Annotated in this window: 65 protein-coding genes (1 of these 65 only partly in view); 35 read left to right on the plus strand and 30 right to left on the minus strand. The window is 34.9% G+C overall.

Annotated elements, in window-relative coordinates; all coding sequences use genetic code 11:
• Positions 1-1,086, minus strand: partial view of a UvrD-helicase domain-containing protein gene (locus AAC084_RS08740; protein WP_339839601.1) — the beginning only. 1,245 nt of this gene lie to the left of the window's left edge; the window shows 1,086 of its 2,331 coding nt (coding positions 1-1,086); the start codon lies at positions 1,084-1,086; the stop codon falls past the left edge of the window.
• A gap of 209 nt (positions 1,087-1,295) precedes the next feature.
• Here AAC084_RS08740 and AAC084_RS08745 point away from each other — a divergent pair, with 209 nt between their 5' ends.
• The 4 genes from AAC084_RS08745 (at position 1,296) to AAC084_RS08760 (ending at position 5,566) form a co-directional block, all read left to right on the plus strand.
• Positions 1,296-2,606: an amidohydrolase gene (locus tag AAC084_RS08745; RefSeq protein WP_339839603.1), complete on the plus strand. Its 1,311-nt coding sequence runs from the start codon at positions 1,296-1,298 to the stop codon at positions 2,604-2,606.
• A gap of 5 nt (positions 2,607-2,611) precedes the next feature.
• Positions 2,612-4,168 (plus strand): FMN-binding glutamate synthase family protein, encoded by a 1,557-nt coding sequence (locus AAC084_RS08750; protein ID WP_339839606.1) that lies wholly within the window; start codon positions 2,612-2,614, stop codon positions 4,166-4,168.
• 26 nt (positions 4,169-4,194) lie between these two features.
• Positions 4,195-4,965 carry a hypothetical protein gene (locus AAC084_RS08755; protein ID WP_339839608.1) on the plus strand — a complete coding sequence of 257 codons (771 nt, stop codon included), beginning with the start codon at positions 4,195-4,197 and terminating at the stop codon, positions 4,963-4,965.
• 82 nt (positions 4,966-5,047) lie between these two features.
• Positions 5,048-5,566: a hypothetical protein gene (locus AAC084_RS08760; protein WP_339839610.1), complete on the plus strand. Its 519-nt coding sequence runs from the start codon at positions 5,048-5,050 to the stop codon at positions 5,564-5,566.
• 102 nt (positions 5,567-5,668) lie between these two features.
• On the opposite strand, the gene AAC084_RS08765 is transcribed toward AAC084_RS08760, so the two are convergent.
• Positions 5,669-6,583, minus strand: coding sequence for a patatin-like phospholipase family protein (locus tag AAC084_RS08765; protein WP_339839612.1), 915 nt, complete (start codon positions 6,581-6,583; stop codon positions 5,669-5,671).
• A complete protein-coding gene (locus AAC084_RS08770) occupies positions 6,583-8,655 on the minus strand; it encodes a M1 family metallopeptidase (RefSeq protein ID WP_339839615.1) in 2,073 nt (690 codons plus the stop codon). Before AAC084_RS08770 ends, AAC084_RS08765 begins: the two co-directional genes overlap by 1 nt.
• A gap of 77 nt (positions 8,656-8,732) precedes the next feature.
• Between AAC084_RS08770 and recG the strand changes: the two genes are divergently transcribed.
• The 6 genes from recG (at position 8,733) to leuB (ending at position 16,195) form a co-directional block, all read left to right on the plus strand.
• On the plus strand, positions 8,733-10,838 hold the full coding sequence (gene recG / locus AAC084_RS08775) for an ATP-dependent DNA helicase RecG (RefSeq protein WP_339839618.1): 2,106 nt from the start codon (positions 8,733-8,735) through the stop codon (positions 10,836-10,838).
• Positions 10,839-10,943: 105 nt separating this feature from the next.
• Positions 10,944-12,362: a 3-isopropylmalate dehydratase large subunit gene (leuC, locus tag AAC084_RS08780; protein WP_339839621.1), complete on the plus strand. Its 1,419-nt coding sequence runs from the start codon at positions 10,944-10,946 to the stop codon at positions 12,360-12,362.
• 83 nt (positions 12,363-12,445) lie between these two features.
• The gene (leuD, locus tag AAC084_RS08785) at positions 12,446-13,042 is read left to right on the plus strand and encodes a 3-isopropylmalate dehydratase small subunit (RefSeq protein WP_339839623.1); all 597 of its coding nucleotides are present in this window, start codon (positions 12,446-12,448) and stop codon (positions 13,040-13,042) included.
• Positions 13,043-13,168: 126 nt separating this feature from the next.
• On the plus strand, positions 13,169-14,686 hold the full coding sequence (locus tag AAC084_RS08790) for an alpha-isopropylmalate synthase regulatory domain-containing protein (RefSeq protein ID WP_339839626.1): 1,518 nt from the start codon (positions 13,169-13,171) through the stop codon (positions 14,684-14,686).
• 35 nt (positions 14,687-14,721) lie between these two features.
• Positions 14,722-15,069, plus strand: coding sequence for a four helix bundle protein (locus AAC084_RS08795; protein ID WP_339839629.1), 348 nt, complete (start codon positions 14,722-14,724; stop codon positions 15,067-15,069).
• A gap of 70 nt (positions 15,070-15,139) precedes the next feature.
• Positions 15,140-16,195, plus strand: a complete 1,056-nt coding sequence (gene leuB, locus AAC084_RS08800; RefSeq protein WP_339839632.1) for a 3-isopropylmalate dehydrogenase — start codon at positions 15,140-15,142, stop codon at positions 16,193-16,195.
• Between the two features lie 76 nt (positions 16,196-16,271).
• On the opposite strand, the gene AAC084_RS08805 is transcribed toward leuB, so the two are convergent.
• Complete coding sequence (locus AAC084_RS08805) at positions 16,272-17,540, minus strand: serine hydrolase domain-containing protein (protein WP_339839634.1); 1,269 nt, start codon at positions 17,538-17,540, stop codon at positions 16,272-16,274.
• Positions 17,541-17,732: 192 nt separating this feature from the next.
• Entirely contained in the window at positions 17,733-18,932 is a 1,200-nt protein-coding gene (locus AAC084_RS08810; RefSeq protein WP_339839636.1) for an MFS transporter, read from the minus strand.
• Positions 18,933-19,187: 255 nt separating this feature from the next.
• On the opposite strand from AAC084_RS08810, the gene AAC084_RS08815 reads away from it, so the two are divergent.
• Both AAC084_RS08815 and AAC084_RS08820 read left to right on the plus strand, forming a co-directional pair.
• Complete coding sequence (locus AAC084_RS08815) at positions 19,188-21,341, plus strand: TonB-dependent receptor (RefSeq protein ID WP_339839638.1); 2,154 nt, start codon at positions 19,188-19,190, stop codon at positions 21,339-21,341.
• A 108-nt stretch (positions 21,342-21,449) separates the two neighbouring features.
• Positions 21,450-22,088 (plus strand): hypothetical protein, encoded by a 639-nt coding sequence (locus AAC084_RS08820; protein WP_339839640.1) that lies wholly within the window; start codon positions 21,450-21,452, stop codon positions 22,086-22,088.
• A gap of 38 nt (positions 22,089-22,126) precedes the next feature.
• On the opposite strand, the gene AAC084_RS08825 is transcribed toward AAC084_RS08820, so the two are convergent.
• The 11 genes from AAC084_RS08825 to AAC084_RS08875 form a co-directional block, all read right to left on the minus strand.
• Positions 22,127-23,713 (minus strand): NADP-dependent glyceraldehyde-3-phosphate dehydrogenase, encoded by a 1,587-nt coding sequence (locus AAC084_RS08825; protein WP_339839642.1) that lies wholly within the window; start codon positions 23,711-23,713, stop codon positions 22,127-22,129.
• 93 nt (positions 23,714-23,806) lie between these two features.
• Positions 23,807-25,072, minus strand: coding sequence for a threonine ammonia-lyase IlvA (gene ilvA / locus AAC084_RS08830; RefSeq protein WP_339839644.1), 1,266 nt, complete (start codon positions 25,070-25,072; stop codon positions 23,807-23,809).
• A gap of 172 nt (positions 25,073-25,244) precedes the next feature.
• Positions 25,245-26,720: a ketol-acid reductoisomerase gene (ilvC, locus tag AAC084_RS08835; RefSeq protein ID WP_339839647.1), complete on the minus strand. Its 1,476-nt coding sequence runs from the start codon at positions 26,718-26,720 to the stop codon at positions 25,245-25,247.
• 39 nt (positions 26,721-26,759) lie between these two features.
• On the minus strand, positions 26,760-27,278 hold the full coding sequence (gene ilvN / locus AAC084_RS08840) for an acetolactate synthase small subunit (protein WP_339839650.1): 519 nt from the start codon (positions 27,276-27,278) through the stop codon (positions 26,760-26,762).
• 59 nt (positions 27,279-27,337) lie between these two features.
• Positions 27,338-27,919, minus strand: a complete 582-nt coding sequence (locus AAC084_RS08845; RefSeq protein ID WP_339839653.1) for a class I SAM-dependent methyltransferase — start codon at positions 27,917-27,919, stop codon at positions 27,338-27,340.
• Between the two features lie 8 nt (positions 27,920-27,927).
• The gene (gene ilvB, locus AAC084_RS08850) at positions 27,928-29,664 is read right to left on the minus strand and encodes a biosynthetic-type acetolactate synthase large subunit (protein WP_339839655.1); all 1,737 of its coding nucleotides are present in this window, start codon (positions 29,662-29,664) and stop codon (positions 27,928-27,930) included.
• A gap of 59 nt (positions 29,665-29,723) precedes the next feature.
• Positions 29,724-31,400 carry a dihydroxy-acid dehydratase gene (ilvD, locus tag AAC084_RS08855; RefSeq protein WP_339839658.1) on the minus strand — a complete coding sequence of 559 codons (1,677 nt, stop codon included), beginning with the start codon at positions 31,398-31,400 and terminating at the stop codon, positions 29,724-29,726.
• Between the two features lie 431 nt (positions 31,401-31,831).
• Complete coding sequence (locus tag AAC084_RS08860) at positions 31,832-32,671, minus strand: biotin-dependent carboxyltransferase family protein (protein WP_339839660.1); 840 nt, start codon at positions 32,669-32,671, stop codon at positions 31,832-31,834.
• Complete coding sequence (pxpB, locus tag AAC084_RS08865) at positions 32,664-33,401, minus strand: 5-oxoprolinase subunit PxpB (RefSeq protein WP_339839662.1); 738 nt, start codon at positions 33,399-33,401, stop codon at positions 32,664-32,666. Before pxpB ends, AAC084_RS08860 begins: the two co-directional genes overlap by 8 nt.
• Positions 33,398-34,141: a 5-oxoprolinase subunit PxpA gene (gene pxpA / locus AAC084_RS08870; protein ID WP_339839665.1), complete on the minus strand. Its 744-nt coding sequence runs from the start codon at positions 34,139-34,141 to the stop codon at positions 33,398-33,400. The genes pxpB and pxpA overlap by 4 nt, the downstream gene beginning before the upstream one ends.
• A complete protein-coding gene (locus AAC084_RS08875; protein WP_339839667.1) occupies positions 34,142-35,335 on the minus strand; it encodes an Nramp family divalent metal transporter in 1,194 nt (397 codons plus the stop codon).
• Between the two features lie 214 nt (positions 35,336-35,549).
• Between AAC084_RS08875 and AAC084_RS08880 the strand changes: the two genes are divergently transcribed.
• From AAC084_RS08880 to AAC084_RS08890, 3 genes are all read left to right on the plus strand, one after another.
• On the plus strand, positions 35,550-35,996 hold the full coding sequence (locus AAC084_RS08880) for a hypothetical protein (protein WP_339839669.1): 447 nt from the start codon (positions 35,550-35,552) through the stop codon (positions 35,994-35,996).
• A gap of 11 nt (positions 35,997-36,007) precedes the next feature.
• The gene (locus tag AAC084_RS08885) at positions 36,008-36,571 is read left to right on the plus strand and encodes a hypothetical protein (protein WP_339839671.1); all 564 of its coding nucleotides are present in this window, start codon (positions 36,008-36,010) and stop codon (positions 36,569-36,571) included.
• A gap of 77 nt (positions 36,572-36,648) precedes the next feature.
• On the plus strand, positions 36,649-37,764 hold the full coding sequence (locus AAC084_RS08890) for a histidinol-phosphate transaminase (protein ID WP_339839674.1): 1,116 nt from the start codon (positions 36,649-36,651) through the stop codon (positions 37,762-37,764).
• A 4-nt stretch (positions 37,765-37,768) separates the two neighbouring features.
• On the opposite strand, the gene AAC084_RS08895 is transcribed toward AAC084_RS08890, so the two are convergent.
• From AAC084_RS08895 to AAC084_RS08915, 5 genes are all read right to left on the minus strand, one after another.
• Positions 37,769-39,304, minus strand: coding sequence for a YifB family Mg chelatase-like AAA ATPase (locus AAC084_RS08895; RefSeq protein ID WP_339839677.1), 1,536 nt, complete (start codon positions 39,302-39,304; stop codon positions 37,769-37,771).
• Between the two features lie 2 nt (positions 39,305-39,306).
• Positions 39,307-41,700, minus strand: a complete 2,394-nt coding sequence (locus AAC084_RS08900; RefSeq protein ID WP_339839680.1) for a penicillin acylase family protein — start codon at positions 41,698-41,700, stop codon at positions 39,307-39,309.
• A gap of 106 nt (positions 41,701-41,806) precedes the next feature.
• A complete protein-coding gene (locus AAC084_RS08905) occupies positions 41,807-43,768 on the minus strand; it encodes a cytochrome c biogenesis protein CcdA (protein WP_339839766.1) in 1,962 nt (653 codons plus the stop codon).
• Positions 43,768-45,078, minus strand: coding sequence for a tRNA lysidine(34) synthetase TilS (gene tilS / locus AAC084_RS08910; protein ID WP_339839683.1), 1,311 nt, complete (start codon positions 45,076-45,078; stop codon positions 43,768-43,770). Before tilS ends, AAC084_RS08905 begins: the two co-directional genes overlap by 1 nt.
• A gap of 75 nt (positions 45,079-45,153) precedes the next feature.
• Entirely contained in the window at positions 45,154-45,690 is a 537-nt protein-coding gene (locus AAC084_RS08915; protein WP_339839686.1) for an NAD(P)H-dependent oxidoreductase, read from the minus strand.
• A gap of 129 nt (positions 45,691-45,819) precedes the next feature.
• Between AAC084_RS08915 and AAC084_RS08920 the strand changes: the two genes are divergently transcribed.
• Positions 45,820-47,004, plus strand: coding sequence for a heparan-alpha-glucosaminide N-acetyltransferase domain-containing protein (locus AAC084_RS08920; RefSeq protein WP_339839688.1), 1,185 nt, complete (start codon positions 45,820-45,822; stop codon positions 47,002-47,004).
• 93 nt (positions 47,005-47,097) lie between these two features.
• Here the strand turns inward: AAC084_RS08920 and lpdA are convergent, their stop codons facing one another.
• Together lpdA and AAC084_RS08930 are read right to left on the minus strand one after the other, a co-directional pair.
• The gene (gene lpdA, locus AAC084_RS08925) at positions 47,098-48,504 is read right to left on the minus strand and encodes a dihydrolipoyl dehydrogenase (RefSeq protein ID WP_339839690.1); all 1,407 of its coding nucleotides are present in this window, start codon (positions 48,502-48,504) and stop codon (positions 47,098-47,100) included.
• A gap of 48 nt (positions 48,505-48,552) precedes the next feature.
• Positions 48,553-49,011: an Lrp/AsnC family transcriptional regulator gene (locus AAC084_RS08930; protein WP_339629749.1), complete on the minus strand. Its 459-nt coding sequence runs from the start codon at positions 49,009-49,011 to the stop codon at positions 48,553-48,555.
• Positions 49,012-49,161: 150 nt separating this feature from the next.
• Here AAC084_RS08930 and AAC084_RS08935 point away from each other — a divergent pair, with 150 nt between their 5' ends.
• The 11 genes from AAC084_RS08935 (at position 49,162) to ribB (ending at position 60,160) form a co-directional block, all read left to right on the plus strand.
• Positions 49,162-50,382, plus strand: coding sequence for an aminotransferase class I/II-fold pyridoxal phosphate-dependent enzyme (locus AAC084_RS08935; protein WP_339839692.1), 1,221 nt, complete (start codon positions 49,162-49,164; stop codon positions 50,380-50,382).
• A gap of 74 nt (positions 50,383-50,456) precedes the next feature.
• Complete coding sequence (gene nhaC, locus AAC084_RS08940) at positions 50,457-51,923, plus strand: Na+/H+ antiporter NhaC (protein WP_339839694.1); 1,467 nt, start codon at positions 50,457-50,459, stop codon at positions 51,921-51,923.
• A gap of 216 nt (positions 51,924-52,139) precedes the next feature.
• The gene (locus tag AAC084_RS08945; RefSeq protein ID WP_339654195.1) at positions 52,140-52,784 is read left to right on the plus strand and encodes a peroxiredoxin; all 645 of its coding nucleotides are present in this window, start codon (positions 52,140-52,142) and stop codon (positions 52,782-52,784) included.
• Positions 52,785-52,862: 78 nt separating this feature from the next.
• Complete coding sequence (locus AAC084_RS08950; RefSeq protein ID WP_339839697.1) at positions 52,863-53,177, plus strand: thioredoxin family protein; 315 nt, start codon at positions 52,863-52,865, stop codon at positions 53,175-53,177.
• Entirely contained in the window at positions 53,158-53,415 is a 258-nt protein-coding gene (locus AAC084_RS08955; protein WP_339839700.1) for a hypothetical protein, read from the plus strand. Before AAC084_RS08950 ends, AAC084_RS08955 begins: the two co-directional genes overlap by 20 nt.
• 121 nt (positions 53,416-53,536) lie before the next feature.
• Complete coding sequence (gene tpx, locus AAC084_RS08960; protein ID WP_339839703.1) at positions 53,537-54,040, plus strand: thiol peroxidase; 504 nt, start codon at positions 53,537-53,539, stop codon at positions 54,038-54,040.
• 14 nt (positions 54,041-54,054) lie between these two features.
• Positions 54,055-54,420, plus strand: coding sequence for a diacylglycerol kinase family protein (locus AAC084_RS08965; protein ID WP_339839705.1), 366 nt, complete (start codon positions 54,055-54,057; stop codon positions 54,418-54,420).
• A gap of 63 nt (positions 54,421-54,483) precedes the next feature.
• A complete protein-coding gene (locus AAC084_RS08970; RefSeq protein WP_339839708.1) occupies positions 54,484-56,847 on the plus strand; it encodes a DNA translocase FtsK 4TM domain-containing protein in 2,364 nt (787 codons plus the stop codon).
• A gap of 13 nt (positions 56,848-56,860) precedes the next feature.
• Positions 56,861-57,505: an outer membrane lipoprotein carrier protein LolA gene (locus tag AAC084_RS08975; protein ID WP_339839768.1), complete on the plus strand. Its 645-nt coding sequence runs from the start codon at positions 56,861-56,863 to the stop codon at positions 57,503-57,505.
• A gap of 26 nt (positions 57,506-57,531) precedes the next feature.
• Positions 57,532-59,013, plus strand: a complete 1,482-nt coding sequence (locus tag AAC084_RS08980) for an LptF/LptG family permease (protein ID WP_339839770.1) — start codon at positions 57,532-57,534, stop codon at positions 59,011-59,013.
• A gap of 10 nt (positions 59,014-59,023) precedes the next feature.
• On the plus strand, positions 59,024-60,160 hold the full coding sequence (gene ribB / locus AAC084_RS08985) for a 3,4-dihydroxy-2-butanone-4-phosphate synthase (RefSeq protein ID WP_339839711.1): 1,137 nt from the start codon (positions 59,024-59,026) through the stop codon (positions 60,158-60,160).
• A gap of 4 nt (positions 60,161-60,164) precedes the next feature.
• On the opposite strand, the gene AAC084_RS08990 is transcribed toward ribB, so the two are convergent.
• From AAC084_RS08990 to AAC084_RS09000, 3 genes are all read right to left on the minus strand, one after another.
• Entirely contained in the window at positions 60,165-61,358 is a 1,194-nt protein-coding gene (locus tag AAC084_RS08990; RefSeq protein ID WP_339839714.1) for a DegT/DnrJ/EryC1/StrS family aminotransferase, read from the minus strand.
• A 38-nt stretch (positions 61,359-61,396) separates the two neighbouring features.
• Complete coding sequence (locus tag AAC084_RS08995; protein WP_339839716.1) at positions 61,397-62,152, minus strand: sulfite exporter TauE/SafE family protein; 756 nt, start codon at positions 62,150-62,152, stop codon at positions 61,397-61,399.
• 97 nt (positions 62,153-62,249) lie between these two features.
• Positions 62,250-64,361: a thioredoxin domain-containing protein gene (locus tag AAC084_RS09000; RefSeq protein ID WP_339839719.1), complete on the minus strand. Its 2,112-nt coding sequence runs from the start codon at positions 64,359-64,361 to the stop codon at positions 62,250-62,252.
• Between the two features lie 298 nt (positions 64,362-64,659).
• On the opposite strand from AAC084_RS09000, the gene AAC084_RS09005 reads away from it, so the two are divergent.
• From AAC084_RS09005 to AAC084_RS09025, 5 genes are all read left to right on the plus strand, one after another.
• A complete protein-coding gene (locus AAC084_RS09005; RefSeq protein ID WP_339839722.1) occupies positions 64,660-65,724 on the plus strand; it encodes an alpha-glucuronidase family glycosyl hydrolase in 1,065 nt (354 codons plus the stop codon).
• Positions 65,669-66,835, plus strand: a complete 1,167-nt coding sequence (locus AAC084_RS09010; RefSeq protein ID WP_339839725.1) for a hypothetical protein — start codon at positions 65,669-65,671, stop codon at positions 66,833-66,835. Before AAC084_RS09005 ends, AAC084_RS09010 begins: the two co-directional genes overlap by 56 nt.
• A gap of 229 nt (positions 66,836-67,064) precedes the next feature.
• Entirely contained in the window at positions 67,065-68,036 is a 972-nt protein-coding gene (locus tag AAC084_RS09015; RefSeq protein WP_339839728.1) for a succinylglutamate desuccinylase/aspartoacylase family protein, read from the plus strand.
• A gap of 382 nt (positions 68,037-68,418) precedes the next feature.
• Positions 68,419-68,835, plus strand: a complete 417-nt coding sequence (locus AAC084_RS09020) for a transcriptional repressor (protein WP_339839730.1) — start codon at positions 68,419-68,421, stop codon at positions 68,833-68,835.
• A gap of 44 nt (positions 68,836-68,879) precedes the next feature.
• Positions 68,880-70,850 (plus strand): heavy metal translocating P-type ATPase, encoded by a 1,971-nt coding sequence (locus tag AAC084_RS09025; RefSeq protein WP_339839734.1) that lies wholly within the window; start codon positions 68,880-68,882, stop codon positions 70,848-70,850.
• A 15-nt stretch (positions 70,851-70,865) separates the two neighbouring features.
• On the opposite strand, the gene AAC084_RS09030 is transcribed toward AAC084_RS09025, so the two are convergent.
• The 4 genes from AAC084_RS09030 to AAC084_RS09045 form a co-directional block, all read right to left on the minus strand.
• On the minus strand, positions 70,866-73,061 hold the full coding sequence (locus AAC084_RS09030) for a PepSY domain-containing protein (RefSeq protein WP_339839736.1): 2,196 nt from the start codon (positions 73,059-73,061) through the stop codon (positions 70,866-70,868).
• A 104-nt stretch (positions 73,062-73,165) separates the two neighbouring features.
• Entirely contained in the window at positions 73,166-73,651 is a 486-nt protein-coding gene (locus tag AAC084_RS09035; RefSeq protein WP_339839739.1) for a DUF2271 domain-containing protein, read from the minus strand.
• A gap of 1 nt (position 73,652) precedes the next feature.
• Positions 73,653-75,152, minus strand: a complete 1,500-nt coding sequence (locus AAC084_RS09040) for an ankyrin repeat domain-containing protein (RefSeq protein ID WP_339839741.1) — start codon at positions 75,150-75,152, stop codon at positions 73,653-73,655.
• Positions 75,153-75,156: 4 nt separating this feature from the next.
• Positions 75,157-76,062 (minus strand): DUF6607 family protein, encoded by a 906-nt coding sequence (locus AAC084_RS09045; RefSeq protein ID WP_339839744.1) that lies wholly within the window; start codon positions 76,060-76,062, stop codon positions 75,157-75,159.
• Positions 76,063-76,175: 113 nt separating this feature from the next.
• Between AAC084_RS09045 and AAC084_RS09050 the strand changes: the two genes are divergently transcribed.
• The 3 genes from AAC084_RS09050 to AAC084_RS09060 all read left to right on the plus strand — a co-directional run bounded on the left by AAC084_RS09050 (position 76,176) and on the right by AAC084_RS09060 (position 80,626).
• Positions 76,176-78,293, plus strand: coding sequence for a TonB-dependent receptor (locus AAC084_RS09050; protein ID WP_339839746.1), 2,118 nt, complete (start codon positions 76,176-76,178; stop codon positions 78,291-78,293).
• A gap of 37 nt (positions 78,294-78,330) precedes the next feature.
• Complete coding sequence (locus tag AAC084_RS09055) at positions 78,331-78,960, plus strand: HmuY family protein (protein ID WP_339839748.1); 630 nt, start codon at positions 78,331-78,333, stop codon at positions 78,958-78,960.
• 979 nt (positions 78,961-79,939) lie between these two features.
• The gene (locus AAC084_RS09060) at positions 79,940-80,626 is read left to right on the plus strand and encodes a hypothetical protein (protein ID WP_339839750.1); all 687 of its coding nucleotides are present in this window, start codon (positions 79,940-79,942) and stop codon (positions 80,624-80,626) included.
• The last annotated feature ends 249 nt before the right edge of the window (positions 80,627-80,875 follow it).

An 80,875-nucleotide genomic window follows, 5' to 3' on the forward strand; every position in this document is an offset into this window, starting at 1 on the left:
TGTTCTATACAAAACAGCAAATTCACCATTGTTCATTTGCTCCTGCATTCTATGCTCCCAAATAGAATTCGCAACAAAGCGACCCTCTTCTGCATCTGTAGTACTTCTATGAATCTTTATGGCAGAACCATCATCATTTGCCGTCCAAACAACTTTTTCAATTTGATTTTTGTTCTTCCCTATTATAGAATTGGCTGCATTTACGATATTCCTAGTAGATCGATAATTCTGCTCTAATCGATACATACCAACATTTTCGTAATCTTTTTGAAAGTTAAGAATGTTGCTAATGTTCGCTCCTCTAAAAGAATATATACTCTGTGCATCATCACCTACCACACAAATATTCTGAAAGCGATCAGCTAATGCTTTTACAATTAGATATTGCGAATGGTTAGTATCTTGGTACTCATCAACCAGTATATACCTAAAACGATCTTGATATTTCATTAAAACATCAGGGTAACGCGTAAGAAGCTCATTGGTTCGTAGCAATAAATCATCAAAATCCATAGCCCCTGCCTTAAAGCAGCGATCTACATAATTCTCATAAATATCTCCTGTTCTTGGTTTTTTCGCCATAGCATCTTGCTCTACCAAATCAGAGTCATTACGATATGCCTTAACGGTTATTAGACTATTCTTAAAAGAAGAAATTCTATTTTGAATCTGTTTGTATTTGTAGATATCTTTATCTAGACCCATCTCCTTTATAATCGAAGAAAGTAATCTTTGAGAATCTTGGGTGTCATAAATGGTGAAATTACTTGGGTAACCAAGCTTATTACCATCTATACGCAATAGTTTCGCAAAAACGGAGTGGAAAGTTCCCATCCAAAGATTTTTTGCTTCCGAAGATCCAACAATATTAGAAATACGCACCTTCATTTCACGGGCTGCCTTATTGGTAAAGGTTAAAGCCAAAATATTAAAAGAATCGACCCCTTGTGCCATAAGGTGTGCAATTCTATATGTTAATACTCGTGTTTTTCCCGATCCCGCTCCAGCAATTACCATTAGCGGCCCGTCTTTGTGCAAAACAGGGGCCTTCTGGGCATCGTTCAATTCATCTATAAATGAGCTCAATTTTTCTTTTGTTTAGTGGCGTGAAATTAGCTATTATATAGGGATACTAAAAGTGATGTTATTTAGATTTATAAACAATGGATGGAATTTCTTTTCATTTTGAATATATTTAACCTTTATTACCTCGAATTGAGAATACCTGTTGGTGCAAATTATATTTTCATCAACAATAAGTAATATATAGAATATTTTAAATTTAAATACTGATTATGAGAAAACTAGGTTTTTTGGCTCTCGTTCTTATCGGAGTTTCCGTTAAAGCACAGGGATCAAATCTTGAGAAAGATTACACTTCCATAGAAGGTAAGGTTATTGAATGGAGAAGAGAAATTCATCAAAACCCGGAATTAGGTAATAGAGAATATAAAACTGCAGAAAAAATAGCAAAACACTTAAAGTCTTTAGGCATTGAGGTTGAAACCGGTGTGGCACACACAGGTGTCGTAGGTATTTTAAAAGGTGATTTGCCTGGTAAAGTAGTAGCATTAAGAGCAGATATAGATGCTTTACCTGTGACAGAAAGAAATGACTTACCGTATAAATCTAACGTGACCTCTGATTTTATGGGTGAGAAAGTTGGAGTAATGCATGCATGTGGTCATGATACACATACCGCAATTTTAATGGGTGTTGCTGAAGTAATGTCTAAAAACAAGGATAAAATTAAAGGCACCGTTAAATTTATTTTTCAACCAGCAGAAGAAGGTCCACCACCAGGAGAAGAAGGTGGTGCATTATTAATGGTTAAAGAAGGAGTTATGGATAGTCCTAAAGTAGACGCCATTTTCGGTCTTCACATTAATTCTCAAACTCCTGTAGGCATAATTCGTTATAAATCTGGCGGAACAATGGCAGCGGCTCAAAGTTTCACCATTAATGTAAAAGGTAAACAAAGCCATGGTTCACAGCCTTGGTCTGGTGTTGATCCAATTTTAATAAGTGCCAAAATAATTGACGGACTACAAACTATAATTAGTAGAGAAACTGACCTAACAAATGAAGCAGCTGTAATTACTGTAGGTAAAATTAAGAGTGGTGTTCGTTTTAACATTATACCAGAATCTGCTGAAATGATTGGTACAATTAGAACTTTAGATTATGATATGAAGGATAAGTTAAACAAGCGTATGGTAGAAATGGTGACAACCATTGCTAAAGCATATGGTGGTGAAGCTACTTGTGAAATTAAAGATGCAACAGATATTACCTATAACAATCCTGAATTAGTAGATCAAATGTTACCAACTATTAAAAGAGTTGCTGGTGAAGCTAATGTTCAAACACAGAAAGCAGTAACCGGTGCAGAAGATTTCTCCTATTTTCAAAGAGAGGCTCCAGGATTTTTCTTTTTCTTAGGAGGAATGACACCCGGAACTACAGAATCATACCCACATCATACACCAGATTTTTTAATTGATGATAGCGGCCTTCTTTTAGGTGTACGCACCCTAACAGAAATGAGTCTAGATTACCTAAATAGTGATCAAACACCACTTTTAGATATTAAACCAAAAGGATAATTTTGATGAATCAATTTTTAAATTATATTCCAAGTCTACCGTGGTGGACTTGGATTTTTTTGTTTATCTTCTTAGTAGCGATTTGGGATATTTTTATTCAGAAACGCCACACCATTAAACATAATTTTCCCGTAGTTGGGCATTTAAGATATTGGTTAGAAAGTATTGGGCCAGAAATGCGTCAATATTTTGTTGCGAACAATAGAGAAGAACTTCCTTTTAATAGAATAGAAAGAGGTTGGATTTATGCTTCTGCAAAAAAAGAAAATAATTATGAAGGTTTTGGCTCTGACCGAGATTTATATGCGCACCAGCATATCTTCATTAAGAATAGAATGATGGCTTATGCGGTGCCAAATGGTCACCCAAATCAAACTGAGCCAACCTTTATACCTTGTGCGAAAATCATGGGTTTACATAACAATCGAAAAAAGCCTTACAGACCCGGTAGTATTGTAAATGTATCGGCTATGAGCTTTGGTTCATTATCAGCAGCAGCGGTTGAAGCAATGAACAAAGGTGTAAAAAAGGCAAATGCTTATCATAACACGGGTGAAGGCGGACTCTCACCATACCACAAACATGGTGGCGATATTATTTTTCATTTCGGTACCGGATATTTTGGAGTTCGAACTCCAGATGGTAATTTCTCTATGGAGAAAATGAAAAAATTAGTTGAAGATAATCCAACAATTAAAGCCATAGAAATTAAATTATCTCAAGGTGCTAAACCGGGCAAAGGAGGCGTATTACCAGGGGCAAAAATAACCCCTGAACTTGCAGAAATTCGTGGTGTTGAAGTTGGTAAGGATGTATTATCCCCAGCTACACACAAAGCTTTTTCAAATGTCGAAGAATTAATGGCTTTAATTGAGTCCATTGCTGACCAAACTGGCTTACCTGTAGGAATTAAAGGAGCTATTGGAAAGTTAGATCAATGGGAAGAATTAGCTGATATGATGTTAAAAACAGGTAAAGGTCCAGATTTCATTACTGTAGATGGTGGTGAAGGTGGCACAGGCGCTGCTCCCCCATCATTCGCAGACCATGTATCTTTACCATGGGTTTACGGATTTTCAAGTCTTTACCGAGTATTTTTAAATAGAAACCTTACCGACCGAATTGTATTTATTGGTTCGGGAAAATTAGGTTTTCCTGCGAAAGCAGCAATGGCCTTCGCTATGGGTGCAGATTGTATAAATGTTGCTCGTGAAGCTATGATGAGTATTGGCTGTATACAAGCTCAAATTTGTCATACGAACAGATGTCCTACCGGTATTGCTACACAGAGTCAATGGCTACAAAAAGGTATTAATGTTCCATTAAAATCGGACCGTTTAGCACAGTACTTTAATACTTTTAGAAAAGAGTTCTTAGAAATAACACATGCTGCCGGTTATGAGCATCCAAGTCAATTTACAATGGATGATGTTCAAGTAAACGTAGACGACCACGACCTAAATCGCAGTTTGGCCTCTACTTATGGGTATAATAAAGCAAAAGTACCTTTTACAGGTGTTCAAGAATTAAAAGACTGTTCGTATCTTGGTGGCAAAATTTAAATTAACCTATTTAATGCATATTTAATATGATAAGATTTTTTTTATGTTCAGTTATTTTCATTGCTGGATTAAATACTGTGCAGGCTCAGAAAAAAAGTGAACTTATAGATCAGAATCAAGAATTAAAATTCAAATTAGATTCAATATCAAGAATAGTTAGCACAGCACAACATAATGAAAAATTAGGTTTACAACGTGCCGATGCACTTCAAACACAAGTAACAGAGTTACAAGACGCAAATGCTACATTGATGAAAAACTTAAATAGTTTTGCAGCGTTATCTAGTCAAAACTCAGAGAACATCAATAAAACCTTAGCTACCTTAAAACGTAAAGAAGAGCAATTAAAAGGAATAACAGATGGTGTTGCAAGTAACGATTCTACTGCTGTTATGGTATTGACAAATTCTAAACAAATTTTGGGCGAGAATGCAAAAGTCGGAGTATCTGATGGTATAGTAATAATTTCAGAAAAACTAGATTTTTTCTTTACTGATGGTGTAGGAACAACTCCTTCCAATGAATCTAAAATATGGATTGAAAATATAGCTAAAGTTGCGAATGCCAACCCTAAGAGCGTTATGACTATTGCTAGTTTAATTATTACAGGTGAAATGGATGTTGCTATTCAACAAGCTACCGCCATTGCGAGTATTCTTATAAAAGATTTTGGTGTTAACGGGGAACGCATAATTTCAGTTGGACAAGATGGTGGGTTACGAGAATCGCTTCAAATAAAATTTCAACCGGATTATAAAGCATTTTATGATATGGCTAAAGGGGACGCCAAAAATTAAATAACTTGCATTTCATCGATGAAGCACTATACTAATTGAAAAATTTGGACGTTCTTATTTCATAAATTATAACTAATTAAAAATGAGCTCAGATCAAATATTTCAACTTTTCGCGTATTTATTACCGTCAGTAGTCACCGGTGCTATTGCTTTCTATTTCTTTAGAATGCACACGAATAATGAAGAAGGTCGTAGACGTTTTCTTTTACATAAAGATTCTCAAAAAGATACCTTACCGATTAGATTACAAGCTTACGAACGTATGTCATTATTTTTAGAACGAATTGCAATCCCTAGTTTAGTCGTTCGTGTAGGACCACAATCTACAGATAAGGGTGCTTATGAAAGTTTACTGATTAAAAGTATTGAAACAGAATTTGATCATAATCTTTCACAACAAATATATATGACAGATGAATGTTGGAATATCATTAAAGCTGCAAAAAGTGCTACCATTCAAATGATTAGAAAGGCAGCCATGAGTCAAACTGATTCTGCAGATAAATTAAGGGAAGATATTCTAAATGAGACGATGGAAAAAGCTTCACCTTCTGCTACTGCGCTTTCTTTTGTAAAAAAGGAGATTGGTGATTTGTGGTAGTAGTTTTAAAAGGAATACTCTTACTTGAATAAAAAATAAATGCTTTCAGATATGAAAGCATTTATTGTATAAAACAATAAGTGTTTTAGTCACAAAAGAGAATTACTCATTCTCATTTGGCTCAATAGGATTTGTTTCTTCATTCTTATTTTTGGCGTACAAATAGCCTCTTTTCCACCACAAGGTCATCTTTACTTTATCGAATATTAAAGAATTGGTTGTTAATATCGTTGGCGTATAGAACAGATTTATAATCGCATTCTTTTGATTAGCAACTAATTTTCCTATTCTGATATTCTGATTTTCAATACGATCTAAAATAAAACTCATCATCGTAGTAATCAATTCGAACGGATTCCTTGACGCCACTCTATTTAAATAATTTACCTCGGTATGTAAAACAACAACATCTACTTCGGTTGCTCCTCTTTTAATTGCTTCTTCTATAGGTACAATGCTTCCTAAACCTCCATCTGCATATTCACAACCATTTTTACGAACTAAACTCATAAATGGCGTGTAATTAGCAGAAATCCATATCCAATCGCAGTAATCTTCATATGTACAATTTTTAATAGATTTATACTCCACTTGATTTAATGATAAGTTAGAAACCGTAATTATCACATCAGAATCACCGTTCTTTAAGATTTCGAACTCTTCAAGGGTTAAACTATTTTCAATTAGTTTTCTAAGATTTTCACTCTCGCCAAATGTTTTTTTACCAACAATAAAATTTTTAAGAACGTTCCAATGATTAATGGAAATCTCTTCATTACCGCGAATATTTTTTACCAGAAAAGGGCAATTATTAAAAATGCTCTTCTGATTGACATTAGAATAGATTTCTTTGATTTTATCTAATTTACCCAAAGCCAAATGAGAAATTAGAAGACTCCCGGTAGAAGTGCCCACAAAAATATCATACTTTCTACCCTCTTCTTGAATTAGGTATTGGGCAACACCACCTGCAAAGGCGCCTTTACTACCACCTCCAGAAATAACTAAAGCTCTCATTATAAATTTAATTTCGTTTTAAGATAACGCAAATCTGTCGAACTAAGTTGTTTTGCTACCTTTTCAATTTCTTTTTTTTGTGCTTCATCCTTCATCAAAGAATCTAACACCTGCCTGGCAAAATTTCTAAACTGCCAAGAATGATGGTTAGTTGCCTTAATCAAATTAGTTAATGCATCATCATTTAACGCTTGAATTTCAAATAGGTATTGAAAAGCGGTTTGCCGTACTTCAGGGTTATAAACCGGGCTTGTATAACCTACAAGTTCCTCATAATAAGAAGTATTCGCTTCTGAATTATATTCTGGAGTCACTAATGCCAATGTGAGCCAAAGCAAACGAACATTCTTATTGGGGAGTCCAATTATATCTTTCGTTTTATCTAAGAAAATACTTCTATCATAATCAAAACTAGTCCAAAGATTATATAGCATTAATTCATTGGTAATATAACTATCATCTAACAACAAGGGTTCTACATACACCTTTAATTCCTCGGGAATAATGTTCATTTTTTCAGCTGCAAATTGTCTAATCTTCAAGTCTTCATTTGAAGCCAATGGCAAAAGTTCTAAGCCAGCAAATTCATCTTTTTGTTTAAGAAGTTCTAGTTTTAATTCGGTTGACAATTCTGAATTCTCTAAGGTTTCTTTAGATATGAACGTCTTCTCTAGGTCATGTTGCCAAACATAAAACATTCTGATAGAAGAACTTTTTTTCATTAAAAAGTCTTTAGCTAACTCTTCGGGGAAATATTTCCCCTTTAACCAAATTGCCTTAAACTCATTTAAATCTTTACCACTCACCTCTTCCATTTCAGCAATAAAATCAGCAACAGTCACATTTTTGAACTGATATTTGCCTAGGTAATTCTTGATTCCTTCTTTAAACACCGAGTCCCCTATTTCTTCTCTTAGTATAGACATAGCCCAAGCACCTTTTTCATAAAAAGTAAGACTACTAGCTTTAGGATTCAGCAAGCTCTCCCCTTCTCCTTTTTCAGAAATACCACTTAAAGTTTTTGCTGTATCGAATAACTTCCAGTAGAAATAATCTTCACCAAATACTTCCTTTTCAGCCAAATAGGCATAGTATGTAGCAAAGCCCTCATGCAACCAATGGTGCTCGCTATTTTTTTCGGTTACCAAATTCCCAAACCATTGATGCGCCAATTCATGGGCATTGATATTCACATAATTTCTATCAATAAAAGCTGTTGAATCAATAACGTAGGCATCAGAAAAAAAGGTAGTGCTAGTATTCTCCATACCGGCATATAAAAAATCGTGTACAGGAACTTGCTTATAATTTTGCCATGGGTAAGCTACTCCTATCTCATTTTCCAAAAAATCAAATATCCTTTTTGTGTACCTATACGTAGGTTCCACTTTTAGGCTATCAGAAGGATAATAATAATTTTCGATGCTAATACCACTTTCAGATTTCAATACTTGTTTATCATAACTACCTATAGCAAAAGCCAATAAATAACTGCTCATTGGTTTTTTCATATCAAAAACCCAAATAGGAAACTCATCTGTTTCATTTGACTTCATCACCAAATTACCATTCGCAATAACCTGATATTTCTTATTAGCCTCAATGGTTAAATCGAACTCAATCTTTTCTTCCATATCATCAAAACTAGGAAGCCAATGACTCGTATATTTGCCTTGACCTTGGGTCCATATTTGTTCATTTCCCTCTAAATCATCCTCCCACCCAATAAAATAAACTGTTTGTTTTGGCTCGACAACATATTCTATATTTAGTTTGTGAGATTGTCCTTTTTTAAATTTATTTTCAATGGTTAGCGTTTTTTCAGTCTTTATAGTATTTACTGGTTTACCATCTAACTCTACCTTAGTAAAGGTCATATTCTTGGCATCAAGAAAAATAGAATCTACATTTTGTTTTACATCAAAACGATAAACAACGTTACCTTTTAATTGACGTTTCAGTGGTTCTGGCTTAATATATACACTGGCCGTAGTAAAATCTACTCTCTCTTGATGTTGTCCGTAGGTGACACATGTAATGCAAAAAATAAGTAGGAGAAAAAAATTCTTCATGCAGATTTAAAAACTATAGAAAATCAAATTTAATAATTTAGTTTGTCGCAAATCTACCTAAACCCTACTTTAGTACTATGAACGCAAATTACTTGCAAACTCCTATCGTATACTTAAAAGGTGTTGGCCCTAATCGGGCTGAAACCTTAAAGTCAGAATTGGGTGTTGAAACCTATCAAGATTTGCTGAATCTTTTCCCCAATCGATATATAGATAAAACCCAATATTATAAAATCGGTCAATTACAACGAAATAGTTCTGATGTTCAAATTATAGGAAAATTAGTCAATATTAAAACTGTCGAGCAAAAAAAAGGAAATCGACTTGTTGCTAAGTTCATTGATGATACAGGAGAAATGGAACTGGTCTGGTTTAGGGGTCAAAAATGGATTCGTGAAAATTTAAAACTGAATACACCCTATGTAATTTTTGGTAAATGCAACTGGTTCAATGGTACATTTTCCATGCCGCACCCAGAAATGGAACCACTAAAAGATCATGAACAAGGAACAAAAGTGTACATGCAGCCCGTTTATCCTTCTACCGAAAAATTAAGTAATAAAGGGATTACTAATAAGGTCATTAGTAAATTAATGCAGCAACTTTTTATTGAGGTCAATGGTAAATTCAATGAAAGTCTTTCTGATAAATTACTTTATGAATTAAAGCTTATTGATAAAAGTGAAGCACTGTTCAATATTCACTTTCCAAAGAATCAAGAGTTATTGGCGAAGGCTCAATTTAGATTAAAATTCGAAGAATTATTTTATATTCAACTTCAGCTCATTGGTAAGAAGCTTTCTAGAAAGAAAAAAATAAAAGGCTTTCCTTTTACTGAAGTGGGCGAATATTTTAACGATTTCTATTCTAATAAGTTACCCTTTGAACTTACTGGTGCGCAAAAACGAGTGATTAAAGAAATTCGCGCAGACCTTGGCAGCAATGCCCAAATGAACCGTTTATTACAGGGTGATGTGGGTTCTGGAAAAACGATTGTTGCTGTAATGACGATGCTTTTGGCTATCGATAACGGATTTCAAGCTTGCTTGATGGCTCCTACTGAAATACTTGCAAATCAACATTTTCAAGGAATTTCAGAACTGTTAGAAGGAACAAATATCACATGTGCTTTACTAACAGGATCCGTAAAGAAATCGGCTCGTAAACCTATTCATGAACAGTTAGAAAATGGAGAATTAAATATTCTTATCGGTACTCATGCCCTTCTAGAGGATAAGGTAAAATACCAAAATTTAGGTATAGCTGTTATAGATGAACAACATCGTTTCGGAGTAGCTCAACGGTCTAAACTTTGGCATAAAAATGAATTTCCGCCACATATTTTGGTGATGACCGCTACCCCTATTCCTAGAACTTTAGCCATGAGTTTGTATGGTGATTTAGATATTTCGGTGATAGATGAATTACCGCCTGGTCGTAAACCCATTAAAACTGTACATAGATATGATGCAAACCGTTTAAAAGTATTTCGATTTATACGGGATGAAATAGATAAAGGAAGACAGATATATGTTGTATATCCGCTCATACAAGAATCTGAAGCCATGGATTATAAAGATTTAATGGATGGATATGAGAGTATTGTTCGTGATTTTCCTCAACCTAAATATCAAATTTCTATTGTTCACGGTCAAATGAAGCCAGCCGATAAGGAATTTGAAATGAACCGATTTGTACGTGGTGAAACACAAATAATGGTTGCCACAACGGTTATTGAAGTTGGTGTAAATGTACCCAATGCTTCTGTTATGATAATTGAAAGTGCGGAACGTTTCGGTTTATCGCAATTACACCAATTACGAGGACGTGTTGGGCGTGGTGCAGACCAAAGCTTCTGTATTTTAATGACAAGTCATAAATTATCTGCTGAAGCTAAAACCAGATTAGAAACCATGGTAGCCACTAATGACGGTTTTGAAATTGCAGAAGTTGATCTTAAACTTCGTGGACCAGGTGATTTAATGGGCACCCAACAAAGCGGTTTATTGAATTTAAAAATTGCCGATATCGTTAAGGATAATGATATTCTTAAGACCGCACGGTATTATGCACTTCAATCACTAAAAGAAGACCCTTCATTAGGTAATCCAGAGAATCTAATTATTAGACATATGTATGCTCAATTGGTGAAACATAAGAATATCTGGACATATATTAGTTAGTTTTATTTTTAACACATTTGATGTTGAACATCGTAATTTAGAAGTGTGTTTATTTCCAAGAAACCCCTGTTTTTAATAGATTTGTGAACTTAGATTAGAAAGAATATGAGCGCAACTAAAACATTATTTGATAAAGTGTGGGATTCCCACGTAGTACATAAAATACAGGATGGTCCAGATGTTCTGTTTATCGACAGACATTTGGTTCATGAAGTAACAAGTCCTGTTGCATTCTTAGGATTAAAAAGCAGAAATATTCCTGTTATGCATCCTGAAAAAACTTTTGCAACAGCTGACCATAATACGCCGACAATTAATCAGCACCTACCGGTAGCTGATCCCTTATCTGCAAACCAATTGAAAATGCTCGAAGAAAATGCCAATAAATATGGTATTTCTTATTGGGGATTAGGACATGCAAAAAACGGAATTGTACATGTTGTAGGTCCTGAATATGGTATTACCCAACCAGGTGCTACAATTGTTTGTGGTGATTCACATACATCTACTCACGGTGCATTTGGCGCTATTGCTTTCGGTATTGGTACATCAGAAGTTGAAATGGTATTGGCTACACAATGTATAATGCAGCCGAAACCAAAAAGAATGCGTATCAATATCAATGGGAAAATGAGTAGAGGTGTTACTCCAAAAGACGTTGCCCTATTTACTATTTCTCAATTGACTACATCAGGAGCTACAGGTTATTTCGTAGAATACGCTGGTGAAATCTTTAATGACATGAGTATGGAAGGTCGTATGACCGTTTGTAACTTAAGTATTGAAATGGGTGCTCGTGGTGGTATGATAGCTCCCGATGAAAAGACATTTGAATATATAAAAGATCGTGAGTTTACTCCAAAAGGTGCAGATTGGGATAAAGCAATGGCATATTGGGAAACTTTATATACAGATGAAGATGCCATTTTTGATAAAGAAATGACTTTCGATGGTTCACTGATTGAACCAATGATTACCTATGGCACCAACCCAGGTATGGGTATGGGAATTTCAAATGATATTCCTTTAGCTAATAACGTTCAAGGTGGCGCAACCACCTATCAGAAATCTTTAAAATACATGGATTTCAGTGAAGGTGATAGTATGATGGGTAAACCAATTGATTTTGTTTTTCTTGGAAGTTGTACTAATGGCAGGATTGAAGATTTCAGAGCTTTTACATCTATTGTAAAAGGAAGAAAAAAAGCAGACAATGTTACTGCTTGGTTAGTACCCGGATCACATAAAGTCGAAGCTGCAATAAAAGAAGAAGGTTTACTTGATATTTTAACCGAAGCCGGGTTCGAACTTCGTGAACCAGGTTGTTCTGCATGTTTAGCGATGAACGATGACAAAGTTCCTGCCGGTAAATTGGCAGTTAGTACTTCGAATAGAAATTTTGAAGGTAGACAAGGTCCTGGATCTAGAACATTACTTGCTAGTCCGTTAGTTGCTGCTGCTGCTGCTGTAACAGGTAAAGTGACTGACCCAAGAGAATTAATGGAAGAAATGGTTGCTGGTTAATAGCTGCTAGTTGACTGTATAAGTTACAACAACAGAACATAGCACTAAAAACAAACAACGATCAACGAATAACAAAAGAAAAAATGGCATACGATAAATTCGATATACTAACATCAACTGCAGTTCCCTTACCGATAGAGAATGTAGATACTGATCAAATAATACCCGCACGTTTTTTAAAAGCAACTGAACGTGTTGGTTTTGGCGATAATCTTTTTAGAGATTGGCGCTACAATCAAGACAACACTCTTAAAGAGGATTTTGTTCTTAACCAAGATAAATTCAGCGGTAAAATACTAGTTGGTGGTAAGAACTTTGGCTCTGGATCATCTCGTGAACATGCAGCTTGGGCAGTTTATGATTATGGCTTCAGATGTGTAGTTTCAAGTTTCTTTGCAGATATCTTTAGAGGTAACTGTTTAAACATTGGTGTTTTACCAGTTCAAGTAAGTGCAGAGTTTTTACAGAAAATATTTGATGCAACTGAGGCAGATCCAAATTCGAAATTGGAGATAAATCTTCCTGAGCAAAAAATAAGATTATTGGCTACGGGGGAAAACGAACCTTTTGAAATCAATGGTTATAAGAAGAACAATATGTTGAACGGTTTTGATGATATTGATTACTTATTGAATATCAAAAAAGACATTGAGACTTTTGCAGAGAATACACCTCTATAAGACTCCAATTAAAACTTTTACGAGCTTGTACTGATAAGTATTTGACCTACTCATTTGACTTTGATATCTATCAACAACATTAAACGCTTGTCGTACTTCAATTGAATGAACGGCAGACAGAGCACAATGAAAAAAAGAAAGTTAGAAATAATGGATACCACCCTTAGGGATGGTGAACAGACCTCTGGAGTATCCTTTTCTGCATCAGAAAAACTGACCTTAGCAAAACTTCTATTAGATGAGCTTAAGGTAGATCGTATCGAAGTCGCATCGGCACGTGTTTCCGATGGTGAGTTAGAGGCTGTTAAGAAAATTACCGAATGGGCTGCAACAAAAGGATATCTAGAACGTGTAGAAGTTCTAACATTTGTTGATGGTGGTGTTTCATTAGATTGGATGATTGAATCAGGAGCTATTTCACAAAACCTTCTTACCAAAGGTTCATTGAATCATTTGAAATATCAACTAAAGAAAACCCCAGAGCAACACTTTTCTGAAATAGCTAATATTTTCAAACAAGCATCTGAAAAAGGTATTATTAATAATATCTACTTAGAAGATTGGAGTAATGGTATGCGAAATTCGAAAGAATATGTTTTCGAATTTCTAGACTTTTTATCAACCCAGAATGTAAAAAGAATATTATTACCAGATACACTTGGTATATTGACCCATACTGAAACGTATGCATACATTTCAGAAATAGTTCAGAAATATCCAAAATTACATTTCGATTTTCATGGCCATAACGACTATGATTTAGGCGTAGCTAATATTATGGAAGCCGTAAAAGCGGGTTGTCATGGTTTACACCTAACCGTTAACGGTATGGGCGAACGTGCTGGTAACGCTCCTATGGCTAGTGCTGTAGCAGTTATCAACGATTTTCTACCAGAAGTAGAAATTAGTGTGAACGAAACCTCCCTTTATAAGGTAAGTAAATTGGTTTCTGCATTTACAGGTTTTACCATACCAGCAAACAAACCTATTGTTGGAGATAATGTATTTACACAAACAGCAGGAATACATGCTGACGGAGACAGTAAAAAGAACTTGTATTTTAGCGATTTAATGCCAGAACGTTTTGGAAGAAAACGTAAATATGCATTAGGCAAAATGTCAGGCAAAGCCAACATTCAGAAAAACTTACAAGAACTTGGGCTAACGCTTAATGATGATGAGTTAAAAAAAGTTACAGCTAGAATTATAGAATTAGGAGATAAAAAGGAACGTGTTACTAAAGATGATCTCCCTTTTATCATTTCAGATGTTTTAGATACTGCTGATTATAAGCAACGTGTCTTTGTAAAATCTTATGTGTTAACACATGCGAAAGGTTTAATGCCTTCCTCTACCCTATCTGTTGAGGTAGATGGTAAAGTATTTGAAGCACATGCTCAAGGTGACGGACAATATGATGCATTTATGAACGCACTGAAAAAGGTTTATATTGCCAAGAATAAAACATTACCCAAATTAACCGATTATGCCGTAAGAATACCACCAGGTAGTACATCTGATGCACTCTGTGAAACGGTAATTACTTGGGAAATGGATGGAAAAGAATTTACCTCAAGGGGATTAGATTCTGACCAAACGGTTAGTGCTATAAAAGCGACCGAGAAAATGTTGAATATTATTTAGCGCTGTGCGCATTACGCCAAGCGCAAAACGCTTTGATGAGAGATTATAAAAAATATAGTGTTTGGGAATTAGGACATGAAGTTACCTTAGAGATTTACAAGCTAACTAATACTTTCCCAAGAGAGGAGAATTTTGGATTAACAAGTCAAATGAGAAGAGCATCTTCATCTATACCCGCAAATATTGCAGAAGGATGTGGTAGAGAGTCTGATGCAGAGTTTAAACGTTTTTTAATTATTTCTCAAGGTTCAGCAAGTGAATTGGAATATTTCACGATTTTAGCAAAAGACCTTAATTATATTCTAAATGAAGATTTTTTAAATATTCATGATAAAGTAAACAAAGTAAGAAGAAGTTTAAATAATTTAATAAATAAGATTTAATTAATACTAAACGTATTTACCTATGCGAAAAGCGATTAGCGTAATGCGATTAGCGAAAATCAAATAACCCATGAAATTAAATATTGCCTTATTGGCCGGTGATGGTATCGGTCCAGAAGTTATTGATCAAGCGGTAAAGGTATGTGATGCCATCGCTAAAAAATATTCTCATGATATCAATTGGAAACCTGCCCTTACGGGTGCAGCAGCCATTGATGCCGTTGGCGAGCCTTATCCTGATGAAACACATGAAATTTGTGCTAATGCAGATGCCGTACTTTTTGGTGCGATTGGTCACCCACGTTTTGACAATGATCCATCGGCAAAGGTACGTCCTGAGCAAGGACTATTAAAGATGAGACAAAAATTAGGTTTATTTGCCAATGTACGTCCAACCTTTACTTTTCCTTCACTTATCGATAAATCTCCATTGAAAAGAGATAGAATAGAGGGTACCGATTTAATTATTTTAAGAGAGTTAACTGGTGGTATTTATTTTGGTGAACGTGGTAGAAAAGATGATGGAAACACTGCTTTTGATACTATGACCTACCAACGATTTGAAATTGAACGTTTAGCTAAAAAAGGTTTTGATATGGCTATGAAGCGTTCTAAAAAATTATGTTGTGTTGATAAGGCCAATGTTTTAGAATCATCTAGACTATGGAGAGAAACCGTTCAAGCAATGGAAAAAGATTATCCTGAAGTTGAAGTCACCTATGAGTTTATCGATGCTGTAGCTATGCGTTTAATTCAATGGCCAAAAGGATATGATGTAATTATTACAGCAAATTTATTTGGAGATATATTAACGGATGAAGCTTCTGTTATTGCTGGTTCTATGGGATTAATGCCATCTTCTTCTGTAGGTAGCAAAGTTTCTTTATATGAGCCAATACATGGTTCTTACCCACAGGCAGCTGGGAAAGATATTGCTAATCCTTTAGCTACTGTTCTTTCAGCGGCTATGTTATTTGAGGATATGAACATGACACAAGAAGCAGAAGAAATTAGAAGAGTGGTCAATAAATCATTGGCTGAAGGTTATGTGACTGAAGACCTTGCTGATGGTGGTAAGAGTTATAAAACTAGTGAAGTTGGCGATTGGTTAGCCAGCAATATCTAAAAAGTATATTTTAAATAAAATCCCCTTTAATCTAAGATTAAAGGGGATTTTTTATATAAGTTAATTTCAACTTAAACTATAAGCTTCCTGGTGTAGATATATCCTGCTCATAGATACTTCTAACAATAGCATGAATATCTGGAATTACGGTTTTAGCTAATTTCGAATTACCATTCAACAAAACACAAATACCTAAATCTGAATCTGGGAAAAGTGCAATCTCATTTCTGTAATTATTTACACTCCCTCCATGATGCCAAATAGTTTCTTCTCCAACTTTTTCATTTTCTTTTACTGTATGAATACGCCATCCAAAACCATAGGCCGATTTTAAATGACCTGGCCATCTTTGGTAATATTTACTGTGTCCGTTCAAGGCAATGTATGGTTTAAAAACCTGCTCTACAGCATCCTTAGACATTACTTCAGGGTTGTGTCCTAATAAAAAACGCATCCATTTTGCCATATCTAAAGAGCTCGCATTAATACCGCCTGCAGCTATAGCATTATAGTATTTATCTGTTAGAGATAAAGCGCGCCAATGTCCCCCACTTTTTCTATGTGGTAAGGCAACATTTTCAGAATTTAATAAAGCCTTGTGGTCCATGGATACGGATTGCATATTCAATGGCTTAAAAAACTTGTCGTTTAATAGGGTTTGAATATCCTTCCCAGTAGCTTTCAACATAATTTCTTGACTCAATGAAAACATGGCATTCTGGTAACTATATTGAAGGCCAGGTTCAGCAATTGGTTGAACTTCATCAAATCGACCAGCAATTTTAGACATCGATATACCAGCTTCAACTAAATTGGTGAAACTGTGATATGGCGTTCCAGAGGTATGCGACAACAGATGGGCTATTTCAACCTTTTCTGTATTAATTTTATTTCCAAATTTGAAGTTCGGAATAAACTCCACTACTTTGTCATTCCAATGTATTTTACCTTCACTTTCAAGATTGGCAGCTAATACACCTGTAAAACCTTTTGATATTGACCCTAATCTAAATAAGGTTTCTCCATCTACATTTTCAATTCCTTTTACACTTCTTTTTCCAAATCCATTTGAAAGAATAACCGAATCACCACTAACGATACTTACCCCCGCACCTACTATATCTCCAGATTTAATAGCTTGGTCAAAATATATAGTTAAGGCAGATTTCAACGCTTGTTGACGTATGCCATATAATTTGATTTCCCTTTTCTCTGCTAAGGTTTTAACAGGATTTGAATTTGTGATAATTGCCTTAGAATGTTCAGGCTTAAATGACGAAGCGGTGAGAACAAATAGTAAAAGAACCAATACAATAGTTCCTAGTATTAATTTAGTACGTTGCACGATTAAGTAGGTTTAGGTTCTTTAATAACGCGTTTAAATACATTAAAGTACCGATGAAATGCACAAATTACAAAATTTAACAAGTTTATCGTTCCATTTTCGAAATGTAATTAAAACATAAACTTATTTTTTTGAGCACAAAAAAAAGGAACTTGCTGAGCAAGTTCCTTTTTTATATAAATAATACTTTTTTTAACAGCTTATTGCCATTTTCTTGTACTTAATTTCTTTGCGCTTGCGAACTAATAAAATAGCTACTGCTATGGCAACACCAGAAAAAGCTAAAATTGCACCCACCAAACTTGAATAAATAATTCCGTATCCGAAAGCTATAGGCAAACCTGCTAAATAGGCACCGGAAGCATTACCCATATTAAAGGCACTTTGATTCATTGAAGAACCTAACATTTCAGAACCTTTAGAAGTATTTATAATTGCCATTTGAATAGGCGTCGAAACGGTAAAAGATATAACACCAATTAGAAAAGTCATTGCCATTAATACGTACGGATTTGTCGCAATAAACATATTAATTAATAAGATAGCAGACATGATAGATAAACTAATAATAACCGCTCTTAAAGGCGAAAATAACTCCGCCATTTTTGCTCCTAGAAAATTACCTACAACCATACCTAAACCAGCTAGCATCATAGCATAGCCAACAAAGTGATTAGGTAAACCGGCCACATCGGTAACTAACGGTGCTACATAACTGTACCAAGCAAAGAATCCGCCAGTACCTATAGTCGTCAAAGCAATTAATGCCCAAAGTTCATTATTCCTTAATCCTTTTGAAACACTGACATTTTTTTCTGTAGCTTCTATTTCGATTTTCGGCATCCACATATATATACTAGCTAAAGCCATTAACCCTACGAATCCTACTAGATAGAAAGAAACACTCCAGCTAAACTGTTGACCTAGATACGTTCCAAAAGGAACACCAATGACGTTTGCTATGGTCAATCCTGAAAACATTATGGCAATGCCTTGAGCAGACTTCCCTTTCCTAGCGAGTTTTGTAGCAACCACTGCCCCGATTCCAAAAAAGGCACCATGAGGTATTCCTGATAAAAATCTCAAAAACAATAAACTGCTATACCCTGTTGCAAGACCCGATAAAGTATTGAATACAGTAAACCATATCATTAATAAGAATAACATTTTCTTAGGCGAAAGTTTTGAGCCTAACCCAGTAAGTAATGGTGCACCCACTACTACACCCAATGCATAAGCTGCAATAAAATGTCCGGCTTGGGGTATTGTTATGCCTAATGACCCAGAAACTTCTGTCAAAATTCCCATTATTACAAACTCAGTAAGGCCTATTCCAAAACCTCCGATAGCTAAAGCAAATAATGCTTTTTTGTTTGATTTTATAGTCTTCATAACCTATATCTTTAAGTTCTACACTTACACTATAGTCGAAAAATAGTTCGATTTAAAATGCAAAGTTAAAACCAATAAGTCGTATATCTCCGTCATTTATTACCCTATTTATGTAAATAATTACCTTAGATAAAATCATGAAAACAAGTAATTATTACAGTTGAGTTAACAATACTTACAACTCAGAAAATCATTTTATAAAAAACTTCATTTACAAATCATATTTGCTGTATCAATCTAAAAAATAGATGCACCATGAAGATTTTATTACTCTTTTTATTCACCCTAATTCAAGCCAACATAATAGCACAAGAAACTGTGTCAGGTAAAGTAATTGATAATCAAGGCAAACCTGTAATAGGGGCTAATGTATATATAAAGGGTACATACGATGGTACCGCTACTAATGAAGAAGGAATCTTTACTTTTGAAACAGATGTAATTGGAGAACAAACATTGGTAGCTTCATCAATCTCCTATGAAGCTTTCTCTAAAACAGCTCATATTACCACCTTTTCTAATTTCATTATAAAACTAAAAGATGATGTAAATACCTTAGATGCGGTTACTGTAAATGCCGGAACTTTTAAAGCCGGAGATAATGCAAAAGTAACAGCTTTAAAACCGTTAGACATTGTAACAACTGCCGGAGCTCTTGGAGATTTCGTAGGTGCACTACAAACATTACCCGGCACTTCTAATGTTGCCGAAGATGGCAGGTTATTTGTAAGAGGTGGTGATGCAGAAGAAACACAAATATTCGTAGACGGAATGCGCGTATTTACACCATATTCTCCTTCAGCAAACAACATACCATCTAGAGGCAGGTTATCTCCATTTTTATTTAAAGGAATAACATTTTCTACAGGAGGGTATTCAGCAGAATATGGTCAAGCATTATCTAGTGTTTTACTATTAAACAGTGTTGATGAGCCCCAAGAAGAAAAAACAGAAATTGCAATAATGTCTGTTGGCGTCGGACTTGGGAATACCAAAAAATGGAATAAGAGCTCATTGAGCTTGAATACATCTTACATTAATTTAGCTCCATATCAGAAATTATATTCAGATAATAATAAATGGCACAAGCCTGTAGAATCTTTAGGAGGTGAAGCGGTATACAGATATAGATTTAATAATGATGGATTATTAAAAGTTTATGGAGCATATAGTGCCGTAAATTTTGATTTAACCCAAGAAGATATTAATGAAATTGATGGTTTAAGATTCGGATTAAAAAATAGAAACTTATATGTGAATACATCTTATAAAGATTTCCTAGAAAAAGATTGGAGCATTGTCACTGGTGTCAGCTTTGCAAACGACCGTTCTGATTTAAAATTTAGTTCAGCAAACATCACTGATATTGAAAATTCAGCTCACTTTAAATTTACTCTGAACAAGTACTTTTCTAGCCGATATAAATTAAACTTTGGGGCTGAATACTTCATCACAAACTTCACCGAAAACTATAACGACGAAACCATTGAAAATGAATATGGGTTTGCAAATAATATTTTTAGCAGTTTTATTGAAACCGATATTTTCTTCTCAAAAAATCTGGCGACCAAGATTGGAATACGAGGTGAATATTCTGAACTATTACAAGAGTTCAATCTATCTCCAAGAATATCTTTGGCATACAAATCTGGCGCAAACTCTCAATTCTCATTAGCCTACGGTCAATTTTTTCAAAATCCTAAAAATGAATACTTAAAATTCAACACTGATTTTACAGCTGAAAATACCACACATTGGATTGCCAATTATCAATATGTAAAAAATAAACAAATCTTTAGAGCAGAGGCTTATTATAAAGATTATAATGATTTAGTAAAGTTCGATACACCATTAGCACTACCTATTTCCACCTATTCGAATTCGGGTAATGGATATGCAAAAGGACTCGATGTTTTTTGGAGGGATAACAAATCAATCAAAAACACTGAATATTGGTTGTCCTATTCTTTCTTGGACACAGAGAGAAATTATAAAAATTATCCCACAAACGCTACGCCAAATTTTGCTTCTAAACATAATGCTTCCCTAGTTATTAAACATTGGATTGAAGATTGGAAAAGTCAGATAGGACTGAGTTACAATTTTGCTTCAGGACGAAATTACACAGATCCGAACAAAAGTGGTTTCTTAAATGAACAAGCTAAAAATTTCAATTCATTGAATGCCAATTATGCATATCTAATTAGTCCTCAAAAAATATTGTATTTCTCCATAAGTAATGTTTTAGGAACTAAAAACGTAAATGAATACCAGTATGCCAATCAAACCAATACGGACGGGTTATTTGACCGAAGAGCAATTACCCCTGCTGCAGACCGCTTCTTTTTCATAGGATTCTTTTGGACGATTAGCGACAATAAAAATGATAACCAACTTGATAATCTTTAGTTGCTACATTTCAATACCAAAAATCGACAACTCGGTAATCTATTTTATTTAAAAAATGAGAATAAGAAGATATTTGAAGAATAATAAATAACCTTAAAAATTAAAAACATGAAAACAGTATTACTAGTAGCCACTTTAATTTTATCACTGAATTTATCATCGCAGACTCCTTATGAAAAAGGAATGTCTAAAGCATTTGAATTATGGCAAGAACAAAAAAATACAGAAGCGGTACAATTATTCGAGAGAATTGCAACGGCAGAAAAAAATAATTGGTTACCACCTTACTATGCAGGCTTAATAGAGGTTATAAGTAGTTTTAGCATAAAAGATGAAGCATTACTTACTACAAAACTCACAAGAGCAAAAGTATTTTTAGATATAGCAGCTTCCATTTCAGAAGACAATCCGGAGATAATGATATCCTATGCATTATTAAATACCGCTTATATTGCATTTGACGGACAGAAATACGGAATGACCTTATCAGGAGAAAATACGGCTATTTATAAAAAAGCTCAATCTATTTCGCCGAACAATCCTCGGGTTATATTAAGTAAAGCAGAATGGGATATGGGGTCAGCTAAATTCTTTGGAAAGTCAATTACCCCGTTTTGTGAAGATATTGACAGAGCTATTGTATTATTCGAAGAAGAAGAGCAAACTATACCTTTCTACCCATATTCAGGGCTAGAAAGAGCTGAAGAAATCAGCGCTAATTGTAAAAAAGAAACCTCCCCTAATTAATAGGAGAGGTTTTTATGATTCGATAATTTCGTCGCTTTTTATAATATATAATCTGTGCTAACAAAATTAGAAAGTTTAGCTTCTAACAAATGTTGAATAATTTCAGTATTCAATTCGTTATCCTTAAAAGCAACAAAAGTTCGAATAGAAAAAGAGCGTAGTGCATCATGAACACTTAAAGTAGCTTGTGCAGAATCTTTTCGTCCTGTAAACGGATATACATCTGGACCTCTTTGGCAAGAGCTGTTCAAATTCACACGACAAACTAAGTTCACCAAGGTGTCAATTAATGGCGAAAGTGCATATACATCTTTACCAAATAAACTTACTTGTTGACCATAGTTACTTTCGGCCATATCATCTAACGGTTCTTCAATATCCGTAAAAGGCACTATAGGTATAATTGGCCCGAATTGTTCTTCTTTGTACACCCTCATATCTTTAGTCACCGGATATAAAACCGCTGGCCAGATAAAATTATCAAATCGTTTACCACCTTTTTTGTTTAATATTTTTGCCCCTTTTGCAAGTGCATCATCAATAAGTTCTTGAATATATTCTGGCTTTCCTGGTTCTGGTAACGGGGTTAACTTAACACCATCTTCCCAAGGATTCCCAAATTTCAGCTCATCAACTTTTTTCGCGAAGCTTTCATTAAATTTCGACCTAATATCTTCATGAACGTATACCACTTTTAACGCGGTACAACGTTGACCGTTAAAAGATAGCGTACCTGCTAAACATTCATTAATTGTCAATTCTAAATCTGCATCAGGCAATATAATCGCCGGGTTTTTAGCTTCTAACCCTAAAACTAAACGCAAACGGTTACTCTTTGGATGTTGTTCTTGTAAGGCATTGGCTGATTTACTGTTACCAATTAATGCAAGAACATCTACTTTTCCTGTTTGCATAATAGGAGCGGCAACCGTTCTTCCTCTACCAAAAATAACATTGACTACACCTTTAGGGAAACTAGTTTGAAAAGCTTCTAATAAAGGAGTGATTAATAATACTCCATGTTTTGCCGGTTTAAAAATGGTCGTATTCCCCATAATAATTGCAGGAATTAAAAGGGCGAAAGTTTCGTTCAACGGATAATTATATGGTCCTAAACATAAAACAACACCTAAAGGTCCACGCTTAATATGCGCATAAACTCCGTCGTTTTTTGTAAACTTTGCAGCATCACGATCTAGTTGCTTATAATCTTCAATAGTATCTTCTATATATTCAACGGTACGATCAAATTCTTTTTGCGAATCTGGTAAAGATTTACCAATCTCCCACATTAATAACTTTACAACCTCATTACGTTTGGTTTTCATCTTTTTAACGAAAACTTCCATACATTCAATACGGTCTTTCACATGCATGGTTGGCCAAACACCTTGACCACGATTGTATGCTTTCATAGCCCCATTTAAAGCATCTAAAGCTTCCGCCTCTTTTAAATCAGGAATACTACCCAATAACGTTGGCTTATAATCACTGGTAGAAGAAATCGTTGAATAAACTTCTGTTGTTTCCCCTTTCCACTCCTTTAATTCACCATCAACCAAATAATGTCGTTGATCTATAGTTGATGTAATCTGAAATTCTTCTGGTATTTTAATATCGCTCATTATTTTCTATTATTAAAAAATCGAATTGATGACTCATTGATTGATTGATTTCTAAAATGGTATAGAAATTTAATTGTAAAAATTAAATATAGTTTAAACCAAATATTCAAACAAATCAGGTTTATCATTTATATAATCGCCATAAAAATTGTTAGTTTTCATACGCTCTATCAATGGTTGTAAATCTTCTGGTTGTTTTAGTTCAATACCTACCACCGCCGGAGCATTTTCTCTACTCGACTTCTTCGAATATTCAAAATGCGTGATATCATCGGTCGGACCTAAAATATCAACTACAAATTCTTTTAAAGCTCCTGGTCGTTGGGGAAATCGGATAATGAAATAATGCTTTAGCTTACCATACAATAAAGCTCTCTCTTTAATCTCAGCTGTTCTGGTAATATCATTGTTACTACCACCAATAATACAGACAATATTTTTTCCTTTAATTTCATCTTTATAATCGTCTAAAGCTGCAATGGTTAAGGCACCTGCAGGTTCTACCACAATAGCATCTCTATTATAAAGATCAAGTATGGTTTGACAAACTTTCCCTTCTTCAACAGTAATCATATTGTCTAAATAATAACTACAAATAGGATATGTCAGTTCACCTACCTTTTTCACAGCTGCACCATCAATAAATTTATCGATATGTTCGAGAGCAACCACCTTTCCAGATTCCATAGATGTTTTCATTGATGGGGCACCTTTAGGTTCTACACCAATAATCTTAGTGCTAGGGGAAAGCTCACTAAAAACACTAATAAGGCCTGATGCCAAACCACCGCCGCCAATACATACAAATAGATAATCGATTGGTGCTTTAGTTTGTTCAATCAACTCAAGTCCAACCGTAGCTTGACCTTCTATGATTTTAGGATCATCGAAAGGGTGAACAAATATTTTACCGGTTTTCTGGCCATACGTACGAGCAGCTTGTGATGCATCATCGAAGGTATCACCTTCTAAAACAATCTCAACCAAGTCACCACCGAACAAATTCGTTTGTTCTATTTTTTGCTTTGGCGTAACCGAAGGCATATAAATAGTACCCTTTATTTTCAAATGAAAACATGCGAATGCTACTCCTTGAGCATGGTTTCCTGCACTTGCACAAATAACACCTTTGGCCCTTTCTTCTTTAGTAAGAGAGCTTATTTTATTAAATGCCCCTCTAATTTTATATGAACGAACCCTTTGCAAATCTTCACGCTTTAAACGCACCTGACATCCAAACTGTTTTGAAAGTCTGATACTCTCTGTCAACGGAGTTATATCTGAAATTTCAGATATAATCTTTGCTGCATTTCGTACATCAGTCAATTGTGGAAAATAGGTTGGTTTCTTCCCTTTCATATTATTTTATCTTTCTGCTCAGATTTCACCATTTTAAAAATGAAAACAATATCTAAAACTTAAATTGTCCGCTTAAGAACAGTCCAAATATTACTACAAACCAATACGGATTGCAACTATTCGAATGTACTCAACCGGACAATTTATATGTCTATATAAGATTTAAAAAAATCTAAACTATAGGTTTCATTGCTGTCATCGATTCACGTAAACGTGCACCGACAATTTCTACCGGATGCTCACGTAATGCTTTATTGACTGCAATTAATGTAGCATTATCTACATCATTATCCATTTCTACAGAGAAATTAGTACCGATAACATCTGTGTCGATATTTTTCATAAACCCTGTCAAAAGTGGCTTACATGCATGATCAAATAAATAACAACCATATTCAGCCGTATCAGAAATCACACGATTCATTTCGAACAATTTCTTACGCGCTATTGTATTAGCAATTAATGGAGTTTCATGCAATGATTCGTAATAAGCAGATTCGGCTATTATACCAGATTCAGTCATAGCTTCAAAGGCCAATTCAACACCAGCTCTTACCATAGCGATCATCAACACGCCATTATCATAAAACTCTTGTTCTGTAATTTCTTGATTACCTGCTGGTGTTTTTTCAAAAGCAGTCTCCCCTGTAGCTGCTCTCCACTCTAATAAATTTTTATCATCATTTGCCCAATCTTCCATCATAGTTTTAGAAAAATGACCAGTCATAATATCATCCATATGCTTTTGAAACAATGGGCGCATAATATCTTTTAGCTCTTCTGATAATTCAAATGCTTTTATTTTAGCAGGATTTGAAAGACGGTCCATCATATGTGTGATACCACCATACTTCATTCCCTCAGTGATGGTTTCCCATCCGTATTGAATCAATTTCGACGCATAGCCAGCATCTATTCCTTTTTCAATCATCTTATCGAAACAAAGAATTGAACCAGTTTGTAACAAACCACAAAGAATAGTTTGCTCACCCATTAAATCTGATTTCACCTCAGCTACGAAAGAAGACTCTAATACACCTGCTTTATGTCCGCCTGTACCAGCAGCATAAGCTTTAGCTTGTTCTAAACCTTTACCTTCTGGATCATTCTCTGGGTGAACCGCAATTAACGTTGGCACACCAAAACCTCTTTTATATTCTTCTCTAACTTCTGAACCTGGACTCTTAGGTGCGACCATAATTACAGTTAAATCTTTACGAACCTGTGTACCTTCTTCAACAATATTAAATCCATGAGAATAAGAAAGTGTTGCTCCCTTCTTCATCAATGGCATAACAGCATTTACAACGGCAGTATGCTGTTTATCTGGAGTTAGATTGATTACCACATCTGCACTAGGAATCAATTCCTCATAAGTACCTACCGTAAAACCATTTTCAGTAGCGTTGATAAAAGATTGTCTTTTTTCCTTTATAGCTGCATCTCTAAGGGTATAAGCGATATCTAAACCTGAGTCTCTCATGTTCAAACCTTGGTTTAAACCTTGTGCACCACAACCTATGATTACAATTTTCTTACCTTTTAAAGCATTTACACCATCTGCAAACTCAGACGAATCCATGAAGCGGCATTTACCAAGTTGCGTTAGTTTATCTCTTAATGATAGTGTATTAAAATAATTGGCCATTTTATATTTACTTTATTAATTATTGAATTGATTCGTTATTTAAAATTCTTTAAGTATTGCTGAAATCTGCATAACATCTTTAGTTACAGAAATTCGACCTGAACGTACAAATTGCATAATACCATAAGGTTTCAATTGATCGTGCATTTCATCAACTTCATTTCTTCTTCCACTTTTAGCGATAACAAAGAAATCTCTTGAAACTGTCACGATTTGAGCGTTATTATCTTTAATTATATTCTGAATTTGACGTTCATCGAAAAGGAGACCAGATGCAATCTTGAACAAAGCTGACTCTTGATAAATTGTTTCATCATCAGTATGATAAAATGCTTTAATTACTTCAATTTGTTTTTCAATTTGCCCTACAATATTGTACACCCATTTCTCGGTAGTATTAACTACAATAGTAAATTTCGAAACATCATCAATTTCCGATTTTGAGACATTGAGACTTTCTATATTAATATGTCTCTTTAAAAATATCCCCGAAATTCTATTCAGTAATCCTACATTATTCTCTGAATATACTGATATGGTGAAAAATTTATTTTCCATAAGCTATTTTCCTATTCTTTTATTCTAAAAGAATTTTATGGCATTGTATTAATTTGTTTTTACTTTTTCTTTACTGCTACGATTAATCCTGTAGACCAGTCCATTTTTGTAATATGAAAATCATCACGTTTTTCTAAATACTCGACTAATTCAAAAACAAAATTCTCATGTCCCTCAGGCCAATTTGGTTGTTTCTTCATATCATCAATAATATAAAAACCACCGACCTTTAATAAGTCTAACACTATTTCTATTTCACTGTACTTTCCTGGCCAAGCATCTGCAAAAATCAAATCAAACTTTGCTCCATCATACTGCTGTAACCACTTTGCACCATCTTCACATATTAAATCAACCTGTTTGTGATCTCCAAAAAAACTTTCTGCAATTTCTATTAACTCTTTGTCATTGTCGACCGATATTAATTTTGAATCAGTATCAAGTCCTTCAATCATCCAAGATAGACTTAAGCCTATGCCAGTACCTATTTCAAGAAATCTTCCTTTTGGTTTCGACGCGACCAACGTTTTTAGAAAACTACCAACATACAAATCTGATGGCATTGTAAACCCAATTTCTTCAGACTTACGTACAATCTTCGTGTGTATTTTTGGAATATCTTGTATGTTCGAATCGTTCATAACGTTTTCTATTTTTTCAATCTTATTTCTGATACCGAAGCTCCTGAGGGTATCATTGGAAAAACGTTATCTTCTTGCTCCACTTTAACTTCTAAGAAATATGGTTCTTTAGAAGCCATCATTTCTTGAATGGTTGATTTTAAATCTTTACGTTCAGAAATTCGTTTTGCTTCAATACCGTACCCTTCTGCAATTTTTACAAAATCAGGATTAACCATAACCGTAGAAGCATATCTTCTTTCAAAGAACAGTTCTTGCCATTGGCGTACCATACCTAAATGTTCATTGTTTAAAACAACAATTTTAACAGGAACTTTATGTTGAAATATTATTCCAAGCTCTTGAATCGTCATTTGAAAACCACCATCACCTATGATAGCAATTACTTCCCTATCCATAGCGCCCATTTTTGCGCCAATAGCTGCAGGAAGTGCAAATCCCATTGTTCCCAACCCGCCAGAAGTAATATTACTTTTAGTCTGGGAAAATTTAGCATATCTACAAGCAATCATTTGATGCTGGCCTACATCAGAAACAATAACCGCCTTGTTATTTGAGGCTAAATTAATTTGCTCAATAACTTCTCCCATGGTTAAACCAGGTTTGGTCGGGTGAATATCATTATTTATAATTGTATCGAACTCAATCTCATACTTTTCTTTAAAAATATTATGCCAAGCTTCGTGCTTATTTTCTTTGATCAACGGAAGCAGTAGGCCCAAAGTTTCTTTAGAATTACCTAATACCGCCACATCGGCATGTACATTTTTATTGATTTCAGCTGGGTCTATTTCAAAGTGAATCACTTTTGCCTGGGTAGCATAATCTACCAATCTACCTGTTACACGATCATCAAAACGCATACCTATAGCCAACAAAACATCGCATTCGTTGGTCATTAAATTTGGTGCATAATTACCGTGCATACCTACCATACCCACATTTAAGCGATGGTCTGTATCTAATGCAGAAGCACCCATAATGGTCCATGCAGCAGGTATACCAGCTTTCTCAACCAATTGCTTAAGCTCCTTTTCAGCCTTACCAAGAATAACACCTTGACCCCATACGATAAATGGTTTCTTAGCATTATTGATTAAATCGGCAGCAGCCTGTATTGCACTTATTTCTGGTTTTGGAACCGGCTTATAACTACGTACTCCTGTACATTTCTTATATGAGAAATCAAATTTTTCAATTTGTGCATTCTTTGTAATATCTATCAAAACTGGACCTGGTCTTCCCGACTTGGCTATATAAAATGCTTTCGCCATAACCTCAGGAATCTCTGAAGCTTCGGTAATTTGATAATTCCATTTTGTCACAGGAGTTGAAATACCAATAATATCAGTTTCCTGAAAAGCATCGGTACCTAATAACTCTCTAGTTACTTGCCCCGTTATACAAACCATTGGAGTAGAATCTATCTGCGCATCGGCAAGACCTGTCACTAAATTTGTTGCTCCAGGACCAGAGGTTGCAATAGCAACACCTACCCTGCCTGAAACACGCGCGTACCCTTGAGCAGCGTGTGTTGCACCCTGTTCATGCCTTGTTAGTATATGCGTTAATTTATCTTGAAATTTATATAATTCATCATACACGGGCATAATTGCACCACCTGGGTAACCGTACATTGTTTCGACACCTTCTGCCAACAAACAATGAATTAGTGCCTCTGCTCCAGAAATCTGTATAGCTTTCTTAGAATCTGTACTTGTTTTCTTTTCTTTTAATGTTTCCATAAGCCTCCACCCGACTCCCTTCAATTAAGGGAGAGTTTTCGGGAATTTTAATTAATATTTTAAAATTCGTCAGTTACACAGCCTTGTGAAGCCGATGATACTGTTCGAGCGTATTTATATAAACTACCTCTTTTCACTTTCAACTCCGGTTGTATCCACTCTTTTCTTCTTGCCGTTATTTCATCATCTGTAAGATTAACTGAAATCTCATTTTTCTCCGCATCGATAGTAATAATATCACCGTCTTTCAATAAACCAATAACACCACCGTCTTGTGCTTCTGGGGATACATGCCCAACTACAAAACCGTGTGTTCCACCTGAGAAACGACCATCTGTAATTAAAGCCACATCTTTTCCAAGTCCGGCACCCATAATTGCTGCAGTAGGTTTCAGCATCTCTGGCATTCCAGGTCCTCCTTTTGGTCCTTCATATCTAATGACCACAACATCGCCTTTTGTGACCTCACCTTTTCCAATGCCTGCATTCGCAAAAAACTCATCATTATAAACTTTTGCTGGTCCGGAGAAATACAAACCTTCCTTTCCAGTAATTTTTGCAACAGAACCTTCAGTCGCCAAGTTACCGTACAGAATTCTTAAGTGGCCGGTAGCCTTAATCGGATTGCTTAAAGGTCTAATTACTTGCTGATGCTCTAATAACCCAGGCACATCAGCTAAATTCTCAGCAATTGTTTTGCCCGTAACAGTTAAACAATCGCCATGTAACATTCCGTTTTCCAACATGAATTTCATTACAGCGGGTACACCACCTACACGATGCACATCTTCCATTAGAAATTTACCGCTAGGTTTTAAATCTGCTAAAAATGGAGTCGTATCACTTATTTTCTGAAAATCATCTAAAGTAAACTCAACATCAGCTGCTTTGGCAATTGCCAAAAAGTGTAATACTGCATTTGTAGAACCACCTAACAAGGTTAATAACCGAACCGCATTTTCAAATGATTTACGTGTAATTATATCACTAGGCTTAATATCTTTTTCTAATAAGTTTTTTAAAGCCTTACCAGATTCAATAGCATCATTTTGTTTTTGTTTACCAATTGCAGGGTTAGACGAATTATAAGGCATAGCCATACCCAATGCTTCAATTGCTGAAGCCATTGTATTTGCTGTATACATACCACCACAAGCACCTGCACCCGGACATGCATTCTGAATTACACCCTTGTAATCTTCTTCATTCATGGTACCTGCTACCTTTTCTCCCCATGCTTCAAAAGCAGAAACAACATCTAATTTTTTATCTTTATAACAACCAGAAGCGATAGTACCGCCATATACAAGTACAGAAGGTCTATCTAAACGAATCATAGCCATTAATGCTCCGGGCATATTCTTGTCACAACCCACTACAGTTACCAAACCATCATAATTCATAGCCTGCACTACAGTTTCCATTGAATCTGCAATAATATCTCTTGAAGGCAATGAATAACGCATACCGTAGGTACCCATAGATATACCGTCACTGACACCAATAGTATTGAAAACCAGCCCTACTAATCCACTATCATTGACACCAACTTTTACTTCTTGTGCCAAATCATTTAAGTGCATGTTACAAGGGTTACCTTCATAACCAGTACTCCCAATACCAATTAATGGTTTTTTTAAATCATCTTCTGTTAAACCTATTGCATATAACATTGCTTGGGCTGCCGGTTGAGTGGGATCTTGGGTTACATTCTTACTATGCTTGTTCAATTCCATAATGTAAATCTAGTATGCTTATCTTGATTATTTAATCGTATTAATCAAAGATAAAAGTTTATAAAAATTTCTATTTTTAACAATAATTGACAGTACAAATTCATTTCATCTAAAAAACAGTTAAACTAATGATTTTCAAATAGTTAAACCATCATTATATATCATATTCAATACTTCAAAACTATCTGATTTTAATTTTAAAACATAAAAAAACCTGTATCAAATAAATCTGATACAGGTTTTTCAATACAATGAAAAGCTATATCATTCCTAAATTGGAATGACTATGACCACATTAATATTAAAAATAGATAGTTTCATACTACAATAGTACATAAAATAGAAATAGAAAAAAAACAATAAGAAAATGAATTCCAATACTTATAGATTACTAGCTGTGATACAATCTTGAATACAACAAAAAGAACATATTACACTAGTTTAAAACTAACCATATCTCCACCTCTTTTTTGTGCCAAAATACAAATAGCCTTATCCATTAATTGTAAAACTCTTGGGTAACCACCAGTGGTTTGTCCATCTTTCATTAAGACAATTAGTTTGCCAGCCGGAGTAAGTTGGACAGTTCCTGGCAATGTTGCAGATGTCAACATAGATATTTCATGTGTAGAAATAGTTTCCTTGATTTGGTATGCCATTCTATTATTCTCATGAGAAACTGTGAAAGACTTCGAAAATATTTCTTCTAATTGCCTATCGTTCAACAAATCAAACTCAGGACCTTTACTTAGTTCTAAGATGGTATTATCCAGAAAAGAATCAACCTTTATCTCCGAAATCTTAGGTTGAAATAACTTATTATATGTAAACGGAACAACATCGTTGTCTCGCAACCTATTCTCTTTAGTAATGGGTCTATAGAACGACCTACTACCTAATACTTCCTTGGAAGTAAGCCCTCCTTTAACTCCTAAATATGACCGAAACCCTTTGTCTAGTCGGCCAAAAGAAAGAATATCACCAACTTCTATTTGATATACTTTATAATTCTGAATCGGCAAATTATTTAAGGTTGCTGACATTTCTGCCCCACCTAATGCCATATATGTTTCTTCCTCAAACATAATCGTCGGCCCAGTCATTGTAATTTCTAAAACAGCAGCAGTAACTTCATTTTCTAATAATGAGTTTACTTTGAAGACCGATATTTCATCCATAACACCAGAAACGGGAACCCCTTTATTTCTATAATGAAATCTTCCCGAATCTTGCACTGTGGTATAAAAACCTGATTTTAATACCTTAAGCATTTATCTTAAATTTTTTAAGTTTATAAATACCAACTTCTGCCTCTATCTTATGTAAATTATACTCCGCCCTCGATATTTGATAGAATTCAATTTTATCACCCACATTTACAAAACAAGGATCTTCTTTTGTTGCATCAAAAATAGGCACTGAACAATTCCCTATTATATTCCAACCTCCAGGTGATTCTTGAGGATAAATACCTGCTTGTTTACCTGCTATACCAACCGCACCCTTAACCACTTTAGACCTAGGCGTTGATTTTCTCGGTATTTCTAATTCCTTCAATATTCCACCGAGGTACATAAAACCTGGTAAAAAACCAATTCCATATACGGTATAAGTTGTACCTGTATGCAGTGCTATAACCTCAGGAATAGATTTATTAAGTTTTTCTGCAACTTCTTCAAGGTCCAATCCGAATTCAAAATCATATGAAACAGGTAATCTCCATAAATACCTATCTGGTTTTTCAGACTCACCTAATTGCGAATATTCGGCCTTTAATTGCTTTTTTATTTTATCGAAATCAATAATTTTCTTCCTATTGATAAGTAGTAAAGAATTATAGGAAGGAACCATTTCCCAATCCTTATCTGTTAACAATTTTTCACGTATAAAAGTTTGAAAACGTAAAATAGTTTCTAGAATATGCTCACTTACCTCATTGGGCCATTCAATAAGAATTGAATGTATACCAAAAGACTTTATGTTTATTTTAGGGGAATTCACGGTTTAGCTTGTAGATTATATTCTGATAAATGCTCTGTAATATACATCAAAATTTGAAAAGCTGTTGGTGTATCGCCATGAATACAAAAGGTATCTGCTTGAATCGGAATTCTTTCTCCGTTAACAGTTCTTACCTCTTTTTCGTTATACATCAAAAGCAGATGATTTAAAACATCTTTTCCATTTGAAATTAATGCGTTCTTTTGTTTTCTAGAAACCAAATTCAAATCATTAGTATAGTTTCTATCCGCAAAAGCTTCTCTCCATATTTTAAAATTACTAGCAATTGCTAATTTTTCAATGATACTACCAAATGGAACATATAAAACAACATTCTTTTTATACCGTATAATGGCACTTAAAAAAACTTTCGCTAAATGCTGATTCTTTGCAATATCATTATAAAGTGCTCCATGAGGTTTTATATGATGAAGCGTTGCTCCTAAATAATTACACTCGATCATAAACAACTTCATTTGATCGCTTATACTTCTGATTAAATCATCATCGGATATATCCATAGAAATACGCCCAAAATTTTCTCTATCTGGATATGAAGGATGCGCACCTATACTAACATTGAATTTCAATGCTAATTCTAGACATTGTCTAATAGTTTCCTTAGAACCAGCATGACCTCCACAAGCAATATTGCAAGAACTAATCATAGGAAACAAATCAGGTTCATTACCGATACCCTCACCTACATCACAATTAATATCTATTTTTCTCTTATTCATTTAAAACAATCCGAGCACCGTTAAAATACTTTTTACTCCCAATAGAACTGAAAGAAAAATAATAGCCAACCCAATACAATTTTGCAATAAGGTATTTTTATATTTTCCCATAACACCTACCCTATTTACTACCCAAAGTAAAAATATGGCTATGATTGGTAAAAGCAGTCCATTGGTAATTTGGGCAAATTTTATAATTTCTATCGGTTTTATACCAAAGGATAAAAAGACCACGCCTAACACTAAAATCATTATCCAAATAAACCGGAATTTAGCATCTTTAAATTCAGCCTTCCATCCAAAACAACTATTCGCAACATACGCAGCGGCTAATGGCGCTGTTATAGCAGAAGTTATACCAGCCGCCAATAAACCTATACCCATAAAATAAAGAGCTGCAGAACCATATAGCGGCTCTAGAGCTTTTGCCATATCCAATACATTATTAACCTCAGTACTTTTTATAGCTGCCGCAGATATAATTATACTAATAGATACTAGTCCACCCAATATGATAGATACTAACGTATCTCTTTTCGCCAGTTTCAAATCTTTTTCTGATTTCCACTTCTCACTCACCAAAGCGGCATGTAAAAAGAGATTGTAGGGCACAACTGTAGTACCTACCAAAGCTATAATAGTCAAAATACCATCTTCAGGAATTGATGGCACAAATAAGCCCTTTAGTAATTCCCAAAGATTGGGCTGCGTCAATACGGCTGTCATAACAAAAGACAGACTCATTATTAATACAAGAAATATAAAAACCTTTTCCAAGGCTTTGTAATTTCCAAAAAAGAGAAGTAAAAAAGCTGCTAGTCCCAATATAGCTGGGTATAACTTACTATAACTTAACCCGAAAAGAGCCTCCATCCCCAAGGTAGCACCACCAATATTACCTGCTTCATACGAAGCATTACCTACAATGATAGCAGAAAATATAAGAGTAATTACACCATTTCTTATCCAAGGGTTCCTTAGCTCTTGTTTTATAACATCGGCCAGTCCTTTTTGTGTTATGATACCCAATCTTGCTGACATTTCCTGAAGAACATAGGTCGCAATAATCGATAATAGCATGGCCCACAGCAGACTAAAGCCAAAGTTAACTCCGGCAAGGGTACAAGCAGTAACTGTACCCGGGCCGATAAACGCTGCTGCTACAAGAACACCAGGTCCTAATTTCTTAAACATGGATTAAAATTATCATTCTTGTAAATATAATCTGTAAATATGAATTAGCTCACCATCATCAAAATCAATTTCACCACAATTTTAACATTTCAAAATGCCGTTAATCTAAAAAACTACCGTTCGTCTAAAAGATCGACGTCATTCATCGAGGTTACATACTAATCTTAAAATATCAAGGTTATAAATATCCCCAAACCTTAAACTTAACCTATTAATGATTTGTTTAGAATGTAAGAAAGAACTCGGTTATTTAGATCACAAAAATGCTATGGAAAGCGCAGGTGTAGAACTCTGCAACAAACATTATAAACGTATTGAGCAACTAATCACCAAACACGATACCCCATTAGAGGCTATTCAATTATACTACGCCCTTAAAGAGGCAGGAGTAAATTCGATGCTAGAATGGTGGGATGGTAAAAAATCTATAGATATAGCCATATCGCGAGTAAAACTCAATATTGAAATTGACTCTAAATATGATAAATTGACCGAACATGAGGCTATTAATAATTTAGAAGAAGCAATGCATTCCTTCAAGAATGGATTTACAACCATTCGTATTCCCCATATTGTGGTACGGTACTATTTAAATGAAACCGTAAATAATATTATTGGAATTATGGAAGGACTGAAAGCCAATATTAAAGTTATTAATTAAAATAAATAGACATGGAAAAACCTAAAAAAGCATTTAAAAATCCAATCCGGGCAGCCTTAGCCACCCTTTTAATAGGTATGCTAATGCAGGTTCTTCATTGGAAATATTCTGCAGGTATTATATTTATATCATTTACTGCAATACTTGTATTATACACTTTTCGTTTTTTGAGAAAAGAAGAAAAACTTACTATCGACCTTATAAAAATGGCTTTGGTATTATTTTGGACTACTAATGGTGTTTTAACCATTTTAAATTTCCCGTACACGGTAATTTTTCAAATTGGTACAGCATTTACATTTATAGCATGGTTTGCTATGGAAGGCACTTCTTATTTTATGGATAAAAAAGATAATGCAAAAAATAGCCTAACCGAAATAATTTGGAACTTTGTAATGGTTATTGGTGTTATAACCCTTATATGTGGTGGATTAATGCATTTACTAAATTGGGACTATTCAATTCCTACTTTAACATTGGGTTTAACCATAGTAACAAGTTTTATTCTAAAAGATATTTTTACAGCCCCTAAAAAACATGACGATGATATTAATAATGAAGAGTTGTTTTCTTAATTAAGCGTAACCATCAGTTGCCCAGAATAAAATTCTTGTAAGCAATTTTTCGTACCTTTTAACCAAAGGGTATACTCATGAATACTATTGACCGACGACAATGGCTTAAAACTGCTGGACTATCTGGCGGTTTTACTTTTTTAGGTGGATTAGGTGCTTTCGCCTTACCTACTGAAACACCTAATACTACAGTACAAACAGGTATAGCCAAATTGAATTCCAATGAAAATCCTTATGGACCATCAAAAGCTGTACGAGAGGTAATTAAAAATTCATTAGATATTGCCTGTAGATACCCATCTATGGTTCTTCATCCATTGGTTGAGCAAATAGCTCTCAAAGAAGGTGTAACTAAAGACCACATTGTCATAACCGGAGGTTCTACAGAAGGTCTAAAGGCCGCTGGATTAACCTACGGAATTAACGGAGGTGAAATTATTGCCGCAGACCCTACCTTTCAATCTCTTATGACCTATACCGAGAATTTTGGCGCTACCGTACATCGAGTTCCCGTAGATAAAAACTTGGAACATGATTTAAATGAAATGGAGAAACGAATAACCTCTAAAACAGGTTTGATTTTTATATGTAACCCCAATAATCCTACTGGAACTTTACTTGACAGAAATAAATTAAGAGATTTCTGTTCTTCCGTTAGTAGTAGAACCATGGTTTTCAGTGACGAGGCCTACTATGATTTTATTACCGAACCCGATTACCCTTCAATGGTTGAATTAGTAAAGGAAAACATGAATGTTATTGTCTCTAAAACATTCTCGAAAGTATATGGCCTTGCTGGGTTACGAATCGGTTACTTGATTGCCCGACCAGATATTGCTACCAGACTGAAAAAAAATATCATGGCAATGTCTAATGTTTTAGCGATTGAAGCTGCCAAAGGAGCATTAAGAGATGATGAGTTTTACAAATTTAGCGTTGCTAAAAATGTGGAAGTAAAAAGTCATATTTATAATACTTTAAATGACTTAAATCTAGAACATCAAAAATCTCATACTAACTTTGTTTTTTTCAAAACAGGAAGACCCATACGAGAAATGATGGCGGCCATGGAAAAAGAGAATGTTCTTATAGGTAGACCGTTCCCTCCATTTACAGATTGGGCAAGAATTAGTACTGGTACTATAGAAGATGTAAAACTTTTTGACAAGGCACTTAGAAAGGTGATGGGATAGTCTATTACCCCAACCAACCTTCTCTATCTAGACTTCTGTATTGAATGGCTTCTGAAATATGATCACCATTCAAATCTATATCACCACCAAGATCGGCGATTGTTCTTGCTACTTTTAGAATTCTGTCATAGGCACGGGCGGAAAGATTTAAACGCTCCATCGCATTTTTTAAAAGGGACTTTGATTTTTCGTCTAGTTTGCAATACAAACGAATTTGTTTGGTGTTCATTTGTGCATTATAATGCACATTGTTTAATTCAGAAAATCGTAAAGTCTGTATCTCTCGTGCTGATGTAACTCGTTTTCTTATTTCTACACTCCCCTCTCCTTTTCGTTCTTCCGATAGTTTTTCGAAAGGAACTGGCGTGACTTCAATATGAATATCAATACGATCCAACAGAGGCCCTGATATTTTACTTAAATACCGTTGCATTTCTGCCGGTGAGGATGTTACTGGTGCATCTGGGTCATTGAAATACCCACCCGGACTAGGGTTCATACTGGCCACTAACATAAAACTACTAGGGTAGGTTACCGTAAATCTTGCTCGCGATATCGTTACTTCTCTATCTTCTAATGGCTGTCTCAGCACCTCTAAAACGCCTCGTTTAAACTCTGGTAATTCATCCAAAAATAGAACTCCATTATGTGAAAGAGAAATTTCACCTGGTTGTGGGTATGAACCGCCACCGACTAAAGCTACATCCGAAATTGTGTGATGTGGGCTTCTAAATGGTCGTTGACTCATTAAACCCATGTTCTTAATCTTACCGACCACGCTATGAATTTTAGTCGTCTCCAATGCTTCATGTAGCGTCATGGGTGGTAAAATAGAAGGTAATCTTTTCGCTAACATCGTTTTACCAGCTCCTGGCGGACCAATTAATATGACATTATGTCCACCTGCTGCTGCAATCTCCATACAGCGCTTTATACTTTCTTGCCCTTTAACATCAGAAAAGTCAAACTCAGGAAAGTCAAGGTTTTTATAAAACTCTTCTCGTGTGTCTATAATTGTTTGCTCTAACGGTGTTCCCTTATCAAAGAAATCAATAACCTGTTTAATATTATCAATACCATATACTTTTAAATCACCCACTATTGCTGCTTCTTTTGCATTTGCTGTTGGCAACATAAAACCAGTAAAACCCTCTTCTTGCGCTTTAATCGCAATAGGTAAAGCACCTTTTATGGGTTGTAGTCCACCATCAAGAGAGAGTTCTCCCATGATAATATATTTCTCAATATTCTCGGATTGTATCTGATTAGAAGCTGCTAGAATACCAATGGCTAAAGTAAGATCATAAGCAGAGCCTTCTTTTCGAAGGTCTGCCGGAGCCATGTTAATCGTAATCTTTTTTCCAGGAATTTTATAGCCGTTATTTTGTAGTGCGGCGGCAATGCGGTAATTACTTTCTTTAATTGCATTATCAGGAAGGCCTACCAAATGATAACCTATTCCCTTATCAATATTTACCTCAACAACTATCGTCGTAGCCTCTACACCAAAAACTGCACTACCATAAACTTTTGTAAGCATTCTTAATCCTTTTTGCTAAATGTAAGGATTTCTTTACTCTTCTTAATTTCAGCTTCATTCATCATCATCTTACGAAACTCACCATTTACATACATTTCTGCCTGATCTCTATAATGCTTGCTAAAGGGATTACCGGATTGGCCCGTAGGCAAAATACTAATGCTATTTTCTACATCTGAAAAATCAATGATTCTTCTTGTTGATGGTCCTGAACTCGTTTTATAATAGCCTGTTTCATCATAGGAAAAAGCCTGGTTATTAATCACCTCCCGAGCACCTTCAATAGGAAAAGGACCTACATTAAAAAAGGAACGTAGTGCCGCAATTTGTCCTATAGGGTGTCCGTGTTCTATGGTATGAACTTTTTCCCACATCCAGTTATCACTATTATTACCTAAATCTTTCTCAAGCGATGTGATAGCTTCAGAAAAAGACTTATTTACAATATCCTTCATGGTTTCATCAACATCAGCAGTAGACAAATCATCCCACCAAACGGAGTTTTCCTTTCTAGATAAAGGTGCTATAAGACGTTTCATGAAATGAGTGCTCAAAAACTGGCTAAACAATTCTTCATCTAATTCATCCTTAAAGGTGTTTTTCAATACATAATAAATCCATCGATTATACACTGTACCCTCAATAGAGGAAAGTTCATAACTACCATTCCACATTTTTAAACAGTCAATAACCTTCATTCCCTTTTCAGTTAATAAATTAACATCAATCAATTTGGCTAAATCTGAAACTATTGTTGGCTCTACCGAAGATGTTACATCTGTAATCATTTCACTTGCAGAGTCTTTGTCCCAATCATTTTTAGGCTCTAATAAGTCTACAATTCTCTTCGCCCTATTTTCTGGCAAGTAATACCCTGGATAAAGCATGCCAGCAATAGAATCAGGTTGGTTATTTGCTGAATACACATAATGACTTGGCGGATTTATTGCCTGAGGATTTTCATTAAAATCTAGCAACACTTTACTCAAGGGAAGCCCTTCTCCTACTTCATAAACCAATTTAGTATTTATTGAATCTGGAATGTTATATAATTGAGCAGTTGCAAACCAAGCTATATTACCCTCTGCATCACCATACATTATATTTAAACCTGGCGCATGAATTTTCGGTAATGCCTTTTTAAATTCATTTAGATTATTAGAATGACTTAATCCAAATAAAGCATCTATTACTTTATTCTCCATTTGGGTGTAAATCCAAGACATTGCTATCGGCCGTTCATCTTTAATTTGGTCTGCAATACCATTTAGAATAGGCCCATGTACAGATTTTTTATACATAAAGTCAACATTAGAACTATCCTTAACTTTAATGGTTTTAGTTATAATTTCATAATCTACATACCCATTAGATGTGAGGTATTGATTTTCATTATCCGGATTGTTTTGTTCGTAATAAAAATCGACGTCGTCATTCTCGAACATCGTTATACCATAGGCAGATTTTCTATTGTGTCCTAACAACGGAAAAGGTATACCTGCAATATGGTACCCATATTTAGAATAGTTCGGTGTTTCTAAATGAGCCTCATACCAAACAGAAGGTTGCGCAAAACCAATATGAGGGTCATTAGCAAATATGACTTTTTTATTCTTCGTCTTTTCAGGAGCAATGACCCAACTATTACTGCCCTCAAATAACGGAACATTCAATACACTTAATGCCTTATTAACTGCTGCCGTAAGATTGTTCTGTATTGAATCGTTTTGAGATGGATTATAATTTTCAATCCATGCCGTGTTAATGTCTGAACCAATATTCAAATCTTTCAAATAATCCGAACCTAATTTTGAATTGATAGTCGTTAAAAGTGGGTCGGTCTTATGCGCCATGGCAAAACTGAATGCCATATATCCAATGGTGTTATACACATCTTCTAAAATGAATTTTTCTTTTTCAATACCTGTCAGATAAAATTCAACAGGCGTTGGTCCTTCTTCTATAAATTGATTGATACCATCTAAATAAGCTTCGGCCAGAATTACACCTTGATCGCTCTTATTTACCTTACTAGCAGTAATTTTAGAGGCATCGGCAATACCCAAAGAAAGAAAAAATTTATCGGTGCCGACTAAATCACTGCCAAAAACTTCCGATAGTCCGCCACTCGCAATTCTTCGCAATAGCTCCATTTGCCATAAACGGTCTTGGGCATGAACGTAGCCTAATGCTCTAAAAGCATCTTTCTCGTTCTCTCCATATATATGTGGAATACCATAAGTATCATAATACACATTCACCTCTTGCTCAAGATGAACAAGTTCTTTCTCACCAGAGTAATCAGGCTTTAAGGTGTAGACGAAAATTCCTATTCCTAAGATTAATAGGACAAAAATTACCAATAGAATTTTTCCGATTCTTTTTAATGTTCTCATATATTACGGGGGAATTAAATTCTAAGTTAGCGTTATTTTTAACACTAAGCACCTCGCAACTCTGCTTTTTATTGACAAGCAGTCAACATCTTACATTACACGAACATTAATTATTGTTCCGAAGCCCTTCTAATAACCAATTTTTGTAGGTAGGGATATCTGAATTTTGAATGCTAGTATTAAGCACTTTCAAATCAGGAGACAACAACACATAAAATGGTTGAGAAATTGAATTGAAGTTCACATCTTGAAAAGTACCCCATTTTTGGGCTATGTTATTAATTTCTTTAACACGGCCACTATCGAATTGAAAATTGAACTTTTCAGATTCTGGAAGTTCTTCTCTATCATCTGTATATAATGAAATGAGCACATAATTGTTTTTAATGATAGGAAACACCTCTGCGTCACTCCATACATTTTCTTCCATTTTTCTACAGTTAACACATGCCCAACCTGTAAAATCTAAAAGAATTGGCTTATTCACTTCTTTAGCATAGGCTAAACCTTCATCAAAATCTTTAAAACAATCAATACCTAATGGGCAATCGCTCTCTTGCTCAAATATGCTATAAAATTCTGGTGGTGGAAAACCACTCAATAATTTTAAATGCGTAACCTTCGTTACACCCAATATCAAATAAATAGTAAATATCAAACTTACGAAAGCTGTCAACTTACGCCCGAGAGATAATTTTTTAATCGGACCATCATGCGGAAATTTATAAAGACCGAAAAGATAAAGTGTCATAGCTATGCCTAAAACAATCCATATTCCTAGAAATATCTCTCGTTTTAATATTCCCCAATGACCTACCATATCTGCATTAGATAAGAATTTTAATGCTAAGCCTATTTCTAAAAACCCTAATACCACTTTTACCGTAGTCATCCATCCACCAGATTTTGGAAGAGAATTCAACCATGCTGGGAATAATGCAAAAAGTGCAAATGGCAATGCTAACGCAACACCAAAACCGGTCATACCCGCTGTAAGGTTTGTTGCTACTTCGCCTTCGGCCAAAGTTGTACCACCTAATAACCCTCCTAAAATAGGCCCTGTACATGAAAATGATACAATGGCCAAGGTAACCGCCATAAAAAAGATACCGATAACACCACCCACTTTAGAGGAAGCTGCGTCCATCTTATTTGCCCAAGAACTTGGTAGGGTGAGCTCATAATATCCAAAAAAGGAAAAAGCAAAGAATAGAAATATGAAAAAGAAGAAAAGATTCAACCATACATTTGTTGCGATTGAATTAAGTATCTGCGAATCGACCGAATCAAATAAATGAAATGGCAGACTTAATAAAAAGTAAATAAGCACTATAAAGAAACCATACAGCAATGCATTTATAATCCCTTTCGATTTCTTTTGTGAATGCTTTGTAAAGAATGACACCGTTAAAGGTATCATCGGAAATACACAAGGCGTCAATAAAGCAATAAGGCCGCCAAGGAAGCCTAATCCAAAAATGACCCAAATATTTGTGCTTTCTGCAATAATATCTTGACCTTGGGTAAGAAGTTCTTTATTCTTTAAGTCTAATCGTAATTGTTGCCCAAGAGCTAAACTTCTATCATCTACAGTGGCAATAAGGTCTTTAGCTTCAGAACCGTCTAAAGTGAAAATAAATTTTTTATCCATAGGAATACAAACTTCCTTACAGACTTGAAAGAACAAATCAATATCAATTTGATTTATTGAAGGGTCTAAGATTTTAATACGCTGTGTGAAAATCGCATCATCTTTAAAATAAGTTTCCTCTACTTCAAAAATATCACTGTACTCCTTTATTGTTTCGCTCTCAAATGTGCCATCAACCAACTCATAAATGGTTCCACTGCCATTATAAGTAAACTCGCTAGGTAATGATCCAAATTCTGATGTGAATTGAGAATACATATGCCAACCTTCAAGGATTTTTGCCTGCATTACCAATTCATACTCGGTTTCTGAAATTTTATTTATTTCCTGCTCCCAAACTACAGGGTTATCATCTGATTGGGCATATGCACCAAGAGGCAACACAACCATAAAGAGTAATAAAGCAATAATTCTCATCATGTCATTTCTATTTTTAAAATCTCCTCGGTACTATTTTCAACTCTAAATCGATGGTCCGCCCGCATACCTATAACCCATACAATTTGCTCATTAGAGCATAATAACCATATCTCATCTTTTGAAAGAACATTAACCTTCTCATCTTTAAAAAACTTTGAAAGTTTCTTTTTACGATTTAAGCCAATTGGGTAAAAATAGTCGCCCTTTTTCCATTTCCTTATCACTAAAGGAAACTTTAACGTATTTTTTTGAATGAATATCTCCTCTAGCGAATTATTATAACGTTCAGGTACTATAGAAAATTTTAGTGATAGTGGATGATTTAATTCCACCAGACTTTCGTTTATAAGAAACTCCTGTTCCTCCTCTTCCTTCTTATCAATAGGTGATAATAACAATACATCACGATTCTTCACCAAAACATGAGTTGAAGACACTAATTGTTTTCCGCTCAATCCGTCTAACAAAGTCTCAAGATTCTCTAATTCTTTAAAACCAAATTCATTAAAAAGTCCAAACAAATAGGTCGACAAAGGACTTAATTCGTTTAATTTATGGATTGAAATTTCAAACCTCCCATCTATTTCAATAAAAAGTTCGTCTTTCAATTTTTGAAGATATGCAGAGGCAATGGTTTCGGTCTGATTTAAATAATGTAGTGTGTTTTTGAAGTTGTCTGAAAAAGTAGGATGAAGTTCATTCAATTTCGGAATAATCTCTAATCGTATTTTATTTCTCAAATACTTAGTATCGGCATTGCTAGCATCTTCTCTCCATTTTAGTTTTTGCTCATCAGCATATGACTCTAACTCCTGCCTAGTAAAAGGCAACAGAGGTCTTCTTAGATTAGCTGTTTTAGCTGGTATACCTGTTAATCCGTCAATACCCGTGCCTCTAGAAAGGTTAATTAAAAAAGTCTCCACATTATCATTAGCATGGTGGGCGGTTAATACATATGGAATATTATGCTTTACTAATAGCTGTTCAAACCAAGTATAGCGAAGTTTGCGTGCTGCCATTTGAACTGAAACTTTGTGTTGATTTACATAGCCAATAGTATCAAAATGGGTCACGTAAACCACTACACCTAAATTCTCTCCATGTTCACGAACAAAATTTTCATCTCCATTACTATCTTTTCCTCGTAATCTAAAATTGCAATGTGCTAGAGAAAATTGAAGTTGAGCCTGCTGGCACAAATCAGTTAGCACCATACTATCCAATCCGCCACTACAAGCAATTATGAAGTGATTACTTAGCAACTCAGAAAAAGAATTTTCAATATGTTTTTTAAACGCTTTTAACACGGTATAAAGGTAACTAAGTATATATGAACATTCAGAATATCCTCGAGTTTTATCCCTTAAATCATCTCCTAAGTATTAAGAAATTGATTTAACGAAAGAAGCCACTTTCTCAGCATGAATTTTGGCTAAATCCCCGTTGGTAATTCCTTTTTCTTCATAGAAATTTTCACCATATTTTGGCAGAGAAAAGTTTTCCACAACATCACCCTTAAACCTAGTTAACATTTTTTCAGCGGCCTCTAAAGCTCCAATAGCACCACGACCTCCATTTGATGTAGCCAGTAATAAAATCTTTTTATCCAATAAAAACTGAGCATCTAACCTAGAAAGCCAATCTATAACATTTTTAAAATAAGCAGACGGGTAGCTATTATGCTCATTTACAGAAATTATCAAACCTTTGGCATTTCTTATTTCATTCTTAAATTCAACAAGTGAATTTGAGAATCCACTATCCCTTTCAACATCTTGGCTATACATAGGAAATGGATAAGTAGACATATCACGTAATCGTACTTCATGACCATTTATTAAAGAGGATGTAAACTTTACCAATTTATAATTGATAGAAGTGGATGAATTACTACCTGCAAATGCTAAAACATACCCCATGGACCTGATTTTTTTGAATGTTTGCGAATTTAATTCAATTAGAATAAACCTTAACTTATTTTATCTAATTTTGTAGCCGTAAACATCCAAACATACTGTTTTATAAGTATATAGGATATAATTACTATAATGAGCAACTCTAAGTCAAGATTGTTTTTTTTAGATGCCATAAGAGCCTGGGCAATCTTAATGATGTTACAAGGTCATTTCATTGATGGATTACTAGATAATGCCTTTCGAGATAATTCTAATTTTCTGTTTAGCACATGGAAATATTTTAGAGGAATTACAGCGCCTGTTTTCTTTACCGTATCTGGTTTTATATTCACCTTTCTATTGATTAAATCTCCACAGACCGGTTGGGACAACCCTCGTGTAAAAAAAGGGCTTAAAAGAGGATTAGAACTTTTAGCCATTGGATACCTTTTAAGAATGAACCTCTTCGGTATTTTCAAAGGAGAAATTTACGACTCGTTTTACCTTATAGACGTTTTACATTGTATAGGATTTTCATTATTGTTTATCACCAGTTTTTACTTACTCACCTTCGCTAAACAAAAATGGGTTTTCCCTACTATATTGATATCCACAACGTTTTTATTATTCTTATTTGAACCTACATATAAGGCATCTAGTTTTGAATATTTACCTCAATTTATAGCGAATTACCTATCAAAGTCGAATGGGTCTGTATTTACAATAATACCATGGTTGGGCTATGCGACCATCGGTAGTTTTATGTCCGTACTATTCTCCAAATATCAGGACAATAAAAATTTATATTCCTACATCGTTCCTATTTATATACTAACCGGATTGGTTTTAATTCTTTTTTCTTCAGACTTTTTCTATTCCATTTTTGAAGTAACAGGCATACAATTATTCCAATTTATTTTCAATAACAACTATCTATTCATTCGTTTAGGTGATGTTCTTATCGTTTTTTCAATATTCATTATTCTACGTAAATTCTTAATGAATAGTACTTGGTTGAAAATAGGACAAAGCACTTTATCGATATACATTATTCATTTTATTATTCTTTACGGTAGTTTTACGGGTATTGGGCTATATCGCTTTTTCCATCATTCTTTAAATCCGTGGGTAGCAGTATTTGGCGCAATACTATTTATGATTGCAAGCACTTACTTAGCCTTAAAATATGAAAGCCATAAAGCTGAAGTTAAATCTGGATTGTTTTCATTTTTATCTACTACAAGAATATATTTAGAACAAGCTGCACTTATCGCTTTTGAAATCGTAAGAACGATAACCGAAAAAATACTTCGAGTTTTAGGCTTAATAAAAAATTAATTAAGGTTCTATCTAGTTAAACTCTAGGAGCAAATTATTAAAACGAAAAAAGCAGCCATAAGGCTGCTTTTTTTATATATTTCATCTACACTTTTAAATATGCAAAGCACGATTATCAGTAGCTGCTAATGCTGCTTCTTTAACTGCTTCAGCATATGTTGGGTGAGCATGACTCATTCGAGAAATATCCTCAGCTGATGCTCTAAACTCCATTGCAGTTACAGCTTCAGTTATTAAATCTGCACAGCGAGCACCAATCATATGCACCCCTAATACTTCATCAGTTTTCTTATCTGCCAATATCTTTACGAAACCATCGGTATCCATACTTGCTCTTGCACGTCCTAAAGCACGCATAGGAAACTGCCCTACTTTGTAATCAACACCAGCCTCTTTAAGCTCCTCTTCTGTTTTACCAACCGCAGCAACTTCTGGCCATGTGTAAACTACACCTGGTATCAAATTATAATCGATATGAGGTTTTTGACCTGCTATCTGCTCAGCAACTAAAGTACCTTCCTCTTCTGCTTTATGAGCCAACATAGCACCTTTAATAACATCGCCAATAGCGTAGATGTTACTAACATTTGTCTTTAAATGATCATCAACGATAACTTTACCTCTATCATCTAGTTGTACACCAGCAGCATCAACATTCAATCCATCGGTATAAGGTCTTCTACCTACAGCAACCAAACAATAGTCACCTTCAAAAACAACTTCCTGACCTTTTTTATCGTCAGCCTTTACAATTATAGTATCGCCTTTTCTTTCTACTGATTTTACTTTGTGTGATAATGCAAATTTTACTTTTTGCTTCTTCATCACCTTCGTCAATTCTTTTGAAAGGGCTGCATCCATACCAGGAATAATACGATCCATGAATTCAACAACAGTTACATCAGCACCTAGTCGTTTATATACCTGACCTAATTCTAACCCGATTACACCACCACCAATGACAATCATATGTTTTGGCACTTCTTTAAGCTCTAAAGCCTCAGTAGATGTAATTATACGTTCCTTATCAATCTTAATAAATGGTAAGGTAGATGGTTTAGACCCTGTAGCAATTATTATATTTTTTGCCTCTATTTCTTCTGTTTTACCGTCGTTCTTTTTAATACTAACATGCGTAGCATCTTTAAAACTTCCTATTCCCTCGAAAACAGTAATCTTATTTTTATCCATTAAGAATTGAATACCCTTGGTAGTTTGGTCAACCACGCCTTGCTTACGACCAATCATTTTTTCCAAATTCACCTTTATCTCTCCAGGAATTTCAATTCCGTGTTCTTCAAAATGATTAATGGCATCTTCATAATGATGAGAAGAATCTAACATTGCCTTAGAAGGTATACACCCTACATTTAAACAAGTTCCACCTAAAGTAGAATATTTTTCAATTATTGCTGTTTTCATTCCTAGTTGTGCACAACGTATTGCTGCTACGTATCCTCCAGGTCCTGAGCCTATAATGGCTACATCATATTGATCCATAAATTATTTGTTTTCTAATGTGATACAAAATTAATACTATTTTTAGTTTTAAAGGGGTATAGCAGTAGAATGCTTGACCTCTTTTATTGTAAAAGAACTTTGTGTGCTACCAATATGATTCATGGCAGTTAGTTTGTTGACCATAAAATTTCGGTACGCCTCCATATCTTGAACATGAATTTTCAACAGATAGTCATAATCACCGCTTAAATGGTGACATTCTACCACTTCTTGTAATCGTAAAACTTGAGCTTCAAATTGAGCAATATTATCTTTTACATGCTGCACTAGTTTTACATGACAGAATACCGTAAAATTCCTATCAACCACCGCCTTATCTACCAAGGCAACATAATTCCTTATAGCACCAGTCCTTTCTAACCTTTTTATACGCTCATAAATAGCTGTTGTAGACAAGCCAAGTTTTAAAGCATATTCTTTAGTAGTTTTTTTACTATCTGCCTGTAAAAGCACTAATAAATTGATATCCGTTTCGTCAAGTTTCATAGTGATTATGATTCTAAAGAGTCCGACAAATTTAATCATTCATAGAATACAAATCTATTAAAATGAAAATATTAGTTTAAAAAACCAATTAATGAAGTTCACATTGACAATCACTCTATAAAAAGTTAGATTTACTTAAAATTACAATCCATGAGCCAAAAAACTAGCAACGATTTACAAGACTTACAATATTTCGGAGAATATGGTGGCGTTAATCCATCCATCTCAGATTCCTCTACCTATACTTTTATATCGGCAAAAACAATGTTCGATACTTTTGAGGGGAATACTGAAGGTTGTTATTTATACAGTAGACATTCGTCACCTTCCAATTTATACTTAGGAGAAGCTCTAGCTGCAATAGAAGGTACCGAAAGCGCAAACGTCACTGCTAGTGGTATGGGAGCAATTACTGCCGTTATACTTCAACTTTGTAACGCAGGTGACCACATTATTAGTAGCAGAACCATTTATGGAGGCACCTATGCGTTTATGAAAAATTTCTTAATCAAATTCGGAATTAAGACAACCTTCTTAGATATCACAGATCTTGATGCAGTATCGAAAGCCATTACGTCAAAAACGAAAATGATTTATTGTGAAAGTGTTAGCAACCCTTTATTAGAGGTTGCCGATATTTCTGCACTCTCACGCATAGCAAAGAACAATGAACTTCCTTTGGTGGTTGATAATACCTTTTCACCACTTTCTGTAACCCCTGCTAAATTAGGCGCTGATATTGTTATTCATAGTCTTACCAAATTTATAAACGGAACTAGCGATTGTGTTGCAGGTGCAGTTTGCGGTACATCAGAATTTTGCCTTAGCCTTAAAGACGTTAATAATGGTGCTGGTATGTTGTTGGGTAGTACATTAGATAGTTTACGTGCAGCTTCAATATTGAAAAATATGCGAACGCTCCACATACGCATGAAAAAGCATAGCGATAATGCAATGTTCTTAGCGGAGAATTTTGAAAAAGACGGACTACGTGTAGTTTACCCAGGACTTCCCTCCCATCCTGGACATTTGATTATGGAAGATCAAATGAATCCTGAATATGGATATGGTGGATTGGTTACCATGGATGTTGGGACAATAGAAAATGCGAATGCACTAATGGAATTAATGCAGGAAAGAAAGTTGGGATACTTAGCAGTTAGCCTAGGTTTCTATAAAACTCTTTTCAGCGCACCAGGAAGCTCTACTTCTTCTGAAATTCCTTTAGATGAGCAAAAAGAAATGGGCCTAGGAAACGGACTAATTCGTTTTTCAATTGGGTTAGATGATGATATTAAAAGAACTTACTCGCTAATGAAACAATGCCTAATAGACCTTAAAATACTGGATATCATTGGCGTAAACTCATAATATTCAAATTATGATACGGCTTGCACATCCGTAGCATAAATCGTAATATTACGTATTAACCAAACGCATTTTAAATGTCAAACCAAAATTCAAATGAGCATAGGGAAAACGAACATATCGTAGCCAACAAAGAACTTAATCTGCTAGAAGCCCTCATTCCCGTTGTACTTTTGATGGCAATGTTAGCTTATAACATATTCTTTGCAGATGGAGAATGGTTTGGAGAATATTCAAATCAGATTATATTACTTATTGGAGGTTTATTTGCTGCGATAGTTGGTTTTTTCAATAAGACCACATTCGAAACCATGGTTAGGGAAATTTATGAGAACCTAAAAAGTGTTTTCATTCCTATCATGATATTGTTTTTGGTTGGCGCATTGGCGGGCACTTGGTTAGTAAGCGGAATTATTCCAGCAATGGTTTATTACGGACTAAAAGTGTTGAGTCCATCAATATTCTTACCTGCATCAATTGTAATTGCCGCTATCATTTCTATTGCTACCGGTAGCTCATGGACAACTTCGGCGACCGTAGGTATCGCTCTGGTAGGTATAGGAACAGCATTGGGCATACCAACAGGCATGATTGCAGGTGCGGTAATTTCAGGAGCATATTTCGGGGATAAAATGTCTCCTTTAAGTGACACCACGAATTTAGCACCCGCTATGGCAGGAACAGACTTGTTCACACATATTAAGTATATGTTCTATACAACAGGCCCTACCATATTAATAACAATTATTGCCTTTTCTATAATCAGTTTAAATATTGACACTACGGGTAATGCAGATGTAACAGGATTACTAAAAACAATTGCGCATACATTTAATATAACACCATATTTATTTATAGTACCATTAGCGGTAATTGCTCTGATCTTATTGAAAACCAAGCCTCTAATAGCACTGGGTGTAGGAGTTCTTTTGGCAGCTGTTTTTGCTTTTATTTTTCAACCTGAAATTTTATCAAGTCTTTCAGATTCTAAATTCAGCGCCCTTATCAATTCTATGCTGACGGACACTGCTATAGTAACTGAAAACGAAAAATTGAATGAGCTTTTTAGTTCGGGAGGTATGAATGGAATGCTGTGGACCATTTATCTTATCTGCTGCGCCATGGTTTTTGGAGGCATAATGGATGGAATTGGCGCACTAGCGAGAATTACCCAATCATTACTAGCCGTTGCAAAAAGTGTATTCGGACTTTTTACAAGTACAGTTCTTAGTTGTATCGGTTTAAATGTAATAGCCAGTGATCAATACTTGGCAATAGTAATTCCTGGTAAAATGTTCAAAAAAGCGTATCAAGATAGAGGGTTAGCACCTGAAAACTTGAGTAGAACTTTGGAAGATTCCGGTACTGTTACTTCTGTACTAATACCTTGGAACACCTGCGGAGCATATCAATCTGGAGTATTAGGCGTAAGTGTTTCAGAATATTTCACATACGCCATATTCAATTGGTTGAGTCCTATTATGACATTAATATTTGCGGCCTTCAATATTAAAATAAGACAGCTCATTAAAAAAGAAGCTTAATTTCTACTTTAACGAAACAAAGACATTTATCTTGTGTGCTTGATAAGTTCACAATAATCCATATTAAATTTTAAGCCATTCGCATTAAAATGGACATATTCTTTTAGCTATTCAGAATAGTTATTCATCTATTGATAATTCTAATTTAGAAAGTCTGCCAACCCTCTTTCATGTCTTAATTTTGCTTTATAATTAATTATAAAACGAAGACATATTATGGCGTTTGTAGGTAAAAAATTCCCAAATCTTAGTGTTAATGCAATGAATGAAATGGGCGATACTTTTAAACTTAATGTTTTAGAAGAAGCTCAAAAAAATAATAAAAAAGTGGTTCTATTCTGGTATCCAAAAGATTTTACTTTTGTTTGTCCTACTGAACTTCATGCATTTCAAGCAGCTATTGGTGAATTTGAAAAAAGAAACACTTTAGTCATTGGTGCTTCATGCGATACTCCAGAAGTACATTTTGCTTGGTTGAGTACTAATAAAGACAATGGTGGCATTGAAGGCGTAACCTACCCAATTTTAGCCGATAGCAATAGAAACTTAGCATCAACTTTAGGTATTTTAGATATTACCAATGAAAAGTATGATGAGGAGAATGATGTTGTTACCGTTGAAGGTGACAATGTGACCTACCGCGCAACATATTTAATTGATGAAGAAGGTACAGTTTTTCATGAAGGAATTAATCACATGCCTTTAGGAAGAAACGTTAACGAATACCTTCGTTTAATTGATGCATTTACTCACGTACAAGAAAAAGGCGAAGTATGTCCAGCCAACTGGGAAGAAGGTAAAGATGCCATGTCTGCCAATAGAGATGGTGTAGCAAGCTATCTTTCAGCGCATGCCAATTAAATTCAAGACCTTAAAGATCAAGAACATGAAGCACCCTACTTCATGTTCTTCTTAACAACTATTTAAACAATCACGGTTATGTTATTGGAATTAGAACAAGATAATTTACAGGAAATCATTGATAATAATGCCAACGTCGTAGTTCAATACTCGGCTACATGGTGTGGTAACTGTCGTATTATGAAGCCGAAATTTAAGAAAGAAGCTTCAGAAAATGAAAATGTAACATTCGTAATAGCTGATGCGGAAAAATTTCCTGAATCAAGAAAGCTTGCTAATGTAAATAACCTGCCAACTTTTGCTTCATTTGAGCAAGGGAAATTCAAAAATCAGGTTCAGACTAATAAATATGACTTACTAAAAGAACTGATCAGTGAGATTACCCATAATTAAGTTACTAACCGAGTTCATAGAAGAAAAAGACAGCGATTACATACTAGAGACCATTGAGACTTTAGAAAGATTAACTGAGTTACCCTCTTTAAAAGATGAAGAACTTGATGTAATCGGAGAACTGATTTCAAACATGTACGGAGCACTAGATGTAGCAAATAGCATACAACAAGGCACACCTAAAAAACAAGCTTTAAACCAGTTCATGCAGCGGGTGATGGGCTCCATAGATAAGTAATCCATACAGTATAAAGAAAAAAGTCCTTTCATATAGAATGGACTTTTTTTATTCATTTAAGCTCACATTTCATCTTAATATTTTATAATTTCACGCTTTCAATCATATAAACATTAAGGACATGGCTTCAATTACATTAAAGGGAAATGCAATACACACTTTAGGTTCTTTACCCACAACTGGCGGAAAAGCACCTGAATTTCAGCTAACTAAAAATGACTTATCTACCGTAAAACTTTCAGATTATGAAGGTTCAATAGTGGTTTTAAATATATTTCCAAGTGTTGATACAGGTACATGTGCACAATCGGTTAGACAGTTTAATAAAGAGGCTGCAGAATTAGATAACACTATCGTACTTTGTGTATCTAAAGACCTTCCTTTCGCACAAGCGAGATTTTGCGGTGCAGAAGGAATTGAAAACGTTGAAATGCTTTCTGATTTTAGAGATGGTAATTTTGGAAAATCGTACCATGTTGATTTTTCTGATGGCCCCCTCGCTCCATTACATTCAAGAGCCGTAGTGGTCGTTGATGAAAAAGGAAACGTATTATACACTGAACAAGTAGCTGAAATTACTGATGAGCCAAATTATAAAGCTGCTCTAGAGGCGTTAATGAACTAATAAAAACGACATTCATGCCCAAAGAATCCTTTTTGGCCAATCGTATTAAAAGTGTTGGTTTTGCCTTAAAAGGTGCCTTCTTGCTGATACGTACCGAAGCAAGCATAAAAATTCAGGTTTTTATAGCCACAGTTATGACTGCTGCAGGTTTTTATTTTGAAATATCAAATACAGAATGGATACTTCAAATATTCGCCATTGCATTGGTACTCGGTATAGAAGGCATGAATACGGCTGTTGAAAAAATATCTGATTTCGTACAACCAGAATTCGATGTAAAAATCGGGTTCATTAAGGATATTTCTGCAGGGGCAGTTATGCTGGTTTCAATAGCAGCAACCATTATCGGTTTAATCATTTACTTGCCCAAAATTTTATAGGTCGCATCATTGTTTCCTATAGCTCATCGTAAATTTGTAATTTAGCACCAGAATTAATTTTTAATGGCAAAGAAGGCAACTAAATCAAAGCCAAAACCTACTAAAAAAGAATCATCTTTTAAATTATCCAAACAGAATAAAATCATTTTGGGTAGTTTGCTGATGCTTTTTAGTATCGCACTGTTCTTTTCATTTATATCGTTTTATTTTAATTGGCAAGATGATCAAAGTCTTCTCTCTGAATTCAAAGATCGTAATGAGCTAGCCAAAAATTTATTGAATAAATTCGGCGCAAGCATAAGTCACTTTTTCATGTATAAGGGCTTTGGCTTAGCCTCACTTATACTCCCCTTTTTAATTTGTATCACAGGAATATATTTGTTTTTAGGTCTTCCTTTAAAAGCATTATTTAAAAAGTGGATTTGGGGCTTACTTTTCATTATATGGATTTCAATTGCCTTAGGGTTTTTCGCAACCAGTAGTCCGTTATTAGGCGGATTAATAGGTTTCGAAATGAATGATTTTTTGCAAGACTATGCTGGTAAAATTGGCGTACTCTTGTTATTGGTATTCGGCCTCATATTCATTTTTGTGAGACTGTTTGAAATAACACCTGAAGGTATATCGTCCTTTTTTAAATCAAGAAAAGAAGCGATCGCAACAGAATTTAAAGCTAGTAAAGAAAGAAAGGCAGCCAAGGTTGACGAAACAATAATTACATCTTTAGACGAAGACTTACCGGTAATTGTAGATACTTACACTCATAAAACAGAAATTCCGCATTTAGAAAAGGGAGATGATCATAAAGATTTTGAAATAAATACTCCGGAACCAGAGGATACAATTGCTATGGAAGTTGAGCAAGTAATTGAGGAGCCTGAAGAAATTGATATTCTAGCAAATAAATTGGTAGATGATTTTGGAGAGTTCGATCCTACCTTAGAATTGGGCAACTATAAATTCCCTACCATAGAGCTTTTAGACCAACATGGTGTTACCGGGGGCATTACTATAAATCAAGAAGAATTAGAGGAAAACAAGAATAAGATTGTTGAGACTCTCAAAAATTACAAAATTGGTATTGCCCAAATTAAAGCTACTATTGGCCCTACTGTTACCTTATATGAGATTGTTCCTGATGCGGGTGTAAGAATATCTAAAATTAAAAACCTAGAAGATGATATCGCTTTGTCATTGGCGGCGTTAGGTATTCGTATTATCGCACCAATTCCCGGTAAGGGAACTATAGGTATTGAAGTACCTAACAAAAATGCAACTATTGTTTCTATGCGTTCGGTAATTGCATCGAGTAAATTTCAAAAGGCAGAAATGGAATTACCAATAGCTTTTGGTAAAACTATTAGTAATGAAACCTTTGTTGTCGATTTAGCCAAAATGCCACACCTTTTAATGGCAGGTGCAACAGGCCAAGGTAAATCTGTAGGTTTAAATGCCGTATTAACTTCTTTATTATATAAAAAGCATCCTGCTGAAGTTAAATTTATATTGGTAGATCCAAAGAAAGTTGAATTAACCTTGTATAATAAGATTGAACGTCATTTCTTGGCTAAACTTCCTGATTCCGCAGAGGCAATTATAACTGATAATACAAAGGTGATTCATACCCTTAATTCACTTTGTATTGAAATGGATAACCGTTATGAACTATTGAAATTAGCTATGGTTCGTAATTTAAAGGAATACAATACAAAATTCAAGGCTCGTAAATTGAATCCGAATGACGGACATAAATTTTTACCATACATTGTACTGGTAATTGATGAGTTTGCCGATTTAATTATGACTGCCGGAAAAGAAGTGGAAACACCGGTTGCAAGACTTGCACAATTGGCTAGAGCCATTGGTATTCACTTAATAATTGCAACACAACGACCATCCGTTAATGTTATTACAGGTATAATTAAAGCCAACTTCCCAGCGAGATTAGCTTTTCGAGTTACCTCTAAAATAGATTCTAGAACAATATTAGACACTTCTGGCGCCGACCAATTAATTGGTCGTGGCGATATGTTGTTCACCCAAGGTAATGATGTTACCAGAATTCAATGCGCATTTGTTGACACACCTGAAGTTGCAAAAATTGTTGAATATATTGGTAGTCAGCGCGCATACCCAGATGCCTACGAGCTTCCTGAATATAGCGGAGAAGATTCTGGCACGAGTGTTGATTATAATGTTTCAGAAAGGGACCAAAAGTTCCGCGAAGCAGCTGAAGTAATTGTCATTGCACAACAAGGTTCAGCATCTTTAATTCAAAGAAAACTAAAATTAGGGTACAATCGCGCTGGTAGAATAATCGATCAATTGGAAGCTGCAGGAATTGTAGGTCCTTTTGAAGGCAGTAAAGCAAGGCAGGTTTATATATCAGACATGGTAGCCCTTCAACAATTATTGGATAATGAATAATATTAAAAAAGAGATGAAGAAAATTATTATTGTATTAACGATTATGCTTACCGCAACTTTTGCTAATGCTCAAGGTGCGGACAAGGCTAAAGCCTTATTAGATCAAGTCTATACTAAAGTTCAGAGTTACAATAACATCTTTGTTGATTTCAAGTTCGATTTAAAGAACGTTGAAGCAGGTATTAACCAAGAGACTAGAGGTGATGTTACACTTGCAGGCAACAAATACATTTTCAATTACCTAGGCTCTCAACAATTGTATGACGGTAAGAAAGTGTATACTATTGTACCAGAAAATGAAGAAGTGACCATTGAAGATAAGTCTGAAGATGAAGATGCAATGACACCTTCAAAAATGTTGACTTTTTACAAAGAAGGTCATAATTATGCCTGGGATATCTTACAAGATGTACAAGGAAGAAAAATTCAATATGTAAAATTGACACCTATTGATTCTGACACCGAAATAAAATCGAGATTATTGGGGATAGATATGGGCACAATGCATATTTACAAATTAATTGAAACAGGCAAGAACGGCACTAAGACTACAATCACTGTTAATTCTTTTAAAACAGACGAAGTTTTGTCCAAAACCTTATTTATTTTTGATGAAGCTAAATATAAGGATGAAGGCTATTTCATTCTAAGAAATTAGAACTATTGAGAATACTAGACCGATATATCCTATCAAGGTTCGTCTTTAATTTTGTCAGTTCGTTTGTAATATTGATGTTCATCTTCATATTCCAAACGATTTGGCTTTTTATTGATGACCTAGCAGGTAAAGGTTTAGATATTGTTATTATCGGTAAGTTCTTATTTTATTTAATGCCAGACCTTACTGAGAAGGTACTGCCTTTGACAGTACTTTTATCCTCCATTTTAACTTTCGGTTCCATAGCAGAAAATTATGAATTTGCTGCAATGAAAGCCTCGGGTATTTCACTACAGCGATCCATGTTAAGTTTGATTGTTTTTGTGACAATTTTAGGTGGTGTTACGTTTTTCTTTGCTAATAACGTAATTCCGCTATCACAACGAAAAATATATAATCTTCGTAGAAACATTGCTAAGATAAAACCTGCTGCTGTAGTATCTGAAGGGGTTTTTAGTGATTTTGAAGGGATGAATATTAAGGTTGATGAGAAGTATGGAGATAATGACCGTTTCTTAAAAAATGTAATTATCCACATTAAATCGAAGAGCAATCTAAATACTACGGTAATAAAATCGAAGACCGGAGAATTAATCAGTAGTGAATCTTCAGACCTTATTCAGTTGGTTTTAAAGGATGGGCATTACTATGAAGATGTTACTTCTAAAAGTAATGAAAGCAAAATGAAGTTTCCTTTTGCAAAAGCTGACTTCGACACGTACACCATGAATATCGAAATTCCCGAAATCGACAATGATGAATTGGAACAAGAACGGGATATTAGTACCGATAAGATGAAAAATATCTCTCGACTCAACAAAGACATTGATTCTTTGCGAGGTGATAATTACAAGATTGTTCGCGCGTTTTCAAAAAATATAGAAAGTAGAAGCGGAATTTTTATTCCATTAATTACAAAGAATACCGATTCTGCAAAAGTGGATATGGTAACTAAGAAAGATTCTATATCAGCCGAAAGAGCAATAATAGCAAAATCGAATATTGCCTGGCAAGATTCCATTAAGGAAAACTTTTTAGTCCTTTTTCCAGATTGGCAACAGATACAAATTTTAAGCAGCGCAAAAAATGCCACTAGCAGTATTCTAGGTTCTGTTAGCGGTAAAAAAGAAGAAATGCAGAAGAGATATAAAATCTACCGAATGCATATTCTTTCGCTTCACAATAAATATGCTTTGGCTTTTTCCTGTATTGTTTTATTTTTTGTTGGAGCTCCACTTGGTGCCATAATCAGAAAAGGCGGATTAGGATTACCGATGGTCATTGCAATCGTACTTTTCCTAATTTATTATTTCATTGGAGTTTTTGCTGGAAACTATGCAAAAGAAGGTAATATACACCCTATGTTAGGAGCATGGCTACCAACATTAATCATGCTACCCTTAGGCGTATATTTAACAAAAAGGGCAACCGAGGATAAGGGAATGATGAATTTTGGATTTATTTCAGATTTCTTCAAAAAATTATTTAAGAAAAAAGATAAAAGCTGATTGTTTAAACATGACAGATCTTAACAAAATACAATTGAATTCCATTGAAGAGGCGATTGAAGATATTCGCGCAGGTAAAGTTATTATTGTTGTTGACGATGAAAATCGAGAAAATGAAGGAGATTTTTTAGCTGCTGCAGAGCTAGCAACGCCCGAAACCATTAACTTTATGGCGACTCACGGCAAAGGCCTTATTTGTGCGCCATTAACTGAAGGCCGTTGTAAAGATCTAGGGTTGCATATGATGGTCAATACCAATACAGACCCTTTTGAAACGGCATTTACAGTATCTGTAGACTTAAGAGGAAATGGTGTTACCACAGGAATTTCAGCATCTGATCGGTCTAAGACCGTTTTGGCATTGACCGATAAAAATACCCAACCACATGATTTAGTAAGACCTGGTCATATATTTCCTTTGGTTGCTAAAGAAGGCGGTGTATTACGTAGAACAGGTCATACAGAAGCAGCGATTGATTTTGCAAGACTAGCCGGTTTAAAACCAGCTGGGTTTATTGTAGAAATAATGAATGAGGATGGAAGCATGGCAAGACTTCCTCAATTAATTAAAGTAGCTAAGAAATTTGACTTAAAAATTGTTTCTATAGAAGATCTAGTAGCCTATAGAATGGAGCATGATAGTTTGATTGAAAAAGAAACTGATTTTGAAATCGTAACAAGATTTGGTGACTTTAGATTAAGAGCCTATAAACAAACCACCAATAATCATATTCATTTAGCCTTAACTAAAGGTTCTTGGTCTGCAGACGAAAAAATATTGACTCGTATTAATTCTACGCTTATCAACAATGATATTTTAGGAACCTTAACGCATAACCCTGACGAAAAGTTAGAGGATATGTTCAAAAAAATAAATCAAGAAGGCAAAGGTGCCATCGTATTTATAAATCAAGATTCTGAATCACTTAATCTTCTTTCTAGATTGAAAGAACTTAAAGAACTGCAAAAACAAGGCATTAACAAAGCTCCAAAAATAGAAATGGATAGCCGTGATTTTGGAATTGGGGCTCAAATATTACATGATTTAGGTATTCATAAAATGAAGCTCATGACCAATAGTACCCAGGCTAAACGTGTAGGTATTGTAGGTTATGGATTAGAAATTGTTGAATATGTAGCCTATTAAAATTCTAAACGAATTTTTCTAAAACTGCTTTCATTTTTGCTGCACGATCATTTACCTGTTCATCCGTCCAGCTAAGTTTTATTAAACATGAAATGGTTCTACCTATCCATTTATCTGATTTTGAGAAATTAGATTTTGAATAATCAGGTAACTGATTTATAACTTCTTGCGGAAGCTTGCCTAGAGATTTAAGATTCGCCAAATGTTCCCATTTTTTGTAGTAATGCCAATTATTATCGAACCAATAAAAACACGCGTCTATTCCAGATTCGCCCAAAGCGGTATGCGCTTTCTTTGCTATTTCTTCTGTTGGCAAGAAAAAAGTCAAAAATGAATAATTCTCTACACCTCCTGTTGGCACCCTTCTAAAACTAACATTTTCGAGTGTTTCTATGGAAGTCCTCAATGCGGAATAGTGTTTTTTCTGAATCGCGATAAAATCATCTAACCTTTGAATTTGAGCACACCCAACAGCTGCATTCAATTCAGAAATTCTAAAATTATATCCTAAGAACGGGTGAGTTTCCGTTCCCCTATTATTACCTACATGGTCATGACCATGATCTGAATAGTGGTCTGCATTTACCTTATATTTCTCACTATTCGTAATAACAGCGCCACCTTCACCACAAGTAATTGTTTTTACATAATCAAATGAAAAACATCCTAAATCACCATAACTACCCAAAGGCTTACCGTCAAAACTACCACCAATTGCTTGGCAGGCATCTTCTAGCAACAATAAATTATGGTTATCACATATATTTTTCAATGCCTTAAGGTCTGCCATAGAGCCACACATATGAACAGGCATCACCACTTTTGTTTTACTAGTTATAGCTTGTTTTACCGCTAATGGATCTAAGGTTAAAGTATCATCTACATCAACCAAAATTGGTACCGCACCAATGGCTAAAATAGATTCAAAACTTGCTACGAAGGTAAATGTCGGCATAATCACCTCATCACCTGCCCCTACTCCTGCACTTGCCAAAGCAACGGTAAGTGCTGCAGTACCGCTACTAAGTACTTGCGCATATTTGGACTCCATTCTCTTTGCTAAAGCCTTTTCAAGCTCTAAAGCCTTCCAATGGTTATTTCGCATACCATCAAAACCATAACGCATGAGTACCCCAGAATCTAACACATCTTGTACTTGACTTTTTTCACTTTCCCCGAACAATTCGAACCCTGGCATTCTTCTTTATTTTAATAGTTATACAAATCTTGTTTAAATTATCGGTAAAACCAAAGTTTTATGGCTAGTATCGACACCATGATAATAAGGAATTTCTTTACAAAACCATCACCCATATTTACAGAAATCCTACTCGCCACCCAAGCCCCACTACCATTACCAATAGCTAATACCATTCCGATTTCCCAATCCACTTGCTCGTTCCATGCAAAAACAACCAAAGCAGAAACCATATACATGAAAACAACGGCAACTTTAGTCGCGTTTGAACGCACTAAAGTCATTCTATTTATATAATGAAGAAATAGAATTATGATAAAACCTAAACCTGCATTTATAAAACCTCCATAAATACCAAAAAAGAAAAATGCGATAATACCTAACCATAAATATTTTCCTGTAAGCCGTTCTTGAACCTCTTTGATACTAATTTTAGGCCCGAAGGCTATAATAAGCACTACACAAATCATCACAATGGCCAATATTCTATTGAAGATGGCAGCACTTATATCAACTGCTAAATAAGCTCCAATTATAGAACCAAAAAATGCAGAACACCCTAAGTATATATTAAAGGGAAACGTTGAAACTCCTTTACTTTTAAAACCCGCAGTAGCTATTGCAGTTTGAAATATGACAGCTACCCTATTTGTACCATTTGCCATGGTTGACGGCAAGCCAAGAAATATTAAAATTGGTAAAGAAAGTAATGACCCGCCACCTGCAACCGTATTTATAAAACCAACCACGAAGCCAACAATAATCAATAAGGGGTAGGCATACCATTCTTCCATCTAACAAAGATAAAGGCAATTTTACTATTGAATTCTGACTTAATTAGGCACTACAAATTCTAATATTTTACCCATTAAATATCAACTTTTATCCAATCTATTTAAATCCCTGATAACCAAAAGATTTCATTTGTTCAAAAGCTTCTTCAACTGTTTTTACCGGAAGTTTACAGGTGTTATTTTGACAAACATAAATGAATGTTTCTTCATTATCAAAACGGTCTTTAAAAAGAGAGATGTCACTAGAAATTGTAGAACCTACAAGAAGTGTGTTTGCCAAATAGTCCGCATTCATTTTAGTCATTAGACTTTTAGCATTTTCACCAACTATAGCTATTTCATAAAAAGGATATGCTTGTTGCAACAACAATGAACCCCATGTGCCATAACTTACAGCATGATTTTCAAAATCTTCCATCAATAAAGAACCCATCACCTCGGCCTTCTTTAAATATTCAGTATTATAATCAAGATGTCCTATTCTAAAAAAATTCTGTGCCATAATTGCATTTGCAGATGGCACCACTCCGTCAGATGTGTTGATTATTTTAGGCACCAAATCGCTTGACACATTGTAATAAAACAATTCAGATGCACCTTCATATTTATTTATAGAAACATCCATTAATTCTTTTGAAACCTCTAAGTAAGAAACCTCTAGCGTAACTTCATATAATGCAAATGCACTTTTAGCAAGAAAAGCATAATCTTCTAAAAAAACTTCTTTCTGTTTACTATTAGTGGTATACGAATGAACCAGTACACTGTTTTTATAATTATTGGTTTTTATATACTCAAAAATAGATTTAGCCTCCTTCAAATACTCTTCATCCTCAAACGCCGTGTATGCTTCCAATAGACCATCTATTAAAAGGGCATTCCAAGAAGTAATGATTTTATGATCAATAGCAGGTTTCTCCCTCTTTTGTCTAGCCTGGTATAGAACGTTTTTCCAATGCTTTATTTTTTTCTCCAATTCATCAGGTGTAATTGAAACTTCTTTAGAAAAATCTGCTTTAGAAATAGTATTGTTTAGTACGTAGTTTCCATGCTCCCAAACTTCACCTTCTTGAATATTATAAAATTGTGAAAACAACTCAAAATCTGCACCTAACAACATATTCAACTCCTCTTGTTTCCAAACATAATACACACCCTCTTCGCCATCGGTATCAGCATCCATAGCACTAAAATAACCCCCATTTTCATTTCTCATTTCAGTTTTCAGAAACTTAAACGTTTCTTTTACCTTGCCGGCATACTCTTTATTCCCTGTTAATTTATAGACCTTAGATAACAAATTAATCATTTGGGCATTATCATATAACATTTTTTCAAAATGAGGAACTTTCCATTTATCGTCTGTACTATATCTAAAAAATCCTCCATCTACATGATCGTAAATACCAGCATTCGTAACAATATCCAAGGTATTTAAAACATGATTTCTTGCATCGGTATTTTGTTGTAAAACAGAATAATCCAATAACATATTCAAGTTCGTTGGTAATATAAATTTTTGCTGTCCTTTATTACCACCCCATTCTAAATCCCACAACGCAGACCACTCCTCAATTCCTTTAATAATTTTATCTGAAGTAACTGCATTGGCCATTTGTTTTGTGGGTTGTTCATATACTTCCTGCACTCCATTTGATAGCATGGCAGCATACTCTCTCATTTTATCAGGGTTCTTTTCAAATTCATTACTGAACTTAACAAGAATAGACTTCCACTCCTCTTTTTCGTGATACGTACCCAAATATATTGGACTTCCATCGGGAAGGATTATAGCGTTCATAGGCCAACCACCAGTACCATTTACCAATTGCAATGCAGTTTGATACACCATATCTAAATCTGGACGTTCTTCCCTATCTACTTTTATACTGATGAATTTGTCATTCATTAATTTGGCAACCTCCACATCTTCAAAAGATTCTTCCTCCATTACATGACACCAATGACAAGTAGAATACCCAACACTTAAAACAACCAATCGACTCTCTTTTTTCGCTAACTTGAAAGCGCTTTCTGACCATGGTTTCCAATCGACAGGGTTGTGTGCATGTTGTAATAAGTAAGGACTGGTTTCATGAATTAATTCATTTGTATATTCAAAATTCTCATTTGAATTACTATCACGATTCTTACAAGAAATTAATAGAATTAAAAAAACAATAAGTAGTGAAAGTTTAGAAATGTTCATATGATTTTAAGAAAACAATTATAGAATAGATTCATCAAAGATAATTTTATTTTAAATCTATCACATTCATAGCTTTATTTGATATTATTAATTTGAAATTAACGAAAGGGTTTTAGTAGCTAATTTCACTATTCAACTTTTTAACAACAAAGAGCTATAGGCAACGGGAATCTTATATTTCATAAATTAATTTTGCTTTTCTTTTTAATTGTTATTGGCAAGTATGTTAATTCAAATTAACACTTTTCAATAGAATTACCCTATTTTCAAAGGTAATGTGCTTGTAAAAACCTCTAAAATGAAACCTATAAACGTATTCATAATCCTATTTCTAACAATGTTTACTAAGCTACATAGTCAGTATGCTGATGGCTATAAGCTTTGGTTAAAATATGATAAAATTGAAAATTCTGAGTTATTTAACGAGTATGCTGAAATAGTAAGTTCTATATATTTTAAGGATGATAGCAATATCTTAAAAAATGCAAAGAAAGAGTTTTCCCTTGCGTTACCTCGAATGTTAAATAAGCAAGTAAAATATTCAAACAACATAAGTTCAGATAACTCCCTAATTGTTGACGTTTATGAAAACTTACCGAATGATTTAAAAGATTTAGTTAGCAAAGATATTGAGGTATTAACAGACGAAGGGTTTATTATCAAATCATTGATCCATAAAAAGAAATCGATTATTGTAATAAGCTCAAAAAAAGATATCGGAATACTGTATGCTACGTTTCGGTTTTTACATTTAATACAAACAAATAAAAAATTAAAATCTATTGAATTAGTAGACAGTCCAAAAATTGATTTAAGAATGTTGAATCATTGGGACAATCTTGATCGTAGTGTAGAACGTGGGTATGCGGGATTCTCATTATGGAATTGGCAAAAACTACCCGAATATATTAATCAACGTTATATTGATTATGCAAGAGCAAATGCATCAATTGGCATTAATTCCACAGTTCTTACCAATGTAAATGCGAATGCCTTAGTACTTACACCTATGTATTTAGAAAAAGTAGAAGCCCTAGCCAGTGTTTTTAGAGGATATGGAATAAAGGTCTATTTAACTGCTCGCTTTTCTGCACCTATTGAAATTGGCAATCTAGAAACCGCCGACCCACTTAATACAGAAGTGGAAAAATGGTGGTCAAATAAAGCAGCTGAAATATATAAGCGAATTCCTGATTTTGGCGGATTCTTGGTTAAAGCAAATTCAGAAGGTCAACCAGGTCCACAAAATTACGGTCGCAATCATGTAGATGGGGCTAATATGATGGCCACTGCATTAAAACCATTTGGTGGTACTATTAATTTGGAGAGCTTTCGTTTATTCCGAACACGACGATACAGATAGGGCCAAACAAGCCTATGATGAATTCTTACCTTATGATGGTAAGTTTAAGGACAATGTTTTAGTTCAAGTGAAAAACGGGGCAATAGATTTTCAACCTCGAGAACCATTTCACCCCATGTTCGGGGCTATGAAAAAGACTCCATTAGTAATGGAATTTCAAATTACACAAGAGTATTTAGGCTTTAGTAGTCATTTGGTTTTCTTGCCGAAACTTTTCGAAGAAGTCTTAGATTCAGATACATATCAGAAAGGTAAAGGCTCTACTGTAGCAAAGGTTATTGACGGAAGTTTGTATGGTAATACCTTAACAGGAATAGCTGGTGTTGCCAATATTGGCTCTGATTTAAATTGGACAGGACATCCTTTTGCTCAAGCTAATTGGTATGGCTTTGGACGTTTGGCATGGAATCCTGATGTAAGTTCCGAAACAATTGCTGATGAATGGTTGAGAGCTACCTATAGTACTAATCAAGATTTTATTGAACCGGTAAAAAAACTAATGCTTTCTTCTAGAGAGGCCGTTGTTAATTACATGAATCCATTAGGCTTACATCATATTTTTGATACTGGCCACCATTACGGACCTGGCCCATGGGTAGATAATTTAAGCAGACCAGATTGGAATCCGGTTTATTATCACAAAGCAGATACAAATGGTATTGGTTTTGACCGTACACCATCAGGCAGTAATGCTACTGAGCAATACGCCCCATATTTAGAGAAAACATTTAATGATGTAAACACTATACCCGAAGAATATCTCCTTTGGTTTCATCATGTACCATGGGACTTTAAATTACAGAATGGAACAACCCTATGGGATGGTGTTGCTCTAAAATATCAAGAAGGTGTCAATGAAGTAAATAACATGATTCGTACTTGGGATGACGTAAAACCTTATGTATCTGAAAGTGAATACAACGAAGTGAAGATGCTTTTACAAATTCAATTAAAAGAAGCCAAGTGGTGGCGAGATGCATGTTTATTATATTTTCAAACATTTTCGAAAAAAGAATTGCCTGTAGGTGTTGAAAAACCGACCCAAAGTTTAGAATATTATAAATCACTTAAATTTCCATTTGCTCCAGGTATTCGTCCACAATGGGATTAATCAGCTTTCAAAATCTATTAAATAGTTGATACTTTTTTTATCATTTTTTTTTGTTGTCGCCAATAGTAAATTTAAATCCCATCTATCAGATTAAAATTTTTCATAATTGATTGGCCAGATATTTTGTTTATACACTATTGATTTAAATAGTAATTTCATCCTTTAGAATATAACAATCTGTAACCTTTTAGGTTTTACAATAGAAAAGTCAAAATTTACGCTTAACAAAATGTCGAATAAAAAATACACGGTCTTAGGAGAAACCATTGAAAAAGGTAAAGGTGCCCAACTTAATTTAGATATTGCCAAACTACACACCAGAACTAAAATTGAAGTACCAATAATAGTACAGCGTGGTAAAAAAGATGGTCCTACTCTATTAATAACTGGCGGTATACATGGAAATGAAATTAACGGTGTAGAAATTGTGAGGCAACTAGTTTCTAAAAAGTATAACAAACCAGAATGCGGTATGGTTATCTGTATTCCTGTGGTGAATATTTTCGGCTTTCTTAATCAAACAAGACAGTTTCCGGATGGTAGAGACCTAAATAGGGTTTTCCCAGGAAGCTTGCGTGGTTCTTTGGCTAGTAGGTTTGCGTATCACTTGGTGAAAGACATTGCACCTGTAATTGATTATTGTATTGATTATCATACAGGTGGGGACAGTCGTTTTAACGCACCTCAAATAAGAATTGACAAAGATGATGTAGAAGGACTTGCATTGGCTAAAATTTTTGGGGCAGAATTTATTGTAAAATCTGCTGGAAGAGAAAAATCTTTCCGTGAAACATTACATCAATTGGATAAAAAAGTACTGTTATATGAAGGTGGAAAATCACTTCATATTGACAAGGAAATTACAGATACCGGAGTAGTCGGCGCATTACGAATGATGCAACACTTGGGTATGCGTAATTTCGATAAAGAATTAGCTGAATACGAAATCAAAGAAATCACCCCAAAATTAGTTCATGCATCAAAATGGTTGAGAGCAAAGCATTCGGGTATGTTTCACCCAGTTGTGAAAGTTGGACAAAAAATAAAGAAAGGTGAAGAATTAGGTAGTATTTCAGGTCCTTTCGGGTATTTTGAAAAGAAAACCAAAGCCAAAGAATCAGGGTTTATTATCTGTATAAATGAATCACCTATTGTAAACCAAGGTGATGCCATTTTTCATATTGCATACGACATCGAGTAAAATTTAATTTGCATGCAAAAAGCTTTACTCCTACAATTTAAGGTTAAAGATCATCTCTAACTAAAATCAGGTATTTACCTGATTACATTAATGTTACAATCGTTTTTAATTAATCATTTGAACAACCCAAGTCAAGAGAATAATAGTTATTTGAAACAAAAAATCAAAGCAAGAAAGTCTTAATTATATAATATGAATCATCAAAAATTCTATTTTGAACAGAAGTGACACTATTTTTCATTTTTTGGAGAACAATCAGACAAAACGCATCTTGTTTTCAAAAGTAAATCTCTATAATCTCACATTAAAGATCATCTCTAATTGAAACATTCTATAACATTGATTACATTAGTGTTAAGAGCATTTCAAAACTCCTATTTTAATGACTGAAATTGAAAAAACATTAGATGATAAAAGTATACGACCTACAGCGATGCGTATACTCATTTACAAATATATGGCTAGCAAAGAAACTGCCGTAGCTCTTACTGATATTGAGAACGCTTTTGAAAAAGCTGAGCGTACGACCCTGTATCGTACCCTCAAAACATTTGAAGAAAAAGGCATTGTACATCAAATAGATGATGGTACAAATATTTCGAAATTTGCGTTATGCCAGCCTGGCTGCAAATGTGAAATAGACCAAGATTTACACCTACACTTTTATTGCAGTCATTGTGAAAAAACAGTTTGTTTGACCGAGCATAAAATACCGCATATCAATTTACCTACTGGTTATATTGCCGAAGATGCAAATCTGGTTATTAAAGGTATTTGTGATACGTGCAGTGAACACTAAATGCACTTCTGTTGCACTATTAGTTTTTAGACCTTGCAAGCATTATGAAAAAGAAGAAAATAGACTTGCGATCTTTTACTGCTCCCCAGAAGACATGCGAACATTGCCATGATGAAGATGGTCACAATCATGACACTTCACAGGGAACTTCAACATTATCAATATACCTACCTGCTATTATAAGTTTTAGCATGCTGGTCATAGGTATTGCCTTAGATTATTTCGAACTTTTACCCTTCTTTAAAGGGTATGTTCGTTTAGCTTGGTATATAGTCGCTTATCTACCTGTTGGTTTACCGGTATTGAATGAGGGCTTGAAAAGCATTAAAAAAGGTGATTTCTTCACTGAATTCTTTTTAATGGGAATTGCTACGATAGGCGCATTCGGTATTGGCGAATATCCTGAGGGTGTAGCGGTTATGGTATTCTACGGAGTAGGTGAGCTTTTTCAAAGTGCCGCTGTTACCCGAGCCAAGAATAACATTAAGGCGTTACTTGATCTACGACCAAATGAAGCATTAGTATACCGTAATCATAACTATATTGCTATTTCTCCTGAAGAGGTAGAAATCGGTGAGAAAGTTCAAGTAAGAGTTGGTGAGAAAGTACCGCTAGACGGAATTTTACTTTCCGATACCGGCACATTTAACACTGCCGCCTTAACGGGTGAAAGTAAACCGGACTCCCTTAAAAAAGGTGAATCTATTTTTGCAGGCAGCATCAATCTTGATGGTGTCATAGAGATTGAAACTACCAAGGCATTTAAAGATAGTTCTATTGCCCGTATTTTAGATATGGTTCAGAATGCTACAGCTAGAAAATCAAAAACGGAATTATTCATTAGAAAGTTTGCAAAGGTCTATACCCCTATTGTGACCTACCTCGCCATTGCGTTAACTTTTCTACCCTACTTTTTTGTGGAAGATTATGTTTTTCAAGACTGGCTATATCGGGCTTTGATATTTCTAGTAATTTCTTGTCCGTGCGCTTTGGTCATTTCTATTCCGTTAGGATATTTCGGAGGATTAGGAGCTGCATCACGAAACGGCATTCTGTTTAAAGGAGCTTCATTTTTAGATACGATGACTAAGGTTAATACAGTGGTCATGGATAAAACAGGAACACTTACCAAAGGAGTTTTCAAGATAAAGGATCTTGTTAAAGATCAGATCTTTACAGAGGTAGATTTCATGAAGTACTTGATTGCTATTGAAGAGCAATCTACCCACCCCATTGCCAAGGCCATTTTGGAATACAAAATAGAGGGTCCCAAATTCAAAGCAACCGATGTGACTGAAATTGCTGGTAAGGGTTTGAAAGGAACCGTAAATAATAAAATGGTTTTAGTGGGTAATAAAGCGCTGATGACTTCGAATCAAATTGAAGTGCTACCTGAAACAAATACTATTGTAGAATCTATAGTTATGGTCGCCATTGATGGTAAATTTGCTGGCTACGTTACTATTGCCGATGAATTGAAGGAAGATGCAATACAAGCTGTTAAAGATATTCGTAACGCGGGCATAACTAAAATAATAATGCTTTCGGGGGATAAGGATTCCATCACCCAACAAGTGGCAAAACATTTAGATATCGATTGGGCAAAAGGTGGATTACTACCAGAAAACAAACTTGAAGAAGTTGAAAAACTTAAAAAACAACCGGGTACTAAAATAGCCTTTGTAGGTGATGGTATCAATGACGCACCAGTACTAGCTGCAAGTGACGTAGGTATTGCAATGGGTGGTTTAGGCAGTGATGTAGCCATTGAAACTGCTGATGTAATTATACAAACAGACCAACCTTCTAAAATTGCTAAAGCAATAAAAATCGGAAAATCTACCCGAAAAATTGTGTGGCAAAATATAGCACTAGCTTTCGGAGTAAAAGTAATTGTACTAGCGCTAGGCGCAGGCGGATTAGCAACGATGTGGGAAGCTGTATTTGCAGATGTAGGTGTAGCACTTTTAGCGATATTAAATGCTGTTCGATTACAAAGAATGAATTGGGATTAACGTATTTACTAGAATCTAATAGCAATCGGTTTTTAATTGTCCGCTTTTTTCAAATTCGTCAAAAGTGATAGTTCCGTTTTCTTGAAGAATTCGCTCCAATACATCAAGAACATTGTGCTGCATAGCTAATGAACCGCAAATCATAATAGTACCGCCGCTAATAATACTGCGGAGCACCAATTCTTTTTGCTCCAGAACGGTATCTTGAACATATTGCTTATTCGCTTCACGCGAGAAACTTGTATGCAATTGCACATGCTGCTTATTCATCATTGTTTTTTCTAAAACAGAATTATAAATAGCCACAGAAGCCTTTGTGCGGCCACCCCAGAATAAATTGATATTCTGATTACTACTCTCTGCTATCATTCCTAAGAACGGAGCTATGCCGGTTCCGTTTGCAATAAGGATAGTATTTTGTGAAATCTCAGATAAACGAAAATCTACGTTGATATTTATTGCTACCTTAATCATGTCGCCAACTTTTAAACCAAAGAGATAATTAGAACCACGACCCTTCTCATGCTTTTTAATACTCAATAAAACCTCATCACCAATTCTAGCTATCGAATATTGGCGAACCATATCATCTCCATTCGGAAAAATAGCTAACAAATCGCCTGACGTGAATTGCACATTATTCATCGGCTTTAAGCGTAGAAGAAAAGTATCATCTATATTTAATTCGGTGCGCTCAAGCACTTTAAAATCTATTTTTTTACGTTTATCTTTTTTTATAATCGGGCGCTCTATTGGAATAGTAAATCCTACTTGATTACTCCACTGAATCATCCAAAGTTCAAAAGAATCAAAATCAGCTTTATTAATTTTAAATAGAGGCAAAAGAGGTCGAAAATTAGCATCTGCCTGTAACTGTCCATCAACCATTATCGCAAACTTGCAATAGTCAGGATAATCCAAAGAACCAAACCCTACTACAGAATACACAATTTCATTTGGCTGAGAAATGTTTGGAAACGTAGTTCTGAACTTTCTAGCATTGGTTGGCGGTTCTCCTTCTCCGTAGGTAGAAGTAAACACGACAATATTTTTAGCTCTGGCATATGTGGTATAGTTATTTAGTTCGGTCATATAAACTTTTTTACCAACCTTGGTTAATCCGTTATACAAGCGTTGCGCAAAATCGAATGCGGTACCACTCTCCGACCCTACCAAAATAATAAACTCACAGTCATCCTTATCCAGCATATTCGCAATGAGCTTCCCTTTTTTTCTTCGTTTTAAGGTCATCACAAAACCAGAATACATGAAGAATAAAATCGAAGCACTTGCGAGCAGAAGAATTACAGACCATAATATATTGCCTTCTCCTGTGTGCAAAACCAAACTTAAACGCGATGCAAGCACTACAAACGGATATTCACCACTACGAACAATTGCTCCTGTTTGCTGATTAACTTCTACCTCCCTATCGTTTAAAGCGATTAGGTAATAGTCTTCAGCATCAGTAGAAAATGGGAATTCTACTTGACGAACCTCATCGAGTGTAGTTTCTTTAAAGAATGGAATCTCCTTAATATTTTTAAAAGCTACCGTTGTACCGTTAGCTACTATATCTTGCTTATCAATAGTAGTATCAGGAAGTAAATTGAATTTTTCAGCAGATAAATAGACTCCGGTAAGTGCAAGAATAACAATAGGAATAAAAAAATATCTACTTAAAATAACATGGTAGCGTAATTCAAAATAATCTTTCTGAACTTTTGTAAATAATTTAAGAAATCCGCCCTGTCGCTTGGCCAATAAAACAAGTCCGGTACTTGCAATTAAAAAAAGTAGTAATGAAATAAGACCAACGAAAAATCTACCTATACTTTTTAAGAAAAGGGAACGGTGTAAATTGGTAGCAAAGGTATAGATATAGGGTCGTTCTACAACTTCACCTAGCTGTTCTCCTGTAGTTGGGTCAACATATACGTCTAGGGTTTCCAACTCCATGGTTAAAACAGAAGCCTTTACGAAACCCGAGGATTCTACTTCAAGTGCCAAAACCTCATCATATGCCCCATGTAGCGCATCAATAGTAGTCGCCAAAGAGACCTCTTCTAAATCATGGGTTGCATATCCCCTCGCTTGATGCGATATAGGCTCAACAGCCAATATAACACCAGTTACAGCTGCTATTATTAAAAACAAGGAGGAAACAAGGGCAAGCGCTAGATGACTATATCGCCATACAGAAATGGTCATATGAAGTAATTATTTTAAACTTTAGTTGAACTGCTTAATTTAAATGTTCCGAAGCATCATTTTCAGACATTCCGGAACATGTAGCAATAATTTATTTGATAAATTTACTGAGGTAACATACGCACGTAACGTATGAATCCTTTGCCTTCTACTTTTGTTGTTAGATTTTCAGTGGTCAGTTCAAATTGAATATCGTCTGCGAAATAACCTTGATCTTCAACTGAAGTTTCAAAACGTAAATTATATCCTTTATCGATTTTATCAATAGGTATTTGCAAAACAGATAATGAACGTTCACCTCCGCTTATCGTTTCTCCAGAAATGGCATCGATATTCGGACGATGTTTGCCATAAAACTTCCACCATTCTGATATTTCACTATACCATTCACTATCCTTGCCTTGCACATATAGCGTTTCTACATATTCATTATCCGCATCTACAATCGACACGATTAAATAAGCGCCTTCACCAGTATAATTCGTCAATTGAATTAAGCATTTTACAGTTTTCTTTTCTACGGTTGTAAATGCCGTCAATAGAGCCCCGACCAATAATACTGCCGGAATGAATTTGATTAATCTTTTCATATTACTTTAAAAAATTTAATGATGTATTCTCCTTCTTTAATAATTCATTTTCACTTGCTAAATCGTACACTGTTTCTTCGAAATCGGTCTTGCTTTTAGTATCAGCACCTTTAGAAATCATATATTTTAACATCTCATCATTCTCCGCTTTCATAGCTGCCAAATGCAAAGCAGTTAGCCCCTCATCATTTTTAGCGTTGATTTCAATATCATTATTAGATAATTTTTTCAATAAATCAAGGTCATTATTCTTCGCCGCTAAATGATATAACGTATTCCCCTCAGCTTGAACTGTATTAAGTTTCAACCCTTTCGCTTTAAGCATCTTTAATTTTGCATCAAAAGCATCAACCGTTCTTTTATTGAAAGATTCTGCTAAGAAATAAGCTACCGTATTACCTGTTTCATCTTTAGCATTCATAGCAGCACCTTTCTGAAGTAAAAATTCAACTACCTCTACTTGGTTATCATGAACGGCTAACATTAAAGCTGTTTCTCCGTTATTATTAGTAGCATCAATTTGCTTTACATCTTTAGATAATAATTGAACTATCGAAAGTTTGTTACGAGAAGCCGCATTTAAAAATGGCGTATTTCCTTCTTCATCAGCTTGATTTACATCTGACCCAGCAGAAAGAAAAAGCTCAAAAATAGCTTCATCTTTAGTATTAAAAGCTAAACGATGTAATGGTGTACTACCATTATTTTCAATACTATTAGGTTCTAAACCTAAACTCTGCAAATATTCATAAACAGACAACGAATTACTAAATCCGCGACCACCTTGTGATGCAAACATAAAAGCGTTACCGCCGTTTTTGTTCAATGATTTATAATCAACCCCTTTAGAGACAAGTAATTTCAGAAAATCAATATTTCCCTTTTTAGCAGCATAATTAAATATTCCGTTACCTTCTTCATCTGTACTATCAAGTTTTAATCCTTTGTTCAAAAAGAAATTCAACTCTTTTTCATTTTTTAGAGAAGGCGCAACCATTAGCAATAGGTTTGCTCCATGGTCATTTTTCTCCGCAACCAAGTTAACCCCCTTCTTTTCAAAAGCTTTATATATAACAGGGTTTGTTAACCCCGCATTTGCAGCAAAAGCAAGTGGAGTATATCGATGACTATCTAACGCGGTTACTGAAGAGCCTTGATCCAATAAATAGGTAACCACATCAGTATTACCAGAATAGCCTGCCCAATGTAAATAAATACGACTATCGTGAGTTTTCTTATCTACAAAATTGCCATCTAACGACACTAAATATTTTACTACCTCAACATCTGCATTACCTAGAATGGCAAATGTTGTCGCATCGAAAGCATTATCATTAAATGCCGTAGGGCTATTACCTTCTGCAATCTTTTGTTTCACGATTTCTACAGTTGGGTTTCCCTTCCAGAAATCGCGATTAAACAATTCATTTTTTTCTTGTGCCGTGGCTAAAAGTCCCACAAATAATAGCGTACTAAGCGCAATTTTTTTAACAGTATACATATTTTTATTTTTTTACAAAAGATTCTATAACCTCGTTAATTTCAGCTTGCTCATCATATTCATCATCAAAAAGAAACTTGTATAACACCTTGTTATCTACTTTCTCTTCTAATGATAAGTCTTGATTGCGACCGTAAACGTCATCCCACTTGGTACGCACCAATGCCCATTTATCAGTATTATCTTTCCACCATTGGGCAGCAGCGGCACATTTGCTATCATCTACCTTTACATAAGTATTGTATCCTTTTTCCTTAGCTACAATCTCATCAGCTTTACCAGCTTCACGAATTACCTTCGTATTATCCTGATCATGTAACCAACCGTAATCTGTAATTTCTTGACGGTTACCACGAACTGTTAAGTTGTAATCACTTCTTGTAGTGTATTCACGTCTTGGTAATGGTGCATCTGACGTATTTTCCCAATAACTCTTTCCATCTACATGAACCCAAGTAGAAGAACCTTCATACCTAGGACTATCATCAACCTGATATACTTTTTGTGTCCACTGTCCCTTTACTTGAGAAGCCGGTAGTTTTGAGAAAGTCCAAGTGTTATCTGCATTATAAGAATACAGGTCCGTGTTCTCGAACAACCAATCTTGTCGCCAGTGTTTTACAATGTGAGGGGCTGATGGGTCTCCTACTTGTAGTAAATGTTGAATAGAAATTTTATCATCTTCATCGGTAACTAACTGCGCCCACTCCAATCCTTTATCTACTTTGGTTTTTGAAGGGTTGTACAAAGAATCTGTACTATAATTAAAAGTCTCGGCGAAATTGAAGGTTACTTCATAACAACCACACATACTTTTAATAGCGTTGCGGTCATCTTTATTTTTCTTTTTTTGTGAAAAAGCACTTATTGAAATTAATAGTGCTAGTACGATAGTTAAAGGTGTTCTCATTACTTAAGGTTTATTGTTTTAAGTTCGTTGCCAAAAATAGTTATTTTTATTTATTCTAAATAAGAATTGTTTATATATTTGCCTTCTATTAAGAATAAGTCTAAATAAATATAATGCAATTCCGTTTTACTATCCTTTTACTCTTTATTGGTTTTCAATATGTTATTTCTCAAGCACAAGTAGAAGTCATTATCGATACTATCCCCTCACAATTATTAGACGAAGTAATCGTTACGGCCACACGCACACAAAGACAACTGTCATCATTACCCCTACCCGTAACGCTGATTGGAAAAAAGAAGATTTTACAATCTGGTACAGTTCGTTTAAATGAAATTTTAAATGAGCAGACTGGTATTATTACGGTAGCTGATGAAAGCGGATTTCAAGGTGTACAAATCCAAGGTATCGCTTCAGATTATATTCTTATACTGATGGATGGTGTTCCTCTTGTGGGTCGTAGCGCAGGTAATTTTGACTTAAGCCGACTTACAGTTGGTAATATTAAACAGATTGAAGTAGTTAAAGGTCCGTCGAGCAGTTTATACGGTTCTGAAGCCTTAGGCGGAGTCATAAATATTATTACAGAAAAACCTACTTCCGATGTCTTAGCTGGGAATGCTTCCTACCGTATAGGTACGTTCTCACAGCAAGATATTAATATCGACATAAAACAAGGTTTTAAAAAGTTTCGATACGGTTTTTTTGCCAATCGATTCTCCAGTAATGGCTATGACTTAAATGAAGATGTAGCGGGGCAAACTGTAAATCCGTATACCAATTACACATTAAATGGTCGTTTGTATTATGATTTTAGTAACAAGTTATCGCTCTTTACCTCTGCCCGTTTCTATGATCAAAATCAAGATGCTGGTTTTACGCTAGACAGTATACAATACGAAGGCGATACCAAAGAGCGTGAATGGAATGCGCATGCGAGACTCGACCATAAATGGAACCCAAATCTTACCATGGCCTACGAGCTATATTATACCAACTACACTGCAAATGAGCTATTGGTAGACCCTATTTCTGCCGATGTATTAAGTGAAAATGATTTTAATCAGAAATTGTTTCGTCCAGAAGTTCGCGGGAGCTTCAAATTTGCATCAGAAAACGATAGTGAAGCAAAAGGATTCCGAAATGGGAGTTTAACCGCTGGTGTTGGTCTCCAACTAGATGAATTGGACAGAACCTATTTTGATGAAACCGTAAATTTCACTTCTCAATATTTATATGCACAGTATGATTTTAACCCAATAGAAAACCTAAATGTGATTGCAGGTGCTCGGTTCGATAATCATTCCGAATATAATAATCAATTTAGTCCGAAATTGGCAATGCGCTACAAAGTTTCCGATGTATTCTCTCTTAAAGGTTCGGTTGGATACGGCTTTAAAGCACCCGACTTTAGACAGCTCTATTTCGATTTTACCAATTCTGCCGTTGGCTATACCGTATTAGGGTATAATGTAGCGTTAGACAAATTAAAAGAGCTCGAAGAACAAGAGCAGATTCTTGATGTCGTAGTCACAGAAGAAGACCTTAGTAAACCCCTAGAAGCAGAAAGTTCCGTTGGTTACAATTTGGGGTTCACCTTTAAACGGGGAAACAGCACTACTGAAGTAAATTTCTTCAGAAACGATTTTAAGAATCTTATTGACACACGCATTATTGCACGTAAAACAAACGGACAAAATGTTTTTAGCTATATCAATTTCGATGAGATTTATACTACCGGCTTCGAAGTTAATTCAGGCTATAAAATTTCTTACAACCTAAATATAAGTGCCGGCTACCAGCTTTTATACGCTTATGATAAACAGAAAAAACAAGATATAGAAGAGGGCCAGGTGTTCGTTCGAAATCCAAGTTCAGGTCAGACAGAAGCTGTTTCTCAGTCCGATTATTTTGGGCTTGTAAATCGTTCGCGCCACAATGCAAACTTTAAAGTGTATTATGATATTCCGTCCGCAAGCACCAATTTAAATCTACGGGTGCTGTATAGAAGTAAATATGCACAGTTTGATACGAACGGCAACGGACTTATCGATACTTACGACAGCAGTTTCATTGACGGCTTTATGACCGTAAACGCGGCTGCCAGTAAAATATTCTATAATGATTTTACACTACAGGTAGGCGCCAATAATCTATTGGACTATACCGATAACAATATCCCGACAATGCCGGGAATTCAAGGATACGTAAAACTAAATTATCAATTCTAACCCACCTGACTAAGAGCAGGTTTTAATTACAATTACCATGACGAAGAACATTTTAGCAGTAGCATTTTTAGCGGTGGCATTAGCATCTTGCAGTAATGATGATGACAATACCCCAGCATCAGAACCGATACAGACAGAATCGGTAAGCAACCTTTATGCACCACAAACTGGCGGACAAGGAGAAGCTGTAGGCGGTGAATTTGCAAAGTTTGATTTTGAAACTGGCGCGCAAACCACCAGTGATACGGAGTGGGACATTGCCTTTAGGGGAAGCACCATTGCCATAAACGGCGGTGCAGAAACAGGAACAGCCGATGAGCCAACACGAAACGGAAACGTAGGTGCTGCGATAGTAACGGGTACATTGGCAAGTGTAACTTCTGCAAACGGGCTTACCTTTAACCAAGATGCCGATGCGGCATTTGCCATACCGACCGGTAGTGATAACGGCTGGTACAACTATGCAGGGCCACCATCGCACGTTATTACACCAATACCAGGTAAAGTATTTGTTATTAGAACAACAGAGGGTAATTACGCCAAAGTAGAGATTATCAGCTATTACGAAAATGCCCCTTCTGAGCCAGACGCATTTGCAGATGCAACACCATATTACACTTTTAATTATGTCTATAACCCAAATGAAGGAGAGACATCTTTCGAATAAGTTTGTTTTAGTTTAAGTTGTTTATAGTAAAGCTCATCTAATACAGATGGGCTTTATTTTTTTAGTTACCTCTTCGTCAGCTTTCAACAATTCTACATATTTAAATTTAAACGTTTACAAACGCATATTATACGAATAAAACACCTCTATTTATCTGTATACATGGATGCGTTATAAGTTTTGATTAAATTACGGGTAAAATAGATATAAGAGTACCTGGGTACTCTTAGCCAATTGTTGGCAGTAAGCAAGGCTGACCAACAAAAACCTTATTTCCATTCAAAATTTTAGTATCTAAAAACGAAAAACAAAACTAAATTAGCCCAGGCAAATTCTGTAAATCGATATTCTAGAATTCCCCAACTTAGCCTTTGAACCTAAACGAGAAAATTTTCATTGAAACAAATTGAAGAATTGCGGAATCCCAGACTCATAAAGGATTACCCAAGCTCAGTACTTTGTTCGAAAATCAAGATTATGACAACGTTCCAGATTGGATCGAAACGACAAAATTCATTTTCAATAGAAAATACAGAACCCAATTAAATCGAACTCTAAAAGGAACGCCCAACTTAGGTCAAAGCATCGATAAACCGGCTTTCCTATCGTTCGCAATAGAAATATAATAAATCAAAATTTTAGGTTTTTAATCAAAATCAAGCCCAAATGCTCCAAAATCCTCAAAACAGCAACCTTAATATTCGATTAAAAGAAGGTAAACAAGCTTCAAAATATCGGTTTCTAAACTTAAAATTTCCACCAAAAACAGCGCAAAAGCTCCAAAATATGAAAATCAAGAATGGTCAAATAACAACAAAACAGAAAATGCCTACAGCCAACATTGCGTATACTTAATTGCTACAACTTACTGTTTTTGAAAAATGGTGCTTGAACCAAAGTCCATTATTATTACTAAATTAGTGCCTTGAGAAAACGCAACTAAGCATACTCAAAAGCGTTGTACGCAAGCTAAAAACAAGTGAGAAATTTTTTAATCTTATCGATAATAGCAACTATAGTATTTTTTTCCTGTGGTCAAGAAAACAGGTCACCTAAAGATAAAATCACTACTGAAATCGAAACACTAGAATCGATAAAAACCAACGAAGAGCCAAGGTCTCAAGATGAAAATCATAAAAAATTCTTAGATACGGAGTACAGGTATAATGATAATAGTGGGAATAGAATTATTATACAAAATAGCTTACCAAAAGGTGGACTAGAATATAATGACCCAAATGGAGAAAATTATATTTATGCTATTTTTTGGACTCGGATAATTAATGAAACGAATAACCCTTTTGAATTATCAATTGAGATTCCTTCTTCCCAATTCGTGCATGGATTATCATTTGATAACTATTTTAAAATTTTTGTTTCAAACAAAGAAATGGACATTGATAAATTGTCATTACTAAATTATGGTTTAAGAAGTTTAAATGATATTCTGGATAATAACCTTCAAAAACCTTCTTCATTGCAAAAAACAATAATGCCAAATAACATAAGCTCTTTTTATTTCGTAACTCTATTCAAAAGAGGATTAGGAGGAACTGTACGAGCAGGACTAAATGTAAAGAACGGTAACCTTTTTTATAAATTAAACAATACAGAAATTCCTGCTGGACAGGTCAATATCAAAAATTTGCAACTGGAAAATGAATAAAAAGCCTGCGTACAACAAAACCTATAAACAATACGGGCTTAAGGCTTAATCAAAAGGCTTGTGTATTTTTATGAAGTCCGCAAAATCTTTGGGATTTTGCTTTGGAACAAAAAAGAAAAAACAAAACACAAAGATTTCGCTATGTGCGTGGCGGAAAGCAAACGTTAGTTTGCTCCCGTACTGTTCATAGCTCAACCGTCAGACTGCGCAAAAACCTACCCTTTCTTAATAACTTTGTTGATTATCCTT

Origin of the sequence: uncultured Maribacter sp. (assembly GCF_963977385.1) — a bacterium.
Classification (GTDB): Bacteria; Bacteroidota; Bacteroidia; order Flavobacteriales; family Flavobacteriaceae; genus Maribacter.

Excerpts from the sequence above, each read along its gene's own strand:
- AAC084_RS08820 (WP_339839640.1), top strand. The coding sequence starts at position 21,450 with ATGAAAACAGTATTACTAGTAGCCACTTTAATTTTATCACTGAATTTA.
- AAC084_RS08900 (WP_339839680.1), bottom strand. The coding sequence starts at position 41,700 with ATGAGAACATTAAAAAGAATCGGAAAAATTCTATTGGTAATTTTTGTC.
- AAC084_RS08965 (WP_339839705.1), top strand. The coding sequence starts at position 54,055 with ATGCCCAAAGAATCCTTTTTGGCCAATCGTATTAAAAGTGTTGGTTTT.
- AAC084_RS08935 (WP_339839692.1), top strand. The coding sequence starts at position 49,162 with ATGAGCCAAAAAACTAGCAACGATTTACAAGACTTACAATATTTCGGA.
- AAC084_RS08750 (WP_339839606.1), top strand. The coding sequence starts at position 2,612 with ATGAATCAATTTTTAAATTATATTCCAAGTCTACCGTGGTGGACTTGG.
- AAC084_RS08930 (WP_339629749.1), bottom strand. The coding sequence starts at position 49,011 with ATGAAACTTGACGAAACGGATATCAATTTATTAGTGCTTTTACAGGCA.
- AAC084_RS08880 (WP_339839669.1), top strand. The coding sequence starts at position 35,550 with ATGATTTGTTTAGAATGTAAGAAAGAACTCGGTTATTTAGATCACAAA.
- AAC084_RS09000 (WP_339839719.1), bottom strand. The coding sequence starts at position 64,361 with ATGAACATTTCTAAACTTTCACTACTTATTGTTTTTTTAATTCTATTA.
- AAC084_RS08920 (WP_339839688.1), top strand. The coding sequence starts at position 45,820 with ATGAGCAACTCTAAGTCAAGATTGTTTTTTTTAGATGCCATAAGAGCC.
- leuD (WP_339839623.1), top strand. The coding sequence starts at position 12,446 with ATGGCATACGATAAATTCGATATACTAACATCAACTGCAGTTCCCTTA.
- nhaC (WP_339839694.1), top strand. The coding sequence starts at position 50,457 with ATGTCAAACCAAAATTCAAATGAGCATAGGGAAAACGAACATATCGTA.
- AAC084_RS08860 (WP_339839660.1), bottom strand. The coding sequence starts at position 32,671 with ATGCTTAAGGTATTAAAATCAGGTTTTTATACCACAGTGCAAGATTCG.
- AAC084_RS08905 (WP_339839766.1), bottom strand. The coding sequence starts at position 43,768 with ATGAGAATTATTGCTTTATTACTCTTTATGGTTGTGTTGCCTCTTGGT.
- ilvN (WP_339839650.1), bottom strand. The coding sequence starts at position 27,278 with ATGGAAAATAAATTTTTCACCATATCAGTATATTCAGAGAATAATGTA.
- AAC084_RS08975 (WP_339839768.1), top strand. The coding sequence starts at position 56,861 with ATGAAGAAAATTATTATTGTATTAACGATTATGCTTACCGCAACTTTT.
- AAC084_RS09050 (WP_339839746.1), top strand. The coding sequence starts at position 76,176 with ATGCAATTCCGTTTTACTATCCTTTTACTCTTTATTGGTTTTCAATAT.
- AAC084_RS08815 (WP_339839638.1), top strand. The coding sequence starts at position 19,188 with ATGAAGATTTTATTACTCTTTTTATTCACCCTAATTCAAGCCAACATA.
- leuB (WP_339839632.1), top strand. The coding sequence starts at position 15,140 with ATGAAATTAAATATTGCCTTATTGGCCGGTGATGGTATCGGTCCAGAA.
- pxpA (WP_339839665.1), bottom strand. The coding sequence starts at position 34,141 with ATGAATAAGAGAAAAATAGATATTAATTGTGATGTAGGTGAGGGTATC.
- AAC084_RS09045 (WP_339839744.1), bottom strand. The coding sequence starts at position 76,062 with ATGAGAACACCTTTAACTATCGTACTAGCACTATTAATTTCAATAAGT.
- ilvA (WP_339839644.1), bottom strand. The coding sequence starts at position 25,072 with ATGAAAGGGAAGAAACCAACCTATTTTCCACAATTGACTGATGTACGA.
- AAC084_RS08895 (WP_339839677.1), bottom strand. The coding sequence starts at position 39,304 with ATGCTTACAAAAGTTTATGGTAGTGCAGTTTTTGGTGTAGAGGCTACG.
- AAC084_RS08755 (WP_339839608.1), top strand. The coding sequence starts at position 4,195 with ATGATAAGATTTTTTTTATGTTCAGTTATTTTCATTGCTGGATTAAAT.
- AAC084_RS08770 (WP_339839615.1), bottom strand. The coding sequence starts at position 8,655 with ATGAAGAATTTTTTTCTCCTACTTATTTTTTGCATTACATGTGTCACC.
- AAC084_RS09025 (WP_339839734.1), top strand. The coding sequence starts at position 68,880 with ATGAAAAAGAAGAAAATAGACTTGCGATCTTTTACTGCTCCCCAGAAG.
- AAC084_RS08795 (WP_339839629.1), top strand. The coding sequence starts at position 14,722 with ATGAGAGATTATAAAAAATATAGTGTTTGGGAATTAGGACATGAAGTT.
- AAC084_RS08790 (WP_339839626.1), top strand. The coding sequence starts at position 13,169 with ATGAAAAAAAGAAAGTTAGAAATAATGGATACCACCCTTAGGGATGGT.
- AAC084_RS08890 (WP_339839674.1), top strand. The coding sequence starts at position 36,649 with ATGAATACTATTGACCGACGACAATGGCTTAAAACTGCTGGACTATCT.
- AAC084_RS08995 (WP_339839716.1), bottom strand. The coding sequence starts at position 62,152 with ATGGAAGAATGGTATGCCTACCCCTTATTGATTATTGTTGGCTTCGTG.
- AAC084_RS09020 (WP_339839730.1), top strand. The coding sequence starts at position 68,419 with ATGACTGAAATTGAAAAAACATTAGATGATAAAAGTATACGACCTACA.
- AAC084_RS08945 (WP_339654195.1), top strand. The coding sequence starts at position 52,140 with ATGGCGTTTGTAGGTAAAAAATTCCCAAATCTTAGTGTTAATGCAATG.
- recG (WP_339839618.1), top strand. The coding sequence starts at position 8,733 with ATGAACGCAAATTACTTGCAAACTCCTATCGTATACTTAAAAGGTGTT.
- AAC084_RS08950 (WP_339839697.1), top strand. The coding sequence starts at position 52,863 with ATGTTATTGGAATTAGAACAAGATAATTTACAGGAAATCATTGATAAT.
- leuC (WP_339839621.1), top strand. The coding sequence starts at position 10,944 with ATGAGCGCAACTAAAACATTATTTGATAAAGTGTGGGATTCCCACGTA.
- AAC084_RS08885 (WP_339839671.1), top strand. The coding sequence starts at position 36,008 with ATGGAAAAACCTAAAAAAGCATTTAAAAATCCAATCCGGGCAGCCTTA.
- AAC084_RS08990 (WP_339839714.1), bottom strand. The coding sequence starts at position 61,358 with ATGCCAGGGTTCGAATTGTTCGGGGAAAGTGAAAAAAGTCAAGTACAA.
- AAC084_RS08875 (WP_339839667.1), bottom strand. The coding sequence starts at position 35,335 with ATGTTTAAGAAATTAGGACCTGGTGTTCTTGTAGCAGCAGCGTTTATC.
- ribB (WP_339839711.1), top strand. The coding sequence starts at position 59,024 with ATGACAGATCTTAACAAAATACAATTGAATTCCATTGAAGAGGCGATT.
- ilvD (WP_339839658.1), bottom strand. The coding sequence starts at position 31,400 with ATGGAATTGAACAAGCATAGTAAGAATGTAACCCAAGATCCCACTCAA.
- AAC084_RS09055 (WP_339839748.1), top strand. The coding sequence starts at position 78,331 with ATGACGAAGAACATTTTAGCAGTAGCATTTTTAGCGGTGGCATTAGCA.
- AAC084_RS08765 (WP_339839612.1), bottom strand. The coding sequence starts at position 6,583 with ATGAGAGCTTTAGTTATTTCTGGAGGTGGTAGTAAAGGCGCCTTTGCA.
- lpdA (WP_339839690.1), bottom strand. The coding sequence starts at position 48,504 with ATGGATCAATATGATGTAGCCATTATAGGCTCAGGACCTGGAGGATAC.
- AAC084_RS09035 (WP_339839739.1), bottom strand. The coding sequence starts at position 73,651 with ATGAAAAGATTAATCAAATTCATTCCGGCAGTATTATTGGTCGGGGCT.
- ilvC (WP_339839647.1), bottom strand. The coding sequence starts at position 26,720 with ATGGCCAATTATTTTAATACACTATCATTAAGAGATAAACTAACGCAA.
- AAC084_RS09030 (WP_339839736.1), bottom strand. The coding sequence starts at position 73,061 with ATGACCATTTCTGTATGGCGATATAGTCATCTAGCGCTTGCCCTTGTT.
- AAC084_RS08970 (WP_339839708.1), top strand. The coding sequence starts at position 54,484 with ATGGCAAAGAAGGCAACTAAATCAAAGCCAAAACCTACTAAAAAAGAA.
- AAC084_RS09040 (WP_339839741.1), bottom strand. The coding sequence starts at position 75,152 with ATGTATACTGTTAAAAAAATTGCGCTTAGTACGCTATTATTTGTGGGA.
- tpx (WP_339839703.1), top strand. The coding sequence starts at position 53,537 with ATGGCTTCAATTACATTAAAGGGAAATGCAATACACACTTTAGGTTCT.
- AAC084_RS08810 (WP_339839636.1), bottom strand. The coding sequence starts at position 18,932 with ATGAAGACTATAAAATCAAACAAAAAAGCATTATTTGCTTTAGCTATC.
- AAC084_RS08845 (WP_339839653.1), bottom strand. The coding sequence starts at position 27,919 with ATGAACGATTCGAACATACAAGATATTCCAAAAATACACACGAAGATT.
- AAC084_RS09015 (WP_339839728.1), top strand. The coding sequence starts at position 67,065 with ATGTCGAATAAAAAATACACGGTCTTAGGAGAAACCATTGAAAAAGGT.
- AAC084_RS08915 (WP_339839686.1), bottom strand. The coding sequence starts at position 45,690 with ATGGGGTATGTTTTAGCATTTGCAGGTAGTAATTCATCCACTTCTATC.
- AAC084_RS08825 (WP_339839642.1), bottom strand. The coding sequence starts at position 23,713 with ATGAGCGATATTAAAATACCAGAAGAATTTCAGATTACATCAACTATA.
- AAC084_RS08760 (WP_339839610.1), top strand. The coding sequence starts at position 5,048 with ATGAGCTCAGATCAAATATTTCAACTTTTCGCGTATTTATTACCGTCA.
- AAC084_RS09005 (WP_339839722.1), top strand. The coding sequence starts at position 64,660 with ATGAAACCTATAAACGTATTCATAATCCTATTTCTAACAATGTTTACT.
- AAC084_RS08745 (WP_339839603.1), top strand. The coding sequence starts at position 1,296 with ATGAGAAAACTAGGTTTTTTGGCTCTCGTTCTTATCGGAGTTTCCGTT.
- ilvB (WP_339839655.1), bottom strand. The coding sequence starts at position 29,664 with ATGGAAACATTAAAAGAAAAGAAAACAAGTACAGATTCTAAGAAAGCT.